This window comes from Burkholderia sp. lig30 (assembly GCF_000687455.2).
Taxonomy (GTDB): domain Bacteria; phylum Pseudomonadota; class Gammaproteobacteria; order Burkholderiales; family Burkholderiaceae; genus Burkholderia.
Map to the genome: position 1 here is coordinate 56069 of NZ_JGVW01000087.1, position 114353 is coordinate 170421.

Here is a 114353-nt window from a genome sequence, read left to right on the forward strand (position 1 = left end):
GGTGATGCGCGACGCACTGAAGAAGGAACGTGAGGAGGCGCTGTGATGAGCATCGACTACCAGAAAATCTGCGCGGCGCTGTACCGTGAAGCGCGCCTGCTCGACGATCGCCAGTGGGACGAATGGCTGGCCTGCTATTCGGACAACGTCACCTACTGGATGCCGGCCTGGGACGACGACGACCAGCCCACCGACGACCACGAGAGCCAGATCTCGCTGATGTACTACCCGAATCGGGGTGGCCTGGAAGATCGCGTGTTCCGCATCAAGACGGAGCGCAGCGGCGCGTCGACGCCCGAGCCGCGCACCAGCCACAACATCACCAATGTGGAAGTGCTGGCCGAGCGTGGGGATGAAGTGGACGTGCGCTACAACTTCCACACGCTCAACCATCGCTACAAGACCACCGACCATTTCTTCGGCACGGTGTTCGCGACGTTGCGCAACGGCGATGACGGCTTGTTGATTTCGTACAAGAAGATCGTGCTGAAGAACGACTACATCCGGCAGGTACTCGACGTCTATCACGTTTGACGTCGGACAGTACGCATTAGAGGCAGTAAAGGAGGTTCCCATGTCCAGTTTCACAGTTGCACTGAATTTCGAGGACGGCGTCACGCGTTTCGTCGAATGCAAGGCGGGCGAGAAGGTGCTCGATGCCGCCTTCCGCGCCAGGATCAACCTGCCGATGGATTGCTCCGACGGCGTGTGCGGCACCTGCAAGTGCCGCGCCGAGAGCGGCAGTTACGACCTGGGTGACGATTACATCGAGGACGCGCTGAGCGAGGACGAGAAGAACGGCGGCCTCGTGCTGACGTGCCAGATGGTCCCGCAGAGCGATTGCGTGATTTCGGTGCCGGCATCGTCCGCGGTGTGCAAGACCGGGCAGAGCACGTTCGCGGCGACCGTCGCGAATGTCGAGCTGCACAACGATGCGGCCGTCGTGCTCGAACTGGACGTGGAAACCGCTGCGCCGGTGTTCCTGCCCGGCCAGTACGTCAACATCGACGTGCCGGGCAGCGGCCAGCACCGTTCGTATTCGTTCTCGTCGGCGCCGGGTGAATCGAAGGTCAGTTTCCTGATCAAGAAGATCCCCGGCGGCGTGATGAGCACGTGGCTCGAATCCGCGCAGCCGGGCGACGCGCTGGCGCTGACCGGGCCGCTCGGCAGCTTCTATCTGCGCGACGTGCAGCGGCCGCTGTTGTTCCTCGCCGGCGGCACGGGGCTCGCCCCGTTCCTGTCGATGCTGGAGGTGCTGGCGCGCGCCAATTCGCAGCAGAAGGTGCACTTGATCTACGGCGTGACCCGTGACCTCGATCTGGTGGAGGTCGACGCGATCGACGCGTATGTGGCGAAGCTGCCGAATTTCAGCTACGCGACCGTCGTGGCCGAAGAGGCATCGAACCATCCGCGCAAGGGCTGGGTGACGCAGCACATCCCGGCCGATGCGTTGAACGACGGCGACGTCGACGTCTATCTGTGCGGGCCGCCGCCGATGGTCGACGCGGTGCGCAAGCATTTCGACGACACCGGCGTGAAGCCGAACAGCTTCCACTACGAGAAGTTCACGCCCAACGCGGCACCGAAGGCGGCATGATCATGCAGCGATTCTCCGGCAAGGTCATGGTGGTCACCGGTGCGGCCCAGGGCATCGGCCGTGGCGTCGCGCTGCGGGCGGCCGCCGAAGGCGGCAAGGTGCTGTTCGTCGATCGCGCCGACTTCGTCACCGAAGTCGCCGCGGAAGCGGCGGGCGCGGACACGGCGGGGTTCGTGGCCGACCTCGAGACGTACGAAGGCGCGGAAGCGGCGATGGCATTCGCCGCGCAACGGTTCGGCGGCATCGACATCCTGATCAACGGTGTCGGCGGCGCGATCCGCATGCGTCCGTTCGCCGAATTCGAGCCGGCGCAGATCGACGCGGAAATCCGTCGCTCGCTGATGCCCACGCTGTACACCTGTCACGCGGTGCTGCCGCACCTGCTCAGGCGGGGCGGCGGCACCATCGTCAATGTCTCGTCGAACGCGACGCGCGGCATTCGCCGCGTGCCGTACTCGGCGGCCAAGGGTGGCGTCAATGCGCTGACGCAGTCGCTGGCGATGGAATACGCGGAACGCAACATCCGCGTCGTCGCGACTGCGCCGGGCGGAACCAGTGCGCCGCCGCGACGCGTCCCGCGCAATGCCGCGGGCGACAGCGAGCAGGAAAAGGCCTGGATGAGCGAAGCGGTGCAGCAGGTGACCGATTCGACTTTCTTCAAGCGCTACGGCAGCCTCGACGAACAGGTCGCGCCGATCCTGTTCATGGCGTCGGACGAGGCCAGCTACATCACCGGCACGGTGTTGCCGGTCGCCGGCGGCGACACGGGCTGAGCGCACCGTACATCGGCACGCGCCCGGCGTTCGCCGCCGGGCCTATACAACAGGGGGTATCCATGAGCGATCGCAAAGCCGTCATTCCCGACGGAATGGAAGCGGTGTACGAGAAGATCCGCTATTCGCCTGCAGTCAAGGTCGGCAACACGATCTACGTGTCCGGCCAGATCGGCCGTGACGCGGCGATGCAGCTGGTCGAAGGCCGCGAAGCGCAGATGACGCAGGCGTTCGACAACCTCGAGCGGGTGCTGGCGGCCGCGGGGGCGTCGCTGCGGGACGTGGTCGACCTGACCACGTTCCATACCGACATGCGCGACCTGCCGCTGTTCATGCAGGTGCGCGACCGCTATTTCGACTCGGACCCGCTGCCGGCCTGGACGGCGGTAGGCGCGCACATGCTCGGCGGCGCGCCGGGCTACATCGTTGAAATCAAGGCTGTCGCCGTCTTGCCGGAATAACCCGGTGATGCGCGCCTGTCCACGGATGTGTTTCCGGAATCGCCGGGCCGCAGGCCGCATGGCCGCGCCGGCGCACGCCGCTTGAATGCCTGAAGCGTTGAGGAGCCGACCCTTGTCCGGAGCAATTCGCGAGCAGGCGGCACGGGATGTCGTATCCGTGTTGCCGAACCGCGCCGACGATCTGGCGCGCCTGCAGACGCTCGCCGAGGACGGCGAGCCCGTCGTCACCGTCATCGGCAAGTACAACCACGGCAAGAGCCGTCTGCTCAATGAGCTGATCGGCCGCGACACCTTCTCCGTGGCCGACCGGCGCGAGACGGTGGCCCTGTCGGGCAGCGTGCATCATGGCGTGCGCTGGCTGGATGCGCCGGGGCTGGACGCAGACGTCGGCACCGAGGACGATCGCCACGCGTGGCAGGCGGCGTGGCTGGAGTCGGACGTCCGTCTGTTCGTGCATGCGGCGAAGGAAGGCGAACTGGACGCGAAGGAGCTGTCGCTGCTGGCCGGGCTGCGCGCAGACGGCGACAGGACGCAGCGGCAGACGTTTTTCGTGCTGTCGCAAGTGGATCAGGTGGCCGACGACGCCGAACTGGACACGGTCCGCGATGCGATCGGCGCGCAGGTGCCGGGCATCGCGCTGAACGCCGCTTCCGCCACGCGTCATCGCAAGGGCCTGGAAGGCGGGAAGGCCTTGCTGCTGGAGAAAAGCGGCATTCCCGCGTTGCGCGCCACGCTGGAGGCGGCGCTCGCCCGCGTGCCGGGGGCGCGCGCGCATGAATCCGCGTTGCTGTTCGGCGAGATGCGCGAAGAACTGCGACAGCTTCGCGCCGGGCAGGAACACGTGCTTGACGCGTTGCGCGACACGCAGCGGCAGCAGCGGCAGGCCTACGATCAGGGCTTGAAGGCGGTCATCGACAAGGTGAGCGGCGACATCGGAACGATGCTGAATGCGCTTGGCCCGGACGACGCCTCGGTGCCGGATTCCGCAAAGGACGCGTACGCGATCACCGCGGGAAAACGTCAACGCGCACAGATCCAGATCGGCTACTCGCGCGCCTGCATCGAAATCAACGCCTTTCTGGTCGGCCACGGTGTCGTCGGTTTGCCGCCGGAGCGGCAGACCGCGGCACGCAGCCTGAACTCGGTGATGGTTGCCGTCATGGGCGTGTCCGTGAAGTACCGCCGCGACTTGCGCACGATGTTCTGCGAAGCGGCGGGGCGCGACCGCATGCAGCGCGCATTCACTCAGTATTACGAATGGTCGGATGACAGAAAGGCGTTGGCGACGCGGATTTCGGAAACCGGGGCGGCCATTGCCGCACTGGACGGCGCGACCGCTGCGTTGCACACACTGGAAGCGGGCGCATGAAAGCGGGCCTGAGCAACGAGCAGCGCTTCATTGTCGAGGTGGATTCGTTCGAGTTCATCGCGCAGGATGTCGACAAGACCCGGCGTGCGCTCGCGGACTGGCTCGCGGCATTGAACGCCGATCTTCAGGCCAGCCGTCTGGCATGCGCGGGACTGACGGAGCAGAGCGGGCTGGCGCTTCAGGCGAACGCCATCGACACCGTGTTGCGGAACGGCATGCACGCGTGGTCGCGGCAATGGTCCAGTCTGGACGCGGCTCGCGCGCTGGCCGATACCTTCGACGACAAGGTGTTGCTGCTGGTGTTCGGCAAGTTCAATGCGGGCAAGAGTTCATTCTGCAATTTCATGGCCGAACGCTTCGCCGCGCACGGCAAGACGGTGCGGCATTTCCATCTCGACGCCGGCCGCATCGTGCAGACACCGGAACGCTTCGAGGAAGGCACGACCGAAACTACCGCGCGGCTGCAGGGTGTTTGCCTGGGTGAGAAGCTGGTTCTGCTGGATACGCCCGGGTTGCATTCGGCGACGCCGGAGAACGCGGCATTGACGCGGCGCTTCACCGAAAGCGCCGACGGCGTGTTGTGGCTGACCAGTTCCACCTCGCCCGGGCAAGTGCAGGAACTGGACGAACTGGGACGGGAACTGCATCGCAACAAGCCGCTGCTGCCGGTCGTGACCCGCAGCGACATGTACGACGAAGACGAAGTCGACGGCGAGATCCGCAAATTTCTTTGCAACAAGACCGCGCAGAACCGCGCCGAACAAGAGGCCGACATCAAGACCCGCGCGGAACAGAAACTCCGGGCGATGGGCGTCGACGCGGCGCTGCTGAAAACGCCGATATCGATCTCCGCGCACATGGCGCGCGAACAGGGGCATACGCCGGCGGCGATGATCGAGGCCGGCTTCGAGCGGCTGTACGCCGCGCTGCTGGCCATTGCCGGGCCGGCATTGTTCTATAAGCGGCGCAAGCTGGCGGAAGTATGGCTGCACCATCTGGAAGAGAACGTGCTGGGCCTGTTGTGCCGCGAGGTGTCTCCGTTGCTGGCGGCGTTGAACGCATCGTCGCAAGCCGCGCTCGCGCGGCTCGAACGGCAGCGGGAGCAGATCGTCGGCGCCGTGTGGCGCAGCGTCGTGCCGGCGCTGCCAGCATTGCTGGAAACCCATGCGGCAACGCGCGATGCGGCAGCGATCCGCAACAGCCTGTCGGATTCGGTCTTCGACGCGTTCTGCCGCGAAGCGAGCGGGCAGCTGGCCGATTACGCGGTCGAGCCGGATGCGTCGCTTGCGCGAATCCAGCTGGACGACGACGCGGGTTTCGAGGATCTCGTGGTCGACTGTTCCGGGGAAGTCAGCGACATCTGCCAGGTCGCGGGCGTCGACTACCCGCATCTGTACGCCGCGCTGGAAACGGCAATTCACAAGAACCTGCTTCGCCTGTCGAGCGATGCAGCCGAACAGTGCCGCGCTTCAATCACGCGGCTGATGGATGCCGCAACGTGTGTGAAAGACGCGTTGCGGCTTCACGAACGCGATCTGCTCGACATCAAGCGAGCATTACGCACCGAATCCGCTTGACGGGCGCGCCGCCCCCGACGGTCCCGAAGACGAACCGTTCCGCGACGCGGCGTTGTCCGTGCGCTTCATGGTCCGCACCGGTCACAGTATGAAACTTGAGTTGAGACACCTGCGTTACTTCGTGGCAGTGGCCGAAGAGCGCAACTTCACGCGCGCCGCCCAGCGGTTGCATATCGCCCAGCCACCGCTGTCGCGCCAGATCCAGCAGCTCGAGCAAGTGCTGGACGTACAGCTGTTCGAACGCAATTCGCGCCCGCTCAAGCTCACCGACACCGGCCGCTTCCTGTACTCGCACGCGGTCCAGTTGCTCGCGCAGAGCATCGAGCTCGAATCGATGACGCGGCGCGTGGGCAAGATCGAGCGCAGTCTGTCGGTGGGCTTCGTCGGCTCGACGCTGTACGGCTTGCTGCCGAAGATCATTCGCCGCTTTCGTCAGGAGAACGGCGCCGTCGAGCTGACCCTGCATGAAATGACGACGATGGACCAGATCAAGGCGCTCAAGGAGGGCCGCATCGACGTCGGCTTCGGCCGCATCCGGCTCGAAGATCCGAGCATCCGGCGCGTGCTGCTGCGCGAAGAGCGGATGATCGTGGCGCTGCCGCTCGGCCATCCGCTCGCCGGCGCGAAGGACGCGCTTTCGTTGTCGGATCTCGTCAACGAAACGCTGATCATCTTCCCGAAGGCGCCGCGCCCGAGCTACGCGGACCAGGTGCTGGCCGCGTTTCACGATCGCTCGCTGACGCCGCGCCGCATCCACGAAACGCGCGAACTGCAGATCGCGCTCGGGCTGGTCGCGGCGGGAGAAGGGCTGTCGATCCTGCCGGGCAGCGTGCATGGCCTCAAGCGCGACGACGTCGCGTACAAGTCGCTCGACGATCCCAGGCTCGTGTCGCCGGTCATCATGAGCATGCGCATGCTCGACGAATCGGAGGACATCCAGCGCATGCTCGAATTGATCTACCGGCTCTACGACGAGGAGAACATGGCGGGCGTGGCGTCGGTGGAGCGCGACGGACAATCCGTCGCGAGCTGACCGGATTCAGCGCGCGCCGATCGTCCCGGTCGCGAGCGCGAGGGCGGCTGCGGCCGACAACGCGCCGCAGTAGCTGTCGACGGACGCGTTCTTTGCCGCAATCAGCTGGCTTTGCGCGAGCGTCGCGTCGGTGATCGAGCCGACGCCGCTCCGGTATGCCGTCAGCGCCGCGTCGTAGCTCGTTTGTGCCGCGTCGACGAGCGCATTGGCGGCTTCGTGCGACGCGAGGCTCGTTTGCAACGCGTTTTGCGCCGCGACGATCTGCCGGACTGCTTCTTCCTTCGTGCGCGTGAGGCGAGTCGCCGCGCTCTCCGCATCGTTGCGCGCCTGCAGCAGCACGGCCGACCGGAAACCGCCGTCATACAGCGGGAGTGTCACGCCGACGAAGACGCCCGCGCCGTACCGGCTGCCGTTCAGGTTGACGGTCGGCGCCTGCTGGCCGATCGCCGGCAGCGCCGTGATGCCCGCGCGCCCGCTGCTGTACGACGTCGTCGCGGACGCGAACACCTTCGGCATGAATTCCGCCTCTGCTGCCTTGACCCTGGCCTGATCCGCCTGCACGGTCGCGTACGCGCTCAACAAGTCGGGGCGTCGCGCGATCGCGTCCGACACGATCTCGTCGACCGGTGCACGAAGTGCCGGCGACAGCGGCCGTGCCGGCAGCGTGGCGATCGACGGCCTGGACAGCGGCGAGATGCCGAGCGACGACACGAGGCCCAGATAGCTGTCGCTCTCCGCGCCGCGCGCGTCGACGAGCGCGAGATTGGCCTGCGCGCGATTCTGCGTGGCCTGCGCGACCTCGACGATCGTGCCGACGCCCTGCTTGAGCCGGGTGCGGGCGGCCAGCGCAATCGCGTCGGCATTGTCGAGACCCTGCCGTGCGCTGCGCGCGCGCGATCGCGCGGCTTCGTATCGGTAATACGCGACCGTCACGTCGTGGATCACCTGCTGGTGAACCGCGGTGAACGCGACGTTCGACGCGACCGATGCCTGTTTCGCCGCCTCGACCCGCGCGGCGCGCTCGCCGAAGTCGAACAGCAGCCATTGCAGCGCGAGCACCGAGATGGCGCCGCGCGCCGTCGTGTCGGCCGACGCCGTGCCGAGCGGCGTCGTGGTCGAGCCGTGGCCGGTCTGGTAGGCGCCCATCGCCGTGGCCGACAGCTGCGGCAGGTACGCGCTTTTCGCGATGCCCACCGCGAGCGCCGCGTTGCGCGCGTCGTTCCATGCGATGCGCGTCAGCGGGTTGGCCGATTCGGCGAGGTCGATCAGTTCGGGCAGCGTGTACGCATGCGCGGGATCGAGCGCCGCCGCGGGCGGCACCGTCGCCAGTGCGGCATTGGCGGGCAGCCTGTAGTCGTGCGCCGTGGCGGCCGTGGACGCGTTCGGTGCATCCGGCACGATCTCGCCGGAGGGCGTCGTGCGGGGCTGCCACGACCGGTCGGAGGCCGGCGGCGCGAGGTCGAGCGACGCGGTCGCGCAGCCGGCCAGCCCGACGGCAGCCACGATGGCGGCAGCGACGCGGGACGCGGCCGGCGGTTCACTCACGCGCATGTTGGAAGGACTCCCGGATAGTGTTTTCGCGAGCGGCTTCGGCAATGCGTTCGAGCCGTGCGTCGATCAGGTTCAGCAGCGCATCGTGCGCGGCGTCGATGGCGGGCGGTGTCGTGGCGGCGCGTTCGACGGCGTCGGGCGCGCGCATCGGCGTGCCGCTCGTCAGCGTCGAGACGGACTGCGATGGAGGCGCGCCGCTGCCGGCCGGCGCGGCCTGATCGTGGCCGCTGTCGCGCGACACCCGCGCGAGGCGCGCGCCGATCGCCGCGTCGCCGGGCGCGCGTTCCGCCAGCAGGAAGAGCGGGCCCGCCAGCGCGTCCAGTTCCGCGAGGGTTCGCCCGCGCGCCTCGCGCCACGCCGGCGCCGGGCGCACCCAGGACGGTTCGTAGTGGATCAGGCCGATCTCCTGCGCGATCGCGCCGTGGCGCGCCAGCGCGTCGGCGGCGCGCATGCGCCGTTCGACGGCCGGCGCGATCTGCGTCAGGCGTTGCCATTGGCCGGGCAGCGCCGCCAGTGCCGCGTCGACCTGCTGGCTGATGCTGACCGGCCAGATGCGCGTAAAGACGAGATATACGACGATATTGCCGAGCAGGATCCCGATGACGCGGTCGCGCGCGAGCGTCAGGTCGAATCCCGGGCCGGCGCCCTGGATCACGGACAGGAAGAACGCGAAGGCGATCTGGAAGCCGGCATACGAGATCCGCGGCGAGCCGAACGCGACCCAGGCGGCCACGGCCGCTCCCGCGAACACCAGCGCCATGAGCTGGCCGACGGACGTGAACGACGGCACCGCATACACGATCGCGGCCGTGCCGAGCAGCGCGCCGGCGAGGCATCCGGCGATCCGCAGCGTGAGCTTCTCGACGGTTTCGGCGGTCGTGCCGAGCGACACCATGTAGCACGTGATGAAGCACGTGTGGATGCCGGACCAGTCGAGCTGCATGTACAGCAGGTAGCAGAACATCGCGGCGGCGGTGGTTTTCAGCGCATAGCGAACGTGCTCCGGATTCGTACGCGCATCCGGCAGAAAGAACCCGGCGCGCGGCGCGTCCGGCGGTGTGCTCGCGGGCGGCGGCGCGTCGGCGGGCGCTGCAGTGGTGAGCGGTGCATCGTCGGTCGGGGCGTCGGCCGGCGGCGCGTCGGCGGCGAAGCCGGTGATCGCCGCGTGCAGGTCGGCGGCGACGATGCGCGCGAGCGGCGGCAGCGTGCCGGTCGCGGGCAGCGCGAGTGCGATGTCGACGGGATAGCCGCCTTGCTCCAGGATGTCGGCCATCCGGTTCAGCGTGTCCGACAGCGGCGTCGCGAACGACTCCGGCAGCCGCGCATCGGGCTCGCGGTCCGCCAGCTCGACGGCGACCAGGATCGCCGTGCTCGCGGCGGCGGACCGGCTCAGCGCGGCGACGTCGCCGGAGGTCGACGTGCCTTCGAGTTTCGACAGCTTGAGCCACGTGACGATCTGCTGATTGCCTTCGCGAAGGCAATCGCCGAGCGTGGGACGCACGTCCTCCGTGCCGGACAGGCGACGCGCGGCGACGCGCAGGCGTCCGGCAAGCTGTGCGCACGCGAGCCGGCGCGGCGACGGCGCGATCACAAGGTTGACGGCGATCGAGATGCCGACGGGGATCGCGACCAGCAGCCACACATAGAGCAACGCGCGCGTCGCCGCCTCGCCGACCGGCACGATCCCCAGCTCGTCGAGCCCGAAGCCGACGATCATCGCGAGAATGGCGCCGACCGGCCGCAGCTTGCTCGCCGACGTCAGGTAGAGCAGGCCGGCCGACAACACGGCCATGCAGGCGACCCGCAACACCGGGTAGTCGATGCTGAACAGCGCGACGGCGAGCACGAGTCCGATCACGACGGTGATGATCAGCAGCAGGACGACCGACATCAATGCGCTGGTCGCGCGATCCGGCTTGTTCAGGAAGAACACCACGTAAGCGGAGAGCGCGGCTTCGGGCGTCGCGTACGTGCTCGTCACGAGCACGGTCAGCGCGCAGATCAGCGCGACGCGCAGCGCGATCGACGCCCGCGCGCGAAACGGCGCGAACAGCCGAAGGATCTCGCGCGGGCCGGGCGCCGTGACGTCAGCGGCAGGCACGGCCATGCCTGACCTCGACGATCGCGCTTGCGCCGACGCGCACGAGCCTGGCGTCAGGCTCGTCGAGCCGCACGCGCACCGGGAAGCGCTGCGCGACGCGCACCCAGTTGACCGAGCGCTGGACGATCGGCAGCGAATACGGGAGGTTGATGCGGCCCGCGTCGGCGACGCCCGCGCCGATGCCGACCACCTTGCCGGATATCGGCCGGCTGCGATCGATCATCGAGTAGACGGTCGCGCAGTCTCCGACCTGAATCTGCGCAAGCGACGTCTCGCGATAATTCGCGACGGCGAACCATTCGCGCGTGTCGATCAACGTGAAGATCGACTGGTTGGGCGCGACCGTTTCGCCGGCGAGCACCGACAGGCCCGTCACGGCGCCGTCGTGCGGCGCGCGCACGAGCGTCTCGCCGAGCGCGTACTGCGCGCGGGCGAGCGCGGCTTCGCGTGCCTGCAGCGTCGCGACCGCGTCGGCATCGTCGCCGATCGTCCGCGCGGACGCATGCTGCTGCTCCTGCGCCTGCTTGAGCGAAACCGCCGCGTCGCGCTGCGCGACCTGCGCCTGATCGAACTGCTGCGCGGGGACGTAACCCTGTGCCGCGAGCGGCGCGAGGCGCTTCACGGTGCGCGCGGCCAGTGCGTAGTTATGGGTGGCGCGATCCGTCTGCGCAGCCGCGACGCTCGCGTTCGACTGCTCGGCGATCAACGTCCTGCGCCGCGTGGCGAGCGCCGCGCGCGCGAGCGCGACGTCGGCCTGCGCCTGCGCGACCGTCAGGCGATAGGGCTCCGGGTCGATCTCGAACAGCACGTCGCCTTTCGCGACCTGCTGGTTCTCGTGGACGTCGAGCCGCACGATCCGGCCGCCGACGGGCGACGCGACGTGCACGACGTCCGCATCGATGGCGGCGTCGTCCGTCGACGGGTAGCGGTCCGCGCGATAGTACGCGTAGCCGGCGGCCAGGACGCCGAGCACGACGATCGCAAGCGCGATCAGCCGGCCTTTGATGGAGGGCGGGTGGAGGCCGGCGGCTTTCATGCGAATTGTCCCGTTCCGATCAGCCAGACGACGACGGCGATCACGAGACCGATCGCGGTGCATACGGATAGCTGGAATGGCACCGAGCCCGCCCAGGCGGTCGCGACGAACACCCGATGCGCGACGATGGCGCCTGCCACGCCGATCAGCGCGCTGACGAGCCATAACGGAAAGTACGCGCCGAACAGCGCGTAAGCGGGCGCGCCGCCCGCACAGCCGCCGAGCGGCGCAATCGGCACGAGTATCGACAAGGTGCGCACGGACGGCGGCAGCGCTGTTCTTCTCATGTTGGACGGCCTCGGCGGGCGGGTAGGGGCAGACGGTGATCGCCCGGGGCCGCTTGACGCATGACCCGGGCGTGCCGCTGCGCAACACGCAGCCGATATTAGATGGCTCCGCGTTCTTCGACAACAGGGGGTGTCGATCCGGCCGATGCCGAAGTCGCGCAGCCTGTCCGCATGAAGCGCCGCGCGATCCTGCAGGATGGCTGAGCAATACACCCGTGGTCCGTTCAGGCAGATTGCCTGGTATGCCACGCAATCGCGGGACGTGCCGGCATCGCGGGCCGCGGTGCCGGCGATATGACAGGTATGTTTTTTTATCTTAGTGGTATACCAGTCTCGAAGCCGCGTCTGTCCAGTGTATCCTTCCGGATTCCATATTTAAGCGCTCACTAAATAAGTGACAGGACGGAGAGGAATGAAGCGGATCAGCCTTGCGGCGCGCGTGGGCGCGTCGCTCGGAGTCGTCGACGGCGAGGCAGTGGTCGAGCGCGTCGGCACGCTGCGCGGGCCGCTCGCCGACGAAGCCTGACCGGCGCTTTCCTCGTTGTCCGAAGCCGGCCGCGTCGCGCGGCCGGTTTGCTTTTCATGCCGTGCCGCTGCGCGTCTACGGCCTGCGGTCAAGCCGCGCTTCCACCCGTTTTTCACGCGATTCGTCTGCCTTATTCCCTTAGGTGAAAACGATGAGCCGTTTGCGGCGACTTATTCTTGCGTGCCCAAAAATTATGCTGGAGAATCCTTAAAAAATTCCACGAAGCCAATCGTGGCATACAAAGCGAACGGAGCCTTATCCGCAGCACCTATCGGAGACACCCCAAATGAAGGAACTGACAGCCCAGGACGTGGGCGCCAAGTCAGGCGCCGGCTGGTATCGCAGCTGGTTTCTGCTGCTTCTGGTTCTCATCTACGCATCGAGCTTCGTCGACCGCATCATCATCGCGGTGGTCGGTCAGGCGGTGAAGGTCGAGATGAACCTCAGCGACCTGCAGCTCGGCCTGCTTGGCGGGCTGGCATTCTCGATCTTCTACTCCGCGCTCGGGCTGCCGATCGCGCGGCTCGCCGAGCGCTTCAACCGCGTCGCGCTGATCGCGTTGTCGATCGCTGCGTGGTCGGTGATGACCGCCCTGTGCGGCACTGCCGGCGTCTACTGGCAGCTGCTGCTCTACCGTCTCGGCGTCGGCATCGGCGAGGCGGGCAGTACGCCGACCGCGCACTCGCTGATCTCCGACCAGTTCGGCCCGCGTCGCCGCGCGAGCGCGCTCGCGATCTACGCGCTCGGCCCGCCCATCGGCGTGCTGGCAGGTGCGCTCGGCGGCGGCTGGATGGTGCAGCACATCGGCTGGCGCCCGGTGTTCTACGTGGTCGGCCTGCCGGGGCTGGTGTTCAGCGTGCTTGCATGGATCACGCTGCGCGAGCCGAAACGCGGCGCGGCCGAGGAGGGCGGCGCGCTCACCGCGGCGACCGTGCCGCCGCTGCGCGACGTGCTCAAGGTGCTGATGGGGAGCCACGCGTTCGTGCAGATGCTGCTCGGCACCGTGATCGGCGCGTTCGCGCAGTACGGCATCAACCTGTTCATTCCGGTCTACCTGACGCGCGTCTACGGCATGGACTATGCGCAGGCCGGCCTGATCTTCGGGCTCGTGGTTGGCGTGGGCGGGATCATCGGCAATACGCTCGGCGGCGTGTCGGCCGACTGGGCGAGCGCGAAGGACCACCGCTGGTATGCGTGGGTGCCCGCGCTCGGCACGGCGATCGGCTTCCCGCTCGTCGTGGCCGCGTTCACGCTGGACCAGTGGCCGGCCGCCGTCGCGCTGCTGTTCGTCGCCACGATCGCACTCAACACGTGGAACGGCCCGACCTTCGCGATCGTGCACGGCATCGTCGAGCCACGGATGCGCGCCACCGCGTCGGCTTTCGTGTTCCTGCTGATGAACCTCGTCGGCCAGGGGCTCGGCCCGACCGCGATCGGCTTCCTGAGCGACCGCTTTGCCGGCCGGCTGTTCACGCAGGGCAACTTCAGCATGGCATGCGCGGTGAAGGGCGCGCATGGCGCGCACGGACCGGCCGCGGCATTGCAGGGGCCGCTCGCGGCGGCCTGCCACGACGCCTCCGCCTACGGCATCCGCTACGCGATGCTCGCGGTGAGCGTGGTGCTGCTCTGGTCGTCGGTGCACTACTTCCTCGCGTCGCGCCACGTGCGTCGCACCAAGTGATTCTGAACAGCCATAGGTAAATGGCAATGAAGCGGGTGACACAGCCCGCAATAAAACTAGGAGACGGTCAATTGAAAAAGAAGCTGATTCTGGGTGCGGTGGCCGCCACGCTGGCGGGCACGGCACAGGCACAAAGCAGCGTCACGATGTACGGGATTCTCGACAACGGGATCACGTACGTGAGCAACGCGGGCGGGCACTCGCTGTGGAAGCTCGACGACGGCATCAACCAGGCGTCGCGCTGGGGCATGAAGGGCGCCGAGGATCTCGGCGGCGGACTGAAGGCGATCTTCACGCTCGAGAACGGCTTCTCGCTCAATAGCGGCACCGCGGGCCACGGCGGCGCGCTGTTCGGACGCCGCGCGTTCGTCGGCCTGTCGAGCGACACCTTCGGTACGTTGATCGCCGGCTACGACTACGACTTCATCTACGACTACGTGTCGTATTACACGAACGTCGCGCAGTTCGCGCCTTCGTATGCGTTCCACGGCGCGTATGACATCGATCGACTCGCGGGCGAGCCGGTCAGCAACATGGTGCGCTATGAAACGCCGAACTGGCACGGCCTCGCGGCGGGCGTGATGTTCGGCTTCACCAACATCGCGGGCAGCTTCGGCGGCACGTCGACGGGCACGCCGCGCGTGATCAGCGGGGGCATCAAGTACAGCCCGACGGGCAGCTACAACGCGCCGTATTCGATGGCAGCGGTGTTCACCAAGACCGATGGCGGCAACGCGGCGCGCGGCGTCGGCACGATGGCCCAGGTCGCGCTGAACGCGCAGTCGATCTATACGGTTGCGGTCGGCGGGCAGGTGAATGTGACTGATGCGATTTCGGTGAACGGTGTGTACACCTATACGAATGCATCGCAGAGCCCGCGTGGGGTGATCACGGTCGACGCGTACGAACTGGGTACGAGCTACAAGTTCTCGCCGTTCCTCACGGTGGGCGGCGGCTTTACCTATGTCAACCAGCACGCGCTCGGCAAGTACGACCTGTACAGCATGGGTGTCGACTACCGCCTGTCGAAGCGTACCGACGTGTATCTGTTCGGCACCCTCCAGCATGCGTTCGCAGGCCAGAAGTTCGCGGACAGCTTCCTCGTCTCGACGCCGTATTCGGTGCCGGGCGCGGGCGGCTCGCTGTACGGCAATCTCGCGTCGACCTCGAAGAACCAGCTGGTGGTGCAGGCGGGGATTCGGCACACGTTCTGAATGCGTCAGGTTGCATTCCGGGGTGGGGCGGGGAGGGGAGGAATCTCTGCTCCGCAGTCCGGTTGACGGCGGCGTCGCGCGGTTAGTGCGACGCCGTTTTTTTGTTTTTCTGGATGTCCGTGGGTGTCGCTTTCCGACCCAACTCGGCCGCTCGGGACGCTTCGCACCAAATGGCCGCTTACGAAGTTGAACGGACGCCCTCTCACCCACTCTCAACCGTGTGCGTTTATCAAGGGTGTCACGCGCGCGCCCCACAATAAATCTGACTTCGTTCGCGCACCCGGGCCGCTGACCTCAAGGCTCATTGACTATGAGTCAATCTATGCCAGAACGACTGTATCCCGCGTTTCAGGGGGCTGCTCAAAATGCTCCCTCAAACCTATTTCTTTAGCGCCTTCTGCAACTTCGCCATTTCTCTCAAAAACCCGTCCGGGTCAAGTTCACGCGCAGGAATGGTTGTAATAACCCTCGTTCGCACCTGCTGCACGACATCCTGCCGCGCGAGCGTCCACTCATTAAAAACATAGTCGTCAATGGTCACCGGGATAAGTATGTCATCGCCGCCCTGCCGGGCCTCACGCTCGAAGACTCGTTCGAGTTCATTCAATACACCGCGACGCGAGAGGGAGGATTGAGAGCAAATAAGCAACACCCGGTCATGCGTATTAACACCGTCATGCATCATTCTATGCAGCTTTTGGCCCGGCAGGCTGTTGTCAGGAAAGAACCAGGTCTTAACGTTGTGCGCCTTCAAAAACTCATTGATTTCTTTCGCCCGTTCCTCATCTAGGCCACCATAGCTAATGAAGACGGACTGGTGTAGGTCATCCTCAGACACAATCGTTACCCTCCCGGGAAAAACCTTGAATGCTTGAGCTATCTCGTGTTCCGAAACGTGGACAGCGTTCGTTCTCACTGTTAGTACGGGGCCAAACTCAATTTCGGCTGGCGAATCAACCCGGCGAAGCATACTCTTGGCCTCGGGTAAAAAGTCCGGCACAAACAGTCCGACGCTTGCTAAACCTTTAAATACGTAGGTCGCTCCGGTAACCGCAATGTTGGCAGGGTTAATATCTAGCCCCCCCAATTCCGGCACACAGAACGAAACGTGCGCCAGCCGCCTCTTGTAGTCGACAGCCGTTAGCACGCCAACCTCATAGACGCCACCGAACATCCATTTGTCGTCGTCGTAGACCATCTCAAAACGGTCTTCGTAATACTCAGCGTCGGGGTGCTGCCTTTTCGCAAACTCCCAAGCATCAGCCAATAGCGTAGACACAATACTCATCGCGGATAACCCCGTTCTCGAGCCAACTCAAAAGCAGCAAACCGCGCGAGCCTGCCACTCCGTATGAGGGTAAATGCAGAAAGGAAGTAACGATCGCGTCCGGGTGAGCGCGTTCACCTCAATGTGACAGCGCCGTTAAAACGGTAGGCTGCAATGCTCGGCGATTCAAGGAGAAAAATCGCTTTGCAGAGGGCGAAACGTCGCTGTCGGGGATTTCAATCTTGACTGTCCCCGCGCAGCTCGATCCGTTGTGCGGCTGGGCCTTGCCTGAGCAAGCAGCACCGCACGATCGACACTGCCCCTCAAGTTGCCCAAACAACGACGGTCAACGACGGTCGTCAAGCGACACAACGTTTTAATGAAGCGCTTCCCCGGTGGCCGAACGTGCATCTGGAGGCACTCCCGATTTTCCAGGGTTGACCAACATTTTTTCTGACGCGCACTTTGATATGTGCCTTCCACGTACTAGAGTGAAGCTGGGCCGTATCGGGCCAGAATGGCGATCCACACGCGCGCAGCAAGCGTGGCCACGCCATCTGATGCCCGGTCATTTCAGGAGTGCCGACATGAGCGAAACAGTCACGCTGTCCACTAACGAAATTATCTGCATTGTCGGCCTTTCTGATTTCGCTTATGAGGGACCTTGGCGCGCACACGCACGTTTTCCTTCATGCGTCCATGGTGCCGTTCAAATCTTTCGGCCTTACCTGCGATCCGGCAGGACTTAGCGTTGCCTGCGGTATTGAAGCGCCGGAAACTGTCGATCCGCTGCGGAGTTCCGCCAATGGCTTGCCGCGTCAACCTACGCTCGTAGTGTCGACCTGATCCAGTTTTGAAGAAGCAGAATGCGAGGTTCATCATGGCCGGTCTAGTAATCGATCACGGCGATCCCTGGTGGCTGAGCCCCAATGTGTGGGTCACCCCAATCTCAAACCCCAGTGAGCCCTCGCCCGGAGAGCTTTCGCCGATTGTTGGTCAGAAGTACTACGCTGCGGCGAATGTCAGAAATACCACCAATGCCGACATTTACAATGCCACGGTTTACTTCTACTGGGCAAATCCGGCACTCGGAATTATTACTTCTGTCAATGCCGTACCGATTGGCACGAGTTCAGTGACCGTGTACGGCGGTCAATCGAACAATACGCTCGAACTCAAGGTGTGGCAGCCCAGTTTCGTGAATAACGGGCATGAATGCATCATTGCCGCCGTCGTTGAAGGACAGGGACCGCCCCCGTCCGTACTGGACGGCGACGCGGACCCGACCGTCGCACAACGCAACCTCGGCGTCGTGGTCGCCAGCAAGATGGGACTTTTTCACTATCCGTTCCAGGTCTGCAATCCGAGGCGTATTGAGCAGACCTTCTCGATCCGGGCGCGGCAGGCCCCCTCCAGGGATGCCGCGCCCTTCAGCAAGAAGCTGAGTATCCAAGCAGGGCAGTTGCGTGGTCACGGTTTTCTCAGGGCAACGTGTCCGGATCCTTCGCAATACGCCACGGCGCCCCGCGTCATTGAGGACGTCAGGGTCGCGCCATTCACCTGCACCGGTTTCACCCTGGTCGGGACGCTGGAAGCGGGCTCGGCCCTGCTGCACGTCACGCAGCACGCCAGGGACCGTATTGTCGGCGGGTTGAGCGTTCTGGTTGTTTCGGACATGGAGCAGGATCATGAGCGTAACGCTTGATATTCCGAACCGCGCGTTTGCAACCGAATACATCAGCGGCCTCATGTTGCCTGACGGGATATTCGTCTCGACGCTGGGCATGCAGGGCATCAATGCGCACTTCCGGAATAAGGGAGGATCGGCGAGCGACCAGGCGAGAGTCTATCTTGAAAGTGTCGATGATCCCGGCATTGTGGTAACGCCTGTCACCTATCCCGTCAACCCGCTCAGTCCCGGGGCGTCCGAGCTGTTCACCTGGCAGGCGAATTTTTCTGGCGCTTCGCCCGGCAAGCACCTCATCAGCTTTATTGTGCAGACGTCGGCCGCGAGCAAGCGTCTTTTCGCCCGCATTTTTGTGGCATCCGTGCAGTTCGATCCGGCAACCAAAACGTTCACCGGGATCGTGCCCGAAGGGCAACTTGCGGTCCAGTTCGTCGACCTGGTTGGTACCACCCAGCCCTGCGGATGCGACTGCGACTCCCCCTCAACACCCATTCACGAGGGCGTTACAACGATGCTGGCGCGCGAGTTCGTGCGCGCGACGAAGGATGGAAAATCACCGGCATGCGGGCCCTTCCTTCCGCACCAACTTGTCGTCAATCTGGTGCCGGACGCTCCATACACTGGCCAGTACGGGGATTTGCCGTTCGGTGACCCGTGGTGGAAGCTCGTGTTATGCCTGATAGCGCTAATACTCGCGGCAGCAGCTGCCGTCGTGCAAGGGTTGTCCGGATCAGGTGATCTTACCGTGTCTGGCGGTACGAGTGGTGGTGGCGAAGACGGCACCAAGGACTGCTGCGGCATTCGCGCCTCTGGGGGCGGCACAAGCCCTGTCGCCGCCGGTTTGCTTGCGGCTGCTGCTGCGGTCGCAACTGCAGCAGGATTGTCCGACGTCAGGGACCCATTCCGGCGGGGGCAGGACCACACAAACACTCATTCTGGTGTCCTAACGACATCGGAAAACCTTAAGGCAAAGCTCATCTATCTGGAGTCCGTCCAGCTGGGCAAACCGTTTGCCATCGGCGCGCAATGGACCTATACGCGTTCGACCACGGCAGGAGACCTGACGTACACCGTGGACGAAACGCAAAACAATGTCCACGTTCTTTCCAGTTATGAGATCACTGCACCCGACGTCGTGCGCTCATACAAGCGCGAGCCGTTTATCGTTCAAGCTCAATTCCTTGCGTCGGACGGTACCCTTTTCAAGGGTGCCGAGCTATTTGTGCAGTGCTTCCTCACCGGGCCGAATGGCCGGTTCGACAAGTTCGTCCTACAAGACAACGGCGCGGGTGGTCGCTTCGGCGACGCGGTGGCGTTGGACGGAGTGTACACCGGTGGCTATCAGTTTACCGTCGATGATCGCGGCATGTGGACATTCCTTGTAATAGCGCAGGATGTCAATAACGCAAATCCGGACATGACACCCGATCAGGCGGCCCAGATCATAGGCGGCATGGTATTAACACATCAGCTCACGATCAGCTTTGAAGGGGGGACGTGTCCGCTTGTACCTGATGGGCACGTGAACGTTATCTAGACTCTGCTAGGCGTCGAAGCCTGGTCCGTTCCGAAACACGCGTGAAATTCACGTCACCGAGGAGGAAGCATGTCTACATCCGGAAAGAAGGCGAAGGTGGTTTCTCTGGCCACCCTTTCGACTGAGATTGACGCGGCAATCAAGCTGGCATCCGAGCGATTGAACACGGATGTCGAGGACAGAAATGTCGTTTTTAACTGGCGGATCCAGGGTCGCTGGCTGAGGGACCTCGATCCTCAGGCGGCGGAGAAGCTTTCCAATGAGATCGCCTCACAGTTGAGATCAAAAGGCATCGAGGCCGAACCACTAACGGTGATCTCCGGGCACAGGTCCTTTAGTGGCTTCATGGACAAGGGCGGTGCCGAAGTGCCATTCACCGAACTTTGACTTCGAGCCGGTCGATGGAGGTCGACATGAAGCCAGCCACTGAGCAGTACTCCTGTCCAAGCGGCCAGCCTGATATGCCCGAGGCGAGAGTGTTCGCGATTGTGGGTGGCACGGCCGGTCAACCCGAGGTGTCGTACCTCAAGTCTGAAGCTCACGTCCCTGTCGAAGACGTCGAGAATACCGGGCTCGATCCAAACCTTGTTTTCAGGATCGCTGCGCGTTGCGACGGGGCTAGATGCGGAAACTATGATGGCGGGAGATGTAGCCTCGGCAAGAAGATCGTCGCCGAACTGATAGAGGTGGTGGACGTGGCGCCACCTTGCCAGATTCGCGCCACTTGTCGCTGGTTTGCCGAGAATTCTTACGCGGCATGCCTTCGCTGCCCTCAGGTCGTTACGTTGTCACGGCAGCCCGACACTAAACGAACAGAAGAACCCGGCGAGCGCGTGGGCAAGGACAGCGAGCTCACGGCGTTATAGAGGTGCTCATTCCTTGCGGCCCATTTCAGTCACATGAAAATCTGCACTGGCGCAAAAGCTCAACGTGACACCGACCGAGCTCGATCAGTATCTGGTCGAGCACGCGATCTCCGACACGGAGCATCTCACCCTGCTCAACCTGGCGCCGGTTGACCTGTTTTCGAAGGGGTTTTGTCGCAGTAAGGCTCAAGGAGCAGGCTAGATCGATATGCGAAGTACTGCTTATCTTGCGAGATCGTAGAATTGATTAGCGGCAGACGGACGGGTTCCGCGAGCGCGCTTCATCTGCCCTTTGATAATCATGTGCATTTATATGAACGCCTCCCGTTTGCGAAGCAATTTCGCCTGCTTTGACGTACAGGATCGGCTGCGGCTGTATATACGGCCTTACTGCAGCCGGTAGGGACGCAGCGGCCTCTATGAAATTCGCTGACTCGCATCTCATTGACCTCACGAGCTGGTAGCTCTTATGTTAGCAGTCAGCGCGCCCCAATGGCCGCTCAGACCGATTTGTGCGCGCAGTTCGTCCGTCCGGTTCCGGAGTATTGCCGCCGTTCCAACGACAGGTTTCGCCGCTTGCCGAACGACCGGTTGTGGCCGATCCCGACCACCGTGGCCGGCCCGACTACGGTCGTTCGCTGCCCATCGCGGTCGCCCTGGTTATGCCGGGAGCAGTCGGATCTTGGAAAGAGTAGACTTGCCCACTCCCATTCGCCGTTCAAGGTAGTCTCTATGTTGATAAAAGCCCTACGCGTCGGTCTCGGCCAGTTGATTTTACTCAGCGACGCCGTCAGTCGCCCACGCCCGCAGCGCCGTGGGGCGCAAGGTCAGGCGAATGTAGAAAAAGAAGCGGCGCGGCTATCGCTGTATCAGTTCCATTCGTGCCCCTTCTGCGTCAAGACGCGGCGCGCCCTGCATCGTCTGAATGTACCGATGACGCTGCACGACGCCAAAAACGATCCCATCGCACGGGATCGTTTGCTGGCCGGTGGCGGCAAGATCAAAGTGCCTTGCCTGCATATTCAAGAAGAGGGCCAGTCGCGCTGGTTGTACGAGTCCAACGCGATCATCGCCTATCTAGAGCAACGCTTCGCCGGGATCGCGTAACCCGTCGCGCGCAAACGTGAGGCGGGTATGAAAGCTTCCGGCCCAAGTTCGCTCCGTGGCATCGAGCTTAGTTGTCTACGGCTCCAGATTCCAGCTGACATCGGCCGTATGACGGGCCGGGGTTTGGTTTATGCCGCTCCTCCAAGGGCCGCCTGCGACCCTCAAGAGCCGTTCGTGGCGAGGGCAAACGAGTGGCTGCTTCCGGATGTTCAGCAGCCAACCGGCGCAGTCCCGGTGACCCGGCGAGATCGATACCACACCGATGAACCCCTCCGCGCTCACGAACGGAGATGGTCGTCCTTCAGTCTTCGGTTCTTAAGCGTCCCCGTATCGCACGTAAAGCTCATGTGACTCTCGTTCGCCCGTGCCCGTCAGCACCCACAGGCGCAAAATCGCGTTTGTCGGCATGCGCCCCCACCAATTGTTGAGGAGAATTCGGTAACGAAAATAGGCGCCAGCCTCGAGAACGTAGGGTTCGCATGAGGCTTTGACCAAGACATTTACCGCTTCGCCACCATCCCCATCCTCGTCCAATTCGACATCCGAGACGCCTATTTTCGGCATCTCAATAACGTATGTCTCATTCATTGGCAACTTGCGGGCCTCTGGGAGATCGCCCGCGTAGCCCAGGATTTGGTAGCTAAAATGCGCGACATAGACCACTCGCACCCCTACGGCCAGGATCGTTAAATCCCTCTCGCGGATATTATGAAGCAAAACGTCAAAGCTAGGCGTTGAATCGGACAAACCATTTTTTATCGAAAAGTACTGCATACGAGAAAACTTGCTCATTGCAAGTTTCGTATTCTCATGGTACAAACAGGGAAACCTCACGCCGTCATTTTCCGCCCAATCGTCGTTATTGTCAGCGATTTTCACGTTGACGAATTCCAGCGCTTTTTCGTCGCTTTTTGCGGTTTCCTCCGCAGTCGATTTCAGACGAGCCTTTTCTTCGGTCTCCAGCGCGAGTTTGCGTATTTCGGCCCGATTTTTCCTAATGGTCAACCACGCACCGAAGGCGGTTAGAACCGCAGTGACAAAAGCAAGCGCGCCAACGAGAAACGGCCAGCCCTTGACGGCCAGCTTTTCTAATTCGAGGACGGACATTTCAAGAGCCCCCTTCTATGAGCAGTAGTTTGTCAAGGTCTATTTGACGAACTGACTCATCGGTCATGGGCCAGGTCGTTCTCCACCTTCATTCGGACAAGCATAGCCACATCAAGGGCAGGCGAAGCCTGGCGTCAGCGGACCCTTGACGCGGTGCAGGACTATATGCTGGCACAGAGTGGCCGGCGCCGGTTATTGCGCCCGCCACCTGCAGGCGCATTCCGGCCTGATGCGGTCGGCCGTAGTCGACCCGGAGCAGTCAATCGCTTTGCTTGATAGCGGCCATTCAATCACATGAACTCCGGGTCAAACTTCAGTGTGCGATGCGTTTGCATGCCCCTATGCCCCTATGCCCCTATGCCTCGCCCTTAACGCCGATCGCCATTGCGAATTGTTGACCAAAAGCAGTTGATTTAAGTTGGCCTTTGGCTACATCCAGTTTTCCTTGCGGTGGCGCATCTTGCGGAACCCAATAAAGATATTCTGGGCGTGTTTTTATCCAGTCATATGAGCCTTCGTCAGTAAATGATGTGTCGTAGCTTACGCTCACGAGTCCAAGCCGCACCCAATTGTCCAGCATTGCCGGAAAATCATGATTTATTAATGGAGTGCCGTCTTTGTTACCAAACGGAACGACGTGCGTTTGCAAGATTCGATAACTCGTCGGAAATGAAAATTTCGAAAACTGCATTTTTTCATCGTATGTTCCAAGACGAATTTCCGCGATTGGAAGTGCGGAATGAATGAGTGTGGCCTTCAGAATTCCCGCTTCAAATCCGCTCAGTTGTTTTATGATCTCGGCAAACGCCGGATGGGCTTTCGACGCACGACGATTGTCCATCGCGGTAGCAACTAACCGAAGATACATCTCCCTGAGATTATCTTCTTCGTGCGTGAAGGCCAGTCCTTGAAGAACGGGTCCAATTACTGAAGAAGCTGGTTCTTGGAGGTTTTCAGGCGGAATATTTCCCGCAGCCGCCTCGACGTCAGTTACGAATTTTTTCTCGAAGTATGATCGAGCCTTTCCGTAGCCATAATTGATAGCTGCGATCGGAAGCAATCCAACATTAATGAATTCGGTCAGTGTCTTCGCAGTTTTTGCGAGATTGCCTCCTGCAGCCTTAACGTCCGGATGATCACCGGCAACCTTGATTACGGTGCCAATAAGTTCAACTGCACCCTTGGCAGTCTCGATCGGATTCTCAAAGTCATCGTCCGGCATTACATTTTCTCCCCAAAATTGGATCAACCTCTAGGTGACATAGCATTCAGAATTGAGCCGCGATTGTCAACAACGCGCACGTCGATGCCTAATGTCCGCTTCTTGGTCGAACCTTGCCGATCATCGCGCGATCAACGCCTGCCTTGCCGCCAGCGGCAGAACGCAACCCGTTGCCGACGCTCAAGCCGATTGCTGTGTAACGGTAGGTATGAGAGAACAATGGTCCCCTGTCACTCTTGGCGTCCGACATGTCATTGGCCGGTCCGGTCATTCGCTCTGCCGTAGTTGAACGCGGCGCGGGACTTCCTACCTTCCCTCCGCACTAACGCCCTTACTAGGCGGTACACACCCTATGCGCGGCGGGGGTTTCCGGCCCGGTCTCCCGCCGCGCGGGACGCCGACCGGACGCGCGCGCCTCTCCTACTTCTCCTTGCTGTGGCAATGCGGGCGCACTGGTATATTTGCGTGATCCGAAAACCGGGAGCGCCTCGCAATATGCCGACATTCCACAAGAGCGACATCGCGCGATCACAGCTTGAGACCGCTGTGGACATCTTCCTGAAAGGTCTCAGTTACCACTCAGTCATCACGCTCGCTGGTGCGGCAAGCGGAATACTGGACGGCCTTCTGCTCGCAGCGAGCAAGGAACCGTTCATAGATTATGCGCGGCGGGTTCACGCAGAGCTACAGGGTCAGATGCCCGGTCGAGTTAAGACCGCCCATTACATTGAGCAGAGATTCGGTATCTCAGCACACAAGCATTTGCACGAGACCGACACAGAAACTGTTGAATTAGACCTCGAACGGCAGGCCGCAAACGCACTAACTAAAGCAATCGGTGACTACATCGAGTTGAACGGACAAGAAGAGCCGTTCGTTAAGGCATTCCTGCAATGGTCTTGGGTGACTATGGACGGGCAAGCTCTAATGAAGAAGTATGCCGAGGTGCCTCCAAAGATGAGGCCGAAAACAGAATGACGACCAAGACGTACACTCGCCTCCAACTCGCGGCAGACCAGCTTCGAGCGGCAGTCAGCCTCTTCATCGCAGGTCGCGACCGTTTCTCGGTCATCACGCTAGCTGGCGCGGCAGATGTCATTCTCTCCCGGCTCGTTCTCAATTCTGGACAGGAGAACTTCACCGATGACATCATCAAGCGAGAGGCGTTGCGAACTGGAATCGAACGGCCCCGGCAGGAAGTCGGCAAGGCGGTCAATGACATGCTCCTCATTAACGCCCTGAAGCATTTTGACAAGGGCGAAGATGGGATCGTGGAAATTGACGATTTGGAGGAATGCGCCCTCGCCGCTATCCTAAAGGCGATGGCGAACTACGTTGTGCTTGCCGGAAAGAAGGAGGACTGGGTAAAAGTACTCTTCTTTTGGATTAAACAGAATCCTGACCTGAAGAAGTACTGCGATCCAAACTGCATTGAACCGAAACCTGAAGCCGAGCCACAAACAAATATCCCAGTAACACCTCCTTCGGGTAGTAACCCGCCGCGCACCTAGTAAAGTTCATGCGAATATGCGCGTTGCGACAACCACAAAAAGAGGGCCAGCGTGACATTTGACGAACTGATTAAGCTCATCGGCCAGGTCGTTCTATACGGCGGTGCATCGGTCGGGATTGGTTGGCTCATCTTGCAGAAGTCCGCCGAGCGGTGGGTGGACGCTCACTTCGCAAAACGCCAGAAGGAATTCGAGCACGAGCAGGCGAAGGAACTGCAGCGCATCAAGGCCAAGCTCGATACCGTGATCCAGGGGTCGCTAAAACTACAGGAACGCGAGTTCAAGATCATCCCGGAAGCCTGGGAGAAGATTAGCGAGGCGTACAGCATCGCCGATTGGTTATGTTCTCCGCTCCAGAGCTACGCGTCCTTACGATGGATGTCCGATCCCGAGCTTGAAGAGTTCATGTCGAAGCGAGAGCATTTGTCGGAAACACAGAAGCAGGCTATTCGCGATAAGCGTCCGGAGGATCGGGACAAGCGCTGGCAGGAACTCGAAACCGACAAGCGCTACTACAAGGCGCGGGATGCGCTCGCTGCGGCTGACGGCTTTGTGAAGACGAACTCCATCTTCTTGCCAGACGGTCTACGCGAAATGTTCAACAAGCAGACGGAGGTTATTTGGGGAGCCTTGGCCGCCTTTGAAGTCGGTGTTCAAAGCGAAGATCACAAGATGAGGGGATCGGCTCATGAGAAGCTAAAGAACGAAGGCAAGCCGCTGCATGAGCAAATTGAGAAGGCCGTGCGCGCAAGGTTGCTGGAGCAAACGCAACTGGCCGATGAGAAGTTACAGTCTGGTGAACTAGGCGGAGGCGAGGCACAATCCTTCTAGCCGTCGCGCCGCGCAGCCCTGCGTTCCGATAGGAGGCCTGCGAAACTTCGCCACGCCAGAGTCCAGTATGCGTCCCGCGCCACCTTCGATACGGCCGCAAAACCCTTCTCCCGCCTAGATTGGTTACCGCATTTTAGAAGCGATTATGCGGGTCCGGGCTGGGGGGCTTTCGACTCAAGGGCATGCGCATCACACGAAGCAGTCATTCGCGCAGCGTGATGTTCGGTACGATGCCGCTGACCCGATCGGCCGACTTGCTTCCATCGTGCATCCGGCAGGGTTCCAAAGTGAACCGGCCGTTGGAATGACGGCTTCGTGTGTTGCGCGAACGGCAACTCTTGGCCGAACCCGGTCCGACATCGATCAGGCGATCTGGGCCGCCGTAGATTGATCGACATCGGGCAGTGGTCGACCCCGTTGCTGCCATTCGACCTGGCTTTGGATCAATGGAGGCTTCCAAAGTAGAGCGTCGTTCGTGTAATTTCTTCAGCGTCAATGATTCGCAGAATTGGATGTCGTCAACCCGGCAGGCGTGACGCATTTGTCACCCTGGCTCACCGTGAGCCCCCAGTCTCCCTGTTCGTACCAATCGTCGCCGAGCAATTCGGCCGGATGCTGCGTGCGGCTCTGTCCGTTGCCGCAGCGCATGTCGCCGGCCGGGCAGTAGTGGTCGCAGCCCCAGCAGATCCGCTCCGGATGCAGCGGGTGAAGCGGAAATACCTTAGCCATGCGCTTTCTCCAAGCGGTTCGATTTCGACAACGCACAAGATCATTATCCCGCCCTTGTCGTTGATTGGAACTGAGTCGGAACGACGCAGAAGTACCCGCCGACCTCCCGCGGTGTGTGAATGGCCAGCAGGCTGCCCCTGTTAACCCATGACGCGACTCGGAGACTGCAAATAGAGTGGCCGCTAACTGGGGCAAAGCCACCGTCTGGACGTCCCGGATCCCATGCCGGCGAACGACTGTCCGTGGCCGAACGCCAACCGCCCGCGTTGCGCCCCCGGTCTCCCGCAACGATCCCTTTATTGGGGTAAGACAGACTTGAGTTTCTGGTATACCTGCGCGGTATCATAATGGCCACATACGGTGCGCCAGGCACATGACGGCCTGGCGCATCCCCCGGAAACCCCATTGCGTGCCATTCGATGAGTCAGCCACCCAAACTGAGCCGCTCGGCGGAAATCAAGGCGCTGCTGGAAGCGGAAATCGAGCGAGGCGAGCTCGTGCCCGGCGCGGCACTCGACGAGCGCGCGCTTGCCGCGCGCTTCAACGTGTCGCGCACGCCGATCCGCGAGGCGCTCCAGCAGCTTGCCGCCCAGCAATACGTGCAGATCGTCCCGCGCCAGGGCGTGTTCGTGATCAAGATGACGGTTCCGCAGCTGCGCGACATGCTCGAGCTTCTCAACGAGCTCGAGGCCGTGTCGGCGCGGCTCGCCGCGCGGCGCATGAACGACGCGCAGCGCGTCGAGCTGCAACGGACCATCGACGAAGGCGTCGACGCGCTGAACCAGGGCGACGCGCGCCGCTTCGCGCGCAGCAACGCGGAATTCCACGAGGTGATCTGCGACGCCTGCCACAACGACTATCTCGCCGACCAGATCCGCTCGATCCGCCGCCTGATTTCGCGCTACCGGCCCAAGCTGTTCCTGGCGCCGAGCCGGCGCGAGAAGGTGATCGCCGATCACCAGAAGCTCGCGCAGGCGCTGCTCTCCGGTGACGAGGCGACCGCCGAGGCCATCATGGCGCAGCATTCGCCGGGTGGCGAAGCCGGTTTCTCCGAGTTTCTCGCGACGTTGCCGGCCGAGTATTTCAACGATGGCCCGGTCACGCTGCCGCGCGATACGTCCTCGGCGGATGTGGGCGAGACGGACAGCGTGCAGGGCAGGAACTGACCGGCACGCCAAGCCCCGCAGCCCGCCCGGCACGCCTAGAGATCGGCGAAGCGGCCATTCCCGGCCGCGAGCCTTTCCAGCAGCGGCGCCGGCTTCCACCAGTAGCCATCCGTCTCGTAGAAGCGCTGCACGTCGCGATAGACGTTCGCGACGCCGATCTGGTCCGCGTAGTACATCGGCCCGCCGCGATGCGCGGGAAAGCCGTAGCCGGTCACGTAGACGACGTCGATGTCGCTCGCGCGCAGCGCGATGCCCTGTTCGAGCAGCTTCGCGCCCTCGTTGATCATCCCGTACACGCAGCGCTTGACGATCTCCTCGGCCGAGATCGGGCGGCGTGCGATGCCCATCCGCGCGGATTCCTCGACGATGAACCGCTCGATCTCGGGGTCGCGCTGCGGCTCGCGGCTGCCCGGCTCGTAGCGGTACCATCCGCTGCCGCTCTTCTGGCCGAGGCGGCCCATCTCGACGAGCTTCATGATCAGGTCGTTCCAGCGGCGGTCGGTCGGGCGCGTCGCCATCTGCGCCTTGCGCGTCTGGTAGCCGACGTCGTTGCCCGCCATGTCGTGCACCGCAAAGATGCCCATCGCGTAGCCGAAGTTCTTCAGCGCCGCATCCACCTCGTGCGGCAGCGCGCCGTCTTCGACCAGAAAGTGTGCTTCGCGGTTGTAGTTGCGGAACAGCGCGTTGCCGATGAAGCCCGGGTAGATGCGCGCGAGCACCGAGACCTTGCCCATGCGGCGGCCGAGGTCCATCAGCGTCGCGATCACGTCGTCGGCGGTGTGCGCCGCGCGCACCACTTCGAGCAGGCGCATCACGTGAGCGGGGCTGAAGAAGTGCGCGCCGACCACGTCGGCGGGGCGCTGCGTGACCGCCGCGATCGCGTCGATGTCGAGGCCCGAGGTGTTGGTGGCGAGGACCGCGCCGGGCTTCGCGTGCCGGTCGAGCTCGCGGAAGATCCCCTGCTTGAGCGCGAGATCCTCGAATACGGCCTCGATCACGATGTCGGCGTCCTTCACGTCGGCGATCGACAGCGAGCCGCGGATGCGCGCCAGGCGCTCGTCGCGCACGGCCGGCGCGAGCTTGCCGCGCTTGACGCTGCTGTCGTAGTTGTCGCGGATGCGGGCGAGGCCGCGCGCGAGGCCGTCCTCGTTCGCGTCGATCAGCGTGACGGGAATGCCGGCCGCGGCGAGCGCCATCGCGATGCCGCCGCCCATCGTGCCGGCGCCGATCACGGCCGCCTGCGCGATCGGCCGCGGCAGCGCATCGCCGACGGGGATCTGCGCAGCGGCCTTCTCGGCGGCCTTCACGTGCGCGAGCGCCTGCTCGCGCGCGGCGGCTTCCTGTGGATTCACTTCGGTTTCGGTTTCGGTTGCAGTGTTCATGGTCTCGTCCTGTCCGTCATGCCGTGGTCTTGTGCTGGCCGGGGCGGCCGAGCGGCGTGGCGGTGCCGTCGACGAACGCCTGCAGGCGTTTGGCCGTCTCGGGCGAGCGCGCCATGTTCGAGCTCATGTATTCGAGGAACAGGCCGTCCTCGTGCGACAGGTCGTTGACGCGCGGCAGCAGGTTCGTGATGCGCCAGTTCGTGTCGGGCGCGTTCTGCGCGATCTTCGCTGCGAGCTCCTTCGCCTTCGCGAGCGCTTCGCCGGCGGGCGTCAGATAGGTGATCACGTGTTCGGCCAGGCCTTCCTCGGCCGACAGCAGGCGCCCGGTGAGCATCAGGTCGGCCATCACGCTGTAGCCGATCACGCGCTGGATCCGCACCGTGCCGCCGCCGCCGACGAAGATGCCACGCTGGCCTTCCGGCAAACCGAAGAACGCGGTCGTGTCGCCGACGCGCACGTGCGCGGCGGTCGCGAGCTCCAGGCCGCCGCCGACCACGGCGCCATGTAGCGCCGCGACGAACGGGATCGGCCCGCGCGCGATCACGTCGAATACTTCGTGCCACGAGTGGCGGCGGCGCTTGCGCGGCGGCTCGGTCTGGCCCGTCGCGCGTGCAAGGGCCTCGCGCAGGTCGAGGCCCGCGCTGAAGTTGCCGCCGTGGCCGAACAGCACGCCGGCATCGGCTTCCTCGCCGGCGCGCACGACGGCGTCGCGCAGCTGCACGATCACGTCCTCGTTGATCGCGTTGCGTTTGTCGGGACGGTTCAGGCCGATCAGCGCGACCTGGCCGTCGAGTTCGTAGGTGACGAGAGTTTCGCTCATCAGTGTCTCCGTTGGGATGGTTTCAGTTCGTTCAGTCGATTCGCGTCGCCGCGCGTCACAGGTCGAGCACGAGGCGGCCGCCGCCGCAGCGCGACACGCACGCCTGCATGACCTTGCCGCCGGCCTTGTCCGCGTCGGACAGATAGGTGTCGTGGTGCTCGATCTCGCCGCTGCAGACCCGTACGGAGCACAGGCCGCAGTAGCCCGACCGGCAGTCGTACATCACGTCGGTGCCGTTCTCGAGCAGTGTGTCGAGCACCGACTTGTCGGCGGGCACGGTGAGCACCTCGCCGGACGATTTCAGTTCGATCTCGAACGGCGCGGCGCCGTCCTGGGGCGCCGCCTCGGCGAACAGCTCGTAGTGCAGGTCGCATTCGTGCCAGCCGCGCTGGCGCGCGGCGGCGAGCACCGCGTCGATCATGCCGGCCGGGCCGCACAGGTAGATCGGCTGGTTCACTTCCGCGCGGTCGAGCAGCGCGTCGATCGACAGGCGCGTGGCCGGATCGTCGTCGGCGTGCAGCGTCAGACGGTCGCCCGCGAGCGCGCGCAGCGCGTCGACATACGGCAGCGCATCACGCGTGCGACCGCTGAAATGCAACGCGAAGTCGCGTTGCTGCGCGGCGAGCTCGGCCGCCATCGACGCGATTGGCGTGATGCCGATGCCGCCGGCGATCAGCAGCACGCGCGGCGGCGCGGCGAGCGGGAAGTGGTTGACCGGCGCGCGCACGTTGAGCGTGTCGCCGGCCCTGAGCCGATGCATGTGCGCGGAGCCGCCACGGCCTTCGTCCTCGCGGCGGATGCCGAGCCGATACGCGGCGACGCCGGCGCGCGTGTCGACCGACGGGTCGAGATTGATCAGCGAATAGGAGCGCCATTGCGGCACGCCCCGGTCGGCGGGCGGGATTTCCACCTGGATGTGCGCGCCCGGCTCGTAGCCGGGCAACCGCGCGCCGTCCGCCGCTTCGAGCGTGAACGACTTGACGAGCGACGTCGGCGCGTCGATCGAGGCGACGCGCAACGTAAGCAGCAGGGGGGCAAGCATCGAAGTCACTCCAGGTTACGCGGTCTCGGTCAGCACGCGCCAGTCAGAACCGGCCGGCAGCACGCCGCCGATCGAGACCACGCGCGCGTAGTCGAGCTCGGGGTTGTCGGCGAGCGTCGGCGTCTTGCCCGCGATGAACTCGCGTGCCGACTTGAGCAGCAGCGCGCGCACGCGCAGCACCGCGCCGTCGGCGGAGCAGAGCTGCTCGGTGGTGCGGTCCGCGATCGGGCCCTGGCCGAGGAACATCGCGAAGTCCTCGGTGCCGAGATGCTGGTAGAAGCCGGTCGCGTGGCCGCGCTTCATCAGGTCGCGGTTCTGGCCGTAGCCGGTCTCGCGCGTGCCGGGCGGCAGCGGCGGGAAGTTCCACACGTCCGGCGTGGCCGACATCACGGTCATGCCGAGCTTGCGGTTCGGGTTGAAGTGCACGAACCACGCGCGGTGCGTGACGTCGTCGACCGGGGTCGAGAAGAACACCGTGCTCGGGCTGTTCGCGTCCGGCGGGCAGATGATCCCGTACCACGGCATCACGAAGTTGTTCACGCGCGCATAGATCCTGTCGTCGGGCAGGTCGCGCACCGCCGCATACCGGTAGCCGTACGGCCGGTCTTCGAATTCGAGGCGCGGTGCGAGCGAGCGGGTCATGTGCATGCGCTCGTTGCCGCCGCCCGCGGTGATCTGCGTGGTCGATTCGTGCAGCACGCCGACGTGCGACGAATCCATCGACGCTTCCACGCCCTGCACCCAGTTGGTCGGCACTTCGACGCTCGTCACCGAGCGCTGGTCCGCCGGCAGGTTGGTAAACGGCAGGTCGGGGAAGCGCGGCGGCGTGTCGCCCTGGCCGAGCCACACCCACACGATGCCGCCGCGTTCCTCGACGCGGTACTGGCTGGTCTTCACGTGCTTGCAGAACTGCGCCTGGTCGCCGACCTGGTTCGGCGCCTCGACGACCTTGCCTTCGACGTCCAGCTTCCAGCCGTGATAGATGCAGCGCAGGCCATTGTTCTCGTTTCGCGCGACCATCATCGAGGTCTTGCGGTGCGGGCAGCGCTCGTCGATCAGGCCCGCGCGCCCGTCGGTCGCGCGAAACGCCACGTAGTTGGCGCCGAGCAGACGGACCAGCACCGGCGCGCCGTCCGCTTCGAGTTTGGCTGACGGCACGGCCGGCATCCAGTAGTGCTGGCGAATCATTTCGCCCATCGGTGCGCCGTTCTCGACGCGGGTCAGCAGCTCGTTCTCTTCGCGGGTCATCGCCATGATTACGCTCCTGTGTAGTTGCGGAACGCGCGTGTGTAGAGGCGCGTGCAGTTGCATTCGAAAATGTTCTTGCGTTGCTCGTTGCTCAGCCATTCGATGCTCTCGATGACCGGGCGCATGTCGTCGTAGTCGCGGCCAGTGACCGGGTCGCGCGCGCTGCCGGTGCCCGGCTTCTCGGTGCCGAACAGCACGTTGTCGGTGCCGGCCACCTTGAGCAGCAGCTCGATCGATTCCTTCGAGTAGTTGCAGGTGTCGAAGTAGAGCTTCCTGAGCTGCTCGTCGAAGGTCTGAGGATGGTTGCGGCGCACCGCCCACGAGCGGAAGCGGCCCATCTGGTACGGAATCGCGCCGCCGCCGTGGGCGACCACGATCTTGAGGTCCGGGTACTTGTCGAACACGTCCGACTCGAGCAGCGAGATCACCGCGATGTTCTCTTCGTTGATGAACTTGAGCGTGTACGACTCGCGCGGGCTGCAGCTGCCCGCCGAGTGGATCAGCGCGGGGACGTCGAGGCGGGTCATCGCGTCGTACAGCGGGTGCCAGAATGCGTCGCCGAGGCCCGGCGGCGTCGGGCCTTCCGATTCGGTCGGGTCCGGGTTCAGCAGGCAGCCGACGAAGCCGAGCTCGTTGACGCAGCGCTCGAGTTCCGCGACCACGCGCACTTCCGGCGATTCGTTCATGTACTGCGGCAGGCCTGCGACGCCGCGGAAGCGGTCCGGGAACATCTCGACGTAGCGCGCGATCAGGTCGTTGCAGTGGCGCGACCACAGCTCGGTCACGCGCGCCGGCTTGACCGAGTGCATCTGCAGGTACGGGCGCGGCGAGATGAACTGCACGTCGGTGCCGACCGAGTCCATGCTGCGCACGAGCTCTTCGGCGACCTTGCGCACCGACGCGTCGGAGACGGTCGGCCGGGTCGACGGGTTGGCGCGGCCGCCGATCAGTTCCGCCATGTAGCGGAAGCTTTCGGGGGGCATGACGACGTGGGCGTGGGAGTCGATGATCACGATGGAGCCTTTATGCGAGTAGCGATTCGTTGGATGGGTCTGCCGGCGCGCTCACGCGACGACGGCGAGGGTTTCGAGCTGCAGCGCCATGCCGTGCTGCAGGTCGTGCACGACGATGTGGCGGGCGGGGCGCTGCGCCGGGTCCGGCCAGAACGCGAGCCAGTGCGCGTTGATGTGCTCGCGCACCGCGTCGTCCTTCACGTACACCGTGAGCTTCACGACGTCCGCGAGCGTCGCGCCGCCCGCGTCGAGGAAGCGCTTCAGGTTGTCGAACGCGAGCTGCGCCTGCGCGGCCGGCCCGGCCGCGAGGCGGCCCGTCGCCGGATCCTTGCCGGCGATCGCCGACGAGCACAGCACGTTGGCGACGCGCGCGCCGACCGGGATCGGGGCGTTGTGCGCGAGGCCGGGGACGTCAATGGAACGGGGCATGCTTCCTCCGTATGGCGTGGAAAGACGGCGCGGCGTGTCAGTCGGCGCCGGTATCGAAGAAGTGGCGCGGCACCGCCGCGAGGAATTCGGAGAAGCCGGTCGTGCCGGCCGGCACGTGGCGCAGCATCGCCTCGGCGGCCCTGGCCTCGTCGCCGGCCTGGATCGCGCGGGCGATTTCGACGTGTTCCTGCAGCGAGCGGAGGATCTGGCCGCGGTTGCGGAAATCGGCCACGCGATAGCGCTCCGACTGGCGGCGCGCGGCGCGGATCTGCCCGGCGAGGCATTCGTTGCGGCTGCCGTCGTAGATCGCGTCGTGGAACAGCGCGTTGGCGAGCGCGTATTCGCCCGGATCGCCATCGACGGCCGCCTGCTGGCAGACCATCAGCGCGTGGTCGAGCGCGTCGCGCAGCGCGTCGCTCGCGCGCCGCGCCGAGAAGCGCGCGCAGAGCGCCTCGAGTTCGCCGACGTATTCGAGCATCGAGCGCACCTTCGCGATCGACAGGCGCGCGACCGTGATGCCCTGGCGCGGCGAGATCACCACCATGTCGCGCGCGGCGAGATGCTGGAGCGCCTCGCGCACCGGGGTGCGCGACACGTTGAAACGCGCGGCCAGCGCGCGTTCGTCGATCTGGATGCCGGGCGCGAGCTGGCCGCTTTCGATCTCGGCCTGCAGCGTCGCGCGAATGTCGCTCGCGAGGCTGGCCCGGATGCGGGGCGCCGCTTCGGGCATGTCGCCCGTAGCGGGTTCGCGCTCGACGGGCAGATCGACGACAGATTTCATGGTGGGTATGGTGCGTTCAGGTGTCGAAAATATACCAATGCGCTTTTATGGCATGCAACATAGGGTTTTTCATATGTCGCGTGGCCTTCCGCGCGTGTGTGCCGGGGTGACGAGATAAATTCTTTATGAATCAAAGGCATGTCTGGAATTGATGAGCCGCTTGAGCGCCAGTTAAGGGAAAACACTAGTGCGTGTTTTAGGTGTCTGGTGTGTTGAGAAGCTATCTCTGGTATGCCAGAATGCATCACACCCAACGCGATCCCGGTATGCCAAGACCAGGGTCTCAATCAAGTCTCAAACAAAGAAGAGGCATGACCTGATGAGCAAGTCACTCTCCGATACCGCCGGCGTGCTGTCCGTCGAACGCGTGCTGAAGCCGCGCTCGATCGCGATCGTCGGCGCGTCCGCCGATCCGCGCGCGTTCGGCAATTTCGTGCTGCAGAACCTCGAGCGCTTCGGCTATGCGGGCGAGATCCATCTCGTGTCGCGCAGCAGCCAGGAAATCAACGGCCGCCCGTGCGTGAACAGCGCCGACGCGCTGCCCGAAGGCATCGATCTCGCAGTGCTCGCGATTCCGGAAGCGGGCGTGCTCGACGCGGTGCGCACGCTCGGCGCGCGCCGCACCGGCGCCGCCGTGATCTTCGCGTCGGGGTATGCCGAGGCCGGCGACGAAGGCCGGGCCCGGCAGCAGGCACTGACGGAAGCGGCGAACGCGTCGGGCATGGCGCTGATCGGCCCGAACTGCATGGGCTTCACGAATTTCGAGGCCGGCGTGCCGGTGACGTTCGAGGCGGTCGCGCCGTATCCGTGTGCGGGCCGCAAGGGTGTCGGCGTGGTCGCGCAGAGCGGCGCGATGGCCGCGAACCTGCGCGATGCGTTCATGGGGCGCGGCCAGCCGATCACGGCGGCGGTGTCGACCGGCAACGAGGCGGTGCTCGGCATCGAGGACTACCTGGCCTGGTTCGTGGCCGATCCGCAGACGAGCGCGATCGCGGTGTATGCGGAGCAGATCCGCCGCCCGCAGACCTTCGTCAGGCTCGCGCGCGACGCGCGCGCGGCCGGCAAGCCGATCGTGATGCTGATGCCGGGCAAGAGCGCGCGTGCGCGCGAAGCCGCGCAGTCGCATACGGGCGCGCTCGCGGGCGACCACGCGACCGCGAGCGTGCTGCTCGCCCGCGAGGGCGTGGTCATGGTCGATTCGCTCGACGAGCTGTTCGACACCACGACGATCCTCGCGCGCTTCCCGGTGCCGCCCGCGGCCGGCACGGCCGTGATGACCGCGTCCGGCGCGGTGAAGAACATCACGCTGGATTTCGCGGAAGACATCGGCCTCACGCTGCCGAGCCTGACCGAGCCGACCGTCCGCAAGCTGACCGGGCTGCTGCCCGATTTCGCGGTGGCGGACAACCCGCTCGACTACACGACGATCGGCGTGCGCAACCCGGGCCTGATCGGCGAGCTGATCGACACCGTGCTCGCCGATCCGAACATCGGCAGCCTGGTGCTGTCGATCATGGGCGGCCCGCCGATCGCGCAGCGCGACAAGGCGGATCATCTGGTGCCGGCGCTCGCGCGCGCCGCCAAGCCGGCGGTGCTCGCGGTGATGGGCGACAACAATGCGCTCGAGCCGTTCTTCGTCGACGCGATCGCCGCGAGCGGCGTGCCGTTCTTCCGTTCGCCGGACCGCGCGCTGCGCGCCTGCGCGCGGGTGGCCGCCTACGGCGAATCGCTGCAGCGCGCCGGGCGCGCAAGCCAGGCCGTGCCGGCCGCCGTTCCGCTGCCGGGCCCGGTGCCCGCGAACGGGATCTTCGCCGAGTATCAGGGCAAGGAATGGCTGGCTGCCGCCGGCCTGCCGGTTCCGAAAGGCCGTCTGGCGAAGACGCTCGACGATGCGCTCGCGATTGCCGGCGACATCGGCTACCCGGTCGTGCTGAAGGCGCAGGCGAGCGAGCTGCCGCACAAGAGCGACGTCGGCGGCGTGGTGGTCGGCCTGGCCGACGCGAACGCGCTGCGCGACGGCTGGAGCAAGCTCCATGCGAGCGTGGCCGCGCACCGTCCGGAGCTTCGGCTCGATGGCGCGCTCGTCGAGGCGATGGGCCCGCGCGGCGTCGAGCTCGTGGTCGGCGCGAAACGCGATGCCGACTGGGGGCCGGTCGTGCTGGTCGGCCTCGGCGGCATCTGGATCGAGACGCTGAAGGACGTGCGCCTGATCCCGGCCGACATGGCCGAGGCGGACATCGTGGTCGAGCTGCGCCGCCTGAAGGCGGCCGCGCTGCTCGACGGCGTGCGCGGCGCGGCGGGCGTCGACGTGGCCGCGATCGCAAAGGCAGTGGCCGCGATTGGCGCGCAGATGCGCGCGAATCCGCAGATCACCGAAATCGACGTGAATCCGCTCGTCGCGTACCCGGATCGCGTGCTGGCGCTCGACGCGCTGGTCGTGTGCGGCGCGCACGGTTCGTCGCACTGAGCGTGGGGAGGACACGGACATGAGACTCGAATTCTCCGCAGAAGATCAGGCGTTCCGCGCCGAGGTGCGCGCGTTCGTCACGCACAACCTGTCGCCCGCGCTCAAGCGCAAGGCCGAACTCGGCCTGCGTCTCGAACGCGACGATTACGTCGAGTGGTACACGCTGCTCCACGAACGCGGCTGGATCGCGCCGTCGTGGCCGAAGGAGGCGGGCGGCCCGGGCTGGACGCCGCTGCAGCGCTACATCTTCGACGAGGAAACGCTGGTCGGCGGCGCGCCGCGCATCATCGCGAGCGGCATCAACATGCTCGGCCCGGTGCTCAACGCGTTCGGCACGCCCGAACAGAAGGCGCGCTACGTGCCCGGCATCCTGCGCAGCGAAACCTGGTGGGCGCAGGGCTTCTCGGAGCCGGGCGCGGGCTCGGATCTCGCGAGCGTGCGGACCACGGCGGTGCGCGACGGCGACCATTTCGTCGTGAACGGCCACAAGGTCTGGACGTCGTACGCGCACTGGTGCGAGATGATGTTCGCGCTCGTGCGCACCGATCCGGACGCGAAACCGCAGGAAGGCATCTCGTTCCTGCTGATCGACATGAAATCGCCGGGCGTCGAAGTGCGTCCGATCCGCATGCTCGAAGGCGGCGCGGATCTCAACGAGGTGTATCTCGACAACGTGCGCGTGCCGGTCGAAAACCTCGTCGGCGAGGTGAACAAGGGCTGGTCGTACGGCAAGTACCTGCTCGGCCACGAGCGCACCGGCATCGCCGGGATCGGCTCGTGCAAGCAGCAGCTGGCGCGCGCGAAGGCGCTCGGCAGGCAGCAGGGGCTGGCCGGCGACCCGCTGTTCGAGGCGCGCGTGAGCCGCTTCGAGATCGAGCTGATGGCGCTTGAATTCACCGGCCTGCGCATGCTGAGCGAGAACCAGCAAAGCCGCGTGCCGGCCGTCGAGGCATCGATGCTGAAAGTACGCGGCACCGAGTTGCGCCAGTCAATTTATGCACTCCTCACCGAAATCGCCGGGCCGTACGCGGTGCCGTTCGACGAGGCGGCGCTGCTCGACCGGGCCGGCCACGAAGCGCCGAGCCCCGAGGCGCTTGTCGCGGTCGCGGCGAACTACTTCGACGCACGCAAGCTGTCGATCTACGGCGGGACCAACGAAGTGCAGCGCAATCTCATCAGCCGCGCACTCTTCACTGCTTGAGGCGGGACACGAACATGGATTTTTCTCTGACTGAAGATCACGTCGCGCTGCAGGACGCGGTACGCCGCTTCTGCGACGGCGAATATCCGGCGCACCAGCGCGGCAATGCCGAGGACGCCGCGCTCGCGGCCCGGCGCCGCCAGGGCCTCGCCGAACTCGGCGTGACCGGCCTCGCGATCGACCCGGACCACGGCGGCAGTGGCTGCGGCGCGGTCGAAACGATGCTGGTCGCGCAGCAGCTGGGCCGCGCGCTCGGCGGCGCGGGCTGGCTCGCGAGCGGCTTGCCCGCCGCCGCGCTGATCGGCACGGCCGGCAGCGTCGGGCAGCGTGCGCAATGGCTCGCAGCGGCCGCGAGCGGCGAGAAGGTGCTCGCGCTCGCCGTGGGCGAGGCCGACGCGCGCTACGACATCGCGCGTCTCGCGATGCCCGCCGCCGAGACCGGCGACGGCTGGCGCCTCGACGGCGCCAAGACGCTGGTGTTCGACGGCGGGATCGCCGACGGCTTCGTCGTCGCCGCGCGCACGTCGGGCCAGCGCGGCGACGCGCACGGGCTGTCGCTGTTCGTGGTCGACGCGAAGGCGGCCGGCGTCACGGTGCAGGCCTTCGCGACCATCGATGCGCGCGACGCCGCGCACGTCAGGTTCGACGGCGTGGCCGTGCGCCGCGCCGACCTGATCGGCGCGGTCGGCGAAGCGGGCGGGCTGATCGAGGCGGCGCTCGACCGCGCGAACGCCGCGCTGTGCGCGGAATCGGTCGGCGCGCTCGACGCGCTGCTCGAACTGACCGTCGAGCACCTCAAGACGCGTACGCAGTTCGGCGCGCCGCTCGCGAAATTCCAGGCGCTGCAGCACCGCATCGCCGACACGCTGATCGCGCTCGAGCAGAGCAAGTCGATGGCGTGTGCCGCCGCGATGGCGGTCGACGAGGACGACGCGCACCGGCGCAGCCGTTTCGTGTCGGCCGCGAAGGCGTTCATCGGCGACGCGTGCCGCACGGCCGGCGAATGGGCGATCCAGCTGCACGGCGCGATGGGCATGACCGAGGAGTGCCGCGCGGGCCACTACGCGAAGCGGATGTTCGCGATCAACATGACCTACGGCGACGCGACGCATCACCTGCAGCGCTTCACCGCGCAGCGTCTCTCCAAGGAGGTGGCATGAACAGCCCCCACGCCCACATTCGTTCGTTGCCCCCCAAGAGGGCGGCTGCCTTCCTTGGGACGGCCCGGCGGGAGGCAGCATGAGCCTGAACGGACAAGCGTACATCGTCGGCGCCTACGAGCACCCGACGCGCAAGGCCGACGACCTGTCCGTCGCGCGCCTGCATGCCGACGTCGCGAAGGGCGCGCTCGACGACGCGGGCCTGACCAAGGCCGACATCGACGGCTACTTCTGCGCGGGCGACGCGCCGGGCCTCGGCACCACGACGATCGCCGAATACCTCGGCCTCAAGCTGCGCCACGTCGACTCGACCGAGTGCGGCGGGTCCGCACCGATCCTGCACGTCGCGCATGCGGCCGAGGCGATCGCGGCGGGCCGCTGCAACGTCGCGCTGATCACGCTCGCGGGCCGTCCGCGCGCGGCCGGCGCGGCGCTGTCGCTGAAGGCGCCGGACCCGGACGCGCCCGACGTGCAGTTCGAGCTGCCGTTCGGCCCGGCCACGCAGAACCTGTACGGGATGGTCGCGAAGCGCCACATGCACGAGTACGGCACGACGAGTGAACAGCTCGCGTGGATCAAGGTGGCCGCGTCGCATCACGCGCAGCACAACCCGAACGCGATGCTGCGCAACGTCGTGACGGTGGAGGACGTCGTGAATTCGCCGATGGTCGCCGATCCGCTGCACCGCCTCGACTGCTGCGTGATGAGCGACGGCGGCGGCGCGCTGATCGTCGCGCGCCCCGAGATCGCGAAGCAGCTCAAGCGCCCGCTGGTCAAGGTGCGCGGCACCGGCGAAGCGCCAAAGCACGCGTCGGGCGGCCGGATCGACCTGACCTGGTCGGCCGCGAAGTGGTCGGGCGCGGCGGCGTTCGCGGAAGCGGGCGTGACGCCGGCCGACATCAAGTATGCGTCGCTCTACGACAGCTTCACGATCACCGTGCTGATGCAGCTCGAGGATCTCGGCTTCTGCCGGAAGGGCGACGGCGGCAGATTCGTGCAGGACGGCGGCCTGATCTCGGGCGTCGGCAAGCTGCCGTTCAACACCGACGGCGGCGGCCTGTGCAACAACCATCCGGCCAACCGCGGCGGCGTCACGAAGGTGATCGAGGCGGTGCGCCAGTTGCGCGGCGAAGCGCATCCCGCCGTGCAGGTGCAGAACTGCGATCTCGCGCTCGCGAACGGGATCGGCGGCGCGCTCGCGTCGCGCCATACCGCGGGCACGCTGATTCTCGAACGGGAGTAACGATGAGCACGACCAATCCGACTTCTGCCGCACCTGCCGCGCAGGACAGGGCCGCGAAGCCCGCCGCGCCGGCCGGCCCGCGCCGCATCCCCGCGCCGCGCGCGATGCCCGAGGCGCTGCCGTTCTGGGAGGCCGCGAAGGCAGGCCGCCTGCTCGTGAAGCGCTGCGCGGACTGCGGCGACACGCACTATTACCCGCGCGACATCTGTCCGCACTGCCTGAGCGCGAACACCGAATGGATCGAGTCGGCGGGCCGCGGCACGATCTACTCGTACAGCACGATGGGCAAGGACGACGCACGCTACACGCTCGCCTACGTGACGCTCGACGAGGGCGTGACGATGCTGACGAATCTCGTCGACTGCGATCCCGCCACGCTCGCGATCGGCCATCGCGTGCGGCTCGTGTTCAAGCCGAGTGACGGCGGCTATCCGGTTCCGATGTTCACGCCGGCCTGAGGGAGAGCGGACATGACCGTCGAATTCAACGCCAACCAGGCCGCAGACGCCCCGCGCCGGGGCGCGCTGTCGCGCTTCACGATCATCGATGCATCGCGCGTGCGCGCCGGCCCCACCGCGATGCGGCTGTTCGCCGACATGGGCGCGCGCGTGATCAAGATCGAGATCCCGCCCGGCGCGCCGGGCGGCGACGACATGATCGGCGGGCGCGACCACAACCGCGCCGATTACGAAAACCTGCACCGCAACAAGGAAAGCCTCACGCTGAACATGAAGGACCCCGCGGGCCGCGAGATCCTGCATGCGCTGGTCAGGCGCGCCGACGTGTTCATCGAGAACTTCCGTCCCGACGTGAAGGAGCGTCTCGGCATCGGCCCCGACGCGCTGCGCGCGATCAACCCGCGCCTCGTCTACGCGAGCATCTCGGGATTCGGCCAGGACGGCCCGTATGCGAAGTGGCCGGGTTTCGACTCGATCGCGCAGGGCATGGGCGGCCTGATGAGCGTGACCGGCAAGCCGGGCGAAGGCCCGATGCGGGTCGGCATCCCGATCGCCGACCTGTGCGCGGGCCACTTCTGCGCGATGGGGATCCTGACCGCGCTGCTCGAGCGCGACGCGTCGGGCGAGGGCCAGTGGGTGCAGACCTCGCTGCTCGAAGCGCAGGTCGCGATGCTCGATTTCCAGGCCGCGCAATGGCTGGTGGACAGGAAGGTGCCGCAGCAGGTCGGCAACGAGCATCCGCTCACGGTGCCGACCGGCGTGTTCCCGACCCGGGACGGTTACCTGAACCTCGCGGCGATCGGCCAGACGATGTGGACGCGCCTGTGCGACGCGCTCGGCCTCGCGCATCTCGCGCGCGCGCCGGGTTTCGACTCCGATCCGGCGCGCGTCGCGAATCGCGACGCGGTGAACCGGGCGATCGGCGAGGTGCTCGCGACGCGCAGCACGAAGGAATGGACCGACATCCTGATCGAGGTCGGCGTGCCGTGCGGGCCGATCTACCGGATCGACGAGGTGTTCGACGATCCGCAGGTCAGGCACCTCGGCATCGCATGGCCGGCCGAGCTGCCGGGCAAGGGCGAGGTCGCGTTCGTCGGCCAGCCGTTCCGGCTGTCGCGCTATCCGCGCGACGCGGCGCCGCGCCTCGCGCCGGAGCAGGGGCAGCACACGCAGGCGATCCTGCAGGAGCTCGGCTACGCAGACGAGCAGATCGAGCAATGGCGCGCGGCATTCGTGGTCTGAGCGCCGCGCAACCGACAACACAACGGAAGGAGACGACATGGCAAGGTTGGTAGCCGCATTTGGCTCGTCGCACAGCATCATGCTGGTGTCGCAGCGCGAGGACTGGCAGCACGGGTTCCGCGAGGTCGACCCGAAGAACCCGTACTACTTCGACCAGGCGGGCGAGCCCGTCACGTATGACGAACTGCTCCGGCGCGCGCCGGCGCACGCCGATGCGATGGTCACGCCCGACAGGATGGGCGAGCGTTACGACGCGGCCGAGGCCGCAATGGACGAGCTGCGCGAGCGCATCCGCGCCGCGAAGCTCGACGTGCTGCTCGTCGTCGGCGACGACCAGACCGAGCTGTTTCGCACCACCAACAACCCGGCGTTCGCGATCTACTACGGCGACACGATCCGCAACGCGAAGCGCGAGACGGGCCCGAACGACAGCTGGTATGCGCGTGCGCGCACGATGCGCCAGGAGCCCGACGGCGACGTGCACTATCCGGTCAGGTCCGACATGGCGCACTGGCTGATCCGCGAACTGTGCGACCGCGACTTCGACATCGCCGCGATGGACGGGCTCGAGCGCGGCCAGTTCGAGGGCCACGCGTTCTCGTTCATCCACCGCCGCTACCTGCAGGGGCTCGACCTGCCGGTCATCCCGGTGATCGTGAACACCTTCGATCCGCCGAACCAGCCGACGCCGCGCCGCTGCGTGCAGCTCGGCGCCGCGCTGCGCGAGCTGATCGAGGCCTATCCGGAAGACCTGCGGGTCGGCGTGCTCGCGTCGGGCGGCCTGTCGCACTTCGTGGTCGACGAGGCACTCGACACCGGCATCATCGACGCGATCCGCCGCAAGGACAGCGCGTGGCTTGCCGCGCTCGACCCGAAGCAGCTTCAGGCGGGCAGCTCCGAGATCCGCAACTGGATCATCACGGTGGAGGCGGTCAAGTCGCTCGATCTCGACTGGGTGTCGTACACGCCGGGCTACCGCAGCCCCGCGCTGACCGGCACCGGGCTGTGCTTCGCCGCGTGGCGCACGCTCGCATGACCCGGCCGCGCATCGCATCGAAACAATCCAGCGGAGACAACCATCATGGCTGACCAAAACGTACAGCGCCTGCGCCGGCTCGACTGCTGCGCCGTGTCGGACGCGCTCGACAAGCTCAAACTGCCCGGCGTCGTGAGCGGCCTGCCGCAGCGCTCCGGCGCGGGCCGCATCGCGGGCCGCGCGATCACCGTCAAGCTCGGCACCGGCGATGCGCCGCCGGGGCCGCCCGTGCACCTCGGCTGCACCGCGATCGAACAGGCCGACGGCGACACCGTGATCGTGGTCGAGCAGCGCAGCGGCGTCGACGCCGGCTGCTGGGGCGGGCTGCTGTCGCTCGCCGCGAAGGTGCGCGGCGTCGCGGGCGTGGTGGCCGACGGCCCGGTGCGCGACATCGACGAGGCGGTCGCCTACGAACTGCCGGTGTTCAGCCGCGCGACCACCGCCCGCACCGCGCGCGGCCGGGTGGTCGAGAAGGGCACCAACGTGCCGGTGCAGATCGGCGAGGTGGTGGTGGAGGCCGGCGACTACGTCGTGGCCGACAACAGCGCCGTGATCGCGATCCGCGCGGCCGATATCGAGCGCGTGCTCGACGCCGCCGAGACGATCGTCGCGAAGGAGGCCGCGATGGCCAAGGCGATCCTGTCCGGCAAGCCGGTCGGCAGCGTGATGGGCGGCAACTACGAACACATGCTCACGTGAGCGCATTCGCAATCCACGAGGACACATACACCATGACGACGAACGACAACCGCAACGTCGAACGCGCGGCGAAGCTCGACACGGCCACGCTGTCGGACGCGCTCGACAAGCTCGGCATCAACGGCCAGTGCTACCGGATCAAGCCGCGCAGCATGGACTTCCGGCTCGCGGGCCGCGCGTACACGCTGAAGTACGGTCCGGCGTCGAACCCGCCCGGCACCGTCGGCGACTATATCGACGACGTGCCGCCCGGCGCGGTCGTCGTGCTCGACAACGGCGGCCGCGAGGACGCGACCGTGTGGGGCGACATCCTGACCGAGATCGCGCACCGCCGCGGCGTGGGCGGCACCGTGATCAACGGCGTGTGCCGCGACGTCGCGCTGTGCCTGAAGCTCGGCTACCCGGTGTTCAGCCGCGATCACTGGATGCGCACCGGCAAGGACCGCGTGCAGGTCGACGCGACCAACGTGCCGGTCAACATCGGCGACGCGCGCGTGCAGCCCGGCGACATCCTGCGCGGCGACGCCGACGGCGTGATCGTGATTCCGCGCGAGCACGAAGACGCGGTGCTCGACGCGGCCGAGACCATCCACCACGCGGAGGAGGCGATCCGCGATGCATGCCGCAGCGGCATGCGCCTGGACGACGCGCGCAGGCAGTTCAAGTACCACCAGCTGCAGACCCGGGAGACGCAGGCATGAGAGAGCACGATTCGGCGACCACCATCCGCACCGGGATCGTGCGGGTCGACGCGTGCGTGGTCGACGCCGCGCGCACGCTGCCCACCGCCACGCTGCACGAGGCCGGCGGCAAGATCGGCGCGCTGCCGGCTGCGATCAAGCCCGTCGCGCCGGGCTTCAGGATTTGCGGCACCGCGGTGACCGTGCATTCGCCCGGCGGCGACAACCTGTGGCTGCACCGCGCGCTCGTCGTCGCGCAGCCGGGCGACGTGCTCGTGGTCTATACGAACGGCGTCTACGAGCACGGCTACTGGGGCGAGATCATGACGACCGCGGCGCGTGCCCGCGGCCTTGCCGGTCTCGTGATCGATGGCGGCGTGCGCGACGCGGACCTGCTCGAGGAGATCGGTTTTCCGGTGTTCTCGCGCGGCCTGTCGATCCGCGGCACGGGCAAGGATTACGGCGCGATCGGCTGGATCAACGCGCCGGTGATGATCGGCAACGTGACGATCGGCGCGGGCGACCTGATCGTCGCGGACCGCGACGGCGTGGTCGCGATCCCGCGCGTGCGCGCCGCGGAGGTGGTCGAGAAGGCCGCGCGGCGCGAGGCCGACGAGGCGGCGATCTGCACGCGCATCGAAGCCGGCGAGACTACCATGCAGATTTACGATTTCCACTGAGCCGACGATGACCTCGACACCCGCCACCCACTCGCCCGGCTTCGCGCCGGAACTCGCCGTCGCCGGCCGGATCGCGACGATCACGCTGCGCCGCCCCGAGATCGCGAACCGGCTCGAACCGGACGACCTCGACACGCTGCGCGGCTTCATTCGCGACGTGAACGCGCGGCCCGACGTGCTGGTGCTGCAGCTCTGCGCGGAAGGCCGGCACTTCTGTGCGGGGTTCAACATCGGCAGTCTCGCGGACGGCGGCGCGGGCGCGCGCTTCGAAGCGCTCGCGAACGAGCTGGAGCACGCGCGCCCGGTGACGATCGCCGCGATCAACGGCGGGGTATACGGCGGCGCGACCGATCTGGCGCTCGCGTGCGACTTCCGCATCGGCGTCGACACGAGCGAGATGTTCGTGCCGGCCGCGCGGCTCGGCCTGCTGTTCTACCGGGGCGGGCTGCAGCGCTACGTGTCGCGGCTCGGGCTGGGCGTCGCGAAGCGGCTGCTGCTGACGGCCGCGACCTTCGACGCCGCGCAGATGCAGGCCTGCGGCTTCCTCGACGCGGTGGTCGCGCCGGCAGACCTGCGCGCGGAGGTGGAACGGTGGGGCAGCGAGCTGGCCGGCATGGCGCCGCTCGCGCTGCTCGGCATGAAGAAGCACCTGAACCGCATCGCTTGCGGCGCGCTCGACGAGCACGAGTATCAGCGCGACGTCGCGCGCGCGGACGCGTCGCACGACCTGCGCGAAGGCACGCGCGCGTGGAAGGAGAAACGCAGGCCGGTGTTCCTGGGCGAATAGTCCGCATCGCGGACGACGGCCGTGACGCGCGGGAACCCGTCGCGGCCCCGACTTGCATGGAGAAGATCAACGTGAAGATTGACGACGGCCAGCTTCGGGAGCGGCTCTTCGGCGCGGGCGGATCGCTGCCCCCCGTCACGTCGACGCTCGGCGGGAAGATCGTGTCGCTGCGGGAGGGCGCGCTCGAATCCGAGTACGTCGGCACGCCGGCGTTCATGAATCCGGCAGGGCATGTGCAGGGCGGCATCCTGTCGGCGATGCTCGACGACGTGACCGCGTTGCTCGTCACGACGACCCTGGCGGAAGGCGAGCGCTGCGCGACGCTCAGCCTGAACACGTCGTTCCTGCGGCCGGCGCTGCCCGGCGCGCTGCTCGGCAAGTCCACGCTCGTTCGCAGGGGACGCGGCGTGTGCAACGTGAACGGCGAGCTGTGGCAGGGCGACCGGCTCGTGGCGACCGCGTCGGCGGTCTGCATGATCGTCGCGGCGTGACGCCGGGGCGGTCCGGCGAATCGCGCCGGGCCGCATCGAGGACGGCTCCGGCCGAATTCCCGAATCCGTCGTGCTGCTGCGTCCGGAGCCTTCGAATCCGCTCGAATCCGATTAACCCCTCTCGCCGTTTGTACGTATGAAAATGACGTTGAACCGCAAGCTCGGCTCCATGATCGCGGTACTGTGGATCGGCCTCGTGCTGATCGGCGCATTCGGCGCATGGCAGACACGCTCGAGCATGCTCGCCGGCCGCCGCGCGCAGCTCGCCGCGCTCGTGCAGCAGGCGTACAGCATCGCCGACCACTTCCACGGGCTCGCGCAACAGGGCAGGCTGAGCGATGCGGACGCCCGCGCGCAGGCGCTCGCCGTGCTCGCCGATTTGCGCTACGGCACGGATGGCTACGTGGCGATCAACGACTCGCGCTCCGTGATCGTCATGAACCCGTTCCTGCCGAAGATGAACGGCAAGGACGCGAGCGGAATGAAGGACCGGGAAGGCAATCCGATCTTTCCGAAACTGGTCGAGGCCGGCAATCGGCCGGGCGGCGGCTTTGCGGTGTTCCTCGGGCGCAAGCCGGGCAGCGACGTTCGCGCGGACAAGGCGAACTACGTGATGCGCTTCGCGCCGTGGGACTGGTACATCGCGACGGGCGTGTACATGGACGACGTCGAACACGTGTTCCATGCGAACCTGCTCCGCTGGCTGGTCGTCACGACGATACTCGGTGCCGGATCGACGCTGGTCATGCGGTTCGTGCTGCGAAGCATCCGCCATGCGCTCGGCGGCGAAATGGAGATCGCGGTCGAAGCGGCCCGGCGCATGTCCGGGGGCAACCTCGCGGCGAACGTGCCGGCGAGCGACCGCACGCGGCCGAGCCTGATGCTCGCGCTCGAGACGATGCGCAACGGCATGGTCGAGATGGTGTCGCGCGTGCACGCCGGCGCGGAGAACATCAACGTCGGCGCGCACGAGATCGCGTCCGGCAATTCGGACCTGTCGCATCGCACGGAGAAGCAGGCGGCCGCGCTGGTGCAGACCGCGTCGAGCATGGACGAGATGACCGCCAACGTGAAGCACAACGCCGAAAGCGCCGAATACGCGGCCCGGCTCGCGAGCGAGGCCGCCGACGTCGCGACGCGCGGCAGCCAGGTGGTCGGCGGGGTGGTGCGGACGATGGGCGAGATCACCAGCAGCTCCCGGCAGATCGGCAACATCATCGGCGTGATCGACGGCATCGCGTTCCAGACCAACATCCTCGCGTTGAACGCGGCGGTCGAGGCCGCGCGCGCGGGCGAGAAGGGGCGGGGCTTCGCGGTGGTCGCAGCGGAGGTGCGCAGCCTCGCGCAGCGCTCGGCGGTGGCGGCGACGGACATCCGGGCGTTGATCGACGCGTCGGCGCAGGCAGTCGAGGCCGGCGCGGCGCAGGTGTCGAACGCGGGCACGACGATGGGCGACATCGTGCGCTCGGTGACCCGCGTTCACGCGATCCTGGACGAGATCAGCCGTGCGTCGCGCGAGCAGAGCGCGGGGATCGAGCAGGTGAACCGCGCGGTCGGCGAGATGGATCAGGTGACGCAGCAGAACGCGGCGCTGGTCGAACAGGCCACGGCCGCCGCGCACTCGCTGCGCGATCAGGTCGCCAGCCTGCGCGACGCGATCGAGCATTTCACGCTACCCGCGTAGCCCGATCGCGCATGGCCGCCGTTCTCGAATTTCAGGCAGACGTGGCGCCCATCGTCCAGGCGCGCATCGACGCCGCGGCGACGGCGAATGCGGAAGATGCATCGGTCTGGCGATGGTTCGCGGCGCTGCTCGAAGACCGGCGCATCCGCTGGCGCTTCGCGTTCGACAACTGGGTCGTGCATGTCGACCGCAAGCACGTCGCGACCGAGCGCAGCTTCTATGAGGCGATCCGGTCCGCGAAGCGCGAATCCGAAGGGCTCGGGGTGGGTGTGCTGTAAAGCGGTAACGCTCGCCGTCACGTGAACGCCGCGGGTTCCGCTATCCGCGCCGTCGAGACGACGCTGGCGGGAAAAATGGAAATACACGCCGGCCCGGCGCGATGCGGGCCGGGCCGGCGTGAGCGCCCCTCCGGCGAAGCCGGGGCGGGCGCGAAACGGCTTACATCGCCGCGCGGAAGATCTCGATCACTTGCGCGAGCGTCGCCTTGCGCGGGTTCGTCAGCATGCACGCATCCTTCTGCGCGTTGTGCGCCATGACTTCGTGGTCGTCCGCCTTGACGCCGAGGCCGGCGAGGCCCGCCGGGATGCCGATCGAAGCGGACAGCTCGCGAATCGCGTCGATCGCGGCACGGGCCGCGTCATTGGTGCTCGATCCGGCCGTGTTGACGCCCAGCAGCTTCGCGATCGTGGCGAAGCGGTCGGGCGCGGCGATGCGGTTGAACTCGCACACGTGCGGCAGCAGGATCGCGTTGCAGACCCCGTGCGGCAGGTTGTAGAAGCCGCCGAGCTGATGCGCCATCGCGTGCACGTAGCCGAGCGACGCGTTGTTGAACGCCATCCCGGCCAGATATTGCGCGTAGCACATGGCCGCGCGGGCCTCCATCGATTCGCCGTTCGCCACCGCGCGCGGCAGCCATTCGCCGATCAGCGCGATCGCCTTTTCGGCGCATGCGTCGGTGATCGGCGTGGCGGCCGTGGACACGTAGGCCTCGACGGCATGGGTCAGCGCGTCCATGCCGGTCGCGGCGGTCAGCGCGGGCGGCATCGCGACCATCAGGCGCGGATCGTCGATCGCGATCAACGGCGTGCAGCGCCAGTCGACGATCGCCATTTTCACGTGGTTGCTGGAGTTGGTGATGATGCAGAAGCGCGTCATCTCCGCGGCGGTGCCCGCGGTCGTATTGATCGAGATCAGCGGCGTCATCGGCACGCTGGAGCGGTCGATGCCCTCGTAGTCGCGGATATGCCCGCCGCCGGCCGTGACGAGGCCGATACCCTTCGCGCAGTCGTGCGACGAGCCGCCGCCCAGCGACACGATGAAGTCGCAGCCCTCCTGCTCGTACATCTTGACGCCGTCATGGACGTTGACGTCGGTCGGGTTGGGTTCCGCGCCGGCATAAATCACGGCCTGCAGGCCCGCCTCGCGGATATAGCCGGCGATGATCCCGGAGAGCCCCATCTTGTGCAGGCCGGCGTCGGTGACGATCAGCGCCTTTTTCGCGCCCAGCGCCTTGGCGCGCGTGCCGGTCTCGCGGGCGCAGCCGGGGCCGATGAGGGTCACGCAGGGAATGAAGAAGCTGTCGGTGCGATCAGCAATGTTGTGGTAGCCCATTTCGTCTCCTAGATTGTGATGGTTTGCCGGCATGCGATAAGTGCCGCCGTCTACACCTGAGCACGAACCGTACCAGTGTTATGTGTGAAGAATTTCGTGCCGGCGGGCGGCCTTGACGCGTGCAGGATGCGTTTTAATTGAGCAGGCGTGTTCAGGCGGCGGTGTTCAGTTTTTGAACGTTCGCGCGGCGGCGCGCGGGGCGCAGGCGGAATCGATGCGCGCGCGCCGATGCGTTCGGCCGCGCGCCTCACATGACGAAAGGAACGCCACTCGCCGGGCCGATGCGCGGCGGGCCGACACGCAGGGTCGCGGAATCGGGGACGACAGGGACGCGATTCGTCCCGAACGCTTCGCATACTGCACGCGTGATGTCAGAACAGGAGTGCGGAATGAATGAAAGCATCGGGATCGACCTCGGCTTCGACTATCGGCTGGGGCAGCACGACGCATCGGCGCTGAATGCGAAGGTCATGCGCGTCTGCTTGCGTCTGTGGGGAATCGACGAGCGCGCGGCGGCGGCCTGGCTGGCCGATCTGCCGACGCTCGGCGGGCGGGTCTCGTGGGAGATCGCGCGCGAGCCGGAAGCGGGGCGGGCCGATCTGATGATTCACCTCGTCAAGCCGTCCAGACCCGCGTCGGGCGCGTTCTGCTGGAACGGCGTGGGCGCGAACGAAGCGATCCGGCGCGGGAGCGCGGCGGGCACGCCGCAGATCGCGCTGTTTTCCGGCAAGGCGAGCCGGCTGCCGGCGTTCCGCTCGGGCTGCTGGATCTCGGCGGGCGTGCGGCCGATGGAGCATGCGCTCGGCATGCTCGCGCACGCGCTCGTCATTCCGCAGATCCTGCGTGACGATGCCGGGACGCGGGCGCGGCAATGCCTGTCGCCGCTGCGCGTGCTGACGGACGCCGACTCGAGCTGCCTGCTGATTTACCATCGCGCGCCGTCGTCGGCGGCGCTGCATCAGCAGATCGACGCATTGATGGCCGACGCGCGCCGGTTCGCCGTGACCCAGCCCCTTGCCGTCACGATTTCCGAGCTGCGGAACGTGCAGGACGCCGGTTCGGCGACGCACTCCGGTCGGGAGCCCTGGGAGGCGATGACCGTCGCGCACAGCCTCGCCTTCACCGGGCGATCGGGCGCGCATGCCTTCATCGTGCTGGCGTTTCCGTGGCTGGCGGCCGGGCTGAACGGATAACGCGATGCGCGCCACACCGCTATCGGCGGGCGCGGCGCGATTGCCGGGCGTGCGCGTCAGTGCGCGCTCGGCGCGATGAATTGCGTCGTGCGCGCGGGTTGCGCGCTCAACCGCCGTACCGTTGCGCGAGCTGGCGGTATTCCTCCGCGAACTCCGCCCGCAGATCGGCCGGCGCCATCACTTCGACGCCCGTGCCCAGCGAGCGCAGCCACCAACGCAGCTTCAGGCTCGGCACGACGGTTCCGGACACCATCATGCGCCCGTCGGGCATGCTGGCGATGTCCTGGTCGGTGGCCATCGGCGACTCGCGCAGGCGGTTGCCGGTCGGTTCGTCGCACGCGAGTTCGAGCCGGACCGGCGCGTCGGTCAGGAAATCGAGCTCGCGCCGGGTGTGAACGTAGTCGCGCAGCGTGAAGTCCTTCGGATAGTCGAACTGCTTGCCGGACTCGGCGACGCTGACGATGCGGTCGAGCCGGTACAACGTGCGCAGCGGCTCGGTCTGGCCCTTGGCCGGGTTCGGCGTGCGGCTCGGGTCCTGCGCGACCAGATACATCACGCCGGTGGACTCGACGAGCGCGAGCGGCCAGAGCGGCTTGGCCCGCGGCACGCCCTGCTGCTCGCCGCGATAGGCGGCGCGGTACTGGACCAGCAATTCGCGTTCGAAGAAGGTGGCGGTCGCCACCGTCTTGAACGTCTCGGGCTTCAACGCGGGGCGATGGAGCTGGAACACACCGTCGACCGATGCGATTTTCTCCGGCCACGCGCGGTAGACGCGGTTGTCGGCCTTCTCCTGCGACAGGCGGACCTGTGCGGCCTCGAACAGCGGCGTGATGTCCTGCGTGACGGCTTCCGGCAGCTTGTTCCCCGCGAAACGCTGAAGGATGTGGAACGCCACGGCCTCCGAGGCGCTCATCAGCCCCCCGATGCCTGCGATCCAGGGCCGGCGCTGCCAGGACAGATTGCGGCCGTCCTCCCGGGAAATGACGAGGTTGTCGCGCTCCAGTGCATTCAGCCGCCGCAGGACGATCTTCGGGTAGTCGACCTGGTGCCCGCGCTGCTGCAACAGCGCGCGGGCGTCCGACGTTGACATCCAGGGGGCGGCATCCCGTTCGCAGGGAAGGATCTTGAGCAGCGCTTCATCCAGCGGTGATGGCATCTTGATCGAAACGGTAAGGTAAGAAGAGAGGGAAGGAGGGGCACGTGGCCCATGCGCTTCGCGATTATAGAAATAATCGGGACAGGACGTGTTCGAGGCGATGGTTGCGCCCGCATCGATGCGGGCTTGTTGACGGCGTATCCGGCGACGCGCCGCTCCGGGCGGCGGCGGATTATCCGGTGCATGAAAACACAGGTGGTGTGCGGAATGGCGGGGGTTTCGATTGTTTTCAGTCGGTTTAACGTTTGCGATAACGTTGCCATTATCAGGTCGCCTGCAGATAATATGAATTTTTAAATCTGGTTAAATCGGCTTTATCCGATCGATCGGGCGGATTGAGCGGCGCGCGGATTATCGTGGATTTTCGCCGCATTGCCCGTTTCATGCGAACGGCCGAATCCGGTGCGCGATAACGTTTGCGCGCGGCACTGCTGGTCGTAATGGCACCATTCAGCGCCGCAGCCCTTGCGTGGTCAGACCCTGCGGGCGCGTCACGCGTCGCTTTGCAAGGGCGTCGGACCGGTGTGGTCGCGGCACAACAGCGCGCCGATCGGTCTCCCTGTCATGCGGCGGGAAGCCGGCTGCCCGTCCCGCCGCGCAGCCGCGCGCCGACGACCGCACGAACGATGGCGCGGCGCTGACCTTGATCAGATTTAACACTCAATTTACTCAGGAACGCGCCGCGAATGCTGTACGATGTGACCCGCTCACGCGAGCATGCCAAACCGGCGCGCCCGCAACAGGATCGCCGCCAAAGCGTATTTTCCAGCGTGGTGTTCGATATTCTGTACGAGCGGTATGTCATTCGCGTTGCAGTGAAGATCGCGTAATTCATACACCCGATTCGCATCGATCTGAATTTTTTGACCGACTGCGGCGTATCTGCCGCGCGCTTGCAAATCGGGACTAGTTTCAAAATAATTTCGAGATAGTGGGGGGCAGCATCCTGCATGCCGGCGGGCATTTCGCTTGTCCGGCGCTCCGCGAGGTGCATGAAGGGCGCCATTGTTTCAATAAATAACAGACCAGAAAGCCAGAAATATGGGGAAGCGTTTGGGATATTCAGCAGCAGGCATCGGTGCTTTGTCCTCGCCGTTCGTGGCGACCCTGGCGGAACAGTGAACCGGAGCCGCCAATGAAGCCGCTTGTATCGTTTGTCGTGTCCCTCGCTGCCGCATGTGTCGGGCTTTATGGCGCCTGCCTGCCGGCCGGCGCGACACCCGCGCCGGGCGCGGCTGCCGCGGTTCCGGCCCCGCTTGCCGCGAGCGCACCCGTCGCACCCGTCGCGCCCGGTGCCGCGCACGCGTCGGTCACCACCGTGCATCTGCCGTTCTCCACCCTTGGCGCCTACGAGCCGCTGAAGCTGCGCGGCGCGGACCACGCGCGCACGATCAACGTCGGCGTGCGGCTCGACCGCGTGGTGACGGCGGCGCGGCTGCGGCTCAACTATGCGTATTCGCCGTCGCTGGTGTTCCCGATGTCGCATCTGAAGGTGTCGATCAACGGCGAGGTCGTCGCGACCGTGCCGTTCGATCAGGCGCAGGCGGGCCGCACGATCACGCAGGAGATTCCGCTCGACCCGCGTTTCTTCTCGGATTTCAACCAGCTCGGGCTGCGCCTGATCGCGCATTACTCGCTCGATCACTGCGAGGATTCGACCAATTCGGTGCTGTGGGCCGATGTGAGCCCGACGAGCGAGCTGATTCTCGACGAGTCCGCGGTACGCCTGCCCAACGACCTCGCGCTGTTGCCCGCGCCGTTCTTCGACCGCCGCGACAACGGGCGGGTGCGCCTGCCGTTCGTGTTCAGCGGCTCGCCCGATACGGCGACGCTGCGCAGCGCGGGCGTGCTCGCGTCGTGGTTCGGCGCGCTGGCCGATTACCGTCATGCGCGCTTTCCGGTGTCGTCCACGCTGCCGGCCGACGACCATGCGGTCGTGATCGGTCCCGTCTCGACACTGCCGCCGGCGCTCGCGCTGCCCACGGTCAACGGCCCGACGCTCGCCGTCGCGGACAATCCGGCCGCGCCCAACCGCAAGCTGCTGATCGTCACCGGCCGCACCGCCGCCGAAGTCGACGACGCGGTCTACGCGCTGGTGCTCGGCCGCGCGGCGCTGTCGGGGCCGTCGGCGACGGTCGCGCACGTCGACATCGGCGCGCCGCGCAAGCCGTATGACGCGCCGCGCTGGCTGCCGGTCGACCGCCCGGTGGCGTTCCGCGAGCTGGTCAACGATCCGCACGAGCTGGAGGTGCAGGGCGGCACGCCAGACGCGATCCGCCTGAACCTGCGCGTGCCCGCGGATCTGCATACGTGGAACGGCGCGGGCGTGCCGATCGCGCTGCGCTACCGTTACACGGCGCCGAGCGTGCAGAACAACTCGATGCTGGCGGTCGAGATCAACGAACAGCTCGTCAAGTCGTACCGGCTCGGGCCGCAGCGGGCCGAGGACGCGAACGGACGCGTGCAGCTGCCGCTTTTGTCGGTGCCCGAAGGGCGGGTGTCGAACGATGTCGACATCCCGGCGTTCCGGGTCGGCAGCGGCAACCAGCTGCAGTTGCGCTTCACGCTCGACTCGCAGAAGAACGGGCTGTGCACGGGCACCGCGATCGAGCCGCAGCGCGCGTCGGTGGACCCGGATTCGACGATCGATTTCTCGCACTTCGTGCATTACGCGCAATTGCCGAACCTCGCGTTCTTCGCGAACAGCGGCTTCCCGTTTACGCGCTACGCGGACCTGTCGCAGACGGCGGTCGTGATCGCCGACCGGCCGTCGCCGCAGGAGCTGGAAGCGTACCTGACGATGCTCGGCCACATGGGCGAGTGGACGGGCCTGCCCGCGCTGCGCGTGCAGGTCGCGCGGCCGGGCGAGGTCGCCGCGGTGACGGGCAAGGATCTGCTCGTGATCGACGGCGCGCCGTCGTTCCCGTTGCTCGAGCGCTGGCGCGCCTCGGTGCCGCTCGCGATCAGCGAGCATGCCGGGCCGGGCGGCGCGCGGCTCACGTTCTCGGTGAAGGAGCGCTGGCGCAATGGCACCGCCCGCTCGGAGGGCGACGCGCGGATCGAGCAGAGCGGCGGGCTCGCGGCGTTGCTCGGCTTCGAGCTGCCCGGCAGCCGCGGGCGCAGCGTCGTCGCGTTGACGGCGACCGACCAGCCGCACCTCGGCGATCTGCTCGACGTGTTCGAGCGGGCGGGGCTCATCTCGCAGGTGCAGGGCGATCTCGCGCTGGTGCGGCCGGGTACGGTCGACAGCATGCGCGTCGGGGAACCGTATATCGTCGGCTACGTGCCGTGGTATGCGCGCGTCTGGACCGTCGCTGCACGGCATCCGCTCGTGCTCGGCGCAGTCGGCGTCGTGGCCGGGATCCTGATCGCGCTCGGCGTGTTCAGCCTGCTGCAGCGCATCGCCGCGCGCCGCCGGGGGGCATGACGGATGGTGTGGGCAACGACATCGCAGCGCGCCGCGCGCGCCATGCGGCACGCGGGCGTCGCGATCGCGTGGGCCGCGCTGGCGGTGGCCGGGGCGCAGGCCGCCGGCGCCGAACCGGCGGCGGCCGGGGCCGCGTCCTGCGCGGCCGCATGGCCACGCTGGGAGGCTTTCAAGCGCGATTTCGTGTCGGCCGACGGGCGGGTGATCGACGTCGGCTCGGCTGATTCGCGCACGGTCTCGGAGGGGCAGTCGTACGGGCTCTTTTTCGCGCTCGTCGCGAACGACCGCACGGCATTCGACGCGATCCTGCGCTGGACCGAGAACAACCTCGCGCAGGGCGACCTGAGCACTCATCTGCCCGCATGGCTGTGGGGGCGCGCGGACGACGGCGCGTGGCGCGTGCTCGACGCGAACCCCGCGTCGGACGCCGATCTGTGGATCGCCTACGCGCTGCTGGAGGCGGGGCGCTTCTGGGGCGAGCGCAGCTACACGGCGCGCGGCGCGCTGGTCGCGAAGCGCGTGCTCGACGAGGAGACGGCCGTCGTGCCGGGCCTCGGCCTCACGCTGCTGCCGGGGCCGGTCGGGTTCCGGCCGGCCGCCAATCTGTGGCGGGTCAATCCGAGCTACTCGCCGCCGCAGCTGATTCGCGGGCTCGGCGCGCGGCTGCCGGACGATCCGCGCTGGGCGCGGCTCGCCGCGAGCACCGGCCGCGTGCTGCTCGACACCGCGCCGAAAGGGTTCTCGCCGGACTGGGCGCTGTATCGCGCGGGCAAGGGCTTCGCGCCCGATCCGGCCACGCACGCGGAGAGCGCGTACAACGCGATCCGCGTGTACCTGTGGGCCGGCATGCTCGATCCGGCCGAGCCGCTTGCCGCGCCGCTGCTGGCGCGGTTCGCGCCGTTCGCCGATCACATCGCCGCGCACGGCGCGCCGCCGGAAAAAGTCGATACGACCACGGGTGTGGCCGGCGCCAACGACGGCAATGCCGGATTCTCGGCGGCCGCGGTGCCGTTTCTGGATGCGCGCGGCCAGCGCGCGCTCGCCGATGCGCAGGCGGCACGTGTCGACATGCTCGCGCGCCAGTCGCCGCCCGGTTATTACACCAGCGTGCTGACGCTGTTCGGTCTCGGATGGCGCGACGCGCGCTACCGGTTTGCCGCGAACGGCGCGCTGGACGTGCCGTGGAGGAACAGCGCATGCGCCGCCGCACGCTGAAGCGGGCCGCGCCGCGCATGGCGGGGCTCGCGTGGCTCGCATCGTCGGTCTGCACGGCGGCGCTGGGCGCCGAGCCGGCGCAGCGCGCGCCCGATGCCGCGACCGACGTCGCCGATGCGCGGCGCCTGCTGGCGACCGCGCGGATGTGGGCGGACAAGCACCGCGACGATCTCGCGCGCGACGCGATTCACAAGGCGCTCCTGATCGCGCCGCGCGACCCGGCGCTGCTCGCGGAGCAGGTGCGGATCCTGCTGCGCCTCGGTGACGCGAAAGGCGCGCAGAGCGCGCTCGCGCGCCTGAAAACGCAGGCGCCCGACGCGCTCGTGACGCGCCAGGTCGACGACGAATACCGCGTCGCCACGAGCGGGCGCGGGGAGATGGCGCAGATCCGCCTGCTCGCGCGCAGCGGCCATGCCGACGACGCCGCCCGGCGGATCGTCGCGCTGTTTCCGCACGGTGCGCCGTCGGGCGCGCTCGGCGCCGAGTATTACCAGATCCTCGCGACGTCGACCGGCGGACGCCCGCAGGCGATCGCGGCGCTGCGCCGCGCGGTGGCGGCCGATCCCGCCGATACGGCGGCCACGCTCACGCTCACGAGGCTGCTTGCCGAGCGCGACGAGTCCCGCGCGGAGGCGAACCGGCTGGCCTGGGCGCTGGCCCGGCGGCAGGACGTCGATCACACCGAGGCGATGTCGGTGTGGCGCCGGGTCCTGCAGCTTGCGGATACCGATCCCGCCTACCTGGAAGCGATGCAGGCGTACCTGGCGCTCGAGCCTGACGACACCGAGTTCCGCGGCAAGGTCTCGACGATGGAGCAGCAGCGCGACGCACAGCGCAGGCTGGAACGCGATCCCGACTACATCGCGCAGCAGCGCGGGCTGCAGGCGCTCGCGCGCGGCGATCTCGTCGCGGCGGCGCCGCTGATGGAGCAGGCGGCGCGCGGGCGCGCGAGCGACGCCGACGCGGTCGGCGGGTTGGGTCTCGTGCGCTTGCGCGAAGGGCGGCACGACGAAGCGCGCGCGCTGTTTGCGCGCGCCGCGGCGCTGGCGCCCGACCAGCGCTCGAAGTGGGACAGCCTGTCGCGGACCGCGCAGTTCTGGGGCACGCTCGCGCGCGGCCGCGCGGCAGCGGCGGCGGGCCATCCTCAGGATGCCGGACGAGAGGCGCGTGCGGCGCTCGCGATGCAGCCGGACAGCCCGGACGCGAAGCTGCAGCTGGCCGATGCGCTGCTCGCGCAGCGCAACTGGCAGGCCGCCGAGCCGCTGCTGCGCGGCTTGCTGGCGGCGCGGCAGCCGAGCGTGTCGGCCGCGCGCAGCGCCGCGCTCCTGTACGCGAACACCGGCCGTGCCGACCAGATCGAGCCGCTCATCGACGCGCTGCAGCGCCGGGTCGCGGGCGCGGACGACCGGCGCGCGCTCGACGAGATGCGCGCCGACCTGCTCGCGCAGCAGGCGCAGGCGCTCGTCGAGAAAGGCGAGCGCGGGCCGGCCGCACAGCGCTACGAAGCGGCGCTGCGCGCGGCGCCGGACGCGGCGTGGACGCGCTTCGCGCTCGCCCGCCTGTATCGCGACATGGGGCTGCCGCAGCTCGGCCGCACGGTGATGGACGACGGGCTTGCGCAGTCGGGCGCGCCCGAGATGCGCTACGCGACGGCGTTGTACCGCAACTCGATCGACGACGTGGCGGGCGCGCAGGCCGCGCTCGCGCCGATCGGCGATGCGCAGCGCTCGGACGGCATGCGTGCGCTCGGCCGCAAGCTCGACGCGGAACAGGCGCTGGCCGGCGCGCGCGGCGCGTTCGGGCGCGGCGACCGTGCGGCGCTGGCGGCGGCGCTCGAACAGGCGCAGGCGTTCGCGCCCGACGATCCGGACATGCTGGCCGCCGTCGGTGCGCAATGGATCGACGCGGGCGAGATCGAGCGCGGCCTGGCGCCGTTGCGCGACTGGATCGCCGCGCACCCGGAGCAGGCCGATGCCGACGTGCGGCTGCGCTACGGCGACCTGCTCGGCGGCGCGCGTCGCGACGACGCGCTCGACGCGTGGCTCGCGGCGATGCGGCGCGATTCGACCCTGAGCGACGCGCAGGCCGCGCGGCTCGAGGACCAGTCGCTGCGGCTCGTGCTGCGGCAGGCCGACGACGCGATCGACCAGGAGGATTACGCGCTCGCGTGGCAGCGGCTCGGCCGCGCCAGCGCGGCGGGCAGGGCGGACAAGCGTTACGCGCTCGAAGTGGCGGACATCGAGCGTGCGCAGGGCCGCTACGACGCGGCGCGCAACGCGCTCGCGCCGGTGCTGGCCCGCACGCCGGACGATGCGGACGCGCAGCTGACGCTCGCGCGGATTCTCGACGACAGCGGCGCGCATGCGCAGGCACTCGCGCGGGTGCGCGCGGTGCTCGCGCGCGCGCAGCCCGACGACATCGACACGCAACTGTCGGCCGTGCGCCGGCTGACCGCGCTGCGCCACACCGACGAGGCGGCGCAGCTCACCGACGCGCTGCACGCCGACTATCCGGCGCGCCCGGACGTGACGGTGGCCGCAGGGCGGGTCGCGCAGGCGCAGGGGCGCTTCGACGACGCCGCGTCGCTGTACCGGTCGTCGTTCGAGCAGGAGCGCGCGGCGGGCGTGAGCCCGGGCCGCGACGGCCGCACGTCCGCGCAGGCCGCGCTCGCCGGTCTCGAGCAGCGCCGCGATCCGGAAATCGAGACGGGCTGGATACCCGCGTACAAGTCGGGCGACGAGGGCGTGTCGTCATACCGCGCGCAGCAGGTGCCGGTGTACGTGCAGATCCCGTACCGCTACGACGGGCATTTCTTCCTGCACCTCGACGCGGTGCGCCTGGACGCGGGCACGCTCGATACGAGCGATCCGAACGCGTACGCGCTCAATACGTTCGGGATGTATCCGGCGCTGAGCACGCCGAGTGCGAATCCGCCGGGCGCGCTGCACCAGTCGACGACGGGCGTCGGGGTCGGCGTGGGCTACCGCTCGGATGCATGGCGCGTCGACATCGGCACGTCGCCGCTCGGATTCCCGGTGCATTACCTCGTGGGCGGCGCGCGCTACCAGTTCGACGCCGGGCCGGCGAGTTTTTCGGTGAGCGCATCGCGCCGGCCGGAAACGAGCACCGTGCTGTCGTACGCAGGCTTGCGCGATCCGTGGACCAACGCAGTGTGGGGCGGCGTGCGCCGCGACGGCGTCGATCTGCACGCGTCCGTCGACATCGGGCGCGTGAGCCTGTTCGCGAACGTGGGCGCAGGCGTGCTGAGCGGAAACAATGTCGCGCGCAATGCGGAAGTCACGTTGCGCACGGGTTTCACGACGGCCGTCTACCAGCGCGCGGACATGCGGATCAGCACGGGCCTTGTCGGCAGCGCGTGGCACTACGCGCAGAACCAGCGTTTCTACACGTATGGGCTGGGCGGCTATTACAGCCCGCAGCGCTACCTGTCGCTCGGCCTGCCGGTCGAGTGGGCGGGCCGTCACGATGCGCTGTCGTGGGATCTGACCGTGACGGGGGGCATCTCGAACAGCTACGAAAAGGGTTCGCCGTATTTCCCGGTGGGACTCCCCGCCGTTTCCGGCCTGAAGTCGTCGCAGGATATCGCGGGCCTCTCGTACACGGGCAGTTCGACGCAAGGCGTGTCGTTCTCGTACGGCGTGAGCGGCATCGTCGAGTACCGCGTCAATCCGCACCTGAGCGTCGGCGGGCAGCTGAGTCTCGACCGTTCGCATGACTACGCGCCGAGTTCGGCGATGCTGTACGTGCGCTACGCGTTCAACGCCCGCGAGGGCCGCGTCAGCTTCCCGCCGACGCCGGTCCGCCTCTATTCCAGTTACTAGCGTGAGTATTAGCGTGAGAAGGGAATCACAAGCGTGAACACCGATCTGGAAGCCACCCGCCCCGCGCTCGGCGCCGCCGGCCTGTTCGGCCGCCTGCGCGCGCGCCTGTGGGCCGGTGCGGTCGACGGCCGCGTGTCGACGTTGAGCCGCCTCGCGATCGACGGGCTGCCCGACGAATGGACGCAGCTCGAATCGGGCGGCCTGTATGCGATCTACGCGGCGGCCCGCACGCCCGGGTGCGACGCGCTGGTCTGGGAGAGCACGCGCCAGGCGCGCACGCGCGACGTGACGATCGTGCTCGCCCGAAACGAGGCGACCGTCGCCGCTCAACTGCACGAGCGGGGCTTCGCGGGCACCGCGATTGCGCCGGGCTGGCCGCGCAACCTGAACGTCCTCGCGATGCCGGTGCGCGGTATTGCGCTCGACCCTCCGGGCGGAGGGGGCCATGCGTCGCGCGGGCCGTTTACGCGCCTGCTGGGCGGTTTGCGCGCGCTGAGGCACTTCGGTTTTCGCACGCGCTCGCTGTATTTCGTCGAAGGCGCCGAACGCTGGTTCAGCTGGGACGATTCGTCCGCGCTCGCGGAGGAGGGGCGCGCGCTCGCCGACTGGTGCCGCACGCACCGCATCGGCGTGGTGCTGCTGATGGACCCGGAGGCCGTGCGCCGTGACGGCGCGTCGTCCGACACCGAAACCGACGATGTGCCGATCGTGCGCGGCGCGCACCGGGCGAAGCGCGGCGGCTTTCACAGCGTGTGCGCAGGCGTCGCGCAATTGCAGCGCACGCACGGCGAGCTGCTGTGGGTCGTCGATTTCTGGCGCGTCGGCGACTCGCTGACGGCGGGCGAGGTGCGGCCGCTGCGCTTCGCGCCGAGCGGCCGCCTGTCGGCGATCTTCGACGCCGACGCGGCGGTGCAGCCGCGCGGCATGAAGCTCGCGAGCGACGAGGACCGGGTGGTGGTGAGCCGCGCGGTGGTCGAGCGCGAGGAATGGGTGCCGAACGATTGGGAAATCGTCGCCGACAACGCAGCCGTCGTCGCGGCCTGCGCGAAGGCGCACGCAGCGACCGCGGTGCTGGTGTTTCGCTCGCGCGCGAAGCTCGAGGCGCTGTGCGCCGCGGTCCACACGTTGCGGCGGCAATGCGGCGGCGCGCTGAAGATCGTCGTCGTCGAGCGCGGCGAAGTGCTGCGCCACCAGTTCGAGACGCTGGTGCTGAGCCTCGGCGCGAACAGCGTGGTCGGGCGCGACCTGCCGTTCTCGCGGCTGCAGACGGTGATGCGCTCGCTGTACGGGCAACTGCACGCGCGCCAGGTCGCGACCGACTACCGCGCGGCGCTCGCGGCCGCCCTCGGCGATTCGGTGCTCGGCTATCTGCCGGTCGGCGCGTTCTGCCTGCGGATTCGCGCGGTGATGGATCGCGGCTTGGTGCTCGCGCTGCCGCACACGCTTGTCAAGATGCCGCTCCTTCCCGACGTCGCGCACGTCGACGCATTGCAGCATTGCATGCCGCGCCGCGCGGGCGACGTCGTCACGGCGGACGCGGAAAACCTGTACGTGTTCCTGTTCGCGTGCGACCCGGCCGATGCGGATGAAGCGCTGAAGCACATTTTCGACGTGCCGGTCGAGCGGCTGTCCGACCGCATCGTGTGTCTCGGCAACGGCAGCGTCGATGCGGAACTCGAGGCGCTGAAGGCGCAGAACCGGCGCGCGCCGATCGCCGACTACAGCGACCTGTTCGCGAAGGCGGACCCCGACGCGGGCGGCGGCGGGGCCGCTGCCGCGACGGACGCCCCTGTCGGGGCGGATGCCGGCGCCGCGCCGGATGCCGGTGCATCGGCCGGTGCTGCCGCTGGCACTGGCACTGGCACTGGCACTGGTGCTGGTGCTGGTGCTGGTGTTGCGGCGGCCGCGGGCAGTGACGCACACGAGGCCCCTCAAGCCCCCGACGCCCAGCCGGCCGACACGCCGCCGCTCGCCGTCCGCGCGCGGCCCGTGCGCGGCGCGACCCGCAGCGCGATGCCGACCCTTACGGCGGAGGTCCAATGATCCTGTTCATCGTCATCGGTTTCATGGTTGGCGTCGTGATCGCCGTGCCGCTGTGGTTCATCGCGCAGCATCTGGGGGTCGGCCGCGGCTTCCATCCGCCGCGCCGCATCGACCGGCATGACGCGGTGCCGTGCGAGATCGTGGCGGTCGCGCTGCGCGGGCGTCTGGTGCCGGGCGTGCGCGAGCCTGGCCGTGAGGAGGCGCAATGAAGACCATCGCCGTGGTATCGACCTCGGGCGGCGCCGGCCGCACGACGCTGAGCGCGGCGCTGGCCGTGCTGCTCGCCCGTCGTGGCCGGCCGGTCGTCGCCATTGATTTCGATCCGCAGAACCTGCTCGGCGCGCATCTCGGGCTCGACACACTGGCCGAGCGCGGTCTCGCGCAGACGCTGCTCGGCGCTGACGTGCCATGGCACGCGCACACCTGGCGCAGCGCGGACAATGTGCTGTTCGTCCCGTACGGGCTGGTCGACGCGGCCGGCGCCGCCGGCTGCGAGGCGCGGCTCGCGGCCGAACCGGACTGGCTGTCGCGTGCGCTCGGCGAGATCGCGCTGCCGGCGCATGGCGTCGCGCTGATCGATGTCGCGCGCTATCCGTCGCAGCATGCCAAGCTGGCGATCCGCAGCGCCGACCTGACGTTGTGCATCGTGCCGCCGGAGCCGGCGGCGTGCGCGTCGGTCAGCGCGCGGCTGGGCGCGCTGAAGGCCGCGGCCGCCGAGTTCCGGATCGTCGTCAACCGCCTGCATCCGGCCCGCGACATGCAGCGCGACGCGCTCACGATGCTGCGCGCCGTCACCGGCCCGTCGGTCATCCTGGACACGCGCATCCACCTCGACGCGGCGGTGCCCGAATCGTTCGCGCGCGGCAGCTGGATCTTCGACGACGTCCCGTATTCGCAGGTGTCGCACGATCTGCACGGCGTCGCCAACTGGCTCGACGCGTGGCTCGGCGCGCCCGCCGCGCGGCGCCGCGGAGGCGCGCGATGACGCTGGCCGAACGCGCCCGCATGCTGCGCCGGCGCGCGCTCGACTGGATCGCGCGCGGCCTGGGCGTGCCCGCCGAGCGCACGCTGCTCGACTGGGTCGTGCGGCTGTTCTTCCACGCGCCGGCCGCCGGCCGGCCCGATCATGCGCGCCGCTGGACCCGGGCGCTGCTGCTGCGCTTCGCCGCCCATCTGGGCGTGCTGCAGCCGCTCAGTCCGCGCGAGTGGCTGTGGCGCGCGTTCGTGCGCGCGTCGCGGCCCGAACGGGCGGCCGCGACGCGCGACCCGCTCGCGTGGTTCGACGCAACGGTGGTGCCGGTGTTCGTGTTCGTGCGCGCGATCGTGCGCGCGATCGCGCGGCGCTGGCAGGCCGCGATCGACATGCTGCCGTGGGCGCGGTGGGGCGGCTGGCTCGAGGCCGGCGCGAACCAGGTCGGCCACCGCCGCTGGATGGCGCCGGTGCTGCTCGCGCTCGGCGCGCTGCTGTGGGCAGTGGCGAGCATGTCGCCACTGATGCCCGGCGCGCAGTTCTCGTTCTTCCTGATGGTCGCGGCGCTCGCGTTCACGCTCCGGCGCCTGCCGGGACGCATGCCGACGCTCGCGCTCGGGTCGCTCGCGGTGCTCGCGATGGTGCGCTACATGTGGTGGCGCACCACGCAGACGCTCGATCTGCGGACCCCGATCGAAACGGTGTCGGGCTACCTGCTGTACGGGGCGGAGGCCTATACGTGGCTGATCCTGGTGCTCGGCTTCGTGCAGACCGCGTGGCCGCTCGACCGGTCGATCGTGCCGCTGCCCGACGATCCGGACACCTGGCCGACGGTCGACGTCTACATCCCGACCTACAACGAGCCGCTGTCGGTCGTGAAGCCGACCATCTTCGCCGCCCAGAGCATGGACTGGCCCGCGGCCAAGCTGCGCGTCTACCTGCTCGACGACGGCCGGCGCCCCGAGTTCGAGGCGTTCGCGCGCGAGGCCGGGGTCGAGTACGTGACGCGCAGCGACAACCGGCATGCGAAGGCCGGCAACATCAACGCCGCGCTGTCGAAGACGCGCGGCGAGTACATCGCGATTTTCGACTGCGACCACGTGCCGACGCGCTCGTTCCTGCAGACGACGATGGGCGTGCTCGTGCGCGACCCGACCTGCGCGCTGGTGCAGACGCCGCATCATTTCTTCTCGCCCGATCCGTTCGAGCGCAACCTCGGCACGTTCCGCAACGTGCCGAACGAGGGCAACCTGTTCTACGGCCTCGTTCAGTCCGGCAACGACCTGTGGAACGCGGCATTCTTCTGCGGCTCGTGCGCGGTCATCAAGCGCGGCCCGCTCGAGGAAGTCGGCGGCGTGGCGGTCGAGACCGTGACGGAGGACGCGCACACCGCGCTCAAGCTGCACCGCCGCGGCTATTCGTCCGCATACCTGCCGACCGTGCAGGCGGCGGGCCTCGCGACCGAAAGCCTGGCCAGCCACGTGCAGCAGCGCACGCGCTGGGCGCGCGGCATGGCGCAGATCTTCCGCATCGACAACCCGTTCCTCGGGCGCGGGCTCAAGTTCATGCAACGGGTCTGCTACAGCAACGCGATGCTGCATTTCTTCTATGGCATCCCGCGCCTGATCTTCCTGACGATGCCGATCGCGTACCTGTTCTTCCACCTGTACTTCATCAGCGCGTCGGCGGAGGCGCTCGCGAGCTACGTGGTGCCGTACATGGTGCTGTCGAACATCGCGAACTCGCGGATGCAGGGGCGCTTTCGCCATTCGTTCTGGGCCGAAGTCTACGAATCGGTGCTCGCGTGGTACATCGCATTGCCGACCACCGTCGCGTTCTTCAGCCCGAAGCACGGCAAGTTCAACGTCACCGACAAGGGCGGCAAGATCGACGAGGGCTACGTCGACTGGTCGACGTCGAAGCCGTACGTGGTGCTGCTCGTGATCAACGTGCTCGCGATCGGCGCGGGCATCTGGCGGCTCTTCTCCGACCACGGCGACGAGGCGGCGACGATCTTCATCACGATGAGCTGGACGGTCTACAACCTCGTGATGCTCGGCGCGTCGCTCGCGGTGGCGCGCGAAGCGAAGCAGGTGCGGGTCACGCACCGGGTCGCGATGCGGGTGCCGGCGACGCTGCTGCTCGCAGACGGCACCACGGCCGCCTGCTTCACGAGCGACTACTCGGCGGGCGGCATCGGGCTCGAGGCGGTGCCCGGTCTTACGCTCGCGCTGGGCGACACGCTGTCCGTGTGCGTGAGCCGCGGCGACCGGCAGTTTCCCTTCCCGGCGCAGGTGTGCCGCGTGACGCCCACGCACATCGGCTTGCGGTTCGAGGCGCTGTCGCTCGAACAGGAGCGCCAGCTGGTGCAATGCACGTTCGGCCGCGCGGATGCGTGGCTCCAGTGGCGCGACGAGGAAAAGACCGATGCGCCGCTGCACGGGCTGAAGGAAGTGTTGCGAATCGGCGTCGACGGTTACGTGCGCCTGTTGAAAGGCGCGTCGCGCAGCGCGCGGTCGATGCTGGAGCTTGACCGCGCGCGCGACTGACGCGGCGCCGGTCTCATGATGGAGTCGTCTCGATGACGTTCTGGAATCTGTATTTCATTCTCAAGCTTTACCTGTTCGCGACCGGCCGTCTGCAGCCGTGGTGGATCGCGAACCTCGGGTTCGCGCTGGCGCTCGCGGCGAGCGCGCCGCTCAGGCGGCGCAGCCTGCGCGTCGCGCGCCAGGTCGTGGCGGTCGCGGTCGGCCTGCCGCTGATGTATCGCGAGGCGAACCTGCCGCCGCTTGCGCGTCTCGTCGAGGCGTTCGGCGAGGTGCGCTCGTTCCGCCTCGAATACTGGCTGGAGATCCTGCCGCGCTTCCTGCCGCCGCTCGTGCTGGCCGCCGCGCTCGCGTTCGTCGTCGGGTATTTCGTGGTCAATCGCTGGCTGCGGGTGGCGACGTTCGTGCTGCTCGCGCTGATCGCGGTGCCGGTGTGGCAGGCCGGCAGCACGCTGACGGCGCGCCTGGCGTCGAACGCGCAGGCGCAGCCGGCGGCGGGCAAGGGCGCGGGCGTCGGCACGGGGCCGGAGGATCACAACGCGGCACTGGCGGCGTTCCGCGCGCAGGAGTCGCAGCGGCAGGTCGCGTTCGGCCATCTCGGCGGCGATTCGAATACGCAGTTCGACGTGATCGTGCTGCACGTGTGTTCGCTCGCGTGGGACGATCTCGACGCGTCGAACCAGCGCAACCATCCGATGCTGAGCCACTTCGACTACCTGTTCACGAACTTCAGCTCGGCGGCGAGCTACAGCGGCCCCGCCGCGATCCGCGTGCTGCGCGCGAGCTGCGGGCAAGAGGCGCATGCCGACCTGTACAAGGCCGCGCCGCAGCAGTGCCACCTGTTCGCGCAGCTCGCGCAGGCCGGCTATACCGCGCAGTCGCTGCTGAACCACGACGGCCACTTCGACAACTTCCTGCAGGTCGTGCACGACAACCTCGGCGTGCCGGACGCACCGATGATCCCGAACACCGACGCGCCGGTCGCGATGCACGCGTTCGACGGCTCGGAGATTCGCCGGGACTACGACACGCTGGCGAACTGGTACGCGCATCGCGGTGCGACGGCGGGCCCGGTCGCGCTGTACTACAACACGATCAGCCTGCACGACGGCAATCGCGTCGTCGGCAGTTCGCTGACGAGCATCGATTCCTATCCGCAGCGGGTGGCGACGCTGATGAGCGACTTCGACCGTTTCGCCGACCTGATCGCGTCGTCGGGGCGGCGCGCGGTGATCGTCTTCGTGCCGGAGCACGGCGCGGCGGTGCGCGGCGACAAGAACCAGGTGGCCGGCCTGCGCGAGATCCCGACGCCGCGCATCGTGCATGTGCCGGTCGGCGTGCGGCTGGTCGGCTTCCAGGGCGACCACGGCACGACGACCGTGATCGACGCGCCGTCGAGCCTCTTCGCGCTCGCGCAGCTGATGTCGAACCTGGTGTCGAACAGCCCGTTCAAGCCCGGCGTCACGCTGTCGCAATATGCGGCGGACCTGCCGCGCACGCGGATGGTCGGCGAGAACGAAGGCACCGTGACGATGCAGACCGACGGCGGCTACGCGGTCAAGACTCCCGATGGCGTATGGATCGACGAAAAATGAACGCACCCGACACCGATGAGCGCCTGTCCCAGCCGAACGACGTGATCGGCCTCGCGCAGCACTTGCCGGCGCTCGATCCCGAGCGCTACGTCGACGAGCAGGCGCGGCGCGCTTACGTCGACGCGCTCGACAAATGGCCGGTGCTGGCGAAGCTGATGGGGTTGCGCGGCTAGGCTCGCGAATTGGGCGTTCATGCCATTACTCAGTGAACTGCCGCGGATTGGGTGGAGGCCCCACCTCTTGAAGGAATGGAGCCCATGAGGAAGAAGTCGAACTGGGTGCAGGCCTTATGAATATCGTGTCTGGCTCGATGCACAATTGAATCAGCGCTATTCAAACATCGTCGCCAGTCTGGCAAGCACATCTTCCATGAGTTCTGTCGGCAGCGTGTCTACCTTGCGCCCGCCGCGCGCCGTGATATCGAGCACGCGCGGCTGATCGCAGCGCACGATGCCGGTTGTCTTAATACCGCTGATCTGCACGGCGAAGCCCAGCCGCCGTGCGAAATCGCCACCGTTCGTGATGGGTAAGACCACCGGCAGCTTGGTCGCGGCATTAAACGCGGCCGGCGTGACAATCAGCACTGGCCGGCTACCGCTCTGTTCGTGACCGGCAGTCGGATCGAGCGACACCGAGTAAATGTCGCCTCGATTCATAGCAGTTCGTTACCCACCGCCGGCGAATGGATCCATTCGTGGTCGGCGGCCGCGTCCGGATGGCTGTAGTCCGAGGCAGCCAGCAGTTCGGCCAGCGTGTAGCGCGGCCGCGCGGCCGGCTCAACCACGAGGCGGCCATTATCGACGGCCAAGCCAACCTTGGCGCCGGGCGCCAAGTGCAGCACGTCGAGCAGCGCACGTGGAACAGTCAGCATGACCGAGCCACCGACTTTACGCAGGGTGGTTGTGTGCATGGGAACCTCCATATATTATATAAAAATATAACATTGTGGCTGGCCGTGCGCAATTCCTTTTTGACGGCTTTCACGCCCAGGTCAGCGGGGCTTCCTGCCCGCCATGGACAAGTCGCTCGCCCACCCCACAAGGGCGGGGACGGCTGCAACGCAGTCCGCGACTTTCCTCGCGGCTCCCCGGCTTCGCCTTCCGCCTGACGCGCCGCACAGGCGGCTTGTCCCGGCTTGTCAACGGGGGAGTGCGCAGCGCTTAGGCTGTCCACAAATCCACGGGTCGAGCTCGGTTGATATACGTCTTAGCCTTTTACACCGTTTTAGGCGAGGTCGGGGCCTTGCTGGACATGGCTTTGCGGGACGCTATTGGTGGAGCGGCCCGGTCAAATGGCGTAACGGCCCGGTTATTGGTGGAGCCGCCCGGTCACAACTGTCGGGACTGGACTGCCCGCATCAGAATGCGCAACTGACTCGGGGATCGGCACTATGAGAAGGTCTACCTGAAGGCCTGCGAATCGGTCAGTCATGCCCGGTGCTCCATCGGTGAATACATCGAACGATAGAGGCTGCGCGAATCCGGACGTTTCTTCAAACGGAACGTCGTCACTGCTGGTAGCCAAACCGACCGATGAACCGAATTTTCACCTCGGGACGCCGGGTGAACGGGCCTTGCGTCGAAGAATCGGGCAGGGCGCTGCACCGCGCAAAAACAACAAGGGCGCCTTGTGCCGCCCTTGTTGCCTCTACCTGCACGCCGCGCCGGATCTGCCGTCGCTCACTTGCCGGACAGATCCAGCGCGTTGGTCAAATCGCCCATCGGCTTCGCGCCGTTCGCGACCAGCGCGTCGTCGCGCTGCGCGATGCCCGGCAGGCGCGGCAGCGCGAAGCGGCGCGTGATGAAGCGCAGGATCGACGCGGTGTCGTACTGCGTGTGGTCGACGAATCCCTGCTTCGCGAACGGCGACACGATGATCGCCGGAATCCGCGTGCCCGGGCCCCAGCGGTCACCCTTCGGCGGCGCGGCATGATCCCAGAAGCCGCCGTTCTCGTCGTAGGTGACGATGACGACCATGTTCTTCCACTGCGGGCTCGCCTCCAGGTGCGCGATCACGTCGGCGACGTGCTGGTCGCCGCTCGCCACGTCGGTATAGCCCGGGTGTGCGTTCAGGTTGCCCTGCGGCTTGTAGAACGCGACCTGCGGCAGCGTGCCGGCGTCGATCGCGCGGATGAACGCCGCGCCGTCGACGCCGCCGTCGAGCAGGTGCTGCGCGCGGTTCACGCTGCCCGGCGCCTGGTTCGCGTAATAGTTGAACGGCTGGTGATGCGGCTGGAAGTTCGGCGACGTCAGGTTCGGCCCGTAGATCACGCCCGGCGTGCCGCTTCGCGCGGCCTGCAGCGCCTGGCCCCACGCGCCGCCATACCAGGCCCACGACACGCCGGCATGGGTCAGCAGGTCGCCGATGTTCTGCTGCGTTTGCGGCGGCAGCGTCGTCGGCAGCAACGGATCGGCGAGCGTCGTGTCGCCGCTCGCCGGCGGTTTGTTGCCGCTCGGCTGATAGGCCGGCTGCATCGTGTTGATCGCGTAGAAGTCCGGCGTCAGGTTGCCCGAGTTGGCGAACTTCGGCGCGCCGGCCAGCGCCGAGGCCGGCGAATTGCCCGCGACCTTCAGCGACCGGCCGTCGGGATTCACGATCGAGATCAGGCCGGACGCCGGGCTCTTGTCCGCATTCGGGTAAACCGGCGCGCACGCGCAGATCAGGTACTGGTGGTTCAGGAACGAGCCGCCGAACGCGCCCATGAAGAAGTTGTCGGCGAGCGTGTAGCGCTGCGCGATCTTCCACAGCGGCAGCTTCGACGCGCCGGCCGTGTAGTGGCCCATCACGAGGCCGCCCGAATCGGCCCACGCGGCGAACATGTCGTTCCGGCCGCCGTCGATCTGCATCTGGTTCTCGTAGAAGCGATGCCAGAGGTCGCGGGTCGTCACGCTCATCGGCGTATTGAAGCCCGCCGGATCGTCGATCGCGAACGGCGCGTTCGGCAGGTTGGCCGTCATCGCCTCGGTGATCGCCGGCGTCACGCCCTTCGCGGTCAGGCCGCCCCAGATGGTCGGCAGCGTCGCGAGCGGCGTGCCGTCGCGATCCTTCTGCCGCACGCTCGCGGCCGTCACGTTCTGCAAGCCGTTCGCGCCGGGGAAGGTGCCGTACAGGTTGTCGAAGCTGCGGTTCTCCGCATAGATGACGACGACGGTGCCGACGGCCGACAGGTCCTGTTGCGACGCAGGGTGGCTCGCGCAGCCCGCCAGCGCGGCGGCGGCCACGACGGCGATCGGCGTACGGCGAATCCAGGCGTGCTTGTTCATGCGCGGTTCTCCTCTTGTTGTGTGGCGTGTCGATGTGTGCCGTGGCCGGCCCTGACGCATGCGCGACCGTCGAGTGACAGTAATATGCCAGACGGCTGCGTCCATTGTGGAAGGTCGATTTGACAGCGGGATGTAGCGGCCCCTTTGATCGAGCGGTCATTCGGCGTCATGCAACCGTCACGATGTTGATCGACGGATATCAAGCGGCGGCGCCTCCGGCGGGTCGCTGACGAGCGCGCCGGCGCGCGGCGCATGCTATGCTCGCTCGCTGACGTGCGCGGGCGAGCGTGTGTTTCGCCGCGCCGTTCGATCGATCAGTCAAGGAGAACAACATGTCGATGCGCGCATCCCTTTCCCTCGTCACGCGTGTGCTGGCCGGCGCCGTGTGCGCCGCAGCCGCCCTGTCGGCACATGCGCAGAACAATCTCAACTTCCTGCACGACACGCCGATCAGCTATTTCAGCAACGCGGACATGGCGTCGCTGACGAAGGCGGTGCAGCAGGTCCGCGACGAAGGCAAGGACGGCGACGTGGTCGCGTGGCAGAACACCGGCGGCCGCACGCCGATCGAAGCGAAGCTCACGCCCGTGACGACCGAGCAGGACGGCAAGACCTGCCGCGAAATCACGACGGACATCACCGCGAAGGGGCAGTCGATGACGCTCAAGCCGCGCTACTGCAAGACGGCTGCGGGCAAGTGGCAGTTGCAGAAGCGTTGAGCGCGCGGCCGGCCGCGCGAGCGTCATGACGCAGGTCACGCATCCGCGCACGGTGTCGTGCGGCATCGTGATCCTCGACGGCGCGGGGTGCGTGTTCCTCGCGCACGCGACGGACACGACGCACTGGGACATCCCGAAAGGGCAGGGCGAGCCGGGCGAGACGCCGCAGCAGGCGGCGTTGCGCGAATTGCTCGAGGAAACCGGCATCGCGTTCGCACCGGAGCGGCTTGTCGATCTCGGCCGCTTCGCGTACCGGCACGACAAGGACCTGCACCTGTTCGCGGTGCGCGTCGCGCGTGACGAAATCGACGTCGCGGGCTGCACGTGCACGTCGATGTTCCCGAGCCGGCGCGACGGCACGATGATCCCCGAGATGGACGACTTCCGCTGGACGGAGCCGGGCGACGTCGGCCAGTACGCGAGCCGCAGTCTGGCACGGTTGTTCCGCACGAAGCTGTTGCTGGCGGACCTGCACCGGCGCTTGCCGACGGAGGCCTGTTCACGCTGATCACAGGCCCTGTGTGACTCACAAAGAAAAACCCGGCGCATGCGCCGGGTTTTTTCATGTCGCCGCGCGCCGTGCGGCGCGTGCAGGCCAGGCCGTCAGGCCGGCTTGCCCCAGCTGTCGCGCAGGCCGACGATCCGGTTGAAGACCGGCTTGCCGGGCTTCGAATCGTTGCGGTCGGCGACGAAGTAGCCGTGCCGCTCGAACTGGAGACGGGTTTCCGGCGCGACGTCGCCGGCGCCCGGTTCCACGTACGCGTGAACGACCTTTTTCGAATCCGGGTTCAGCGCCTCGAGGTAGTTCGCGCCGCCCGCGTCCGGATGCGGCTCCTTGAACAGGCGGTCGTAGATCCGCACTTCGGCGGCCTGCGCATGCTTCGCGCTGACCCAGTGGATGTTGCCCTTCACCTTGTAGTTGTTCGCGCCGTCGGTACCCGACTTGCTGTCCGGGAAGTAGTTGCAGTGAACGGCGGTCACGTTGCCGTCGGCATCCTTGTCGAAGCCGGTGCACTCGATCACGTAGCCGTAGCGCAGCCGCACCTTGTTGCCCGGGAACAGGCGGAAATAGCCCTTCGGCGGGGTTTCGTTGAAATCCTCGCGCTCGATCCACAGCTCGCGCGAGATCGGGAAGGTGCGCAGGCCGCGCTCCGGATGATGCGGATGCACGGGCGCCGTGCACGCTTCTTCCAGGTCTTCCGGATAGTTGTCGATCACGAGCTTGAGCGGGTCGAGCACGGCGACCGAGCGCGGCGCCTTGTCGTCGAGATCGTCGCGCAGCGCGCCTTCGAACACGCTCATGTCGATCCACGAGTCGACCTTCGTCACGCCGATCCGCTCGCAGAACAGATGGATGCCCTCTGCCGTGAAGCCGCGGCGGCGCAGGCCGACGATGGTCGGCATGCGCGGGTCGTCCCAGCCGTCGACGTGGCCTTCCGTCACGAGCTGCAGCAGCTTGCGCTTGCTGGTGATCGCGTAGGTGAGGTTCAGGCGCGAGAACTCGATCTGCTGCGGCAGCGGGCGGGTGAAGACGCCGGCGTCCGCGAGCTCGTTGAGCACCCAGTCGTACAGCGGGCGGTGATCCTCGAATTCGAGCGTGCACAGCGAATGCGTGATGCCTTCGAGCGCATCCGAGATGCAGTGCGTGTAGTCGTACATCGGGTACACGCACCATGCGTCGCCGGTGCGGTAGTGATGCGCGTAGCGGATCCGGTAGATGACGGGATCGCGCATGTTCATGTTCGGCGAAGCCATGTCGATCTTCGCGCGCAGCACGTGCTCGCCTTCCTTGAACTCGCCGGCCTTCATCCGGCGGAACAGGTCGAGGTTCTCGTCGGGCGTGCGCTCGCTGAACGGCGAACGCTTGCCCGCCTCGGTCAGCGAGCCGCGGTTCGCGCGCATCTCGTCCGCGCTCTGGCTGTCGACGTACGCCTTGCCGCGCTTGATCAGCAGCGCCGCGTATTCGTACAGCTTGTCGTAGTAGTCGCTCGCGAAATACTGGTGGTCGACTGCGTCCTTGCGCCAGTCGAAGCCGAGCCAGCGCACCGAGTCGACGATCGAGTCGACGTACTCGACGCTTTCCTTTTCCGGGTTGGTGTCGTCGAAGCGCAGGTGGCACACGCCGCCGTAGCTGCGCGCGATGCTGAAGTTCAGGCAGATGCTCTTCGCGTGACCGATGTGCAGGTAACCGTTCGGCTCGGGGGGGAAGCGCGTTTCGACGCGTCCGCCCCATTTGCCGGTGCGGTTGTCGTCGTCGATGATGTTGCGGATGAAGTTGGATGCCGCGGGGGCGTCGTTGCGTTCGGTGCTCATGCGGGAATGGTCAGGTTTGGTCGGCGCGCGCCGCGCCGGTCGAATCCGCTAATTCTACCTGAGCAGGGGGGCGCCGGCGCACCCCTGCCGATCCCGTGTCCGGGAGTGGCACAGCGGCGGGCGGCCGGATCGGCGCCGGCGTGCGCTGATTGCGCGCGCCGGCGCTGCCTCCCGCGTTTCCCGTCTGTTCCACAGCCGCCGGGCAGACCCGGCGGCGCATGCCGCGCCGCGCGACGCGGCAGCGCCGTCAGATCGCCTGTTTCGCGCGCAGCGCGGCGATGTCGCCGTCGCTGTAGCCGAGCAGCGTGCGCAGCACGTCGTCGGTCTGTGCGCCGAGCAGCGGCGGCGCGGTGCGGGCCTCGGGCGGCGTCTCGCTCATCTTGATCGGATTGCCGACCAGCTTGACCGGCGCGCCGCACGGGTGCGGCAGCTCGACCTTCATGCCGCGCGCGACGACCTGCTCGTTGTCGAACACTTCCGCCAGGTTGTTGATCGGGCCGCAGGGCACGCCGGCCGCCTCGAGCGCGTCGATCCACGCGTCCTTGGTGCGCGTCTTCACCATCTCCGCGACGATCGGCACGAGCGTCTCGCGGTGGCGCACGCGCGCGGGATTGGTCGCGAAACGCTCGTCGTCCGCCAGCTCGGGGCGGCCGCCGGCCTCGACGAACTTGCGGAACTGGCCGTCGTTGCCGACCGCGACGATGATCCAGCCGTCGCTGGTCTGGAAGGTCTGGTACGGGACGATGTTCGGATGTGCGTTGCCCCAGCGCACGGGCGGCGCGCCGCTCGCGAGGAAGTTCGTGTTCATGTTGGCGAGCAGCGCGACCTGCACGTCGAGCAGCGCCATGTCGATGTACTGGCCGGCGCCGGTGCGGTCGCGATGCGCGAGCGCCGCGAGCACCGCGATCGTCGAGTAGAGGCCGGTGGCGAGATCGGCGATCGCGACGCCGGCCTTTTGCGGGCCGCCGCCCGGCTGGCCTTCGCGCTCGCCGGTGATGCTCATGAAGCCGCCGATGCCCTGGATGATGAAGTCGTAGCCGGGGCGGTGCGCGTACGGGCCGGTCTGGCCGAAGCCGGTCACCGAGCAGTAGACGATGTCCGGCTTCACCGCGCGCAGCGACTCGTAGTCGAGCCCGTATTTCTTCAGTTGCCCGACCTTGTAGTTCTCGAGCACGACGTCGCTTTGCGCGGCCAGCTCGCGGACGATCTTCTGCCCCTCGGGCGTCGCGATGTCGACGGTGATCGAGCGCTTGTTGCGGTTCGCGGCGAGATAGTAGGCGGCTTCGGGCGTGTCCGCGCCGTTCGCGTCCTTCAGGTACGGCGGCCCCCAGTGGCGCGTGTCGTCGCCGGCGCCGGGGCGCTCGACCTTGATCACGTCGGCGCCGAAATCGGCAAGCGTCTGCGCGCACCAGGGACCCGCGAGCACGCGGGTCAGGTCCAGCACGCGGATATGGCTCAAGGCACCCATCTTCGATCTGTCTCCTCAGTGGCATTGGTTTTGCAGTGGCTTGCGGCGGCGCGCAATGGCCTGTCCGGCATCTTAAAGCGAATCGCGGGCGCCGGTGGCCCAGCCCGGTCGGCCGAATGGGCGAGCCGCTTTGCCGGGCGCCGGCCGCGCGCCCGGATCTATCCCGTATAATCGATCGTTTCAGAAACCTGCCGCCGCGCGCCCGCACGGGTTGCCGGCGTTTGATGCCAGCCTTAGCCAGAACGTCCCCGCACGCCATGAAAGCTGCCGAAATCCGCGAGAAATTCCTCAAATTCTTCGAATCGAAGGGCCACACGATCGTCCGCTCGTCGAGCCTCGTGCCCGGTAACGACCCCACGCTGCTGTTCACCAATTCGGGGATGGTGCAGTTCAAGGACGTGTTCCTCGGCACCGAATCGCGCCCGTACTCGCGCGCGACCACGTCGCAGCGCAGCGTGCGCGCCGGCGGCAAGCACAACGACCTCGAGAACGTCGGCTACACCGCGCGCCATCACACGTTCTTCGAGATGCTCGGCAACTTCTCGTTCGGCGACTACTTCAAGCGCGACGCGATCCTGTACAGCTGGGAGCTGCTGACGTCGGTCTACCAGCTGCCGAAGGAGAAGCTCTGGGTCACCGTCTACCATGACGACGACGAAGCCTACGACATCTGGGCGAAGGAAGTCGGCGTGCCGGCCGAGCGGATCATCCGCATCGGCGACAACAAGGGCGCGCGCTACGCATCGGACAACTTCTGGCAGATGGGCGACACCGGCCCGTGCGGCCCGTGCTCGGAGATCTTCTACGATCACGGCCCGGACGTGTGGGGCGGCCCGCCGGGATCGCCGGAAGAAGACGGCGACCGCTACATCGAGATCTGGAACCTCGTGTTCATGCAGTTCAACCGCGACGCGCAGGGCAACATGACGCGCCTGCCGAAGCCGTCGATCGACACCGGCATGGGCCTCGAGCGGATCGCCGCGGTGCTGCAGCACGTGCACAGCAACTACGAGATCGATCTGTTCCAGAACCTGATCAAGGCCGCCGCGCGCGAAACCGGCATCAGCGACCTGGCGAACAATTCGCTGAAGGTGATCGCCGATCACATCCGCGCGTGCTCGTTCCTGATCGTCGACGGCGTGATTCCGGGCAACGAAGGCCGCGGCTACGTGCTGCGCCGGATCGTGCGCCGCGCGATCCGCCACGGCTACAAGCTCGGCCGCAAGGGCTCGTTCTTCCACAAGCTGGTCGCCGACCTCGTCGCCGAGATGGGCGAAGCGTATCCGGAGCTGAAGGAAGCGGAGCAGCGCGTGACCGACGTGCTGCGCCAGGAAGAGGAGCGCTTCTTCGAGACGATCGAGCACGGCATGTCGATCCTCGAGGCGGCGCTGGCCGACGTCGAAGCGAAGGGCGGCAAGGTGCTCGACGGCGAGCTGGCGTTCAAGCTGCACGATACCTACGGCTTCCCGCTCGACCTGACGGCCGACGTGTGCCGCGAGCGCGGGATGACGGTCGACGAGCCGGCGTTCGACGACGCGATGGCGCGCCAGCGCGAGCAGGCCCGTGCGGCCGGCAAGTTCAAGGCGACGCAGGGCCTCGAATACACGGGCGCGAAGACCACCTTCCACGGTTACGAAGAAATCGCGTTCGACGACGCGAAGGTCACCGCGCTGTATGTCGACGGCTCGTCGGTCAACGAAGTGAAGGCCGGCCAGGATGCAGTCGTCGTGCTCGACCACACGCCGTTCTACGCGGAGTCGGGCGGCCAGGCCGGCGACCAGGGCGTGCTCGCGAATGCGACGACGCGCTTCGCGGTCGGCGACACGCTGAAGGTGCAGGCCGACGTGATCGGCCACCACGGCACGCTCGAGCAGGGCACGCTCAAGGTCGGCGACGTGCTGCGCGCGGAGATCGACGCGCAGCGCCGCGCGCGCACCGCGCGCAACCACTCGGCGACCCACCTGATGCACAAGGCGCTGCGCGACGTGCTCGGCTCGCACGTGCAGCAGAAGGGCTCGCTCGTCGATGCCGACAAGACCCGCTTCGACTTCGCGCACAATGCGCCGCTGACCGATGATGAAATCCGTCGCGTCGAGGCGATCGTCAACGCCGAAGTGCTCGCGAACGCGCCGGGCATCGTGCAGGTGATGGCGTACGACGACGCGGTCAAGGGCGGCGCGATGGCGCTGTTCGGCGAGAAGTACGGCGACGAAGTCCGCGTGCTCGACCTCGGCTTCTCGCGCGAACTGTGCGGCGGCACGCACGTGCATCGCACCGGCGACATCGGCCTGTTCAAGATCGTGATGGAAGGCGGCGTCGCGGCGGGCATCCGCCGCGTCGAGGCGATCACCGGCGACAACGCGGTGCGCTACGTGCAGACGCTCGACGCGCGCGTGAACGAAGCGGCGGCCGCGCTGAAGGCGCAGCCGTCGGAGCTGACGCAGCGCATTGCGCAGGTGCAGGATCAGGTCAAGTCGCTCGAGAAGGAGCTGTCGGCGCTGAAGTCGAAGCTCGCGTCGAGCCAGGGCGACGAGCTCGCGCAGCAGGCGGTCGAAGTCGGCGGCGTGCACGTGCTGGCCGCGACGCTCGACGGCGCGGACGCGAAGACGCTGCGCGAAACCGTCGACAAGCTGAAGGACAAGCTGAAGAGCGCGGCGATCGTGCTGGCCGCCGTCGAAGGCGGCAAGGTCAGCCTGATCGCGGGCGTGACGCCGGATGCCAGCAAGAAGGTGAAGGCGGGCGAGCTCGTGAACTTCGTCGCGCAGCAGGTCGGCGGCAAGGGCGGCGGCCGCCCCGACATGGCGCAGGCCGGCGGCACCGAGCCGGCGAACCTGCCGGCGGCGCTCGCGGGCGTCCAGGGCTGGGTCGCGGAACGGCTGTAACCGGATCGGCGGCGGCGTCGTGCAACGCGACGCCGCCGCCGGACCCGACGCGTCGGCCGGCCGCGCCGACGCCGCCCATGATGGCGGCAAATTCGCGGTCGGGCAGTGCCCGATGCGCCGCATGCGCGGTTCTCTCAGCATGCCGGCAATCACCGCTCCTCGTTGTCCGTCCCCGGCGATTCAGCCATCCGCAGCATCGTCAATCGCGGCTTTCGCGATTCTCTTCCTGTCTCTCCGTCGCCAATCCAACTTAAGTGGTGTGCGCCAGTGCCGCGTTGCGATCCGGCTGCGCGACCGGTTCCGCCGAGCCCGTTTCGCGCGCCGCCGCGAGCAGCGCGTGCTGCAACGCATCGAGCGCCGCGGACGCGTTGCCTTGCCGCCACACCAGCAGCGTGTCGATCGCATCGAACCCGGGGATCGCATGCAGCGTCAGGTTCTCGATCTCGCGCTGTCCGTCGAGCACCGAGCGGGGCGCGACGGCGATGCCCGCGCCCGCCGCCACGCAGGCGACGATCGCGTGATACGAGCCGAGTTCCAACACGCGCGCCGGCTTCATCCCGTGCGCCGCGTACCACTGCTCGACGTAATGGCGGTACGTGCAGCCGCGCTCGAACGCGATCAGCGTCGGCAGGATCACGTCGCGCGGCGAGCGCACCGGCGGATGGCCGCGCGGCGTGAGCAGCACCAGTTCCTCGCGGAACACCGGCACTGCGTCGAACGTCTCCGGCAGTTCCACGGGCGCAGGCGGGCGCGCGATCAGCGCCGCGTCGATCTCGAATTCGCGCACCTTGCCGATCAGCCAGCCGGTCGTGCCGGTCACGAGCTCGAGCGCGACATCCGGCCAGGCCTGGTGGTAGCGTGCCAGCACGGCGGGCAGGCGGCTCGCCGCCGTGCTCTCCATCGTCCCGAGCCGCAGGCGACCGCGCGGCCGGTCCTCGCGCACCGCGTGGCGCGCTTCGTCGGCCAGCGCCAGCAGGCGCTCCGCGTACGGCAGCAAGGTCTCGCCGGCCGGCGTGAGCACCAGCCGCCGCCCGTCCCGCACGAACAGCGCCGCGCCCAGCTCCTCCTCCAGCTGCTTGATGCGCGTCGTGACGTTCGACTGCACGCGATTGAGCTTCGCGGCCGCGCGCGTGACGCCGTTCTCGCGCACGACGGCCCGGAATATCGCCAGCGCTGCCAGATCCATGATTCTCTCCAGGCGATCGATTGATTCTTGATTATTCATTTTTCGAGAACGTTTGGTCAAGCTAGGATGGAATCGTCCGAATTCGACCGGCGCCGCGCGCCGGACTGCGATTGCGCCATGTCACGCTCCGATTCCACCGTCGCCGCCGCCGCGGCGTTCCCGCCCCGAGACACCGAACAGCAGGCCCGCGCCGTCGCATGGGCCTGCATGGCCGGGCTGGCCGTCGCGCTCGGCGTCGGCCGCTTCGCGTTCACGCCGCTGTTGCCGCTGATGCTGGCCGACGGCTCGCTCGGCCTGCGCGCGGGCGGCTGGCTCGCGTCGGCGAACTACGCGGGCTACTTCGTCGGCGCGCTCAGTTGCGCGCGGCTCGCCGTCGAGCCGGCCCGGATGGTCCGGTTCGGGCTCGCCGCGACGGTGCTGCTGACGGCCGCGATGGGCATCGGCCATGCGCTGCCCGTATGGCTCGCCGCCCGATTTGTGGCGGGCGTCGTCAGCGCGTGGACGTTCGTGTTCGTGTCGCAGTGGGGGCTCAGGCGGCTTGCCGCGCTGCAGGCGGGCGCCGCAAGCGGGCTCATCTATGCCGGGCCGGGCGTCGGCATCGTGTTGACCGGGCTGATCGGCAGCGCGCTCGCCGGCCATCGCGCCGCGTCGGGCTGGCTAGGTTTCGCCGCGCTGTCCGCGGTGCTGTCGGCGGCGATCTGGCGGGTGTTCGGCGCGACCGCGCCGGCCACTCGCGCGGAACACGCGCCGACGCCGGGCGACACGGCCGCGCGGGATGCGCCGACGCCGCGCCAGGCCGACGCGGTGTGGCTCGTCGCGCTCTACACGATGCCCGGCTTCGGCTACATCATCACCGCGACCTTCCTGCCCGTGATCGCGCGTGCGGCGCTGCCGGCCGGCTCGCCGTGGCCCGACCTGTTCTGGCCGATGTTCGGCGCGGCGCTGATTCCCGGCGCGCTCGCCGCCGCGCGGCTGCCGGCGCACTGGGACAACCGGATGCTGCTCGCGGCCGGCTGCGCGCTGCAGGCCGCAGGCATCGCCGCGGGGATCGTGTGGCCGACCGCGGCGGGCTTCGCGCTGGGCAGCGTGCTGATCGGTCTGCCGTTCACCGCGATCACGCTGTTCGCGATGCGTGAGGCGCGGCGTTTGCACGGCGAGCGCGCGGCCGGGCTGATGGGGTATGCGACGGCGTCGTATGGCGCCGGGCAGATCGCCGGCCCGCTCGTCGCGGCGCCACTCGCATCGCACTACGGATCGTTCTCGCCCGCGCTCTGGCTCGCGGCGGCCGCGCTGCTGGCCGGCGCCGCGGGGTTCGCCGCGATCGCGGCCCGCGCGGCGCGACGCGGCGCAAGGCCCTGACTGGCTCGGGGCCGGATCGTCTGCGGCGCGGGCAAAGCCGCTAGAATGAAACCTTTCCCGCGCCGAGCGGGAGCCTGGCGCCGCTCGTGGAATGCGGCCGGGCGCCCGCGCTTTCCCCGCCGATGACGACTGCCGACTACCGCTTTTGCCCGCGCTGCGCGCGTCCGCTGATCGAGCGAGCCGATCCGCCCGAAGAGGGCGGACGCCTCCGGCAGACGTGTCCCGACGACGCCTGCGGCTATGTCCACTGGAACAATCCGCTGCCCGTCGTCGCCGCGATCGTCGAGTACGGCGGCAAGATCCTGCTCGCACGTAATGCCGCGTGGCAGGAAGGCGTGTTCGCGCTGATCACCGGGTTTCTGGAGCACGGCGAAACACCCGAGGCCGGGATTGCCCGCGAAGTGTTCGAGGAAACCGCGCTGACGGCCGAGCAGGTGTCGCTCGTCGGCGTCTACGAGTTCATCCGCAAGAACGAACTGATCATCGCGTACCACGTGCGCGCGTCGGGCACGGTCGCGCTGTCGCCCGAACTGCTCGAATACCGGCTGGTCGATCCGCCGGACCTGCGGCCGTGGCGTGCCGGCACCGGCTACGCGCTCGCCGACTGGATGCGCGCGCGCGGCCTCGACTTCGAATTCGTCGACCGGCCCGGCCAGTGATGCCCGCGCGCGCCCGCCTGGCGCACGTGATCGAAGGGGCGCTTGCCGATCACTGCCACAAGACCAACCCGCGCATCGCGACGGCCGACGACTACCGCCGCATGCCGACCGAATCGCTGTGACCGCCACCGCCATGTCCGACAGACCGCAGCCGCGTCCGCGCGACGCCTACCGCCACTTCCTGCCGATCACGACTCGCTGGATGGACAACGACGTGTACGGGCACGTGAACAACGTCGTCTACTACAGCTACTTCGACACCGTGGTCAACGAATACCTGATCCGCGCGGGCGTGCTCGACGTCGAGCGCGGGCAGACGATCGGCCTCGTGGTCGAGACGCAATGCAACTACTTCGCGCCGCTCGTGTTTCCGCAGGCGGTCGACGCGGGCTTGCGCGTCGCGAAGCTCGGCACGTCGAGCGTGCGCTACGAGATCGGCCTGTTCGCGCACGGCGATGCGTCGCCCGCCGCGCAAGGCCATTTCGTGCACGTGTACGTCGATCGCGAGACGCGGCGGCCGGTGCCGCTGCCCGACGCGTTGCGCGTGGCGCTCGACGCGCTCGCGGCCTGACGGAGGCGCGGTGCAGGCGCTCGTCGTCCAGGCCTTCAACGGCCTCAGCTACGGATTGCTGCTGTTCATGCTGTCGGCGGGCCTTACGCTGATCTTCAGCGTGCAGGGCGTGCTCAACTTCGCGCATGCGAGTTTCTACATGCTGGGCGCATACGTCGGCTACAGCGTGGCCGCGCGCGCGGGGTTCTGGGCGGCGCTCGCCGCCGCGCCGGTCGCGGTCGGCGTGGCCGGCGCGGCCTGCGAGCGCTGGCTGCTGCGCCGCGTGCAGGCGCGCGGGCACACGAGCGAGTTGCTGCTGACGTTCGGGCTCGCCTGCCTGATCGCCGAAGGGGCGAAACTGGCGTGGGGGCTCGCGCCGTTGCCCGCGCCCGTGCCGCCGCTCCTCGACGGCGCGCCGGTGACGTGGCTCGGCGTCGCGTTGCCGCGCTACCGGCTTTTCATGATGGCGATGTCGCTCGCGATGCTGGCCGCGCTCGCGGCGCTGCTGCGCGCGTCGACGATCGGTCTCGTGGTGCGCGCGGCGCTCACGCACCGCGCGGCCGTCGAGGCGCTCGGCTACGACGTGCCGCGCGTGATGACGGGCCTGTTCGGCGCGGGGACGGCGCTGGCGGCGCTCGCGGGCGTGATCGGCGCGCCGCTGGCCGTGATCGAGCCCGCGATGGCCGAGACGGTCGGCTCGGTCGTGTTCGCGGTGGTCGTGATCGGTGGCCTCGGCTCGCTGCGCGGCGCGCTCGCCGCGTCGCTCGCGGTCGGCTGCGCGCAGACCTTCGCGGCGGCGAGCAGTCTGTCGCTGCGCGACGTCGCCGCAGCGGCGGGCGTCGCGCTGCCGGACGGCGCGGGCGCGCTGACGGTCTCGCAGCTGGCGCCGCTTGTCCCGTACCTGTTGCTGGTCGCGGTGCTGGTCGCGCGGCCGCGCGGGCTGTTCGGCGAGCGTGCCGATGCATAGCCGGACGCCTGTTCGCGCCGCGCGCTGGGCGCTGTTCGTCGGTTGTCTCGTGCTGCCTGCGTGGCTGTGGCCGCACGGCTGGATGCTCGGCTATCTCGCGCAAACGGCCGCGCTCGTCGTGCTCGCGCTGTCGTACAACCTGCAGCTCGGCACGACTGGCCTGCTGTCGTTCGGCCATGCGGCGTTCGCCGGCCTCGGCGCATTCGCCGCCGCGCACTGGTTCAACCGCTTCGGCGGGCCGCTGCCGCTGCTCCCGCTCGTCGGCGGCGTGGCGGGGGCGGGCTTCGGCTGGCTGTTCGGCCTGGTTGCGACGCGCCGTGCCGGCACCGCGTTCGCGATGATCACGCTCGGCCTCGGCGAATGCGTCGCGGCCGCCGCGTGGAGCGTGCCCGCGTGGTTCGGCGGGATCGGCGGCGTGACGATCGACCGCGCGAGCGGCGCCGCATGGGGCCGCTGGCATTTCGGCGCGCCGGGCGAGGCGTACGCGGTGATCGCCGCGTGGTGCGTCGTGTCGGCGCTGGCGATGCGCGCGCTCACGCGCACGCCGCTCGCGCGCCTCGCGAACGCCGTGCGCGACAATCCGGCGCGCGTGGCGGCGCTGGGCACCGATCCGCGCCATGTGCGGCTCGCGATGGTCACGTGCGCGTCGTTCTTCGCGGGCGTCGCGGGCACCCTCACGTTGATCGACGTCGAGATCGCGACGGCCGACAGCGTCGGCATGGCGCGCTCGGCGACGGTGCTGATCGCCGCCGTCACCGGCGGCACCGCGTCGTTTTTCGGGCCGGCGCTCGGCGCGGCGGCGCTGACGTTTTTCAGTGTCGCGGTCGCCGGCGTCTCGCGCGCGTGGGCGCTGTATCTCGGCCTGCTGTTCGTGGTCGTGGTCGTGGGCGCGCCGCGCGGGATGGCGGGGAGCGCGACGGACGTCCTGCATGCGTTGCGGCGCGGCGGGCGCGAGCGGCTCCGGATGGCGTGCGCGGTCGCCGCCTGCCTGTGCTGGAGCATCGCGGTCGTCTGCGCGGCGGAACTCGGGTATGCGTGGCGCTTTGCGCAGGATGAAGGCGCACAGGCGGCGCTCGGCCCGTGGCGGGTCGATGCCGGCGCGCCGCTCGGCTGGGCGGTCGCGCTCGCCGCGGCAGTCGCGGGCGCGCTGCTGTGGCGTGCCCGCGGGAGCCGCCCGGGCAGCGTGAGCGGAGCGGGGACATGAACGGGACGGCGGTGGCATTGCACGGCATATACAAGCGTTTCGGCATGCACACGGTGCTCGACGGCGTCGAGCTCGCGATTGCGGCGGGCGAGCGCCATGCGCTGATCGGGCCGAACGGCGCGGGCAAGTCGACGCTGTTCGACGTGATCGCCGGCGTGGCGCGGCCGACGCGCGGGCGCGTGCTGCTGCATGGGGTCGATCTGGCCGGGTGCGGCGCGGTTGCGGCGAGCCGGCTCGGCATCGGGCGCAGCTTCCAGCAGACGAGCGCGTTCTTGCGCCTGTCGGTATTCGACAATCTGCGCTGCGCGGCGATGCACGCGCCGGCCGAGCGGCGGCGCTGGTGGAACCGGCTGCGCGAATCGGCGTCGGTCGATCGGGCCGCGCGGCGCGTGCTGGCGGAGATCGACCTCGACGCGCGGCGCGATGCGCCGGCGGGCGAACTGAGCTATGCGGAGCAGCGCGCGCTCGATCTCGGCATCGCGCTCGCGAGCGGCGCGTCGACGCTGCTGCTCGACGAGCCGACGGCCGGCATGAATCGCGCGCAGGCGGCGCGGATGATCGAGCTGATCCGCCGCACGACGCGCGGCCGCACGGTGCTGATGATCGAGCACGACATGGATGCCGTGTTCGGGTTCGCGGACCGGATCTCGGTGCTGGTGCGCGGCGCGATCGTGGCGACCGGCGCGCCCGACGCGATCCGTGCCGATCCGGCCGTGCGCGCCGCGTATCTCGGCGAGCGCTTCGCATGAGCGCGCTGCTCGAGATTCGCGGCCTGCGGGCCTGGTACGGCATGCAGCCGGCGCTCGACGGTGTCGATCTCGCGCTCGACGCGGGCGACACGCTCGCACTGATCGGGCGCAACGGCTCGGGGCGCTCGACGCTCGCGAAGGCGGTGATGGGGCTCGTGCGCGTCGCCGGCTCGGTGCGGATCGCGGGCGCCGAGTGCGCGGGCGCGCGGACTTTCGCGGTCGCGCGGCACGGCGTCGCGTATGTGGCCGAGAGCCGCGACGTGTTCCCGCTGCTCAGCGTGCGGGACAACCTGCGTCTCGGGCTGCGCGGCTTGCGCGGCGCGGGCCGGCGCGCGGCGCTCGAGCGCCTGTTCGCCCGCTTTCCGCTGCTGGCCGCGCGCGCGGACGTGCAGGCGGGGCACCTGTCCGGCGGCGAGCAGCAGATGCTCGCGCTGGTGCGTGCGCTGGCGGGCGCGCCGCGCGTACTGATCGTCGACGAACCCGCCGAAGGGCTCGCGCCGCTCGCGGTCGAGCAGGTCGGCGCCTGCCTCGCGGCGCTGCGAGACGAAGGCGTCGCGATCCTGCTGATCGAGCAGCGGCTGCAGCTCGCGCCGCTGCTGACGCGCCGCGTCGCCGTGATGGGGCGGGGCAGGATCGTCTACGACGGTGCGCTCGACAAGCTGGACGCCGGCATCGCCGATGCGTGGCTGAGCGCGGGCTAGGGCCAGTTCACGACTCGTTGCGTCCGGTCGTCCCCGCGCGACTCTGGCGCTCGTTTCCTGGCTAGCGAAGGGCATCGCCACGCGTGGATCAGTCTGCGAACCGGGTGCAAGGCAATGAGGCACGCCCCGGACGACGCAGATATATTACATTTGCATTACGTATTTCCTTCGTTTCTGGTGTATGGTGCTAGCCGGACAGGGAGTTGGATAACTCGTCTCGGGAAAACATGGTCCTCAACTTGATAGGATAACGAACCAGCATGCCGATTCCAGCGTATATGTGGCTCAAGGATGACGGTGGGGCGGAAATCAAGGGCTCCGTTACGGTACAGGGGCGTGAGGGAAGCATCGAGGTGATCGGCTTCAGTCACGGCCTGAATCTTCCGGTCGATAGCAGCTCCGGGAAAGTGACCGGTACCCGCTCGCACGCTCCCATGAGCATCGAGAAGGAATTCGATGCGTCCAACCCCTACCTCTACAAGGCCGTCGCCAAAGGGCAGACCCTGCAATCCGCGGAATTGAAGTGGTACAGGATTAACGACGCAGGCCAGGAGCAGGTCTACTTCATCATGCTGCTGGAAAACGTGAAAATCGCTGGCATCAATCCCGGAATGGCTAACGCCAAGCTGGCGGAAATTTCCGATTGCATCCGATCGGCGGCAGAGGCGTGTCGCTAGGATGTATTACGTTGCAAAATATATCTGACTTTCAAACTATCCGTCGCGCACTGTTGCGCACAAACACCGTGCCTGTTCGAAATACAGATCTGCGCGCATATGGCGTCATTGAGGTGATTGCCCATGGTAGCACTTGCCCGTAGTTTGCTGGCGATAACGTTCAAGATTGCTCTGTTCGTTGGTTTGTTTGTCATTTCGATGAGATTCATTCACACTTATCCACTGCCGATGCCGCTTGATCAACAGCATCAATTGCTCATGGCCTCTCGAAAATTGGGTATTCGTGATCCTGATGATCTTTACCTTTCCGTGGTAGCGATTGTCAATTTGGTCGCTGCTGCAATCGAATATACGTTATTAATGAGAGTTTGGCGGAACGTGAAAATGAAGTGGAGAAGATGCGCGGTGAAATGTCGGTGATTATGTGTGGCGCAACTCGTTAGCGGGATTTTTTAGATTTCTCTGCTCGTTGAGGGCGTCGCGCTTGCGACCGCTCCCGGTGGGGGGCTTCACATTCGTGCCGATACGTTCGCACGGAGTGCTCTTTTCCTTGCGTTATCGACTGCCCGTGTTCCTCGCGCGTGAAGTACGGCACAAGCGAGTCGAGCGCGATTCTCAATGGCGAGAAGTTGCTCCTCGGTCCGAGCGACGCAACCGGCAATCGGCGGTTGCTGGCCGCACCGCGCCGCGCCGCGCGTCGTCCGCGCCGGGTCTGCGGTAAAATTGCCGCTTCCTCTTGCGCCGCGTGCGGCGCGTCATTCGAAGGTCGACAGCCGATGCAGATTCACAAGGAAGTGGACGCGCGCGGGCTCAATTGCCCGTTGCCGATCCTGCGTGCCAAGAAGGCGCTCGCCGACATGGAGAGCGGGCAGATCCTCAAGGTGCTCGCGACCGATCCCGGCTCGCAGCGCGATTTCGCGGCGTTCGCGAAGCAGACCGGCAACGAGATCGTCGAATCGTCGACGCAGGACAAGACCTTCGTCTTCCTGATGCGCCGCCGTTGACGCGCGCTGCCGGCCAGCCAGCCCAGGCTGCGTGGCCGTCCGCCCGATCTGACATTTCCTGAACGTTGGTCCGGCGCATGCCGCGTATACTCGCGATGGCCGAACGACCGCCTCAACCGGGCGGCCGGGATACGCCGTGTCGAGACAGGCAAGGGGGCCAGCCTGGCGTTACCGCCGTCGCACAAGGGGACAGCGCGTGCCCTCCGGATCGGAAATCATTCGAAATCCGCACGAAGCGAAACAGACGGCCCACGCCCATGCCGATCATCCTCGATCGGCACCGCGCGCCGGCCGGCGACGACGTGAATCGACCGCACACACCCGTCGTCCCGAAGGAAGATTCGACGAAACGGCAATCGTCCGCACCATTTCAGCGCGGCTTTCATACTACTATGATGAAATCGCCGGTTTATCCCTGCCCCGTTTTTGAGATATTTGGCGGGTTCGTCCGATAATGGATGCCTGGCGCGCGTGACGCGCACGCGCACGCCGGTCGTGTGCCGGCATGCGGGTATCCGCGGGTGCGCCCATGGAAGGCGCACGGGGGCTTGAACCGGACGATCGGATTTCGTTTTGCGGGGTGCTATGAGAATTGCTGTACTGGATGACGATCAGGCCCAGACGGATTTCGTCAGTCAAACGCTGACGGCCGCCGGGCATACGTGCTACGCGTTCACGGAAGGCAAGGCGCTCAAGAAGCGTCTGCAGCGCGAAACGTTCGACCTGCTGGTGCTCGACTGGAACGTGCCCGACCTGTCGGGCGAGGAAGTGCTGAAGTGGGTGCGGGCCAATCAGGCCGAGCACAGCCTGCCGATCATCTTCATGACGAGCCGCGACGACGAAGCGGGGATCACGCAGATTCTCAACGCGGGCGCCGACGATTACATCGTCAAGCCAGTGTCCGGCCCGATCCTGCGCGCGCGCGTCGGCTCGCTGCTGCGGCGCGCGTATCCGGTCAATGCCGAGGCGGTGGTGCGCGAGTTCGACCTGTTCAAGTTCGACGTGAGCCTGAAGCAGGCCTACGTCGGCGACACGCCGGTGAGCCTGACACAAAAGGAATTCGAGCTGGCGCTGCTGCTGTTCCAGCATCTCGACCGTCCGCTGTCGCGCGCCCACATTCTCGACATGGTCTGGAAGCAGGCCACCGACATCCCGTCGCGCACGATGGACACGCACGTTTCGATGCTGCGCACGAAGCTCGGGCTGCGCCCCGAGAACGGCTACCGGCTCGCGCCGATCTATGGCTACGGCTATCGGCTCGAGCGGATCGCGCAAGGGGAGGCGGCGTGACGGCGGCGATCTCGCCACGCGCGCTGCGAACGGCGTGCCTGCTTGCGGCCGCGCTGTCGGCCCCGCTGTTCGCCCAGCCGGCGGCGGCGCAGCCGCCTGGCCATGCGGCGGGCAAGACGGTCGTCTACACGACGCGCGACGGCGACACGCTGTACGACGTCGCCGACCGCTATCTGCAAGGCCCCGGTGACTGGCCGCTGCTCGCGCAGCTCAACGGCGTGCCGGCGCCGAAACGCCTGCAGCCCGGCATCGCGCTGAAGCTGCCCGCCGCGCGGTTGCGCAAGGAGCGGCTTGCGGCGCACGTCATCGCGGTGGCGGGGCCGGCCGAGCGCGCGTCCGGCGACGCGTACCTGCCGCTCGCGCTCGACGCTTCGCTGACCGAGGGGGACCGGGTGCGGACCGGTGCGAACGGCTTCGTGACGCTCGAGCTGGCGGACGGCACGCACATGAGCCTGCCGCCGGACAGCCAGCTCGTCCTGACGATGCTGCGCCGCACCGTGCTGACCGGCACGCTCGACCGCGTGTTCGAATTGCGGCGTGGGTCGGTCGACAGCGAGGTCACGCACCTGAAGAAGCGCGACGACCGCTTCCAGATCCGTTCGCCGTCGGTGGTCGCGGGGGTGCGCGGCACACGCTTCCGGGTCGGCTACGACGCGGCCGGCGATGCGGCGACGCGCGTCGAGGTGCTCGACGGCGCAGTCGGCGTCGCGGGCAGCCGCCACCCGTCCGGCGCGACGCTCGTGCCTGCGAATTTCGGCGCCATCGCGACCGCGATCGGCGCGGTCGGCGCGCCGGTCCCGCTGCTCGGCGCGCCGGCGCTCGTGAAGCCCGACAAGGTACAGGACGAGCCGGACGTCGGTTTCGATCTCGCGCCGGTGCCGGATGCGCGCGCGTACCGGGTCCAGCTCGCGCACGACGCGGGGCTGCTCGACCTGTTCAGCGAGACGCGCACCGATACGCCGCACGCGGCGTTCTCCAACGTCCCCGACGGCACGTACTTCGTGCGGATTGCCGCGATCGACGGGAACGGCCTCGAAGGGCAGCCGCGCACCTATGCGTTCGAGCGGCGCCGGATGGGCATCGACGCGAGCGCGGCGCCCGGCGCGGACGGCTACGAATTCCGCTGGTCGCCGAACGGCGCGGGCGGGAACCTGCGATATCGCTTCGTGCTGTCGGCGTCGAAGGACCTGAGCGCGCCGATCGTCGAGCAGGTTGGCCTGACGGCGCGGCAGATCGTCGTCGCGCACCTGCCGCCCGGCGAGTATTTCTGGGCAGTGACCATCGAGTCGTTCGACGGCGGCCGCTTCTACGAAAAAACCAGCCCGGTCGGCGCGTTCACGCTGTCCCGCTGACGGGCGGCGCATGAGACTCGATTCCGTTTCCCCGCGGCGGCGGCTGCTTGGCCGCCGCTTTCTCGTCGAATGGCTGTCGATCGGCTGCCTCGGCATCGCGGTGATCCTCGCGTGCGCGATCGGGCGCGTGTCGCAAGGCGTCGACGGCCTGATCTACGACCGGCTGCTGATGCTGCGCCGCGTGCCGCTTGCGCCCGGCATCGTCGTCGTCGACATCGACAACCCCAGCGTCGCGGCGCTCGGCCGCTGGCCGTGGCCGCGCAGCGTGCATGCGCGCCTGCTCGACACGCTCGCGCAGGCGCAGCCGGCCGCCGTCGTCTACGACGTGCTGTTTACCGAACCGTCGCCGGACGACGCCGCGCTTGCGCGGGCGCTCGGCCGGGTGCCGACGTTCCTGCCGGTCCTGCTGAGCCCCGAGCGCACGGACGGCACGCGCTCCGTCGATCTCCCGGTGCCGTCGCTCGCCGCGCGCGCCGCAGGGCTCGGGCACATCAATCTCGAAGTCGATCCGGACGGCATCGTGCGCAGCGTCGCGCTGTACGAAAGCGACGGCCGCACGCGCTGGCCGCAACTGATGGTGCCGGTGTCCCGCGCCCGCGCGTCAGGCGCGTTGCGCCCGGGCCGCGTCGGGCACGACTTCGCACGCGACGGCAGCGGCGAGGGGCGCTACCTGATTCCGTTCAGCCGCAACACGCCCGCCTATCCGGGCGTGTCGTTCGCCGACGTGCTGGACGGGCGCGTGCCGGCGAGCGCGTTGCGCGGCAAGATCGTCGTCGTCGGGGTGACGGCGTCCGGCCTGTACGACCGTTTCGCGACGCCCGTGTCGGGCGATTACGGCCCGCTCGCGGGCGTCTACATCCATGCCGGGGTGCTCGACATGCTGATGACCGGACGGGCGATTTCGCCGGTGCCGCGCATCAGCCTGTTTGCCGTGTCGTTGTTGCCGCTGGCGGTGCTGCTGGCCGGTTTCCTGATGCTGTCGCCGTGGCGCGCGCTGCTGCTGACGCTCAGCCTGGCCGGGCTGTCCGTCGCCGCGAGCGCGGCGCTCCTCTATGGCGGACGGCTGTGGCTGTCGCCCGCGCCCGCGGTTTTCGGCCTGATCGCCGTGTACCCGCTCTGGAACTGGCGGCGGCTCGAGATGACGATGTCGTACCTGCGCCGCGAACTGCAGCGGCTCGCGGACGAGCCGCATCTGCTGCCGGAGGCGCCGCACGCCCGCGGCGAATTTCGCGGCGATGCGCTGGAGCGGCAGATGGCGCTGATGGCGCAGGCGGCGCAGCGCGTGCAGGACATGAAGCGCTTCGTGTGGGACAGTCTCGACAGCATGCCGGAGCCGGTGTTCGTCACGGACGTCGCGGGCAGGGTGCTGATCGCCAACCACGCGGCGAAGCAATACGCGGCGCGGCTCGGGTTGCCGCCGCCGGAAGGGCGCCCGCTGCGCGCCGCGCTCGGCGAGCTCGCGTTCGTCAAGACCGTGGACGGCAACGCCGAGCACGACGCGGAGATCCGCGCGCACTGGCCAGCGGCGCTCGACCCCACGCGCGTCACGGACAGCGCGCTGATGGGGCGAGGCATCGAGGTGCACGACCGCGACGGCCTCGATCACCTGCTGCGCTGCGCGCCGTGCACGAGCGCGCAGGGCCGCCTGACCGGCTGGATCGCCGGTCTCGTCGACGTGACGGACCTGCATGCCGCCGAGCGCCAGCGCGAGGAGGCGCTGCATCTGCTGTCGCACGACATGCGCTCGCCGCAGTCGTCGATCCTCGCGCTCGTCGCGATGGAGCGGCAGCGCGTCGACTCCGACGAGACGCGCGGGCTGCTCGCGCGGATCGAGCGCTACGCGCAGCGCGCGCTGTCGCTCGCGGACGAATTCGTGCAGCTGGCGCGCGCCGAGTCGCAGACCTATCAGCTCGAGGCGACGAATTTCATCGACGTGCTGTTCGACGCGAGCGACGAGGTGTGGCCGCAGGCGCGGGCCAAGCGCATCCGCATCGACACCGACGTCGGCGATGCGACGTGCTGGGTGAACGCGGACCGTTCGCTGATGACGCGCACGTTCGTGAACCTGTTGAACAACGCGGTCAAGTACAGCCCGGCGGATACGGTCATCACGTGTACGCTGTCGGTCGAGCGCGCATCGAAGCGGATGTCCTGCACGATTCGCGATCACGGATACGGCATTTCGCCGGAAGATCAGCAGCATCTGTTCGAGCGCTTCAAGCGGTTTCATGCCGGCGAGCGGCCCGAGATTTCGGGGTCGGGACTCGGCATGGCGTTCGTGAAGACGGTCGTCACGCGGCATGGCGGGAGCGTGTCAGTCGACAGCGAGGTGAGCGTGGGCACCGCGGTCACCGTAGCGTTGCCGGTGATCGACGAGCCGCTGGCGTGATGGCGCCAAGCATGGGAGAAGCTATGAAAACGGAATGGGCGGCGGCCGTACTGGCGGCCGCGCTGTTGACGGGCTGCGCGGGCATGACGACCGGCGTGAGCGCGTCGGGGCAGGGCGACGCATTCGCGTCGGGCGCACGCGGCTACGGGTTCGCGCGCACGGCCGCGCAGGCGGACGACGCGGCGTACCGGCAGATCGAGACCCTCGTGCAGGGCGAGCTTGCGCGGCGCGGCTTCGACGCGCAGCCGCTCGCTGACGCGCGCTACCGGCTGTCGATCGCTTACGCGACGCAGCCCGGCGCGCTCGAGGCGTCGGCGGAGCAATGCGGCGGCGCGCAAGCCGCGTGCGTCGCGGTCGACGGGCCGGCGCCCGCGCTGGCGTTCGTCGGCAAGGTTTACCGGCACGTGCTGACGCTGCGTTTCGTCGACGCAAAGACGGGGGGCGACGTCTACCAGGTGTCGGCGTCGCTGCGCGATCGCCAGCCGGACGCACGGCAGGCAGCGCCGGCGCTGGTGCGCGGTGCGCTGGCGAAGCTGCCGTTCGACGCGGGCGGCTGGCTCGTCAAGACGAAAAAAGACGACGCGGGCGGCATGCCGGGCGTCGTCTCGGTGAAGCCGGCCGACGCGCGCTGAGCGCGCCGGCCGCGTTCGGGCCCGCCGGGCGGGCTCGCGCCGTGCTCAGGCGGCGGGCAGCGAATCGTGGCGGTCACGCAGGTAGGCCGCGAACTCCTTGCGCACCTCAGGGTGGCGCAGCGCGAATTCCACCGTCGCCTTCAGGTAGCCGAGCTTGCTGCCGCAATCGAAGCGCGTGCCGTGATACTTGTACGCGAGCACCTGCTCGTCGGTCAGCAGCGCCTGGATCGCGTCCGTCAACTGCAGCTCGCCGCCCGCGCCGGGCTTGAGCGCGCGCAGGTGCGAGAAGATGCGCGGCTTGAGGATGTAGCGGCCGACGACGCCGAGATTCGACGGCGCGACTTCCGGCGCCGGCTTCTCGACGATCGCCGACATCTTGATGATCGACTCTTCCCACTCCTTGCCGTCGACGATGCCGTATGACTTCGTTTCCGACGGCGGGATCTCTTCGACGCCGATCACCGAGCTGTGATAGTGGTTGAACACATCCACCATCTGCTTCATCACGGGCGGCTCGCCGTCGAGCAGGTCGTCCGCGAGGATCACGGCGAACGGGTGGTCGCCGACCAGCTTTTCCGCGCACAGCACCGCGTGGCCGAGGCCGAGCGCTTCCGGCTGGCGCACGTAGAAGCAGTCGACATGGCTCGGCTTGATGCTCCGCACCAGCTCGAGCAGCTTGTCCTTGCCGCGGGCCTCGAGTTCAGCCTCGATTTCGTACGACTTGTCGAAGTGATCCTCGATCGCGCGCTTGCTGCGGCCCGTGACGAAGATCATCTCGGTGATGCCGGCAGCGATCGCTTCCTCGACCGCGTACTGGATCAGCGGTTTGTCGACGACAGGCAGCATCTCCTTCGGGCTTGCCTTGGTAGCGGGCAAAAATCGCGTTCCGAGGCCCGCGACCGGGAATACCGCCTTGGTGACTTTCAGCATGATGAACCTTTGCTCCTCAAATCGACCCGTCCGGATTCGTCCGGACGGCTCTACTGTTTATCCGCGCATTATAGGCAACGTGGCCGGCCCGGGGGCCGTTATGCGGGCAGCCGCTCGAGTTGCGCGCTCAGTTTCGCGAGCGTGCTCTGGAACTCGGCGAGGCGCTTTTGCTCCTGTTCGACCACCGCGGGCGGCGCTTTCGCGACGAATGCCTCGTTGCCGAGCTTCGCGTTGCATTTCGTGATCTCGCCCGTCAGGCGCGCGATCTCCTTCGACAGGCGCTCACGCTCGGCCGCGACGTCGATCTCCACCTTCAGCACGAGCTTGTTCGGGCCGACGATCGCGATCGGCGCGCCGTGGGCCTCCTTGTCGAGCGCGGCTTCGTCCGCGAGGATCTGCACGTCGGACAGGCGGGCGAGGGCCTGCACGTAGGGTGCGAACGTACGCAGCCGGTCGGCGACGCCGGCCGCGAGCAGCGGCACCTTCGTCGCGGGCGACAGGTTCATCTCGCCGCGCAGGTTCCGGCATGCGTCGACGATCGCCTTCAGGTCGGCCGCCCATTGCTCGGACGCCTCATCGATCTTCTGCGCATCGGCGATCGGGTACGACTGCGTCATCAGCGACGCCTCGCCCTCGGCCTGGCCTTGCGGGTAGCGGCCCGCGAGCGGCGCGACCTTTTGCCACAGCGCTTCGGTGATGAACGGGATGATCGGGTGCGCGAGGCGCAGCACCGTCTCCAGCACGCGCAGCAGCGTGCGGCGCGTCGCGCGCTGCTGCTCCGGCGTGCCGTTCTGGATCTGCACCTTCGCGAGTTCCAGGTACCAGTCGCAGTATTCGTCCCAGACGAACTTGTAGAGGCTGCCCGCGATGTTGTCGAAGCGGTAGTCGGCGAAGCCCTTCGCGACGTCGCCCTCGACGCGCTGCAGCAGCGACACGATCCAGCGGTCGGCCGGCGAGAAATCGAGATAGCCGCCCGGGCCGCAGTCGCCCGCGCCGCAGGTTTCCGGCTTGTCGAGCCCGCAGTCGTGGCCTTCGCAGTTCATCAGCACGAAGCGGGTCGCGTTCCACAGCTTGTTGCAGAAGTTGCGGTAGCCCTCGCAGCGCGCGAGGTCGAAGTTCACGTTGCGGCCGAGCGTTGCCATCGACGCCATCGTGAAGCGCAGCGCGTCGGTGCCGAACGCCGCGATGCCGTCCGGGAACTCCTTGCGCGTCTTCTTCTCGATGGTCGCCGCCTGCTTCGGGTTCATCAGGCCGGTCGTGCGCTTCGCGACGAGCGTGTCGAGGTCGATGCCGTCGACGATGTCGATCGGGTCGAGCGTGTTGCCCTTGCTCTTCGACATCTTCTGGCCTTCGGCGTCGCGCACGAGGCCGTGCACGTAGACCGTGTGGAACGGCACCTTGCCGGTGAAGTGGGTCGTCATCATCACCATCCGGGCGACCCAGAAGAAGATGATGTCGAAGCCGGTGACGAGCACCGACGACGGCAGGAAGTGCGACAGCTCCGGCGTTTCGTTCGGCCAGCCGAGCGACGAGAACGGCACGAGCGCCGACGAGAACCACGTGTCGAGCACGTCCTCGTCACGCTTCAGCGCGCCTGCATAGCCCTTCTCGGCAGCCTGCGCGCGCGCCTCTTCCTCGTTGCGGGCGACGAACACCTCGCCGTTCTCGCCGTACCACGCGGGAATCTGGTGGCCCCACCAGAGCTGGCGCGAGATGCACCAGTCCTGGATGTTCTCGAGCCACTGGTAGTAGGTCGTCGTCCAGTTCTCCGGAACGAACTTGATCTGGCCGTTGCGAACCACGTCGAGCGACACGTCGGTGATCGACTTGCCCGGATGGAACGTGCCTTCCGGCGCCGGCTTCGTCATCGCGACGAACCACTGGTCGGTCAGCATCGGCTCGATCACGACGCCGGTGCGGTCGCCGCGCGGCACCATCAGCTTGTGCGGCTTCACCGAGTCGAGCAGGCCGAGCGCGTCGAGATCGGCGACGACCGCCTTGCGCGCGTCGAAGCGGTCGAGGCCGCGGTACTGTTCCGGCGCGTTGTCGTTGATCTTCGCGTCGAGCGTCAGGATCTCGATCGGCGCGAGCTTGTGGCGCAGGCCGACCTGGTAGTCGTTGAAGTCGTGCGCGGGTGTGACCTTCACGACGCCGGTGCCGAATTCGCGGTCGACGTAGTCGTCGGCGATCACCGGAATCTCACGGTCGGTGAGCGGCAGCTTCACGTGCTGGCCGATCAGGTGCGCGTAGCGCTCGTCTTCCGGATGCACCATTACCGCGACGTCGCCAAGCATCGTCTCGGGGCGGGTCGTCGCGACCGTCAGCGTGCCGCTGCCATTTGCGAGCGGATAGCGGATGTGCCACAGGTGGCCGTTTTCCTCTTCGCTCGCCACTTCGAGATCGGACACCGCGGTCAGCAGCACCGGATCCCAGTTGACGAGGCGCTTGCCGCGGTAGATCAGGCCCTGTTCGTACAGCGTCACGAACACGTCGCGCACGGCGGCCGACATCTTGTCGTCCATCGTGAAGTACTCGCTCGACCAGTCGGTCGATGCGCCGAGGCGACGCACCTGGCGCGTGATCGTCGAGCCGGACTGCTCCTTCCATTCCCACACGCGCTCGACGAATTTCTCGCGGCCGAGATCGTGGCGCGACACGCCCTGCGCGTCGAGCTGGCGCTCGACGACGATCTGGGTGGCGATGCCGGCGTGGTCGGTGCCCGGCACCCACAGCGTGTTGTCGCCGAGCATCCGGTGATAGCGCGCGAGGCCGTCCATGATCGTCTGGTTGAACGCATGGCCCATGTGCAGCGTGCCCGTGACGTTCGGCGGCGGCAGCTGGATCGCGAAATCGGGACGGTTCGGATCGATCGCCGGGGCGGCGTAGCCGCGTTTTTCCCACTCCGGCCCCCATTGGGATTCGATGGTGTGGGGCTCGAAACTCTTCGCAAGCGTGCTGTCGCTCATGGTTGGAAATCTGCCGAAAGATGCGTGAATTGGATGCTGAATCCGTCGATTATAAATGGATGCGCATCCGCCAGTCACCGCCGGACGGCGCCGGCGCGCCGCGCGGCGGCCATTGCGGCGCGCCCGTCGGCCCGCCGCGCGGATCCGGACGACGCGCGCCCGGCGCGGCGGATGCGGGCAGGCGGCGCGGCGGACTTATAATGGCGGGTCCGTTTTTCTCTCGCACGTCCGTTGCCACTCCATGCCCGATCTGCTCGCGAATCTCAACCCTGAACAATACGCCGCCGTCACGCTGCCGAACGAACTGGCGCTGATCCTCGCGGGGGCGGGCAGCGGCAAGACGCGGGTGCTGATCACTCGCATCGCGTGGCTGATCCAGCACGGCTACGCGTCGCCCGCCACCGTGCTGGCCGTGACCTTCACGAACAAGGCCGCGCGCGAGATGATGGCGCGCCTGTCGGCGATGATGCCGATCGACACGCGCGGCATGTGGATCGGCACGTTCCACGGCCTCTGCAACCGGATGCTGCGCGCGCACTATCGCGACGCGGGCCTGCCGCAGACCTTCCAGATCCTCGACACCGCCGACCAGCTGTCGGCGATCAAGCGGCTGATGAAGGCGGCCAACGTCGACGACGAGAAGTATCCGCCGAAGAACGTCCAGTACTTCATCAACAACGCGAAGGAGCAGGGGCTGCGGCCCGACAAGGTCGACGCGACCGACAGCTTCAACCGCAAGTTCGTCGAGCTGTATCAGGCGTACGAGCAGCAGTGCCAGCGCGAGGGCGTCGTCGATTTCCCCGAGCTGCTGCTGCGCTGCTACGAGCTGCTCGCGCACAATCCGCCGCTGCGCGCGCACTACCAGGCGCGCTTCCGGCACATCCTCGTCGACGAGTTCCAGGACACCAACAAGCTGCAGTACGCGTGGCTCAAGCTGCTGGCGGGCAGCCAGAACGCGATCTTCGCGGTCGGCGACGACGATCAGTCGATCTACGCATTCCGCGGCGCGAACGTCGGCAACATGCGCGACTTCGAGAACGAGTTCCGGGTCCGCAACCTGATCAAGCTCGAGCAGAACTACCGGTCGCACGGCAACATCCTCGACGCGGCGAACCACCTGATCTCGAACAACGCGCACCGTCTCGGCAAGAACCTGCGCACCGACGCGGGCCACGGCGAGCCCGTGCGTGTGTACGAAGCGGCGACCGACTCGCAGGAGGCCGGCTGGATCGTCGAGGAGATCCGCTCGCTGATCAGTGCCGGAATGGTGCGCAGCGAGATCGCGATCCTGTATCGCAGCAATGCGCAGTCGCGCGCGATCGAGCACACGCTGATGACCGCAGGCATTCCGTACCGCGTGTACGGTGGCCTGCGCTTCTTCGAGCGCCAGGAAATCAAGCACGCGCTCGCGTATCTGCGGCTGATCGACAACCCGAACGACGACACCGCGTTCGCGCGCGTCGTGAATTTCCCGACACGCGGCATCGGCGCGCGCTCGATCGAGCAGCTGGCCGATGCCGCGCGCCTGTACAACTGCGCGATGGCCGCGGCGATTCCGTACGTGACCGGCAAGGCCGGCTCGAGCCTCGGCGCGTTCGCGAACCTGGTCGCGAAGATGCGTGCCGACACGCAGCAGATGAGCCTGCCGGAAACGGTCGAGTACGTGGTGCGCGCGAGCGGCCTCGCGGAGTTCTACCAGGGCGAACGCGAAGGCCAGGACCGCCTCGAGAACCTGCAGGAACTCGTCAACGCGGCGACCGCGTTCGTCAGCGAGGAAGGCTACGGCCTCGACACGCCGGCTCGTTCGATCCCGCTGCGTGCCGGCGCGATCGCCGCGCCGGAAATCGCCGCGTCGCAGCGCGATCCGGCCGACGCGGTGCTCGATCCGGCGGCGCTCGGCGATCCGGCGCAGAACCCGGACACGATGACGCCGCTCGCGGGCTTCCTGTCGCACGCGTCGCTGGAAGCGGGCGACAACCAGGCGCAGGCCGGGCAGGACGCGGTACAGCTGATGACGGTGCATGCGGCGAAGGGCCTCGAATTCGCCGCGGTGTTCATCACCGGGCTCGAGGAAGGCCTGTTCCCGCACGAGAACAGCGCGGTCGAGGCGGCCGGCCTCGAGGAAGAGCGGCGGCTGATGTACGTCGCGATCACGCGCGCGAAGGAGCGGCTGTACCTGTCGTTCGCGCAGAGCCGCATGCTGCACGGGCAAACCCGCTACAACGTGCGCTCGCGCTTCTTCGACGAACTGCCGCAGCACGTGCTGAAGTGGCTTACGCCGAAGGTCGAGGCGGGCGCACGCTGGGGCGGCCGGTCGGACAACGCCGGCTGGGGGCGCGACTGGTTCGCGCGGCAGGGCGGCGGCGGGCGCGAGCAGGTCGTCGACGCCGCCGTGTCGGCGCCGCTGCCGGCGTTCGCGAACCAGCAGCGCGCGGCGGAGAGCGGCTTCCGGGTCGGCCAGCAGGTATTCCATACGAAATTCGGCGAAGGCACGGTTACCGCGCTCGAAGGCAGCGGCGCCGATGCGAAGGCCCAGGTGAAATTCAAGCGACACGGCGAGAAGTGGCTCGCGCTCGCGGTCGCGAAATTGCAGACGGTTGAATGAACGCAGAAACGGAAATGAACGCAGAACTGACTTTATCCGCCAGGCCGCTCGGCATCCTCGCCGCGCTTCCCGAGGAACTGGGCGACCTGATCGCCGCGATGCACGACGAGGGCCCGGTCGAGACGGTTACGCTCGGGCGCCGTGACTATCACGTCGGCACCGTGCACGGTGCGGCTTGCGTGGTCACGCTCGCGCGCGTCGGCAAGGTCGCGGCCGCGGCGACGGTCAGCGCGCTGATCCACGTGTTCGATGTCGCGGGCATCGTGTTTACCGGCGTCGCGGGCGGTGTCGCGCGCGCGGTGCGGGTCGGCGACGTGGTCGTCGCGGACACGCTGCTGCAGCACGACCTCGATGCGTCGCCGCTGTTTCCGCGCTACGAGGTGCCGCTGCTCGGCGTCACCCGTTTCGACGCCGACGGCGAGCTGACCGCCCGCCTGAAGGCCGCGTGCGCGCAGTTCATCGAGGACGAAGGCGAGGCGCTCGCCGCGCGCTTCCGGATTGCCGGTGCGCAACTGCGCAACGGGCTGGTGATCAGCGGCGATCGCTTCGTGTCGAGCGAGCGCGAGGTCGTCGCGCTGCGCGACGCGCTGCCCGACGCGCTGGCCGTCGAGATGGAAGGGGCCGCGATCGCGCAGGTCTGCGTCGAGCACGGCGTGCCGTTCGCGCTCGTGCGCACCATCTCCGATACCGCCGACGATCACGCGACCCATTCGTTCACGCATTTCCTCCAGCAGATCGCGAGCACGTATTCGTCGGGCATCCTCAAGCGTTTCCTGACCCTGCACGCAACGACGGCGGCCTGAGCGCCGCCGTCGCCATCCATCCGGCGGGGCGCGCGTTTGCGCGCCCCGCCGTGTCACATCACGCGTTCGCGCGCTTCCCGCTTTCGAGATCCGGCAGGAACACCGTCAGCACGCCGATCAGCGGCAGGAACGAGCACACCTTGTAGACGAACGCGATGCTGGTCGCGTCGGCGAGCTGGCCGAGCACTGCCGCGCCGATGCCGCCCAGGCCGAACGCGAAGCCAAAGAACAGCCCCGCGACCGTGCCGACCTTGCCGGGCATCAGCTCCGTCGCGTAGACGAGGATCGCGGCGAACGCCGACGCGAGCACGGCGCCGATGATCACGGTCAGCACGCTCGTCCAGAACAGGTTCGCGTACGGCAGCATCAGCGTGAACGGCGCGACGCCGAGAATCGAGCCCCAGATCACGTACTTGCGGCCGATGCGGTCGCCGACCGGCCCGCCGATCACCGTGCCGGCCGCGACCGCGGCGAGGAAGATGAACAGGTGGATCTGCGCGTCCTGTACGGACAGGTGGAACTTGTCGATCAGATAGAACGTGTAATAGCTGTTGATGCTCGCGAGATAGAAGTATTTCGAGAAGATGAGCAGTACCAGCACGCCGATCGCGAACATCACGCGGCCGCGCGACAGCGTCGCATGCGGCGCGTGCGCGGCCTTCTTCCTGGCCGACGGATGCCGCTTGTACCAGTGGCCGATCTGCGTGAGCACGACGATCGCGACGAGGGCGGCCGCCGAGAACCACGCGATGCTCGACTGGCCGCGGGGAATCACGACGAGCGCGGCGAGCAGCGGCCCGAGCGCCGAGCCGGCGTTGCCGCCGACCTGGAACAGCGACTGCGCGAGCCCGTGACGGCCGCCCGAGGCCATGCGCGCCACCCGCGACGATTCCGGATGGAACACCGACGAGCCGCAGCCGACCAGCGCCGCGGCCACCAGCAGCAGCGGGAAATTCGGCGCGACCGACATCAGCAGCAGCCCCGACAGCGTGAAGCCCATGCCGACCGGCAGCGAATACGGCTTCGGCCGCTTGTCGGTGTAGTAGCCGATCAGCGGCTGGAGCAGCGACGCGGTGATCTGGTAGGTCAGCGTGATGAGGCCGATCTGCGCGAACGACAGCGCGAAGTTGTCCTTGAGCATCGGATAGATCGCGAGGATCAGCGACTGGATCATGTCGTTCAACATGTGCGAGAAGCTGATCGCGCCGAGCACCGGATAGACGGTGCGCGCGGCCGCTGCGGCAGGTGTGGCGGAGGGTTGCGCCGGCGGCGGCGTGGCGGTGCCGGCGGCGCGCGTGTCGACCGAAGTTTCCATAAAGAGAACTGAGCGAGTTGAGGGAAAGGCACGCGCTCTGTGCGGATCGGCGCGCTTGACATCGTTGATGCGTCAACAAAGTCTAATGTGGCGCATCACAAATGTCCGGCCAAGTTTTGTTGCGAATCGGACATTCATCCAGTCGCGCCGCGGGCTTTTTGCCGTCGATTTTTGAGCACGAATTTTGGCCGGGTATAACGCTCGCGGCGCCCGCCGCGATGCGCGGCCGGGCGACCGATGCGAGTTTTACCGAACTCAAGGAAAGCCGATGGCAGCCGTAGTCACGACGAAATAACCAGACAGCGCGTCGACCCGGGCGCCGGCCGCGTGCCGTCCCCGATCCGAACGTGCGCATGCGGCAGCCGAGGCGGTGACGCCGGAACCGACCTTTCCGGCAGCGGTACCAGAACGGGGAAATATCGATGAAAGCAGCATCACTTCGCCCGCAGCCGGGCGCGGCTGCCGCCGCACGGAACGGCAGCCAGACGCGGAACGCACGACCGGCCCGGCGCGTGCGCCAGCCGCGAACAGTCAAGACCACGTTGCGCGCCGCGTTCGCGCTGCTGCTGGCCGGCACGCTGGCGATCGGCATCTTTTCGCTGGCGCAGATCAGCCGCCTGAACGGATCGATCGCGTCGGTCTACGAACAAGGCCATGTCGCGAGCCTCGCGGCCGAGGAGGTGCGCGCCGAGGTGCTGCGCGCGAGCCGCGCGCAGAAGATGCTGCTGACCGCGACCACCGCGAAGGAGCGCGACGATCTCGGCGCGGAGGTCGATGCAGGGCTCGCGTCGATCGCGAGCGCGCTCGGCACGCTCAACGGGCATGCCGATCGCGCCGACGCGGCCGACACCGCGCGCCTGCGCGCGTTCGCGTCCGCGGTCGATACGTGGAGCGGGCACCTGCGCGATTTCGTCACGCTGGTGCGCGCGCAGCCGCTCGACCTGTCGCAGATGAACTGGCAGGTCGGCACCCAGGACGTGTCGCTGCTCGTCGAGACGGGCAAGCTGGAGAAGCTGGCGGCCGAACTGGTGAAGACGCGCGGCGCGAAGTCGAAGGCGACGCTCGATGCGTCCGCGACGATCTTCGCGTCGTCGTCCGCGATGATGGCGGCGATGACCGGCGGGCTGATCGTGCTGGCGTTCGTCGCGTCCGAGTGGGTCGTGCGCCGTCTCGCCGCGCAGCTCGGCGGCGAGCCCGGCTACGCGAAGACGATCGCGGCGGGCATCGCGCAGGGCGACCTGACGCAGTCGATCTCGCTCGGCAAGCGCGACCAGGGCAGCATGGTCCGCGCGCTCGGCGAGATGCAGGCCGGACTGGCCACGACGCTGCGCGAGATTTCCGCGAGCGCCGAGGCGATCGCCGCCGCGTCCGGCGAAATCTCGACCGGCAACCTCGACCTGTCGCAGCGCACCGAGCAGCAGGCCGCCGCGCTCGAGAAGACCGCGGCCAGCATGGAGCAGCTGACGTCGACGGTGCGCCAGAACGCCGAGAACGCGCGGCAGGCGAGCACGCTTGCGGAGAACGCGTCGGCGGTCGCCGAGGCGGGCGGGAACGTCGTCGGGCGGGTCGTCGCGACGATGGGCGAGATCGACGAGAGCGCAAAGAGCATCCGCGACATCATCGGCGTGATCGAAGGCATCGCGTTCCAGACCAACATCCTCGCGCTGAACGCGGCGGTCGAGGCGGCGCGGGCCGGCGAGGACGGGCGAGGCTTCTCGGTGGTGGCGGGCGAGGTGCGCACGCTCGCGCAGCGCTCGGCGACCGCGGCGAAGGAAATCAAGGCGCTGATCGGCGCGTCGGTCGAGCGGGTCGCGAACGGCGCCGCGCTCGCGCAGGACGCCGGCCGCACGATGGACGACGTGGTGCGCGCGGTGAAGCGCGTGACCGACATCATGGGCGAAATCTCGGCCGCATCGGGCGAGCAGAGCGCCGGCATCGACGAGATCGGCCGAGCGGTCACGCAGATGGACGCCGGCACTCAGCAGAATGCCGCGCTCGTCGAGCAGGCGGCCGCCGCGGCGCACGCGCTCGACGATCAGGCGCAGTCGCTCAAGACGCTGGTCGCACGCTTCCGGCTCGCCGCCTGACGCGTACGGCACACTAGCCGGCGTCGTTCCGCGAAGGTATGGGGAATTGCCGCGAATCGGGCGGCTGACCGGCGGCGCGAATGCCACCGGTGCCGCCGCGCCGGTGGCAGGCGCGGCGTGACGCAGGTTGCGGCCCGGCAGGGCCGCGCGGCCGGGGGCGGGGCGCCGCCGGCCGCGTCGGGGCTTAATGCTTGTGCGGCTTCTCGGGCTGGATGATGACCGTGCAGGTCGTGCCCGCCGACAGCAGTACGCCTTCCGGCACCTCGTCGATCTTGATCCGCACCGGCACGCGCTGGGCGAGACGCACCCAGTTGAAGGTCGGGTTGACGTCGGCGATGAGGTCGCGGCTTTGCGGGTTGTCGCGGTCGTAGATGCCGCGCGAGATGCTTTCGACGTGGCCCTTCATCACGCCGCCGCTCATCAGGCGCATCTCGGCCTGCGAGCCGACCTTCACGCGCGGCAGCTTGGTTTCCTCGAAGTAGCCGTAGACCCAGAACGAATGGCTGTCGACGATCGCGAGCTTGGCCTGGCCGGAGATCGCATAGTCGCCCTTGAACACCTGCAGGTTCGTGATGTAGCCGTCGACCGGCGCGACGACCCGCGTGCGCTCCAGATTGAGCTTCGCGGCGTCGAGCGCGGCGACCGCCTGCTGGTACTGCGCCTCGGCGCCCGATGCGCTGTGCGCCGCGTTCTCGCGGTTTTCCTTCGACACGACGAGCGCGTCGAGATCCGCGCGGCGGGCCGCGTCGTCGCGGCGCATCTGCAGTTCCGCACGGCGGGCGGCGACGGCGGCCTGCGCCTGCTCGACCGCGATCTGGAAGTGCGACGGGTCGATCTGCATGATCAGGTCGCCCTTCTTCACGAACTGGTTGTCGCGCACCGGCAGTTCGACGACCGCACCGGACACGTCGGGCGCGACGTTGATGACTTCCGCGCGGACGCGGCCGTCGCGGGTCCACGGGTCGTCCATGTAGTGCACCCATAACGAGCGCCCGATCAGAATCGCGACAATGAAGATGATGGCGGTCGCGATGAAGCCGAAGAGTTTTCGCAAGATCATGGTTCGAGGTTTATCAACGGTAAACGGCAAGACTCAGTCCGCCGCAGATGCAGACGAGGAGGCTGGCCCGGAACAGCGACGGGTGCCAGACGATACGATACAGCCCGGTGTACGCGAGCAGCCGGTCGACTGCCCACGTCGCCAGCGCACCGATGGCGAACAGCAGCACCACGGTGGGCATGTAGGCATCGAGAATGGCGAGTTCACGCGGCATCATGACGAAATTCCTTGTTGGAGGGGCGCCTGGCGGCTGCGGTTGAGCGGCTCGAGCGGCGATTCCGGGTCGATCAGCGCCGTGCGCACGAAGTGCAGGTGACTCAGGATGCGTTGCATCCGGTGACGTTCGTCGCGATTCGGCACGCATTCGGCGAGCGCCTGCTGGGCGGCGGCGATCGCGCCGGTCGTCGCATCGAGCGCGGCGTCGAAGCGCTGCTGGCCCGGTTTTTCGAACAGTGCGGAGATATTTTGCCGCATTGTCTCGAGCGCGCGGCGCCACGGCGTCGTTTCCGCGAAACGCGGATCGTCCGGCAGCGTCGCGAGCTCGTTGCGCAGGTCGATCACCGCATTGCCGGTTTCGAGCACGGCGAACATCCAGCGCAGCGCATCGCGCTGCACGCCGGGCTGGTCGGCCGAGATCGTGTGCGCCTGGTACATCAGGTCGCGCGCGCCGCTCTCGAAGCGCGTGCGCAGCCCGTCGAGGCGCGCGTGGCACGCGGCGACCGCCTGGCGGCGCAGGTCGCCGAACAGGCGCAGCTTGAGCCACGGCGCGGACGGCGGGAACAGCACCGCGAACGCGATCGCCGACACCAGCATCGACATCACGAGCGCGAGCGCGTCGTTCATGAAGTTGGACGGATCGTAGTGGATCACGTTCTCCGGCCCGGCGAGCGTGCAGAAGAAGATGCAGTAGCCGACGCCGCAGCCGGCGATCTTCGGCTTCATCGACATGAACAGGCCGAGCGCGAGGAACGGCGTGAGGCCGACGCACAGCATCGGGAAGCCGTCGATGCGCGGATACACGCCGAACATCACGATCAGCCCCATCAGCGACGCGAGCAGCGTGCCGGCCGCCATCTGGGACGCCATCTCGGTCGGGCGCGGCGACGACGACGCGAGCGCGCACGTGGCGGCGGCAATGTACACCATCGTGGCGCCGTTCGGCCAGGCGCTGTGAATCCAGAACCAGCTCAGCACGAGCATCACGGACCCCGTGCGGATGCCGGCGATCAGCGCGGCGGTGAGGTTGGTGCGCGGCTCGTAGCGCTCGATCCAGCGTTCCCGTTCGTGCGATGCGACGGCGAGCGACGCATAGGTCGCCACGTACGCATGCAGGTCGGTGATGAAGCGGTACAGCAGTTCCGAGGCCGTGTCGAAGTCGAGCAGCGGGAAATCCGGCTGTGCCTCGTGCTGCATCCGCGTCGCGCGGACGCGGCGCGGCAGCGCGTCGCGGAACGCGAGCAGCTGCTCGGCCGCGTGCACCGCGTCGGTGGACGAGCGCACGGGCTCGCCGCAGTAGGTGAGCAGCGGCGCGATCTCGCGGAAATACGGCTCGAGCGCGTCGATCGCCGCCGTCGCGCCGGCCGCGCGCAGACGGTTCATCAGCTGGTGCAGCGCGTGAAAGCGGCTCGACGCGCTCATGAACTCGCTGTTCAGGCGCGACAGGCGGCCGCTGCGCATCCGTGCCTCCGGGTCCTCGAACACGGCCATGCTGCGGGCGGCTTCGAACCCGACCACGTCGGCGACGAAGCGGGTATGCATCTGTTCGATGCGGGCGCGGTCGAGCTGGCCGGACAGTGCGGCCGCGACATAGTCGACGAACGTGCCGAAGCGCTGGCGGACCGTCGCGCGCATCCGCTGGGCGGTGTACTGCGGGAACACGAGCGCGCTGACGATGCCGGACGACACGATCCCGACCGTGATCTCGGCGACCCGGGTCAGCGCGGTCATGAACGCGCTGTCCGGGTGCTGCGACGCGGGCAGGCCGATCAGCGCGGCAGTATAGCCGGCGAGCAGGAAGCCGTAGCTGCGGAAGTTGCGGTTGCGCGCGGCGCCGGCCGTGCACAGCGCGACCCACAGCGCGACCGACAGCAGGAACAGCAGCGGCTGCTGCGGAAACAGCCCGACGAATGCGAGCGTCGCCACGAGGCCGACGAAGGTGCCCATGAGCCGGTAGAAGCTCTTGGCGAACACTGCGCCGCTTTGCGGCTGCATCACGATGAACACCGTCGTCATCGCCGTTTTCGGCAGCGGCAGGTCGAGCCGCATCGCGATGCCGAGCGCGAGGAACGCCGCGAGCAGTGCCTTCACGAGGTACAGCCACGCGACGCCGTCGGTGCGCGCCCAGTCGCCGACGGCGGTGAGCCAGGCGGGCGGCTGGAAGGCGGGGGTGGCCGTGGAGGCGGAAGAAGAGGCAGGCATGACGGATGCTCCGCGTTACTTCGCTGCGGCAGCCGATGCTGCGGCAGCCGGCGCTGCGGCAGCCGGTGCCGACGGCGCCCGTGCCACGCCAGCCGATGCCGCGGCCGCCTTGCCGGCCTTGCCTGCCTTCTCGCCGTTGGCGGGCGGCGGCACGTCGTCGCCCGTCTCGACGCCGCCGCCGAGCGCGGCCATCAGCGACGCATGCACTTCGAGGCGTTCCGCGTCGATCCGCGTCGCCGTTTCCTGCGCGCGCAGCAGCTGTGTCTGCGCGACCAGCACGTTGACGTAATCGGTCAGGCCACGGCGGAAGCCCTCACGCGACAGCTGGTAGGTACGCTGGTTGATCGCGACAGAACGCGCGGCGTCTTCCTTCTGCGTGTCGAGCGAACGGGTCCGCACGACCTGGTCGGCGATGTCCTTGAGCGCGCTGACGATCGTCTGGTTGTAGTGCTCGACGGCCTGGTCGTAGCCGGCCGCGGCTGCGCCGAGCTGCGCACGCAGGCGGCCGCCCGTGAAGATCGGCAGCGAGATCGCCGGGCCGGCGGTCCAGCCGCCGTTCATCGCGCGCAGGAAGTCGACGAACGGCGCAGTCACGCCGAGGCCGCCGACCGTCGCGAGCAGGTCGATGTTCGGATAGAAGTCCGCCTTCGCGACGTCGATGCCGCGCGCCTGCGCGTCGACGAGCCAGCGCGCCGCGACGACGTCCGGACGGCGGCCCAGCAGTTCGGCCGGAATCTTCGACGGCAGGCCGGCCGGCGCATCGAGGGCGAGCTTCGGCCGGGTCAGCGAGGCGCCCGCGCCCGGCCCCTTGCCGGCGAGCGCGGCAAGCTGGTGACGGGCGAGCTCGATCGCTTCCTCGTAGGTGTCGATCTGGCGTTCGTAGTCGGGCAGGGACGATTCCGCCTGGCTGACCTCGAGCTGCGTGCCGAGGCCCGCCTGCAGGCGCTTGTGCGCGAGATCCGCAAGCGCGCGCTGCCGCTCGAAGGTGTCATGTGCGATGTCGAGCAGCGCATGGTTCTTCGACAGCTCGATATACGCGCGCACGACATTGACTTCGAGTTCGAGCCGCGCCGCGCGCGCGTCCGCCGCGGTCGCATGGGCGACGTCGAGCGCACGCTTGGTCGAGTTCTTGTCCTTGCCCCACAGGTCGAGGTGGTACGAGAGGCCGAGCGACGCGGTATTGTTCCAGGTGTCGGTGTTGGCGAGCGGCCCGGGGCCGTAGAACACGTTGTCCGGCCAGTGCTGGCGCATCAGCGACATGTTGCCGCCGATCTGCGGCATCTCGGCGGAACGGGCGATGCGCTCCATCGCCTGCGCTTCGCGCACGCGCGCCTGCGCGGCCGACAGCGTCGGGTTGCCGGCCTGGGCGGCCGCGATCCACGCGTCGAGCTGCGGGTCGCGATAGGCTCGCCACCAGTCCGCCGCGGGCCAGCCCGCGTCGCGATCGGCCGCGTGGATGGCCTCGCCGACGTCGAGCGTGCTCGGATCGATCTGCTTTGACTGCGGCGCATTGTCGCCCATGCTCGCGCATCCGGCTATTGTTAATGAGAATGCAAGAACCGCGAGTGCAAATGTCCCTCTTATTGCCGGAGACTGCACGATTTTCTCCCTTTCGGATAAAGATGAGTCGGATGCGATTATATTTTTCAGCAATTGCTGAATAAACCGGAAACGGTGCAACGCATTTTTACGTCTGCTGAGATAATATTTGTATTGATTTGTGCAACAATCTTCCCGGATTCAATAGGGAAATAGCATGGATACGTTACAAAACATGCGTGTGTTCGTCCGCGTGGTCGACGCGGGGAGCTTTACGGCAGCCGCACAGCAGTTGAACTCGACGACGGCTTATGCTTCGCGGGCCGTGTCGGATCTCGAGGCTCACCTGCGCACGCGCCTGTTGAATCGGACGACGCGCCGGATCGCGTTGACCGAGGCGGGGGAGCGCTACCTGCAGCGCTGCGAGCAGATCCTCGCGTACGTCGACCAGGCCGAGGCCGAGGCGAGCGACGCGCATGCCCGCCCGTCGGGCAAGCTGAAGGTGCATTGTTTCACGAGTCTGGGTCAGCAGTATGCGGTGCCCGCCGTGTCGCGCTACCGCGAGCGCTATCCGGACGTGCATATCGACCTGACCCTCGCGCAGCGGATGCCGGACTTGCTCGACGAAGGTTACGACGTCGCGATCGTCGTCGGCCGCGAGCTGCCGGATTCGGGGCTCGTGTCGCAGCGGCTCGGGGCGAGCTTCAGCGTCGCTTGCGCGTCGCCGGCCTACGTCGAGAAGTATGGCGTGCCGACGCGGCCGCAGGATCTTTCGCATCACGTCTGCCTCGGGATGGTCGCGCCGGGTTTCCACTGGGACGAGTGGACGCTGTCCGGCCCCGGCGGCGAGGAGACGGTCGCGCTGCCCGCACAGCCGTTCCGCGTCAATGTGGCCGAGGCGCTTGCGGTCGCCGTCCGCGAAGGGATGGGGGTCGGGGTGCTGCCGCTGTACACGGCGATCGGCGGCCTGCGCAACGGCGATTTCGTGCGCGTGATGCCGGAGTATCGTTCGCATCTGATGAATATCTACGCGGTGTATCCGTCCCGCCAGTACCTGGACGCCAAGATCCGCACCTGGGTCGACTTCCTGCGCGAAGAGCTGCCGGCGACGCTCGAGGCCGATGAAGCGGCGCTGCAGCAGTATACGCGAGCGACCTGAGCGCCCGTCTTTTTTACCCAATTTCACGAGATTTGTCGGCGGAGCAACACTTTTTTACCTTCGTCCTGCCGGCAGTTTGATATCGTGTGTTCCAGAGTGATTGCTTACCTGGAGATAGGATGAATACGCACCTGCTGATTGGCCTCGGCGTCCTGTTTGGCGTGATCGGCGCCGCCGCGTCGCGCGAGTTGCTGCGCACGATGAAGGCGCGGATGCAGCCGGTTCCGGTGCGGGTGCGTTCCGCGTCGGTCGCGGCGCAGCGCGCGCGCCGCTGAGCGCTGCGCCAGCCGCTGTCATGAGCGTGAGCCGGCTCTAGTCGAGCGTCACGACCTTGTCCCACGAGAACGCGAGGTTCTCCCGTTCGCCGGTGCGCCGGTGGATGTAGCCGCGCGGGTTGCAGACGACGCGCGTGCCGTCCCCGGTGCGGTAATCGAATGAAGTATGCGTGTGGCCGTGCACCCACAGGGCGACGGGCGCACGCACCAGTCCCGCCAGATCGTTGATGAAACCGGCCGACACCGGGTCGTGCGCGTAGCGCTCGGCCAGCGACTGCCTGTGCGGCGCGTGATGCGTGACGACGATCGTCTTGCCGGCGAACGGCGTCGCCAGCTGCGACTCGAGCCACGCGCGTGCGTGGCGGTGCAGCGCGAGCGAATCGGCCGGCGTGAAGTCCCGCTCGGCGCGTTCGGCCGGCGTTTCGTGCAGCGCCGCGTCGTGCGGCCACGTCACCTGGATCAATCCCCTGAAATCGAGCATCGCGCGCGACGACGCGTCGATCGCGTTCGCGATGCTCGCGTCGTCCGCGCCGAACAGCGCGAAATCCGTCCACAGCGTCGTGCCGAGCACGCGAAAGCGCTGCGCGGGATCGACGTATACGTCGTTGTTCAGGTAATGGACGTTGTCGAGCGTGCGCGCCGCGTCGCGCATGGCGGACTCGAGCGCGCCGAATTCGCCGTCGTAGTATTCGTGGTTGCCGGGCACGTAGATCACCGGCACGTCCGGATCGAACGTCTCGGCGGCCCAGCGCAGGCCTTCCGCATGATTGTGGATGTCGCCCGCCAGCACGACGAGATCCGCCGCCGCGTGCGGAATCGCGTCGGGCAGGTTGCCTTCGAGATGCAGGTCGGACAGTACGCGGACTTTCACGGATATCGCTCCTTCGCCGATAGCGTCAGCGTAGCACTTTGCCGGGGTTCATCAGGTTGTGCGGATCGAGCGCGGTCTTCAGCGCGCGCATCAGCCCGATCTCGACGGCCGTCTTGTAGCGCTGCGCGTCGTCGATCTTCAGTTGGCCGATGCCGTGCTCGGCGCTGATCGTGCCCCGATGGCGCTGCACGTTGTCGTAGACGATGCGGTTGATCGGTGTCTGATGCGCGGCGAGAAATGCCTTCGGATCGCCGCCGTCGGGCGTCTGCACGTTGTAGTGGAGGTTGCCGTCGCCGAGGTGGCCGAACGTGACCATCCGCGCGCCCGGCGCCGCCTGCTGGACCGCCGCGTCGGTCTCGTCGATGAAGCGGGCGATCGACGAGATCGGCACCGCGATGTCGTGCTTGATGTTCAGCCCTTCGTCGGCCTGCGCGAGCGGGATGTGCTCGCGCAGGTCCCAGAACGCGCGCGACTGTGCGAGGTTCTCCGCGACCACCGCATCGACGACGATGCCTGCTTCGAACGCCTCTTCCATCATCTTCTCGAACAGCGCGCGCGCGTGCGTCTCGCTTTCGTTGTCCGACAGTTCCAGCAGCACGGTTTGCGGGTGCGTGTGCGCGAACGGGTAGCGCAGTTGCGGATAGTGCTTCGCGACGAGCTGCATGCAGAAATCCGACATCAGCTCGAAGCCGGTCAGCAGTGGCCCGGCCGCGCGTTGCGCGAGCGCGAGGAAATCGAGCGCCGCGTGCGGCGATTCGAGTGCCGCGAGCGCGGTCACCTGCGCGGCGGGGCGCGGGTGCAGCTTCATCACGGCTGCGGTGATGATGCCGAGCGTGCCTTCGGCGCCGATGAACAGGTCACGCAGGTCGTAGCCGGTGTTGTCCTTGCGCAGCCCGCGCAGCCCGTCCCAGATCTCGCCTTGCGCCGTCACGACTTCAAGCCCGAGGCACAGCTCGCGCGCGTTGCCGTAGCGCAGCACCGCCGTGCCGCCCGCGTTCGTCGCGAGGTTGCCGCCGATCGTGCAGCTGCCTTCGGCCGCCAGGCTCAGCGCAAACAGCCGGTCGGCTTCCTGCGCGCGGGCCTGCACGTCGGCGAGGATCACGCCGGCCTCGACGGTGATCGTGTTGTTGTGGGGATCGAGCGCGCGCACGCGGTTGAGCCGTGCGAGGCTCAGCACCGCCTGCGTGCCGCTCGCATCGGGCGTCGCGCCGCCGGCGAGGCCCGTGTTGCCGCCTTGCGGCACGAGCGCGACGCCGTGCACGCCCGCGAGCTTCACGAGCGCCGCGACTTCTCCGGTATTCGCCGGCTTCAGCACCGCGCAGGCCGTGCCCTTGTAGCGTCGGCGCCAGTCGGTCAGGAACGGCTCGGTGTCGTGCGGGTCGGTCAGCACGTAGGCGTCGCCGATGGCCTGCCGGCATGCGGAAACGAATGCTTCGAAAGAGTTCATGACGTTCGGTCGCAAAAGGGTCAGGGCGCGCCGCGCCGGCGTCTGGCCGCACGCTTGAACGGCGCCACATACGCGAGCGCGGCCGCGAAAAAGCCGATGGCGAGCGCGGTCTCGCACCAGCCGAGCGTCGCGGACAGGCCGCGATCGGTCATGCCGCGCACGACGCCTTCGGCAACATACAGCAGCACCAGCATGCTGGCCCACTGCATCGTATGGATATTGCGCCGCCATACGCCGGGCAGCGCGATCGCGAGCGGCACCGCCTTGAGCATCAGCGCGGAGCCGCCGGGGCGCAGCGGCGCGAGCCGCAGTTCCCAGGCCAGCGCAAGCGCGACGAGGGCCGCGAGGCATGCGGCGGCCACATACGCGTAGCGCGGCCGGGCGGCGGCGGGGCGGGTCATGCGGCAGCGAGGGCGGCGGCGGTGCGCGCGAGACGCACGCCGAGCGCGGCGGCGAGCGCCTTCTCGTCGGCGGACAGGCCCTCGTGCGCGGCGCGCTCGTGGCGCGCGACATGGGATGCGCCATAGGGCGTGCCGCCCGTCTGCGTGGTGGTCAGCGCGGATTCGGTGTATGGAATGCCGACGATCAGCATGCCGTGATGAAGCAGCGGCAGCATCATCGACAGCAGCGTCGATTCCTGCCCGCCGTGCAGGCTGCCGGTCGACGTGAACACGCACGCGGGCTTGCCGGTGAGCGCGCCCGACAGCCATTGCGGTGTGGTGCCGTCGAGGAAATACTTGAGTGACGCGGCCATGTTGCCGAAGCGGGTCGGCGAACCGAGCGCGAGCCCCGCGCATTCCTCCAGGTCGCGCAACTCGGCGTACGGCGGGCCGTCGGCGGGGATGTCGGGCGCCGTCGCTTCGCATACTGCCGACACGGGCGGCACGGTGCGGATGCGCGCCTGCATGCCCGGCACGCTGTCGATGCCGTTCGCGATCGCGAGCGCGAGGTCGCGCGTCGCGCCGTGACGGCTGTAATAAAGCACGAGGATGTCTTTCATAGGACTCTGGATTGAGCGGCTATTATAGGGGCTGAAGCCGGCGCGCTGCGTGCCGGTGCGCGCCGCAGGCGCGCGGCATCGAGAAGGAGAAGTCATTGCGGAAGTTGAGCGTCGATCTGGATACCATCAAGCGCCTC

General features: G+C 67.5%; 103 protein-coding genes and 1 pseudogene (2 of these 104 running past the window's edge). 68 read left to right on the forward strand and 36 right to left on the reverse strand.

What is annotated here, in order from left to right:
- The 8 genes from LIG30_RS17110 to LIG30_RS17145 all read left to right on the forward strand — a co-directional run.
- Positions 1 to 46, forward strand: partial view of a Rieske 2Fe-2S domain-containing protein gene (locus tag LIG30_RS17110; RefSeq protein WP_038713807.1) — the final stretch only. The gene continues 1310 nt to the left of window position 1, outside the view; the window shows 46 of its 1356 coding nt (coding positions 1311–1356); its start codon lies beyond the left edge, outside the window; it ends in the stop codon at positions 44 to 46.
- The gene (gene benB / locus LIG30_RS17115) at positions 46 to 534 is read left to right on the forward strand and encodes a benzoate 1,2-dioxygenase small subunit (RefSeq protein WP_038713808.1); all 489 of its coding nucleotides are present in this window, start codon (positions 46 to 48) and stop codon (positions 532 to 534) included. Before LIG30_RS17110 ends, benB begins: the two co-directional genes overlap by 1 nt.
- Positions 535 to 574: 40 nt before the next feature.
- Positions 575 to 1597 carry a benzoate 1,2-dioxygenase electron transfer component BenC gene (benC, locus tag LIG30_RS17120; protein WP_038713809.1) on the forward strand — a complete coding sequence of 341 codons (1023 nt, stop codon included), beginning with the start codon at positions 575 to 577 and terminating at the stop codon, positions 1595 to 1597.
- The gene (gene benD, locus LIG30_RS17125; protein WP_038713810.1) at positions 1594 to 2370 is read left to right on the forward strand and encodes a benzoate diol dehydrogenase BenD; all 777 of its coding nucleotides are present in this window, start codon (positions 1594 to 1596) and stop codon (positions 2368 to 2370) included. The genes benC and benD overlap by 4 nt, the downstream gene beginning before the upstream one ends.
- Positions 2371 to 2432: 62 nt before the next feature.
- A complete protein-coding gene (locus LIG30_RS17130) occupies positions 2433 to 2831 on the forward strand; it encodes a RidA family protein (protein WP_038713811.1) in 399 nt (132 codons plus the stop codon).
- Between the two features lie 112 nt (positions 2832 to 2943).
- The gene (locus LIG30_RS17135) at positions 2944 to 4200 is read left to right on the forward strand and encodes a GTPase (RefSeq protein WP_038713813.1); all 1257 of its coding nucleotides are present in this window, start codon (positions 2944 to 2946) and stop codon (positions 4198 to 4200) included.
- On the forward strand, positions 4197 to 5777 hold the full coding sequence (locus LIG30_RS17140) for a GTPase (protein ID WP_038713815.1): 1581 nt from the start codon (positions 4197 to 4199) through the stop codon (positions 5775 to 5777). The genes LIG30_RS17135 and LIG30_RS17140 overlap by 4 nt, the downstream gene beginning before the upstream one ends.
- Before the next feature lie 88 nt (positions 5778 to 5865).
- Positions 5866 to 6810, forward strand: coding sequence for a LysR family transcriptional regulator (locus LIG30_RS17145; protein ID WP_051995067.1), 945 nt, complete (start codon positions 5866 to 5868; stop codon positions 6808 to 6810).
- 6 nt (positions 6811 to 6816) lie between these two features.
- Here the strand turns inward: LIG30_RS17145 and LIG30_RS17150 are convergent, their stop codons facing one another.
- Genes LIG30_RS17150 through LIG30_RS17165 form a run of 4 tightly spaced genes read right to left on the reverse strand, consistent with a single transcriptional unit; the run spans position 6817 to position 11785 of the window.
- The gene (locus tag LIG30_RS17150) at positions 6817 to 8361 is read right to left on the reverse strand and encodes a TolC family protein (RefSeq protein ID WP_038713817.1); all 1545 of its coding nucleotides are present in this window, start codon (positions 8359 to 8361) and stop codon (positions 6817 to 6819) included.
- On the reverse strand, positions 8348 to 10468 hold the full coding sequence (locus LIG30_RS17155) for an FUSC family protein (RefSeq protein WP_038713819.1): 2121 nt from the start codon (positions 10466 to 10468) through the stop codon (positions 8348 to 8350). Before LIG30_RS17155 ends, LIG30_RS17150 begins: the two co-directional genes overlap by 14 nt.
- Positions 10449 to 11498, reverse strand: a complete 1050-nt coding sequence (mdtN, locus tag LIG30_RS17160; RefSeq protein WP_038713821.1) for a multidrug transporter subunit MdtN — start codon at positions 11496 to 11498, stop codon at positions 10449 to 10451. Before mdtN ends, LIG30_RS17155 begins: the two co-directional genes overlap by 20 nt.
- A complete protein-coding gene (locus tag LIG30_RS17165) occupies positions 11495 to 11785 on the reverse strand; it encodes a hypothetical protein (RefSeq protein WP_038713822.1) in 291 nt (96 codons plus the stop codon). The genes mdtN and LIG30_RS17165 overlap by 4 nt, the downstream gene beginning before the upstream one ends.
- 812 nt (positions 11786 to 12597) lie before the next feature.
- Here LIG30_RS17165 and LIG30_RS17170 point away from each other — a divergent pair.
- Both LIG30_RS17170 and LIG30_RS17175 read left to right on the forward strand, forming a co-directional pair.
- Positions 12598 to 13992: a spinster family MFS transporter gene (locus tag LIG30_RS17170; protein ID WP_051995068.1), complete on the forward strand. Its 1395-nt coding sequence runs from the start codon at positions 12598 to 12600 to the stop codon at positions 13990 to 13992.
- A 71-nt stretch (positions 13993 to 14063) separates the two neighbouring features.
- On the forward strand, positions 14064 to 15206 hold the full coding sequence (locus LIG30_RS17175) for a porin (RefSeq protein WP_038713823.1): 1143 nt from the start codon (positions 14064 to 14066) through the stop codon (positions 15204 to 15206).
- 379 nt (positions 15207 to 15585) lie between these two features.
- Here LIG30_RS17175 and LIG30_RS17180 read toward each other — a convergent pair whose 3' ends face one another.
- On the reverse strand, positions 15586 to 16494 hold the full coding sequence (locus LIG30_RS17180; RefSeq protein ID WP_038713824.1) for a toll/interleukin-1 receptor domain-containing protein: 909 nt from the start codon (positions 16492 to 16494) through the stop codon (positions 15586 to 15588).
- 832 nt (positions 16495 to 17326) lie between these two features.
- On the opposite strand from LIG30_RS17180, the gene LIG30_RS17185 reads away from it, so the two are divergent.
- From LIG30_RS17185 to LIG30_RS17200, 4 genes are all read left to right on the forward strand, one after another.
- Entirely contained in the window at positions 17327 to 18178 is an 852-nt protein-coding gene (locus LIG30_RS17185; RefSeq protein WP_038713826.1) for a hypothetical protein, read from the forward strand.
- The gene (locus LIG30_RS17190; protein ID WP_152986138.1) at positions 18162 to 19697 is read left to right on the forward strand and encodes a hypothetical protein; all 1536 of its coding nucleotides are present in this window, start codon (positions 18162 to 18164) and stop codon (positions 19695 to 19697) included. The genes LIG30_RS17185 and LIG30_RS17190 overlap by 17 nt, the downstream gene beginning before the upstream one ends.
- Positions 19698 to 19766: 69 nt before the next feature.
- Entirely contained in the window at positions 19767 to 20084 is a 318-nt protein-coding gene (locus LIG30_RS17195; protein ID WP_038713830.1) for a hypothetical protein, read from the forward strand.
- A 26-nt stretch (positions 20085 to 20110) separates the two neighbouring features.
- Positions 20111 to 20563, forward strand: a complete 453-nt coding sequence (locus LIG30_RS17200; protein ID WP_152986139.1) for a nitrogen fixation protein — start codon at positions 20111 to 20113, stop codon at positions 20561 to 20563.
- 222 nt (positions 20564 to 20785) lie between these two features.
- Here LIG30_RS17200 and LIG30_RS27025 read toward each other — a convergent pair.
- Positions 20786 to 20872 (reverse strand): annotated as a pseudogene (locus LIG30_RS27025) (IS6 family transposase); the annotation flags it as partial.
- 183 nt (positions 20873 to 21055) lie between these two features.
- On the opposite strand from LIG30_RS27025, the gene LIG30_RS27305 reads away from it, so the two are divergent.
- Positions 21056 to 21670: a glutaredoxin family protein gene (locus tag LIG30_RS27305; RefSeq protein ID WP_235510330.1), complete on the forward strand. Its 615-nt coding sequence runs from the start codon at positions 21056 to 21058 to the stop codon at positions 21668 to 21670.
- 315 nt (positions 21671 to 21985) lie between these two features.
- Here the strand turns inward: LIG30_RS27305 and LIG30_RS17210 are convergent, their stop codons facing one another.
- Entirely contained in the window at positions 21986 to 22777 is a 792-nt protein-coding gene (locus LIG30_RS17210) for a hypothetical protein (RefSeq protein ID WP_038713834.1), read from the reverse strand.
- Positions 22778 to 23132: 355 nt separating this feature from the next.
- Positions 23133 to 23999, reverse strand: coding sequence for a DUF4393 domain-containing protein (locus tag LIG30_RS25455; protein WP_083494075.1), 867 nt, complete (start codon positions 23997 to 23999; stop codon positions 23133 to 23135).
- Between the two features lie 546 nt (positions 24000 to 24545).
- Between LIG30_RS25455 and LIG30_RS17215 the strand changes: the two genes are divergently transcribed.
- The 3 genes from LIG30_RS17215 to LIG30_RS17225 are packed head-to-tail and all read left to right on the forward strand — an operon-like array spanning position 24546 to position 26341.
- Positions 24546 to 24977, forward strand: a complete 432-nt coding sequence (locus LIG30_RS17215; protein WP_152986140.1) for a hypothetical protein — start codon at positions 24546 to 24548, stop codon at positions 24975 to 24977.
- Positions 24974 to 25510 (forward strand): hypothetical protein, encoded by a 537-nt coding sequence (locus LIG30_RS17220; RefSeq protein WP_038713837.1) that lies wholly within the window; start codon positions 24974 to 24976, stop codon positions 25508 to 25510. The genes LIG30_RS17215 and LIG30_RS17220 overlap by 4 nt, the downstream gene beginning before the upstream one ends.
- 51 nt (positions 25511 to 25561) lie before the next feature.
- The gene (locus LIG30_RS17225; RefSeq protein ID WP_038713838.1) at positions 25562 to 26341 is read left to right on the forward strand and encodes a hypothetical protein; all 780 of its coding nucleotides are present in this window, start codon (positions 25562 to 25564) and stop codon (positions 26339 to 26341) included.
- A 492-nt stretch (positions 26342 to 26833) separates the two neighbouring features.
- Here LIG30_RS17225 and LIG30_RS17230 read toward each other — a convergent pair whose 3' ends face one another.
- Positions 26834 to 27070, reverse strand: coding sequence for a DUF3079 domain-containing protein (locus tag LIG30_RS17230; protein WP_038713841.1), 237 nt, complete (start codon positions 27068 to 27070; stop codon positions 26834 to 26836).
- A 419-nt stretch (positions 27071 to 27489) separates the two neighbouring features.
- On the opposite strand from LIG30_RS17230, the gene LIG30_RS17235 reads away from it, so the two are divergent.
- Complete coding sequence (locus tag LIG30_RS17235) at positions 27490 to 28236, forward strand: GntR family transcriptional regulator (protein WP_051995071.1); 747 nt, start codon at positions 27490 to 27492, stop codon at positions 28234 to 28236.
- A gap of 35 nt (positions 28237 to 28271) precedes the next feature.
- Here LIG30_RS17235 and LIG30_RS17240 read toward each other — a convergent pair whose 3' ends face one another.
- From LIG30_RS17240 to LIG30_RS17270, 7 genes are read right to left on the reverse strand one after another with little or no spacing between them, the layout of a single operon-like run.
- Entirely contained in the window at positions 28272 to 29618 is a 1347-nt protein-coding gene (locus LIG30_RS17240; protein WP_051995072.1) for a 3-hydroxyacyl-CoA dehydrogenase, read from the reverse strand.
- Between the two features lie 16 nt (positions 29619 to 29634).
- A complete protein-coding gene (locus LIG30_RS17245) occupies positions 29635 to 30438 on the reverse strand; it encodes a crotonase/enoyl-CoA hydratase family protein (RefSeq protein ID WP_038713843.1) in 804 nt (267 codons plus the stop codon).
- Positions 30439 to 30493: 55 nt separating this feature from the next.
- Positions 30494 to 31480 carry a PDR/VanB family oxidoreductase gene (locus LIG30_RS17250; RefSeq protein ID WP_038713846.1) on the reverse strand — a complete coding sequence of 329 codons (987 nt, stop codon included), beginning with the start codon at positions 31478 to 31480 and terminating at the stop codon, positions 30494 to 30496.
- Between the two features lie 15 nt (positions 31481 to 31495).
- Positions 31496 to 32734, reverse strand: coding sequence for a Rieske 2Fe-2S domain-containing protein (locus tag LIG30_RS17255; protein WP_038713849.1), 1239 nt, complete (start codon positions 32732 to 32734; stop codon positions 31496 to 31498).
- Between the two features lie 2 nt (positions 32735 to 32736).
- Entirely contained in the window at positions 32737 to 33741 is a 1005-nt protein-coding gene (locus tag LIG30_RS17260) for an amidohydrolase family protein (protein ID WP_038713850.1), read from the reverse strand.
- Positions 33742 to 33792: 51 nt separating this feature from the next.
- Positions 33793 to 34170, reverse strand: a complete 378-nt coding sequence (locus LIG30_RS17265) for a RidA family protein (protein ID WP_038713851.1) — start codon at positions 34168 to 34170, stop codon at positions 33793 to 33795.
- 37 nt (positions 34171 to 34207) lie between these two features.
- Positions 34208 to 34951 (reverse strand): GntR family transcriptional regulator, encoded by a 744-nt coding sequence (locus LIG30_RS17270; RefSeq protein ID WP_235510331.1) that lies wholly within the window; start codon positions 34949 to 34951, stop codon positions 34208 to 34210.
- Positions 34952 to 35270: 319 nt separating this feature from the next.
- Between LIG30_RS17270 and LIG30_RS17275 the strand changes: the two genes are divergently transcribed.
- The 14 genes from LIG30_RS17275 to LIG30_RS17340 all read left to right on the forward strand — a co-directional run bounded on the left by LIG30_RS17275 (position 35271) and on the right by LIG30_RS17340 (position 49057).
- A complete protein-coding gene (locus LIG30_RS17275) occupies positions 35271 to 37418 on the forward strand; it encodes an acetate--CoA ligase family protein (RefSeq protein ID WP_038713852.1) in 2148 nt (715 codons plus the stop codon).
- A 19-nt stretch (positions 37419 to 37437) separates the two neighbouring features.
- On the forward strand, positions 37438 to 38619 hold the full coding sequence (locus tag LIG30_RS17280; RefSeq protein WP_038713854.1) for an acyl-CoA dehydrogenase family protein: 1182 nt from the start codon (positions 37438 to 37440) through the stop codon (positions 38617 to 38619).
- 14 nt (positions 38620 to 38633) lie between these two features.
- On the forward strand, positions 38634 to 39779 hold the full coding sequence (locus LIG30_RS17285) for an acyl-CoA dehydrogenase family protein (protein WP_038713855.1): 1146 nt from the start codon (positions 38634 to 38636) through the stop codon (positions 39777 to 39779).
- Positions 39780 to 39858: 79 nt separating this feature from the next.
- Positions 39859 to 41022, forward strand: a complete 1164-nt coding sequence (locus LIG30_RS17290; RefSeq protein WP_038713857.1) for a thiolase domain-containing protein — start codon at positions 39859 to 39861, stop codon at positions 41020 to 41022.
- A 2-nt stretch (positions 41023 to 41024) separates the two neighbouring features.
- The gene (locus tag LIG30_RS17295) at positions 41025 to 41480 is read left to right on the forward strand and encodes a Zn-ribbon domain-containing OB-fold protein (protein ID WP_083494076.1); all 456 of its coding nucleotides are present in this window, start codon (positions 41025 to 41027) and stop codon (positions 41478 to 41480) included.
- A gap of 12 nt (positions 41481 to 41492) precedes the next feature.
- Positions 41493 to 42722, forward strand: coding sequence for a CaiB/BaiF CoA transferase family protein (locus LIG30_RS17300; protein WP_051995073.1), 1230 nt, complete (start codon positions 41493 to 41495; stop codon positions 42720 to 42722).
- Between the two features lie 37 nt (positions 42723 to 42759).
- Complete coding sequence (locus LIG30_RS17305; RefSeq protein WP_051995074.1) at positions 42760 to 43758, forward strand: protocatechuate 3,4-dioxygenase; 999 nt, start codon at positions 42760 to 42762, stop codon at positions 43756 to 43758.
- A 45-nt stretch (positions 43759 to 43803) separates the two neighbouring features.
- Entirely contained in the window at positions 43804 to 44457 is a 654-nt protein-coding gene (locus tag LIG30_RS17310) for an RraA family protein (RefSeq protein WP_038713861.1), read from the forward strand.
- A 32-nt stretch (positions 44458 to 44489) separates the two neighbouring features.
- Positions 44490 to 45158, forward strand: coding sequence for an RraA family protein (locus LIG30_RS17315; protein WP_038713863.1), 669 nt, complete (start codon positions 44490 to 44492; stop codon positions 45156 to 45158).
- On the forward strand, positions 45155 to 45817 hold the full coding sequence (locus LIG30_RS17320) for a 4-carboxy-4-hydroxy-2-oxoadipate aldolase/oxaloacetate decarboxylase (RefSeq protein WP_038713864.1): 663 nt from the start codon (positions 45155 to 45157) through the stop codon (positions 45815 to 45817). The genes LIG30_RS17315 and LIG30_RS17320 overlap by 4 nt, the downstream gene beginning before the upstream one ends.
- Before the next feature lie 7 nt (positions 45818 to 45824).
- Positions 45825 to 46604 carry an enoyl-CoA hydratase/isomerase family protein gene (locus tag LIG30_RS17325; protein WP_038713866.1) on the forward strand — a complete coding sequence of 260 codons (780 nt, stop codon included), beginning with the start codon at positions 45825 to 45827 and terminating at the stop codon, positions 46602 to 46604.
- 71 nt (positions 46605 to 46675) lie between these two features.
- Positions 46676 to 47095 (forward strand): PaaI family thioesterase, encoded by a 420-nt coding sequence (locus tag LIG30_RS17330; RefSeq protein WP_235510332.1) that lies wholly within the window; start codon positions 46676 to 46678, stop codon positions 47093 to 47095.
- A gap of 142 nt (positions 47096 to 47237) precedes the next feature.
- Positions 47238 to 48779: a methyl-accepting chemotaxis protein gene (locus LIG30_RS17335; protein WP_038713984.1), complete on the forward strand. Its 1542-nt coding sequence runs from the start codon at positions 47238 to 47240 to the stop codon at positions 48777 to 48779.
- An 11-nt stretch (positions 48780 to 48790) separates the two neighbouring features.
- Complete coding sequence (locus LIG30_RS17340) at positions 48791 to 49057, forward strand: hypothetical protein (RefSeq protein ID WP_051995075.1); 267 nt, start codon at positions 48791 to 48793, stop codon at positions 49055 to 49057.
- 160 nt (positions 49058 to 49217) lie between these two features.
- Here the strand turns inward: LIG30_RS17340 and mdh are convergent, their stop codons facing one another.
- Complete coding sequence (mdh, locus tag LIG30_RS17345) at positions 49218 to 50390, reverse strand: iron-dependent methanol dehydrogenase (RefSeq protein ID WP_038713867.1); 1173 nt, start codon at positions 50388 to 50390, stop codon at positions 49218 to 49220.
- 389 nt (positions 50391 to 50779) lie between these two features.
- Here mdh and LIG30_RS17350 point away from each other — a divergent pair, with 389 nt between their 5' ends.
- Complete coding sequence (locus LIG30_RS17350) at positions 50780 to 51583, forward strand: hypothetical protein (protein WP_051995076.1); 804 nt, start codon at positions 50780 to 50782, stop codon at positions 51581 to 51583.
- Positions 51584 to 51689: 106 nt separating this feature from the next.
- Here LIG30_RS17350 and LIG30_RS17355 read toward each other — a convergent pair whose 3' ends face one another.
- Both LIG30_RS17355 and LIG30_RS26495 read right to left on the reverse strand, forming a co-directional pair.
- On the reverse strand, positions 51690 to 52673 hold the full coding sequence (locus tag LIG30_RS17355) for a helix-turn-helix transcriptional regulator (RefSeq protein ID WP_326973047.1): 984 nt from the start codon (positions 52671 to 52673) through the stop codon (positions 51690 to 51692).
- Positions 52674 to 53301: 628 nt separating this feature from the next.
- Positions 53302 to 53703 (reverse strand): hypothetical protein, encoded by a 402-nt coding sequence (locus LIG30_RS26495; RefSeq protein ID WP_152986141.1) that lies wholly within the window; start codon positions 53701 to 53703, stop codon positions 53302 to 53304.
- A 171-nt stretch (positions 53704 to 53874) separates the two neighbouring features.
- Here LIG30_RS26495 and bcsB point away from each other — a divergent pair, with 171 nt between their 5' ends.
- From bcsB to LIG30_RS17400, 9 genes are read left to right on the forward strand one after another with little or no spacing between them, the layout of a single operon-like run.
- Complete coding sequence (bcsB, locus tag LIG30_RS17360) at positions 53875 to 56166, forward strand: cellulose biosynthesis cyclic di-GMP-binding regulatory protein BcsB (protein ID WP_038713870.1); 2292 nt, start codon at positions 53875 to 53877, stop codon at positions 56164 to 56166.
- A 3-nt stretch (positions 56167 to 56169) separates the two neighbouring features.
- The gene (gene bcsZ, locus LIG30_RS17365) at positions 56170 to 57381 is read left to right on the forward strand and encodes a cellulose synthase complex periplasmic endoglucanase BcsZ (RefSeq protein ID WP_038713872.1); all 1212 of its coding nucleotides are present in this window, start codon (positions 56170 to 56172) and stop codon (positions 57379 to 57381) included.
- The gene (locus LIG30_RS17370; protein ID WP_038713987.1) at positions 57363 to 61223 is read left to right on the forward strand and encodes a cellulose synthase subunit BcsC-related outer membrane protein; all 3861 of its coding nucleotides are present in this window, start codon (positions 57363 to 57365) and stop codon (positions 61221 to 61223) included. The genes bcsZ and LIG30_RS17370 overlap by 19 nt, the downstream gene beginning before the upstream one ends.
- Positions 61224 to 61256: 33 nt before the next feature.
- Positions 61257 to 63266: a cellulose biosynthesis protein BcsE gene (bcsE, locus tag LIG30_RS17375; protein ID WP_038713874.1), complete on the forward strand. Its 2010-nt coding sequence runs from the start codon at positions 61257 to 61259 to the stop codon at positions 63264 to 63266.
- A complete protein-coding gene (locus LIG30_RS17380) occupies positions 63263 to 63475 on the forward strand; it encodes a hypothetical protein (protein ID WP_038713876.1) in 213 nt (70 codons plus the stop codon). The genes bcsE and LIG30_RS17380 overlap by 4 nt, the downstream gene beginning before the upstream one ends.
- A complete protein-coding gene (gene bcsQ / locus LIG30_RS17385; RefSeq protein ID WP_038713878.1) occupies positions 63472 to 64251 on the forward strand; it encodes a cellulose biosynthesis protein BcsQ in 780 nt (259 codons plus the stop codon). Before LIG30_RS17380 ends, bcsQ begins: the two co-directional genes overlap by 4 nt.
- Entirely contained in the window at positions 64248 to 66785 is a 2538-nt protein-coding gene (bcsA, locus tag LIG30_RS17390; RefSeq protein WP_051995079.1) for a UDP-forming cellulose synthase catalytic subunit, read from the forward strand. The genes bcsQ and bcsA overlap by 4 nt, the downstream gene beginning before the upstream one ends.
- Positions 66786 to 66817: 32 nt before the next feature.
- The gene (bcsG, locus tag LIG30_RS17395; protein ID WP_038713881.1) at positions 66818 to 68377 is read left to right on the forward strand and encodes a cellulose biosynthesis protein BcsG; all 1560 of its coding nucleotides are present in this window, start codon (positions 66818 to 66820) and stop codon (positions 68375 to 68377) included.
- Positions 68359 to 68550, forward strand: a complete 192-nt coding sequence (locus LIG30_RS17400) for a hypothetical protein (RefSeq protein ID WP_038713884.1) — start codon at positions 68359 to 68361, stop codon at positions 68548 to 68550. The genes bcsG and LIG30_RS17400 overlap by 19 nt, the downstream gene beginning before the upstream one ends.
- 156 nt (positions 68551 to 68706) lie before the next feature.
- Here LIG30_RS17400 and LIG30_RS17405 read toward each other — a convergent pair whose 3' ends face one another.
- The 3 genes from LIG30_RS17405 to LIG30_RS17415 all read right to left on the reverse strand — a co-directional run bounded on the left by LIG30_RS17405 (position 68707) and on the right by LIG30_RS17415 (position 71640).
- Entirely contained in the window at positions 68707 to 69033 is a 327-nt protein-coding gene (locus LIG30_RS17405; RefSeq protein ID WP_038713886.1) for a type II toxin-antitoxin system PemK/MazF family toxin, read from the reverse strand.
- Positions 69030 to 69287, reverse strand: a complete 258-nt coding sequence (locus LIG30_RS17410) for an AbrB/MazE/SpoVT family DNA-binding domain-containing protein (RefSeq protein WP_038713989.1) — start codon at positions 69285 to 69287, stop codon at positions 69030 to 69032. Before LIG30_RS17410 ends, LIG30_RS17405 begins: the two co-directional genes overlap by 4 nt.
- A 769-nt stretch (positions 69288 to 70056) precedes the next feature.
- Positions 70057 to 71640, reverse strand: coding sequence for an acid phosphatase (locus LIG30_RS17415; protein ID WP_038713887.1), 1584 nt, complete (start codon positions 71638 to 71640; stop codon positions 70057 to 70059).
- Between the two features lie 332 nt (positions 71641 to 71972).
- On the opposite strand from LIG30_RS17415, the gene LIG30_RS17420 reads away from it, so the two are divergent.
- Together LIG30_RS17420 and LIG30_RS17425 are read left to right on the forward strand one after the other, a co-directional pair.
- Positions 71973 to 72359, forward strand: coding sequence for an RT0821/Lpp0805 family surface protein (locus tag LIG30_RS17420; protein ID WP_038713888.1), 387 nt, complete (start codon positions 71973 to 71975; stop codon positions 72357 to 72359).
- A 25-nt stretch (positions 72360 to 72384) separates the two neighbouring features.
- On the forward strand, positions 72385 to 72867 hold the full coding sequence (locus tag LIG30_RS17425) for an NUDIX hydrolase (RefSeq protein WP_038713889.1): 483 nt from the start codon (positions 72385 to 72387) through the stop codon (positions 72865 to 72867).
- A 95-nt stretch (positions 72868 to 72962) separates the two neighbouring features.
- On the opposite strand, the gene LIG30_RS17430 is transcribed toward LIG30_RS17425, so the two are convergent.
- Both LIG30_RS17430 and LIG30_RS17435 read right to left on the reverse strand, forming a co-directional pair.
- Positions 72963 to 74672, reverse strand: coding sequence for a glutamine--tRNA ligase/YqeY domain fusion protein (locus tag LIG30_RS17430; RefSeq protein WP_038713891.1), 1710 nt, complete (start codon positions 74670 to 74672; stop codon positions 72963 to 72965).
- A 247-nt stretch (positions 74673 to 74919) separates the two neighbouring features.
- Positions 74920 to 76140, reverse strand: a complete 1221-nt coding sequence (locus LIG30_RS17435; RefSeq protein ID WP_038713892.1) for a CaiB/BaiF CoA transferase family protein — start codon at positions 76138 to 76140, stop codon at positions 74920 to 74922.
- A 257-nt stretch (positions 76141 to 76397) separates the two neighbouring features.
- Here LIG30_RS17435 and alaS point away from each other — a divergent pair, with 257 nt between their 5' ends.
- Positions 76398 to 79022, forward strand: a complete 2625-nt coding sequence (alaS, locus tag LIG30_RS17440; RefSeq protein ID WP_038713894.1) for an alanine--tRNA ligase — start codon at positions 76398 to 76400, stop codon at positions 79020 to 79022.
- A gap of 250 nt (positions 79023 to 79272) precedes the next feature.
- Here the strand turns inward: alaS and LIG30_RS17445 are convergent, their stop codons facing one another.
- On the reverse strand, positions 79273 to 80208 hold the full coding sequence (locus LIG30_RS17445) for a LysR family transcriptional regulator (protein WP_038713896.1): 936 nt from the start codon (positions 80206 to 80208) through the stop codon (positions 79273 to 79275).
- A gap of 117 nt (positions 80209 to 80325) precedes the next feature.
- On the opposite strand from LIG30_RS17445, the gene LIG30_RS17450 reads away from it, so the two are divergent.
- From LIG30_RS17450 to LIG30_RS17510, 16 genes are all read left to right on the forward strand, one after another.
- Positions 80326 to 81567, forward strand: coding sequence for a YbfB/YjiJ family MFS transporter (locus LIG30_RS17450; RefSeq protein WP_200929700.1), 1242 nt, complete (start codon positions 80326 to 80328; stop codon positions 81565 to 81567).
- Between the two features lie 122 nt (positions 81568 to 81689).
- Positions 81690 to 82226 (forward strand): NUDIX domain-containing protein, encoded by a 537-nt coding sequence (locus LIG30_RS17455; protein ID WP_038713903.1) that lies wholly within the window; start codon positions 81690 to 81692, stop codon positions 82224 to 82226.
- Positions 82226 to 82348, forward strand: a complete 123-nt coding sequence (locus tag LIG30_RS27470) for a hypothetical protein (protein ID WP_268760709.1) — start codon at positions 82226 to 82228, stop codon at positions 82346 to 82348. Before LIG30_RS17455 ends, LIG30_RS27470 begins: the two co-directional genes overlap by 1 nt.
- An 11-nt stretch (positions 82349 to 82359) precedes the next feature.
- Complete coding sequence (locus LIG30_RS17460) at positions 82360 to 82797, forward strand: acyl-CoA thioesterase (RefSeq protein WP_038713905.1); 438 nt, start codon at positions 82360 to 82362, stop codon at positions 82795 to 82797.
- 67 nt (positions 82798 to 82864) lie between these two features.
- Entirely contained in the window at positions 82865 to 83743 is an 879-nt protein-coding gene (locus LIG30_RS17465; protein ID WP_442856862.1) for a branched-chain amino acid ABC transporter permease, read from the forward strand.
- Positions 83736 to 84947 (forward strand): branched-chain amino acid ABC transporter permease, encoded by a 1212-nt coding sequence (locus LIG30_RS17470; protein ID WP_038713907.1) that lies wholly within the window; start codon positions 83736 to 83738, stop codon positions 84945 to 84947. Before LIG30_RS17465 ends, LIG30_RS17470 begins: the two co-directional genes overlap by 8 nt.
- Entirely contained in the window at positions 84944 to 85696 is a 753-nt protein-coding gene (locus LIG30_RS17475) for an ABC transporter ATP-binding protein (RefSeq protein WP_038713909.1), read from the forward strand. The genes LIG30_RS17470 and LIG30_RS17475 overlap by 4 nt, the downstream gene beginning before the upstream one ends.
- Complete coding sequence (locus LIG30_RS17480) at positions 85693 to 86397, forward strand: ABC transporter ATP-binding protein (protein WP_038713910.1); 705 nt, start codon at positions 85693 to 85695, stop codon at positions 86395 to 86397. Before LIG30_RS17475 ends, LIG30_RS17480 begins: the two co-directional genes overlap by 4 nt.
- A gap of 260 nt (positions 86398 to 86657) precedes the next feature.
- On the forward strand, positions 86658 to 87074 hold the full coding sequence (locus LIG30_RS17485; RefSeq protein WP_083494078.1) for an Hcp family type VI secretion system effector: 417 nt from the start codon (positions 86658 to 86660) through the stop codon (positions 87072 to 87074).
- Positions 87065 to 87217, forward strand: coding sequence for a hypothetical protein (locus LIG30_RS25460; protein ID WP_326973048.1), 153 nt, complete (start codon positions 87065 to 87067; stop codon positions 87215 to 87217). The genes LIG30_RS17485 and LIG30_RS25460 overlap by 10 nt, the downstream gene beginning before the upstream one ends.
- Positions 87198 to 87494 (forward strand): hypothetical protein, encoded by a 297-nt coding sequence (locus LIG30_RS25465; RefSeq protein WP_083494080.1) that lies wholly within the window; start codon positions 87198 to 87200, stop codon positions 87492 to 87494. The genes LIG30_RS25460 and LIG30_RS25465 overlap by 20 nt, the downstream gene beginning before the upstream one ends.
- Before the next feature lie 356 nt (positions 87495 to 87850).
- Positions 87851 to 88078, forward strand: a complete 228-nt coding sequence (locus LIG30_RS17490; RefSeq protein WP_038713912.1) for a sulfurtransferase TusA family protein — start codon at positions 87851 to 87853, stop codon at positions 88076 to 88078.
- 585 nt (positions 88079 to 88663) lie between these two features.
- A complete protein-coding gene (locus LIG30_RS17495; protein ID WP_038713913.1) occupies positions 88664 to 89368 on the forward strand; it encodes a response regulator transcription factor in 705 nt (234 codons plus the stop codon).
- A complete protein-coding gene (locus LIG30_RS17500) occupies positions 89365 to 90720 on the forward strand; it encodes a FecR domain-containing protein (protein WP_038713916.1) in 1356 nt (451 codons plus the stop codon). Before LIG30_RS17495 ends, LIG30_RS17500 begins: the two co-directional genes overlap by 4 nt.
- A gap of 10 nt (positions 90721 to 90730) precedes the next feature.
- Positions 90731 to 93109 (forward strand): CHASE2 domain-containing protein, encoded by a 2379-nt coding sequence (locus LIG30_RS17505; RefSeq protein WP_038713917.1) that lies wholly within the window; start codon positions 90731 to 90733, stop codon positions 93107 to 93109.
- A 23-nt stretch (positions 93110 to 93132) separates the two neighbouring features.
- A complete protein-coding gene (locus LIG30_RS17510; protein WP_038713918.1) occupies positions 93133 to 93741 on the forward strand; it encodes a DUF4136 domain-containing protein in 609 nt (202 codons plus the stop codon).
- Between the two features lie 45 nt (positions 93742 to 93786).
- On the opposite strand, the gene galU is transcribed toward LIG30_RS17510, so the two are convergent.
- Together galU and LIG30_RS17520 are read right to left on the reverse strand one after the other, a co-directional pair.
- Positions 93787 to 94671 (reverse strand): UTP--glucose-1-phosphate uridylyltransferase GalU, encoded by an 885-nt coding sequence (galU, locus tag LIG30_RS17515; RefSeq protein ID WP_038713920.1) that lies wholly within the window; start codon positions 94669 to 94671, stop codon positions 93787 to 93789.
- A 98-nt stretch (positions 94672 to 94769) separates the two neighbouring features.
- Positions 94770 to 97637: a valine--tRNA ligase gene (locus LIG30_RS17520; protein ID WP_038713922.1), complete on the reverse strand. Its 2868-nt coding sequence runs from the start codon at positions 97635 to 97637 to the stop codon at positions 94770 to 94772.
- Positions 97638 to 97878: 241 nt separating this feature from the next.
- On the opposite strand from LIG30_RS17520, the gene LIG30_RS17525 reads away from it, so the two are divergent.
- Both LIG30_RS17525 and LIG30_RS17530 read left to right on the forward strand, forming a co-directional pair.
- A complete protein-coding gene (locus LIG30_RS17525) occupies positions 97879 to 100242 on the forward strand; it encodes a UvrD-helicase domain-containing protein (protein WP_038713924.1) in 2364 nt (787 codons plus the stop codon).
- A gap of 14 nt (positions 100243 to 100256) precedes the next feature.
- A complete protein-coding gene (locus tag LIG30_RS17530; RefSeq protein ID WP_038713992.1) occupies positions 100257 to 101045 on the forward strand; it encodes a 5'-methylthioadenosine/adenosylhomocysteine nucleosidase in 789 nt (262 codons plus the stop codon).
- A 58-nt stretch (positions 101046 to 101103) separates the two neighbouring features.
- Here the strand turns inward: LIG30_RS17530 and LIG30_RS17535 are convergent, their stop codons facing one another.
- Positions 101104 to 102360 (reverse strand): MFS transporter, encoded by a 1257-nt coding sequence (locus LIG30_RS17535; RefSeq protein WP_038713926.1) that lies wholly within the window; start codon positions 102358 to 102360, stop codon positions 101104 to 101106.
- A 422-nt stretch (positions 102361 to 102782) separates the two neighbouring features.
- Between LIG30_RS17535 and LIG30_RS17540 the strand changes: the two genes are divergently transcribed.
- A complete protein-coding gene (locus LIG30_RS17540; protein WP_038713928.1) occupies positions 102783 to 104447 on the forward strand; it encodes a methyl-accepting chemotaxis protein in 1665 nt (554 codons plus the stop codon).
- A gap of 184 nt (positions 104448 to 104631) precedes the next feature.
- On the opposite strand, the gene LIG30_RS17545 is transcribed toward LIG30_RS17540, so the two are convergent.
- The 4 genes from LIG30_RS17545 to LIG30_RS17560 are packed head-to-tail and all read right to left on the reverse strand — an operon-like array spanning position 104632 to position 109524.
- Positions 104632 to 105507: an efflux RND transporter periplasmic adaptor subunit gene (locus tag LIG30_RS17545; RefSeq protein ID WP_038713930.1), complete on the reverse strand. Its 876-nt coding sequence runs from the start codon at positions 105505 to 105507 to the stop codon at positions 104632 to 104634.
- Between the two features lie 13 nt (positions 105508 to 105520).
- A complete protein-coding gene (locus tag LIG30_RS17550) occupies positions 105521 to 105724 on the reverse strand; it encodes a DUF1656 domain-containing protein (protein WP_038713933.1) in 204 nt (67 codons plus the stop codon).
- Positions 105721 to 107925, reverse strand: coding sequence for an FUSC family protein (locus tag LIG30_RS17555; RefSeq protein ID WP_038713934.1), 2205 nt, complete (start codon positions 107923 to 107925; stop codon positions 105721 to 105723). The genes LIG30_RS17550 and LIG30_RS17555 overlap by 4 nt, the downstream gene beginning before the upstream one ends.
- A 15-nt stretch (positions 107926 to 107940) precedes the next feature.
- Entirely contained in the window at positions 107941 to 109524 is a 1584-nt protein-coding gene (locus tag LIG30_RS17560) for an efflux transporter outer membrane subunit (protein WP_038713936.1), read from the reverse strand.
- Between the two features lie 157 nt (positions 109525 to 109681).
- Between LIG30_RS17560 and LIG30_RS17565 the strand changes: the two genes are divergently transcribed.
- Both LIG30_RS17565 and LIG30_RS27030 read left to right on the forward strand, forming a co-directional pair.
- On the forward strand, positions 109682 to 110623 hold the full coding sequence (locus tag LIG30_RS17565; protein WP_038713938.1) for a LysR family transcriptional regulator: 942 nt from the start codon (positions 109682 to 109684) through the stop codon (positions 110621 to 110623).
- A 119-nt stretch (positions 110624 to 110742) separates the two neighbouring features.
- Positions 110743 to 110898: a hypothetical protein gene (locus tag LIG30_RS27030; RefSeq protein ID WP_200929702.1), complete on the forward strand. Its 156-nt coding sequence runs from the start codon at positions 110743 to 110745 to the stop codon at positions 110896 to 110898.
- Between the two features lie 37 nt (positions 110899 to 110935).
- Here the strand turns inward: LIG30_RS27030 and LIG30_RS17570 are convergent, their stop codons facing one another.
- Genes LIG30_RS17570 through wrbA form a run of 4 tightly spaced genes read right to left on the reverse strand, consistent with a single transcriptional unit; the run spans position 110936 to position 114216 of the window.
- Positions 110936 to 111769, reverse strand: coding sequence for a metallophosphoesterase (locus LIG30_RS17570; protein ID WP_038713941.1), 834 nt, complete (start codon positions 111767 to 111769; stop codon positions 110936 to 110938).
- 25 nt (positions 111770 to 111794) lie between these two features.
- Positions 111795 to 113216: an FAD-binding oxidoreductase gene (locus LIG30_RS17575; RefSeq protein WP_038713942.1), complete on the reverse strand. Its 1422-nt coding sequence runs from the start codon at positions 113214 to 113216 to the stop codon at positions 111795 to 111797.
- A 20-nt stretch (positions 113217 to 113236) separates the two neighbouring features.
- Positions 113237 to 113617 (reverse strand): DUF2069 domain-containing protein, encoded by a 381-nt coding sequence (locus LIG30_RS17580; RefSeq protein ID WP_038713943.1) that lies wholly within the window; start codon positions 113615 to 113617, stop codon positions 113237 to 113239.
- Positions 113614 to 114216 (reverse strand): NAD(P)H:quinone oxidoreductase, encoded by a 603-nt coding sequence (wrbA, locus tag LIG30_RS17585; RefSeq protein WP_038713944.1) that lies wholly within the window; start codon positions 114214 to 114216, stop codon positions 113614 to 113616. The genes LIG30_RS17580 and wrbA overlap by 4 nt, the downstream gene beginning before the upstream one ends.
- 95 nt (positions 114217 to 114311) lie before the next feature.
- Between wrbA and LIG30_RS17590 the strand changes: the two genes are divergently transcribed.
- Positions 114312 to 114353: the 5' end (the start) of a YihY family inner membrane protein gene (locus LIG30_RS17590; protein WP_038713946.1), read on the forward strand. 1281 nt of this gene lie beyond the right edge of the window; only the first 42 of its 1323 coding nucleotides appear in the window; the start codon lies at positions 114312 to 114314; its stop codon lies beyond the right edge, outside the window.

Bases quoted from the DNA above. Each gene is read 5' to 3' on its own strand.
- benB (WP_038713808.1), top strand. From the start codon at position 46: ATGAGCATCGACTACCAGAAAATCTGCGCGGCGCTGTACCGTGAAGCG.
- benC (WP_038713809.1), top strand. From the start codon at position 575: ATGTCCAGTTTCACAGTTGCACTGAATTTCGAGGACGGCGTCACGCGT.
- benD (WP_038713810.1), top strand. From the start codon at position 1,594: ATGATCATGCAGCGATTCTCCGGCAAGGTCATGGTGGTCACCGGTGCG.
- LIG30_RS17130 (WP_038713811.1), top strand. From the start codon at position 2,433: ATGAGCGATCGCAAAGCCGTCATTCCCGACGGAATGGAAGCGGTGTAC.
- LIG30_RS17140 (WP_038713815.1), top strand. From the start codon at position 4,197: ATGAAAGCGGGCCTGAGCAACGAGCAGCGCTTCATTGTCGAGGTGGAT.
- LIG30_RS17145 (WP_051995067.1), top strand. From the start codon at position 5,866: ATGAAACTTGAGTTGAGACACCTGCGTTACTTCGTGGCAGTGGCCGAA.
- LIG30_RS17150 (WP_038713817.1), bottom strand. From the start codon at position 8,361: ATGCGCGTGAGTGAACCGCCGGCCGCGTCCCGCGTCGCTGCCGCCATC.
- LIG30_RS17155 (WP_038713819.1), bottom strand. From the start codon at position 10,468: ATGGCCGTGCCTGCCGCTGACGTCACGGCGCCCGGCCCGCGCGAGATC.
- mdtN (WP_038713821.1), bottom strand. From the start codon at position 11,498: ATGAAAGCCGCCGGCCTCCACCCGCCCTCCATCAAAGGCCGGCTGATC.
- LIG30_RS17165 (WP_038713822.1), bottom strand. From the start codon at position 11,785: ATGAGAAGAACAGCGCTGCCGCCGTCCGTGCGCACCTTGTCGATACTC.
- LIG30_RS17170 (WP_051995068.1), top strand. From the start codon at position 12,598: ATGAAGGAACTGACAGCCCAGGACGTGGGCGCCAAGTCAGGCGCCGGC.
- LIG30_RS17180 (WP_038713824.1), bottom strand. From the start codon at position 16,494: ATGAGTATTGTGTCTACGCTATTGGCTGATGCTTGGGAGTTTGCGAAA.
- LIG30_RS17190 (WP_152986138.1), top strand. From the start codon at position 18,162: ATGAGCGTAACGCTTGATATTCCGAACCGCGCGTTTGCAACCGAATAC.
- LIG30_RS17195 (WP_038713830.1), top strand. From the start codon at position 19,767: ATGTCTACATCCGGAAAGAAGGCGAAGGTGGTTTCTCTGGCCACCCTT.
- LIG30_RS17200 (WP_152986139.1), top strand. From the start codon at position 20,111: ATGAAGCCAGCCACTGAGCAGTACTCCTGTCCAAGCGGCCAGCCTGAT.
- LIG30_RS27305 (WP_235510330.1), top strand. From the start codon at position 21,056: ATGGCCGCTCAGACCGATTTGTGCGCGCAGTTCGTCCGTCCGGTTCCG.
- LIG30_RS17210 (WP_038713834.1), bottom strand. From the start codon at position 22,777: ATGTCCGTCCTCGAATTAGAAAAGCTGGCCGTCAAGGGCTGGCCGTTT.
- LIG30_RS25455 (WP_083494075.1), bottom strand. From the start codon at position 23,999: ATGCCGGACGATGACTTTGAGAATCCGATCGAGACTGCCAAGGGTGCA.
- LIG30_RS17220 (WP_038713837.1), top strand. From the start codon at position 24,974: ATGACGACCAAGACGTACACTCGCCTCCAACTCGCGGCAGACCAGCTT.
- LIG30_RS17230 (WP_038713841.1), bottom strand. From the start codon at position 27,070: ATGGCTAAGGTATTTCCGCTTCACCCGCTGCATCCGGAGCGGATCTGC.
- LIG30_RS17235 (WP_051995071.1), top strand. From the start codon at position 27,490: ATGAGTCAGCCACCCAAACTGAGCCGCTCGGCGGAAATCAAGGCGCTG.
- LIG30_RS17240 (WP_051995072.1), bottom strand. From the start codon at position 29,618: ATGAACACTGCAACCGAAACCGAAACCGAAGTGAATCCACAGGAAGCC.
- LIG30_RS17245 (WP_038713843.1), bottom strand. From the start codon at position 30,438: ATGAGCGAAACTCTCGTCACCTACGAACTCGACGGCCAGGTCGCGCTG.
- LIG30_RS17250 (WP_038713846.1), bottom strand. From the start codon at position 31,480: ATGCTTGCCCCCCTGCTGCTTACGTTGCGCGTCGCCTCGATCGACGCG.
- LIG30_RS17255 (WP_038713849.1), bottom strand. From the start codon at position 32,734: ATGGCGATGACCCGCGAAGAGAACGAGCTGCTGACCCGCGTCGAGAAC.
- LIG30_RS17265 (WP_038713851.1), bottom strand. From the start codon at position 34,170: ATGCCCCGTTCCATTGACGTCCCCGGCCTCGCGCACAACGCCCCGATC.
- LIG30_RS17270 (WP_235510331.1), bottom strand. From the start codon at position 34,951: ATGAAATCTGTCGTCGATCTGCCCGTCGAGCGCGAACCCGCTACGGGC.
- LIG30_RS17275 (WP_038713852.1), top strand. From the start codon at position 35,271: ATGAGCAAGTCACTCTCCGATACCGCCGGCGTGCTGTCCGTCGAACGC.
- LIG30_RS17280 (WP_038713854.1), top strand. From the start codon at position 37,438: ATGAGACTCGAATTCTCCGCAGAAGATCAGGCGTTCCGCGCCGAGGTG.
- LIG30_RS17285 (WP_038713855.1), top strand. From the start codon at position 38,634: ATGGATTTTTCTCTGACTGAAGATCACGTCGCGCTGCAGGACGCGGTA.
- LIG30_RS17290 (WP_038713857.1), top strand. From the start codon at position 39,859: ATGAGCCTGAACGGACAAGCGTACATCGTCGGCGCCTACGAGCACCCG.
- LIG30_RS17295 (WP_083494076.1), top strand. From the start codon at position 41,025: ATGAGCACGACCAATCCGACTTCTGCCGCACCTGCCGCGCAGGACAGG.
- LIG30_RS17300 (WP_051995073.1), top strand. From the start codon at position 41,493: ATGACCGTCGAATTCAACGCCAACCAGGCCGCAGACGCCCCGCGCCGG.
- LIG30_RS17305 (WP_051995074.1), top strand. From the start codon at position 42,760: ATGGCAAGGTTGGTAGCCGCATTTGGCTCGTCGCACAGCATCATGCTG.
- LIG30_RS17310 (WP_038713861.1), top strand. From the start codon at position 43,804: ATGGCTGACCAAAACGTACAGCGCCTGCGCCGGCTCGACTGCTGCGCC.
- LIG30_RS17315 (WP_038713863.1), top strand. From the start codon at position 44,490: ATGACGACGAACGACAACCGCAACGTCGAACGCGCGGCGAAGCTCGAC.
- LIG30_RS17320 (WP_038713864.1), top strand. From the start codon at position 45,155: ATGAGAGAGCACGATTCGGCGACCACCATCCGCACCGGGATCGTGCGG.
- LIG30_RS17325 (WP_038713866.1), top strand. From the start codon at position 45,825: ATGACCTCGACACCCGCCACCCACTCGCCCGGCTTCGCGCCGGAACTC.
- LIG30_RS17335 (WP_038713984.1), top strand. From the start codon at position 47,238: ATGACGTTGAACCGCAAGCTCGGCTCCATGATCGCGGTACTGTGGATC.
- LIG30_RS17340 (WP_051995075.1), top strand. From the start codon at position 48,791: ATGGCCGCCGTTCTCGAATTTCAGGCAGACGTGGCGCCCATCGTCCAG.
- mdh (WP_038713867.1), bottom strand. From the start codon at position 50,390: ATGGGCTACCACAACATTGCTGATCGCACCGACAGCTTCTTCATTCCC.
- LIG30_RS17350 (WP_051995076.1), top strand. From the start codon at position 50,780: ATGAATGAAAGCATCGGGATCGACCTCGGCTTCGACTATCGGCTGGGG.
- LIG30_RS17355 (WP_326973047.1), bottom strand. From the start codon at position 52,673: ATGTCAACGTCGGACGCCCGCGCGCTGTTGCAGCAGCGCGGGCACCAG.
- LIG30_RS26495 (WP_152986141.1), bottom strand. From the start codon at position 53,703: ATGCCCGCCGGCATGCAGGATGCTGCCCCCCACTATCTCGAAATTATT.
- bcsB (WP_038713870.1), top strand. From the start codon at position 53,875: ATGAAGCCGCTTGTATCGTTTGTCGTGTCCCTCGCTGCCGCATGTGTC.
- bcsZ (WP_038713872.1), top strand. From the start codon at position 56,170: ATGGTGTGGGCAACGACATCGCAGCGCGCCGCGCGCGCCATGCGGCAC.
- LIG30_RS17370 (WP_038713987.1), top strand. From the start codon at position 57,363: ATGCGCCGCCGCACGCTGAAGCGGGCCGCGCCGCGCATGGCGGGGCTC.
- LIG30_RS17380 (WP_038713876.1), top strand. From the start codon at position 63,263: ATGATCCTGTTCATCGTCATCGGTTTCATGGTTGGCGTCGTGATCGCC.
- bcsQ (WP_038713878.1), top strand. From the start codon at position 63,472: ATGAAGACCATCGCCGTGGTATCGACCTCGGGCGGCGCCGGCCGCACG.
- bcsA (WP_051995079.1), top strand. From the start codon at position 64,248: ATGACGCTGGCCGAACGCGCCCGCATGCTGCGCCGGCGCGCGCTCGAC.
- bcsG (WP_038713881.1), top strand. From the start codon at position 66,818: ATGACGTTCTGGAATCTGTATTTCATTCTCAAGCTTTACCTGTTCGCG.
- LIG30_RS17400 (WP_038713884.1), top strand. From the start codon at position 68,359: ATGGATCGACGAAAAATGAACGCACCCGACACCGATGAGCGCCTGTCC.
- LIG30_RS17405 (WP_038713886.1), bottom strand. From the start codon at position 69,033: ATGAATCGAGGCGACATTTACTCGGTGTCGCTCGATCCGACTGCCGGT.
- LIG30_RS17410 (WP_038713989.1), bottom strand. From the start codon at position 69,287: ATGCACACAACCACCCTGCGTAAAGTCGGTGGCTCGGTCATGCTGACT.
- LIG30_RS17415 (WP_038713887.1), bottom strand. From the start codon at position 71,640: ATGAACAAGCACGCCTGGATTCGCCGTACGCCGATCGCCGTCGTGGCC.
- LIG30_RS17420 (WP_038713888.1), top strand. From the start codon at position 71,973: ATGTCGATGCGCGCATCCCTTTCCCTCGTCACGCGTGTGCTGGCCGGC.
- LIG30_RS17425 (WP_038713889.1), top strand. From the start codon at position 72,385: ATGACGCAGGTCACGCATCCGCGCACGGTGTCGTGCGGCATCGTGATC.
- LIG30_RS17430 (WP_038713891.1), bottom strand. From the start codon at position 74,672: ATGAGCACCGAACGCAACGACGCCCCCGCGGCATCCAACTTCATCCGC.
- LIG30_RS17435 (WP_038713892.1), bottom strand. From the start codon at position 76,140: ATGGGTGCCTTGAGCCATATCCGCGTGCTGGACCTGACCCGCGTGCTC.
- alaS (WP_038713894.1), top strand. From the start codon at position 76,398: ATGAAAGCTGCCGAAATCCGCGAGAAATTCCTCAAATTCTTCGAATCG.
- LIG30_RS17445 (WP_038713896.1), bottom strand. From the start codon at position 80,208: ATGGATCTGGCAGCGCTGGCGATATTCCGGGCCGTCGTGCGCGAGAAC.
- LIG30_RS17450 (WP_200929700.1), top strand. From the start codon at position 80,326: ATGTCACGCTCCGATTCCACCGTCGCCGCCGCCGCGGCGTTCCCGCCC.
- LIG30_RS17455 (WP_038713903.1), top strand. From the start codon at position 81,690: ATGACGACTGCCGACTACCGCTTTTGCCCGCGCTGCGCGCGTCCGCTG.
- LIG30_RS27470 (WP_268760709.1), top strand. From the start codon at position 82,226: ATGCCCGCGCGCGCCCGCCTGGCGCACGTGATCGAAGGGGCGCTTGCC.
- LIG30_RS17460 (WP_038713905.1), top strand. From the start codon at position 82,360: ATGTCCGACAGACCGCAGCCGCGTCCGCGCGACGCCTACCGCCACTTC.
- LIG30_RS17465 (WP_442856862.1), top strand. From the start codon at position 82,865: ATGCTGTCGGCGGGCCTTACGCTGATCTTCAGCGTGCAGGGCGTGCTC.
- LIG30_RS17470 (WP_038713907.1), top strand. From the start codon at position 83,736: ATGCATAGCCGGACGCCTGTTCGCGCCGCGCGCTGGGCGCTGTTCGTC.
- LIG30_RS17475 (WP_038713909.1), top strand. From the start codon at position 84,944: ATGAACGGGACGGCGGTGGCATTGCACGGCATATACAAGCGTTTCGGC.
- LIG30_RS17480 (WP_038713910.1), top strand. From the start codon at position 85,693: ATGAGCGCGCTGCTCGAGATTCGCGGCCTGCGGGCCTGGTACGGCATG.
- LIG30_RS17485 (WP_083494078.1), top strand. From the start codon at position 86,658: ATGCCGATTCCAGCGTATATGTGGCTCAAGGATGACGGTGGGGCGGAA.
- LIG30_RS25465 (WP_083494080.1), top strand. From the start codon at position 87,198: ATGGTAGCACTTGCCCGTAGTTTGCTGGCGATAACGTTCAAGATTGCT.
- LIG30_RS17490 (WP_038713912.1), top strand. From the start codon at position 87,851: ATGCAGATTCACAAGGAAGTGGACGCGCGCGGGCTCAATTGCCCGTTG.
- LIG30_RS17495 (WP_038713913.1), top strand. From the start codon at position 88,664: ATGAGAATTGCTGTACTGGATGACGATCAGGCCCAGACGGATTTCGTC.
- LIG30_RS17505 (WP_038713917.1), top strand. From the start codon at position 90,731: ATGAGACTCGATTCCGTTTCCCCGCGGCGGCGGCTGCTTGGCCGCCGC.
- LIG30_RS17510 (WP_038713918.1), top strand. From the start codon at position 93,133: ATGAAAACGGAATGGGCGGCGGCCGTACTGGCGGCCGCGCTGTTGACG.
- galU (WP_038713920.1), bottom strand. From the start codon at position 94,671: ATGCTGAAAGTCACCAAGGCGGTATTCCCGGTCGCGGGCCTCGGAACG.
- LIG30_RS17520 (WP_038713922.1), bottom strand. From the start codon at position 97,637: ATGAGCGACAGCACGCTTGCGAAGAGTTTCGAGCCCCACACCATCGAA.
- LIG30_RS17525 (WP_038713924.1), top strand. From the start codon at position 97,879: ATGCCCGATCTGCTCGCGAATCTCAACCCTGAACAATACGCCGCCGTC.
- LIG30_RS17530 (WP_038713992.1), top strand. From the start codon at position 100,257: ATGAACGCAGAACTGACTTTATCCGCCAGGCCGCTCGGCATCCTCGCC.
- LIG30_RS17535 (WP_038713926.1), bottom strand. From the start codon at position 102,360: ATGGAAACTTCGGTCGACACGCGCGCCGCCGGCACCGCCACGCCGCCG.
- LIG30_RS17540 (WP_038713928.1), top strand. From the start codon at position 102,783: ATGAAAGCAGCATCACTTCGCCCGCAGCCGGGCGCGGCTGCCGCCGCA.
- LIG30_RS17545 (WP_038713930.1), bottom strand. From the start codon at position 105,507: ATGATCTTGCGAAAACTCTTCGGCTTCATCGCGACCGCCATCATCTTC.
- LIG30_RS17550 (WP_038713933.1), bottom strand. From the start codon at position 105,724: ATGATGCCGCGTGAACTCGCCATTCTCGATGCCTACATGCCCACCGTG.
- LIG30_RS17555 (WP_038713934.1), bottom strand. From the start codon at position 107,925: ATGCCTGCCTCTTCTTCCGCCTCCACGGCCACCCCCGCCTTCCAGCCG.
- LIG30_RS17565 (WP_038713938.1), top strand. From the start codon at position 109,682: ATGGATACGTTACAAAACATGCGTGTGTTCGTCCGCGTGGTCGACGCG.
- LIG30_RS27030 (WP_200929702.1), top strand. From the start codon at position 110,743: ATGAATACGCACCTGCTGATTGGCCTCGGCGTCCTGTTTGGCGTGATC.
- LIG30_RS17575 (WP_038713942.1), bottom strand. From the start codon at position 113,216: ATGAACTCTTTCGAAGCATTCGTTTCCGCATGCCGGCAGGCCATCGGC.
- LIG30_RS17580 (WP_038713943.1), bottom strand. From the start codon at position 113,617: ATGACCCGCCCCGCCGCCGCCCGGCCGCGCTACGCGTATGTGGCCGCC.
- wrbA (WP_038713944.1), bottom strand. From the start codon at position 114,216: ATGAAAGACATCCTCGTGCTTTATTACAGCCGTCACGGCGCGACGCGC.